This window comes from Myxococcus sp. RHSTA-1-4 (assembly GCF_020037125.1).
Classification (GTDB): Bacteria; Myxococcota; Myxococcia; order Myxococcales; family Myxococcaceae; genus Myxococcus.
Window position 1 is genome coordinate 113,314 of the sequence record NZ_JAIQDG010000015.1, and the last position, 115,343, is coordinate 228,656.

The window sequence follows — 115,343 nt, forward strand, 5'->3', positions numbered from 1 at the left end:
GCCTTCGCGACGGCGTCGCGCTTCCACTCGGTGAGGCCGTAGGTGAAGGTGCCCAGCAGCTCCGGGGAGGGGTGGGGCCGGCCGTAGGCGCCCGCGTAGCGGCCCGGGTGGTCCAGCCGGAAGTCGGAGGACAGGTCCACCAGCAGCATGCGCTCGGCGATGCCGGCCTCCGCCCACTTCTTCTCCAGGCTGGAGAATTGCGCGGCCAGCTCGCCGTGCCCCAGCGCGCTGAACACCACCGGCTGCTCCGAGTCCGCCAGCCAGCGCCAGTCCGGCTCCGCCTCGAAGCGGCCCTCCACCAGCCCGCGCAGGTGCGGGTGCACCTTGTGGATGGGCGCGCCCGCGTGGTGCCGTGACACCACGCGGATGTTCCCCACGGCCGGGTGGCCGGAGAGGATGCGCAGCAGCTCGCCTCCGCCGAAACCGGAGGCTCCCAGGATGTAGATGTTCGCCCGCGTCATGACTTCCTCCCCGCGCCCAGCTTGGGCGCGAGCTTCTCCAGGATGAGCCCACCCAGCGCCGCCGCGTTCGCGCGCGCGTTGCGGGCGGGAATCCCCACCACCTGCTCCACGAAGCGCACGCCCACCGCGTTGTCCGTGGCCGGCCCGGCCACCATGTCCACGTCGATGCCGTACGCCTCTCTCAGGTGCCGCACGCCGCCGGACGCGCCCACCGGGTCGTTCGCGCACAGCACCCACGCGCCCGCCAGCGCCTTCAGCTCCGGGTCCGCCAGGATGCCCTGCACCCCGTACTCGCCCATGATGCCGTCACCCGTCTCCGCGACGATGACGTCCACGTTCTCCGCCGCCAGCTCGGAGAACAGCACCCGCGCCACGGTCGCGCCCGTGCGGGAGCCCGTGCAGACGACGCCCGCGTCCGTGAAGTCCATCACCACGTCCGCGCCGGCGTCCTGCATGGCCAGCGTGTCCCGCATCAGCGACACGCCCGTCAGCTTCGCCCCGCCCACGCGGTAGCCCGCCTGCGCCAGCTTGCGCACCATGGCGCTGGCCGCGAACGTCTTTCCCGCGTTCATGCAGGTGCCCACCACGTAGACCACCGGGCACTTCACCGGAATGGGCTGGCCCTTCAGCGAGCCCGAGCTGATGTGCGCCGGCTGCCCGGTGCGCGACATCAGCTCCGGGAACTCCAGCACCTGGCCCAGCACCTCCGCCTCGAAGGGCTGGCCCACGCCCGGGTTGTGGGACGTGCACTTGCCGATGACGCCGCCCATGTTCAGCACGTGCAGGCGCTCGCCCACGGACACGGACTCCGGCACCACGCCCTCGTAGCCGTGCAGCGCGTTGCGGTGCCCCAGGGCGCCCACGACGATGTCGCCCGCGTGCAGCGTGACGAGCCGCCCGTGCGGGTCCTCGAGCTGGTTGTAGACGCTCTTCTCCCCGTGGATGCGCACGGCCACCACCGCGCCCTCCTCGGCCTTCACCTCATCCGCCAGGTGCACCGTGCGGCCCAGGCCGAGGTTGCGCGTGACGCTGCCCACCTTGTCGACGAAGACCTTCATTTCAACCTCCCTTGGCCCGGTGCGAGAGCATCTGCGCCACGCCGTACAGCTTGGCGAAACCCGCCGCTTCTGAACCCGTCCACAGCACGTTGGCTTCTCCGTACGTCGCCACCTTGGCGTCCATCAGCGAGTGTGGCGAGCGCACGCCCTCCACCACCAGCGTCCGCGGGTGAAGCACCAGCCGCACGTCACCCGTCACCCGCTCCTGCGACGAGGTGAGGAACGCCTCCAGGTCCTTCACCAGCGGGTCGAAGAAGTGGCCCTCGTGCAGCAGCGAGCCGTAGAGGTTGCCCACCGTCTCCTTCCAGAATAGCTGCTTGCCGGACAGCACCAGCTTCTCCAGCTCGCGGTGCGAGGTGACGAGCAGGTGAGCGGCCGGCGCCTCGAAGCCCACCCGGCCCTTGATGCCGAGAATCGTGTCGCCCAGGTGCACGCCCCGGCCGATGCCGTACGTGCGCCCCACCGCGTTGAGCGTCTCCACCAGCTTCACGGGGCCCATGGCCTCGCCGTCCAGCGCGGACGGGACGCCCTGCGTGAAGGACACCGTCAGCGTGCGGGGCTTCAGGTCGGTGGGAATCTCCCCGCCGGGGAAGGCCGCCTCGGGCAGCGCGCTCCACGAGTCCAGCGTCTCGCGGCCGCCCACCGAGGTGCCCCACATGCCCTCGTTGACGGAGTAGGAGCCCAGCTTCGGAGGCATGTGGATGCCGCGCTCGGCCAGGAAGGACAGCTCCTGCTGCCGGCTCAGGCCCAGCGTGCGGATGGGCGTCAGCAACTCCAGGTCCGGCGCCAGCGAGCGGAAGGCCACGTCGAAGCGCACCTGGTCGTTGCCCGCGCCGGTGCTGCCGTGGGCAATCGCCTGGACGCCCAGCTCGCGCGCCACGCGCACCACCTCCACCGCCTGGCAGGCCCGCTCCGCGGAGACGCTCAGGGGGTAGACCTGCCCACGCAGCACGTTGCCGGCGATGAGGTAGCGCAGGTAGCCCTGGAAGAGGGTGTCGCGCGCGTCCACCGTCTTGTGCGCCACCGCGCCCAGCTTCACCGACAGCGCCTCGATGTTCGCGAGCTGCTCGGCCGGGAAGCCGCCGGTGTCCACCGTGACGGTCGTCACGGCGTAGCCCTGCTCGCGCAGGTAGACGGTGCAGAAAGCGGTATCGAGTCCGCCGGAGAAGGCCAGCACCACGTTCTTCTTGTTGCTCATGTCGTCACTCCTCACGGGGAAGGGGTTCACAGCGACCACACGCGCTCGGCGGCGGAGGCCATCGAGCGGTGCGTCTCATCGAGCCAGGCGCGCGCGGCGGCCAGCTCCTCCCGGGCCTGGGGCAGGCCCAGGTTGCCGGCGCCACCCAGGTGGGTGGCCGTCAGTGCGCCGCGGTCCGGGCGGAAGGTGCCGTCCGCGATTTCGCGGCCCACCTGCCGGTACGCGTCGCGGAAGGGCAGCCCCTGGGCCACCAGCGCGTAGGCATGGTGGGCGGCATACAGCGTGTCGTCGCTGGCGCGCGCCGCCGCGTCCGCCTGAATCTGGAGCGCGGGCACCAGCCGGGCGAGCACCACCAGCAGCTCCTTCATGGAGGACAGCGCCGCCAGGGTGGGGCGCTTCAGGAGCTGGAAGTCGCGGTGGTAGCTGGAGGGCAGGCCGCCGGCCACCGCCTCCACCTGGTGCGCGAGGCCCCGCAGCTCGCGGCACCGGCCGCGCGCCAGCTCCACCACGTCCGGGTTCTTCTTCTGCGGCATGATGGACGAGCCGGTGGTGAACGCGTCCGGCAGCTTCAGGAAGCCGAACTCGTCCATGCTGTAGAGCTGCACGTCCCACAGCCACTTCTCCAGCGTGCCCGCCACCGAGCACGACCACCCCAGCACCGCCGCCTCGTGCCGGCCCCGGCCGTTCTGCACGTCGATGGGGCTGCGCTGCACCCGGCTGAAGCCGAGCAGCTTCGCCACGTACTCGCGGTCGATGGGCAGCGGCACGCCGAAGCCCGCCGCCGCGCCCAGCGGGCACCTGTCCAGCCGGGCCCACACGCCGCGCAGCGCCTCCAGCTCCTCCAGCAGCCCCTCCGCGAAGGCCATGCCCCACAGGCCGAAGGTGGACGGCATGGCCCGCCGCAGGTGGGTGTAGCCGGGCAGCGCCACGTCCGCGTGCGCCTGCGCGAAGTCCAGGAACGTCCCGGCCAGCTCCACCGCGCGCGCGCCCAGCGACAGCACCTCCTCGCGCAAGAGCAGGCGCACGGCGAGCTGCACCTGGTCATTGCGCGAGCGCGCCAGATGGATGCGCTTGCCCGGCTCGCCCACGCGCTCCACCAGCGCCGCCTCCAGCGCGGTGTGCCCGTCCTCCTGTTCGGGGCGGATGGTGAAGGCGCCGGCGCGTGCCTCGTCGTGCAGCACCTTCAGCGCGGACACCAGCGCCCGCGCCTCCTCGGCGCGCAGCAGGCCCACGTGCGCCAGCATCCGCGCGTGCGCGGCGCTGCCGAGCGCGTCATGCGGCGCCAGCGCCAGGTCCACCACCGGGTCGTCGCCCACCGTGAAACGGTGGATGACGGCGTCCAGCGGCGCGCCCTTGCCCCACAGGGTGTCAGCCACGGGCCACCTCCTCGAAGTAGCCGCGCACCAGGCGCGTGTAGAAGGCGGCGCCGGCTTCCAGCTCCGCCCGGGTGAGGTACTCGTCCGCCTGATGGCTGCGCAGGGTGTCGCCGGGGCCCACCTTCACCGCCGGAAGGTCGCCCAGGAAGGCCCAGTCGGACGTGGTGCTGGAGCCCACCGGCTGCGCGCCCGCGGCGGCGATCGCCGCGCGGACGACGGGCTGGTTCGACGCCGTCGCCTTCGGCAGGTAGCGCGCGGAGTGCACGTGCACCTCGCTCTTCAGCGCCCCGGCCACCTGCTTCGCCACCTCCGCGTGGTTCATGGCCGGCGTGGTGCGCAGGTCCACGAAGAACTCGCACTTGTCGGGCACCTGGTTTCGCGCCAGGCCGCCGGAAATCTGCGTCACCTGCGCCCGCGCCTCGCCCAGCAGCGGGTGGGACGGGAAGCGCAGCTCCGCCAGCACGGAGATGTCCACCGCCGCCATGTGGATGGCGTTCACCGAGGCATTGGTGTGCGCATGCGCCACGTGCCCGCTCTTCCCGTGCGCCGTGCAGCGCAAGAGCAGCATGCCCCGCTGCGCGGTGCAGGGCTTGAGGCTCGTGGGCTCACCCACGATGGCCGCGTCCAGCGGGCCCAGCTCGGACAGCATCGTTCCCAGTCCCTGGCCTCCCGTCTCTTCCTCGGCGGTGAAGGCGAAGACGACCTCGCCTCCGGTGGGGGCTCCTTCCTTCAAGAGGGACTGCGCGGCGAGGAGCATCCCCGTCACGCAGCCCTTGGCGTCGTTGCTGCCCAGGCCGTACAGCCGGTCCTCCCGCCACTCGGGCGCGTGGGGCTCGTACGTCCACCCGGCGCACGGCTTCACCGTGTCCAGGTGCGAGTTGACGAGCAGCCGGCGCGGCCCGCTCCCCACGGAGAACCACACGTTGTGGCCCTTCCGCTGGACGCGCGCGCCCCAGCCCTCGGCCCACCCGGACACGGTGTCCGCGATGCGGCCCTCGTCACCCGAAACGCTGGGGATGGCCACCAGCGCCTGGAGCAGCTCCGTCGCCTTCATCCCACGGCCCCGGACGGCTTCGGCGCGGCCTCGCGCACCACCATGGTGCCGCTGCCCTCGTTGGTGAAGACCTCCTCCAGGAGCGCGTTGGGCGCCACGCCGCTGACGAGGTGCACGCTGCCCACTCCGCCCACCAGCGCGTGGCGGATGGCGTGCGCCTTGGGCCGCATGCCGCCGGAGATGACCCCGGTGTTCTCCATGGTGGCCAGGTCCGTCAGGTTCGCCAGCGTCACGAGCGACGTCGGGTCGTTCACGTCCTTCAGCAGGCCCGGCACCTGGACGAGGAAGAAGAGCTTCTCGGCCGACAGCGCCACCGCGAGCGCCGCCGCCACCGTGTCCGCGTTGGTGTTGTACACGGCGCCGTCCACGCCGCCCGACAGGGGCGCCACCACCGGCACGTAGTCCGCCGAGCGCAGGTGCTCCACCACGCGCGTGTCCACCGACTCGATGTCACCCACGAGGCCGTAGTCGACGAGCTTCCCCTCGGTGGAGCCGGGCTCGGTCACCATGACGGGGGGCCGCTTGCGCGCCTTGATGAGGCCCGCGTCCACGCCGCTCAGGCCCACCGCGGGCACGCCCGCCGCCTGGAGGTCCGCGAGCAGGTCCGTGTGCAGCTTGCCGGCGAGCACCATCTTCGCCGCGTCCAGAACCGGCGCGGAGGTGACACGGCGGCCCGCCACCTTCTCCACCGGCAGGTGGAGGGCGTCACAGAGGGTGTCCAGCTCCGGGCCGCCGCCGTGAACGACGATGGGGCGGATGGAGAAGGTCCACAGCAGGGCAATCTGCTCGCACGCGGAGCGGCGCAGCTTCGGCTCGCTCAGCATGGCACCGCCGAGCTTCACGACGAACGTCTTGCGGCGGAACTGCTGCACGTAGCGCGCGGCGTGGCGGAGCGCGGCGTAGGGATCGGGCGACAGGGGCACGTGGCACCTCTAGAAAAGGGGGAAGGGGAGGGAAGGTCAGCGCGAGTGCGAGCGCATCCAGTGAAGGAGCGCGCGCTGGACGTGGTAGCGGTTGCCCGCCTCGTCCACGACGCGGCTGCTCGGGTGGTCCAGCACCTCGTCGGCCACCTCCACGTTGCGGCGAACCGGCAGGCAGTGGAGGAAGGCCGCGTCCTTGGCGGCGCGGGACATGGTGCGCAGCGTGGGCATCCACCCGGAGTAGGAGGCCAGCAGCGCGGTGACGTCGTTCGGAGAGAACGCCGCCGCGGCCGTCGGGCCCCACGACTTGGCGTACACCGCGCGGCTGCCGGCGAGCGCCTCGTCCTGGTCATGGGTGTAGGTGATGCTGCCGCCGGTGGCCTTCGCGTACGCCTCCGCCTCCGCCCGCACGGCGGGGTGCAGCTCGAAGCCGGGAGGGTGCGCCACGCGCACCTCGCAGCCGGCGGCGGCGGCGCTCAGGAGGAAGGAGTTGGGCACGGCCTTGGGCAGCGGCTTGATGTGCGGCGCCCAGGTGAGCGTCACCGGCAGCTTCTTCGTGGAGCCGAACGTCTCGCGCAGGGTGAGCACGTCCGCCAGGCCCTGGCAGGGGTGCTCGCGCGCGGACTCCATGCTGACCACCGGCACGGTGGCCCACTTGCGGAAGGCGTTGATGACGGGGTCGAGCTCGTCCTCCTCGTCGCCGCCGCCCTGCGAGAAGGTCCGCACGCCCAGCATGTCCACGAAGCGCGACAGGACGGGCGCCGCCTCCTTGAGGTGCTCGGCCCGGTCCGCGTTCATCACCGCGCCCTCGCGGTGCTCCAGCTTCCACACGCCCGCGCCCACGTCGAGGATGATGGCGTTGCCACCCCCGCGCAGCATGACGGCCTCGAACGAGGTGCGCGTGCGCAGCGAAGGGTTGAAGAACACCATCCCCAGGATGGTGCCCGGGAACAGCGGCTGCCCCGGCGCCTGCTGCTTCCACGCGGCCGCCTGCGCGAGCACCGCCTCGACGCCCTCGGGGCCGAGGTCCTTGATGTGGGTGACGTGCTTCATGGGCCTGTGCTCCAACCGGCAGCGGGCCGGATGCATGGGTTGATGAATATGCACGAAAATTCGTGCATTTTCAAAAGAGGCGCGGATATTATGCAGAAAGACGCAGCGCGCAAGCCTCTTATTGCGGAAATTTTTATGCAGGCGCTTGCGTGCATATTCACGCAAATGCATGGTGCCCGGAATGAACCTGGACGAGACCATCCTGCGGCTCATCACCGAGCGGGAGATCAGTGATCAGGCGGTACTTCAGGAGCTGCTGGAGGCGCAGGGGGAGGCGCCGAGTCAGTCCACGCTGTCGCGCCGGCTGAAGAAGCTGGGCGTGCAGAAGGTGGGGGGGCGCTACCAGCGCGTGGAGACGCCGCCGCCGGTGGCGCCCGCGCGGCCCTGGCTGAGGATCATCGAGGCGCCTCCCAGCCTGCTCGTGCTGAAGACGGCGCCCGGCTACGCGCAGGTGTTCGCGCTGGCGCTGGACCGCGAGCCGGACGTGCCCGGCCTGGCCGGCACCGTGGCGGGGGATGACACCATCTTCGTCGCGGTGACGGACCCCTCCCGCCTGCGCGAGGTGCGCGAGGTGGTGGAGGAGCTGATGTCGCGGGGGACGTGAGGGCTCCGGGGCTCTTGCGCTTTGCCCCGGGTGGGGACAACCTTTCAGGGTGGGCGCTGGCTGGGTGCCCTCACACGTCAGGCCCCGGTGCTATCTCCGCACGCATGGAACTGGAGACGGGCGGCGGGGAGTATGGGCGGAGCATGGAACGGAAGAGGGCCACCTACGCGGAGCTGGAGGCGCTTCCCGACAACATGGTCGGGGAGATTGTCGACGGGGTGCTGTACGCAAGCCCGCGGCCCGCGGGGCCCCATGCGATGACGTACTCCCGTCTGGGCGCCGAGCTGACGGGGCCGTTCACCCGGGGGCGGGGCGGGCCTGGAGGCTGGCTCATCTACGACGAGCCGGAGCTTCATCTGGCGGAGGACGTGCTGGTCCCGGACGTCGCGGGCTGGCGCCGCGAGCGGATGCCGGAGCCCTACCGCACCGCGTTCACCACGCTCGCTCCCGACTGGCTCTGCGAGATTCTCTCGCCCTCCACCAAGACGCTGGACCGGAAGGCGAAGCTGCCGGTGTACGCCCGCGAGGGCGTGCGGCACGTCTGGCTGATGGACCCCGAGGCGCGCACGCTGGAGGTCTTCCGGTTGGAGGGTGAGCGCTACACCCTGCTCGCCAGCCACATCGGAAATACGCCTGTCCGCGCCGAGCCCTTCGAGGCCATCGAGCTGGACCTGCCCTTCCTCTGGGGCGAGGTGTAGTCCGCATGCCCCGCTCGGACTGACCGGGGCCTTGCGTTTCGCGTCCTTCGAGACCAACTGGAGGTCTTCCGGTTACAAGCCGGTTACACCCCTCGCCGGCCTCCATTCGTACTGTCCTCAGCGTGCCCCACCGGGCACCGCCGTACGAAAGGACGCACGATGAAACCGGCCCTCAAGCTCCCCGTCATTCTCGGCTCCGCCGCGGTGCTCGCGGTCTCCGCGCTCCTGCTGGGCAAGCCCGCTCCCGGCACGCCTCCGCCGCGCCCGGTGCCTCCGCCCACCGTCGTGGCGGCGCCCACGCCTCCCGTCAAGCCGGACGTGGCCCCCGTGGCGAAGCCCGAGGGCAACCAGCCCATCATCCAGATTGCCGTGCTCCTGGACACCAGCGGCAGCATGGACGGCCTGCTGGACCAGGCGCGCACGCAGCTCTGGAACATCGTCAACCGCTTCTCCCACGCGAGGCGCAACGGCGTGGCGCCGCAGCTCCAGCTCGCCCTGTACGCGTACGGCAACACCGACGCGGGCGCCAACCGGAGCGAAATCCGCCAGGTGGTGCCCTTCACCACGGACCTGGACCTCATCTCCGAGCACCTCTTCTCGCTGCGGACGTCCGGCGGTGACGAGCACTGCGGCGAGGTCATCCGCGACGCCACCACGCAGCTCGCCTGGAGCCGGGACCCGGAGGCCATGAAGCTCATCTTCATCGCCGGCAACGAGCCCTTCACCCAGGGGCCCGTGGACTTCACGGACGCGGTGAGGGCGGCCCGCGACCGCGGCATCACCGTCAATACCCTCCACTGTGGCGGCTACGAGGAGGGCATCTCCGGGAAGTGGAAGGACGCGGCGGTGCTCGCGGACGGCAGCTACCTGAACATCGACCAGAACCAGCGCGTGGTGGAGCTCGCCGCGCCGCAGGACGAGGAGATTGCCCGGCTGGGCGCGGAGCTGAACAAGACCTACGTGGCCTACGGCGCCAGCGGCCGCGAGGCCCAGGTGCGCCAGGCGGCGCAGGACCGCAACTCGCTCGGCGTGTCCATCTCCAACATGGTGTCGCGCTCCGTGGCCAAGTCGTCCGGCTACTACTCCAACGAGAGCTGGGACCTGGTGGACGCGGTGAAGAAGAACCAGGTGGACCTGGGCTCGGTCCGTGCCGAGGACCTCCCGGAGCCCATGCGCGGGCTGGATGCCGCCGGCCGCAAGGCGTGGCTGGAGGCCCGGGAGCAGGAGCGGGCGGGCATCCAGCAGCGCATCCAGGCGCTCAACGCCGAGCGCCAGAAGTTCCTCGCCGAGGCCCGCAAGCAGCAGGCCGAGCAGGGGACGGACACGCTGGAGGGCGCCATCGGCCAGGTCGTCCAGCGCGAGGCGAAGAAGCGCCACCTCACGCTGGAGTAGGATGCCGCCATGGCCGCGCGCCGAGTGCTCGTCGTGGAGGATGACCCCGCCATCCGGCGCGGAATCGTGGATGCCCTGCGCTTCGAGGGTTATGAGGTCCTCGAAGCGGGGGCGCGCGAGGAGGGGCAGCGGCTGGCCGAGCGCACCCCGTGCGACCTGGTGCTGCTGGACCTGGTCCTTCCCGACGGTGACGGGTTGGAGCTGCTCCGGGCGGTGCGCAAGAGCCGCCCCACGCTCCCGGTCATCATCCTCACCGCCCGGGGCCAGGAGGAGGACCGCGTCACGGGCCTGAAGCTCGGCGCGGATGACTACGTGGTGAAACCCTTCTCGGTGCGCGAGCTGCTGGCCCGGGCGGGGGCGGTGCTGCGCCGCTCGGCCGAGCGCCCCACCGGCGTGGCCCGCATCGACTTCCCGGGTGGCCACTTCGAGGTGGAGCGGCGCGAGCTGAGCTTCGAGGACGGCACCCGGGTGGACCTCTCCGAGCGCGAGGCGGACGCGCTGCGCTACCTGGGTGACAACGCCGGGCGCGCCATCTCCCGCGAAGAGCTGCTGGAGCGGGTGTGGCACCTGCCCGCCCGGGGCGTGCAGACGCGCACGGTGGACATGACCATGGCGCGCCTGCGCGAGAAGCTTCGCGACGACTCGGAGGAACCCCGCGTCATCCTCACGGTGCGGGGCAAGGGGTACATGTTCGCGGCGCGGGGCCACGCGCCGTGATTCGCTCCTGGCGCATCTGGATTGCGGTGAGCGCGTGCCTGTGTCTCGCGCTTGCGGGCGTGGTGTGGCTGTCCGCCTTCGCGCTCCGGCTGGACCGCGCGGACCGGCAGGCCCGGCAGAGCGCGGCGCTCGAGGAGAACGCGCGACTGGCGCTGTGGCGGCTGGACTCGGACCTGCTGCCGCTGGTTGCGCGGGAGAGCGCGGTGGCCGCGGCGGCGTATGCCCCCATCTCTCCCGCGCGGGGCGTGCTCGACTCGCGAGGCCGCCCCGTGGAGCAGGGCACGGCCTTCCTGGCCTCGCCGCTGCTGTCCGGGCTGCCGGAGCACGTGCTGCTCCACTTCCAGCTCGCCCCGGACGGGACGGTGTCGTCGCCGCAGGTGGTGGAGCCGGGGCTGCGCGAGTCCGTGGGCGCGGCGCTGCCCGCGTCCGAGGTGGCGAGGCTGGAGGGACGGCTGCGCGAGCTGCGCGGGCTCCTTCGCGGGGTGGACCTCCCACAGGCCCTCGCGGAGCGGCCGCTCCAGGTCCGCCGCGCCGAGGCCGAGTCCCCGCGCAGGTCCAACCTGGACGACCTCACGCAGGTGGCGAAGAACGTGAGCGAGTACAGCGCCCGCTCCCGGAGCGCCAGCCAGGCCCTCCGCCAGACCCCGAGCCTGTCCGGCTCGAATGCCTATGTGGACGTGACGCCTCAGGAGCCCGCGCTTCCCTCCCAGCAGGAGGCAGACGCGATGCAGGCGCTCTGGGTGGGAGACTCGCTGCTGCTGGGCCGGCGCGTGCGGCTGGAGGGCGTGGAGTACATCCAGGGCTGCTGGCTGGACTGGCCGGGGCTGCGCGCGTGGTTGCTCGGGCAGATTCGGGACCTGTTGCCCTCGGCGGTGCTGGAGCCGGTGCGGGGGCGCGAGGCGCACGGCGATGGCCGGATGCTGGCGGCGCTGCCGGTGCGGCTGGTGCCGGGGCAGGCGCCGGAGGGGGGCTACGGCACGGCCTCCGTCTCCTCGCTGCCCGTGGTGCTGATGGTGGCGTGGAGCGGCGTGCTGCTGGCGGGCGTGGCGGTGGTGGCGCTGCTGGTGGGCGTGGTGGCGCTCAGCGAGAGAAGGGGCGCCTTCGTCTCCGCGGTGACGCACGAGCTGCGCACGCCGCTGACCACGTTCCGCATGTACACGGAGATGCTGGCGGCGGGCATGGTGCCGGACGAGGGCCGGCGCCAGGAGTACTTCGACATCCTCCACCGCGAGGCGGAGCGGCTGAGCCACCTGGTGGAGAACGTGCTCGCCTATGCCCGCATCGAGCGGGGCCGCGCCCCCGCGCGGCTGGAGCGTGTGCAGGTGCGCGCCATGGTGGAGCGGATGGAGGCGCGGCTGGCGGAGCGCGCGGCGCAGGCGGGCATGGAGTTGTGCGTGGACGTGCCCGCGGGCGTGGCGGTGCTGACGGACCCCTCCGCCGTGGAGCAGGTGCTCTTCAACCTGGTGGACAACGCGTCCAAGTACGCGGCCCCGGCGGAGGACCGGCGCATCCACGTGGAGGTGGAGCAGCGCCGGGGCCAGGTGGGGGTGGTGGTGAGGGACCACGGGCCCGGCGTGGACGCCGCGACGGCGAGGCGGCTGTTCGAGCCGTTCTCCAAGTCCGTGCAGACGGCGGCGAAGACGGCCCCCGGCGTGGGGCTGGGGCTGGCGCTGTGCCGGCGGCTCGCGCGGAGCATGCGCGCGGACCTGCGCCACGCGCGCGTGCCCGAGGGCGGAGCACGGTTCATCCTCTGGCTTCCGGCCGCCTGAGCCCCGCGGGAGCGCGCTTCGAGCGCGTCCCGCGAGCCTCGGGCCAGCGTCAGCGAGGGGCGAGCAGTCCGCCCCGCCGCGCCTCACTGCACGGTGAAGACGTAGTTCTGCCCGTAGCGCGAGTCGTACGCCTCGCAGTTCTTGCGGTCGATGTTGGAGAACCACATCTCCAGCGTCGCGGGCCCCTGCGGCAGCGGGATGAAGGCGGGGACCTGCTTCCAGAACTCCAGGTTCCACTCGCCCCAGCTGACCGTGAGAGGCAGCGAGGTCACCGGACCTCCGTTGAAGCGGTAGTTCACGTAGACGCCCCAGGCCTTGTAGTTCATGTAGTAGGCACGGCACTGGCCCAGCCGGTCGATGTCGTAGTCCACCATGAGCGTGGTGCCGCCCTGGAGCGTGCCGAAGAGCGAGTGCGTCCAGCCCTCGTTGAAGGTCAGCGTCGGGTCCTGCCAGACCTGGGTGTGGAAGTTCCAGCCGACGTTGGAGTCCCAGGCGGAGCAGCCGTTGGAGTCCGTCTCCTGGAACCACACCTCGAGGTCTCCTCCGGTGGTCAGGTCCAGCAGCACCTCCGCCGAGGTCCCCACCGTGGAGGCGTCCGCGACGGGGAAGCTCTGCACCGGGCCATGGTTGGTCATCGCGTAGCCGGTGATGGCCCACGAGGCGCCCCGGCACTGGGGCAGGCGGGACAGGTCATAGACGATGCGCAGCGGGCCGCCCACGAGCGGCTGGCCCGTGAGTGTGACGCTCCAGTTCGCTCCGAACGTCCAGGCCGGAGGACCGGAGAGGGTGGCCTGCGGCTCCGCGAAGACGGTGGAGGAGGTGAGGCACAGCAACGGGAGGAGGGCGGACATCAGCAGCTTCTTCATGGAGGCTCCGTCGCACGCGGAAGGAGTGTCGGGGGTGTCGCGTTGGCGTGCGGGTGCCCGTGTACCAGTGCGGGGGGAGGCTGGCGCCCGTTGGTGCGCGAGGCGGTCCATTCCACCCCTGGGGGATGTGCGGCGCTGTGGGAGTCCAGACCGTGGGGCAGGGAGGTGTTTTCCCGGTGGGGGGTACCCGCTCCCCTTTCTCAAGAAAATCCGGCGAAGCCGTAGGTCAGGAGAGGGCGCCGAAACGGATTCGGGTCGGCGGCGTACCTCAATGTCCTGGAGGGCACCATGAGTGTGTCGGAGCTGACAGTGCTGCTGGATGGCGCGCGCAAGGGGGACCGGGGCGCGCGCGATGCGCTGATGGCGGTGGCCTACCAGGAACTCCGGCAGCTCGCCGGTCCGGCCATGTGTGTCGAGGCCTCGTACAGCACCCTACAGCCCACGGAATGGGTGAACGAGGCGTGGACGCGGCTGTCCAGCAGCGGGGTGGCGTTCGAGAACCGGCGTCACTTCTTCGGCGCGGCGGCCCAGGCCATGCGCCGGGTGCTGGTGGACCGTGCGCGCGTGCGCCGGGCGCAGAAGCGCGACGTGGGGCAGGAGCGGCTGAGCCTCAGTGACGTGGAGGTGGCGGAGCCATCCGGCATGGACGTCGAGGTGCTGGAGCTGGAGCGGGCGCTGTCGGAGCTGGAGGCCTTCCAGCCGCGCCTGGCCCGCATGCTGGAGCTCCGCTACTTCGCGGGCCTGGGCCTCCACGAGATGGCCGCCGCGCTGGGCGTGTCGCCCGCCACCGTGAAGCGCGACTGGACCTATGCGCGCATGTGGCTGCGAGAGCGCCTGGGCAACTGAGCGCGGAGCGCGGGAGCGCCGGCCGGGCTACCGGGTCCGCATGGGACGCTGGAGCTGGTAGCTGCCGGCCATGGGCTGCTGGAGCTGATAGGTGCCGTAGAGCGGCTGCTGGAGCTGGTAGCTGCCGGCCATGGGCTGCTGGAGCTGATAGGTGCCGTAGAGCGGCTGCTCGAGCTGGTAGGTGCCGTAGAGCGGCTGTTCGAGCGCGTATTCCCCCGCCATCGGCTGCTCGAGCGCGTATTCCCCGGCCATGGGTTGCCGCCACTCGTAGCTCCACTCGGGGGAGGCGTCCGTTTCGAACTGCTGGCCCTCCTGGGTGTACACGGGTGGCTCGAAGCCGGTGCCCTCCTGCTGTGCCTGGGCGCCCCCGAGCACGCCCAGACACGAGGCCACCGCCGCCAGCATGTTCAGTCGCATGGGCCCTCCTTCCGCGACGTCATCGCGGCTCGGGACTCAAGGTAGCCATCTCCGGGCGCGTCCGGCGGGGCCATGCGGACGGCGGACCGGACAGGCGATGCCCGGTCCGCCGGCACCGGGTCACCGCATGAGCAGCCGGCGCACCAGCGGCAGCGGCAGGCTGCCCTGGGCCACGAAGGCGTCGTGGAACTGCTTCAGGCTCGCGTCCTTCGAGGCCGTGTACTCGTGGGCCAGCTTCTGAATCTCCAGCTTGCCGAACGTGTAATAGAGGTACGTGGGGTTGTACGTGCCGCGGCGGGCCTCCTCGAAGGCGTTGGCCGGCTGCTGGAAGCACCGCTCGCGGAAGAGGCGGGCGCCGTCCTCCACCGTCCACCCCGCGGTGTGGAGCTTGATGCCGGTGACGTAGCGGCAGTCACGCAGCAGGGCCTCGGAGAGCTGGGCCAGGCGCAGCTTCGGGTCTCCATTGCGATAACCCTGGTCGAGCATCATCTGCTCCGCGTAGTGCGCCCAGCCCTCCGCGTTGCTGCTCACGCTCACCAGCTTGCGCACCTTCGTGGGGAAGCGCGGCGCGTAGAGGAACTGGAGGTAGTGGCCGGGCCAGACCTCGTGGACGTTGATGAGGTCCACCACCGGCTTGTTGTACAGGCGCAGGTGCTCCTCCTTGTGCTGCGCCGTCCACTCGGGCTCCACCGGGGTGACGTAATAGAAGGCCTCGGTGGCCTTCGCCTCGTACGGGCCCGGCGTGTCCATGGAGGCGAAGCTGCCCGAGCGCGCGTAGGGCGGCGTCTCCTCCACGCGCGGGCGAACCTCGGAGGGAATGGTGACCAGGTCCTTCTCCACCAGGAACCGGCGCACGCCCTCCACCGAGCGGCGCACGGACGGAATCAGGTCCTCCGCGGTGGGGTGGTCCTTCTCCAGCGTGGCCATCACCTGGGCCGGCGTGAGCGTCGGGTCGATGCGCTTCGCGGTGGCGACGAACGCCTGGTAGTCCCTCTCCAGATTGGCCTCGCCGCGCGCGAGCAGCTCCGGCAGCGGCAGGGCAATCATCTCCTCGTAGCGGAGCTTGGTGAGGAAGCGCTCCTCGCCCAGCGCATACGTTCCATTGGAGCGGGGCAGCAGCTCCTTCTCCAGCCATTGCGCGAAGTCCTTCGCCGCCGCCACGGCCTGGGCGTTCGCCCCGGTGAACTCGGCCAGCAGCGCGGTGTCGCCTCCGGCCGCGTCCTTCGCCCACTGCGTCACCGAGCCCTCGAAGAAGCCCACCGAGCCCTTCGCCATCCGGAGGGCCAGGACGGTGAACTCCCGGGGAGGGTTCTTCACGTTGGCCTTGCCCGCGGCGAAGACGGCGGGCACCGCCTTCAGGCGGGAGATGACCGAGCGCAGCCGCTCCGCCTTCGGGGCGAAGTCGCGCTTCATCAGCCCGTCCACGGCGCCGCCGGGAAGGCCGGCGTAGGACATGGGGTTGCGCTCCCAGGTCCGCACCACGCTCAGGTCGAAGTGCTCGGCGAGGAGCTGGTGCTCCAGCGCCTCGGCGTCGATGGCTTCGTCGAAGGACAGCGAGGCGCGGTCCACCGCGCGCACGCGGGCCAGCAGCGCCTCCAGCTCGCGGATGCGCGCCTCGATGCGCGGGCGGCTGAGGTCGTCCAGCCGGCCGTCATGGGCGTGCAGGCCGTACGCGGTGGCGTTGGAAGGGGAGAAGTCGAAGGCCGCCTCGAACACGGCATCCACCACCTCCGGGAACTTCTCCGGCTTCTCGGCGGTGGCGGCCTGGGACGTCTCGGTGGGCGTGGGGGAGGGGACCTGCCGGGCACAGGCGAGCAGGCCACAACAGGCGGCGAACAGCAGCCGGCGGACGGACGGGAAGGAGGGGGAGGCTCCGGTCATGTCGCCGTTCTACCAGCGGCAGGCGTCTCGCGCGCCAAGGCGGGCAGTGCGTCGGGGCGGTCCCACAGGGGGAAGTGGCTGCAGCCGTCCACCGTCACCACGCTCAGCTCGGGCCCCGCGCGCCGGGCGCTCTCCAGCATGGAATGGGTATCCAGCACCCGGTCCTTCCCGGGGACGAGCACCGTGGCGTTCGAGAGGTTCTTGAAGAGGGACGTGTCGCGCCCCTTCATCCAGTCATCAATCCCTCTCAGGTTGGACACCATGGTGGCGACGCGCTTGGGATTGAACGGGAAGGCCATGATGAGCTCGCGCTTGCGCGCGTTCTCCAGCGGGCCCCAGACGCGCAGGTTGCGCGGGTTGATGGGCTGCCGGCGCCACAGGGGGATGAAGAATGACAGGAGCCAGAGCTGGACGGCCGTCATGCTCGTGTAGGGGCGCGCCTGGGGAAGCACGGGTGCCTCCAGCACCACCTCCACCTGCCTGAAGAGGTCGGGCCGCATCGACGCGGCCTCCAGGATGACGGCGCCCCCTCGCGAGTGGCCGTGGACGCGGATGCTCCCGGTCCTCGGCAGGTGCTCCAGGGCCTGGAGCAGCACGGCGGCGTCATAGGGGATGGTGCCTTCCGGCTCCGCCGGCGCCTTCACCCAGGGGGCGGACCGGAATCGCGGGTTGGAGATGGGCAGGTGGTAGTCGCAGCTCGTCAGCAGGATGAGCTGGATGTCCGGGTCGCTGTAGTGGTGCGTGAAGTAGCGCATGTCGGCCACGAAGCCGTGCATGCAGATGACGGTGGCGCGCGGGTTGTCGCAGCGGCGCTCCGCGATGGCCGCCTTGCCGACCGGGTAGACGTCCCCGTCGAAGGGCTCGCTCTTGCTCGGCTCGCACTCCCGGTGCAGCAACCACTGCCGCAGGGCGAGCACCAGGATGATGGTGCCGGCGAGCACTCCGATGGCCAGGTACATGCTTCCTCCGCGGGGGCGGGGGCAGGGTGGGATTGCCAGGACGATAGACAACCCGTATCCAGGAGCAACGGCCGCGGAGCCGGATTTCGCGAAGTGGAATCGAGGGTCCAAGCACCATGAGCCAACGCGCCCCGTTTCAATGGCAGGACCCGTTCCTCCTCGAGGAGGAGCTGAAGGAAGAGGAGCGGCTGCTCCGCGACACCGCGCACGCGTACTGCCAGCGGCAGCTCATGCCACGCGTGGTCGAGGCCAACCGCCACGAGGTGTTCCACCGCGAAATCATGAACGAGCTGGGGAGCCTGGGCCTGCTCGGCGCGACGATTCCGCCCGAGTACGGCGGGGCCGGGGCCCCATACGTGGCGTACGGCCTGCTCGCGCGCGAGGTGGAGCGGGTGGACTCCGGCTACCGCTCCGCCATGAGCGTGCAGTCCTCGCTCGTGATGTACCCCATCCACGCCTACGGCTCCGAGGCGCAGCGCCGGAAGTACCTGCCGGGCCTCGCGAAGGGCGAGCTGGTGGGCTGCTTCGGGCTGACCGAGCCCGATGCCGGCTCGGACCCCGGCGCCATGAGGAGCCGGGCGAAGAAGGTCCCCGGGGGCTACCGCCTCTCCGGCACCAAGCAGTGGATTACGAACTCGCCCATCGCGGATGTCTTCGTCGTCTGGGCGAAGGACGAGAGCGACGAGATTCGCGGCTTCGTGCTCGAGAAGGGCATGAAGGGGCTCACCGCGCCGAAGATTGAAGGCAAGTTCTCGCTGCGCGCCTCGGTGACGGGCGGCATCGCCATGGACGACGTGCTCGTCCCCGAGGAGAACCTGCTGGCCGGGGTGAGGGGCCTGAAGGGGCCCTTCGGCTGCCTGAACAACGCGCGCTACGGCATCTCCTGGGGGGCCATGGGCGCGGCGGAGTTCTGCTGGCACACGGCGCGGGCCTACACGCTGGAGCGGAAGATGTTCGGCCGGCCCCTGGCCGCCACGCAGCTCATCCAGAAGAAGCTGGCGGACATGCAGACGGAAATCACGCTCGGCCTGACGGCGGCGCTCCGCCTGGGGCGGCTGAAGGACGCGGAGAAGGCCGCGCCGGAGGCCATCTCCCTGCTCAAGCGCAACAATTGTGGCAAGGCGCTGGACATCGCCCGCGTCGCCCGGGACATGCTGGGCGGCAACGGCATCGCGGACGAGTACCACGTCATCCGGCACGTGATGAACCTGGAGGCGGTGAACACCTACGAGGGCACCCACGATGTCCACGCGCTCATCCTCGGGCGCGCGCAGACGGGCATCCAGGCCTTCGGCTGAAGGAGACAGGCCAGCGGAGGTTCGCCCTGGGCGCGGTTCGGTTACACTGGTGTGCGCTCGCCGGACGCCCCCGGCGGGTTCGCCTCCTGCCGCCGCCGCACCGCGGCATCCGCTTGCGGACACCCCGGGGTTGTCGGCGGGCCGGAGGCATGTCTAAGGAGAGCGCGTGCCTTCCTCCCAAGAGCCCTCAGACCGCCTCATCGAGACGATTCGCGCCTGCGTCATCGGCGACGACCAGGTCCTGGATGGACCCTATGGCCCCAGGCGTGTGACGTACGCGGACTACACCGCGTCCGGCCGCTCGCTCTCCTTCATCGAGGACTTCATCCGCAGCGAGGTGATGCCGCTCTACGCGAACACCCACACCGAGTCCTCCGGTACCGGGCTGCAGACCACGCGCTACCGCGAGGACGCGCGGCAGATCATCAAGAAGGCGGTGGGCGGCACCGACGAAGACGTCGTCATCTTCACCGGCTCCGGCGCGACCGGCGCCATCAACAAGCTCATCGACTGCATGAACCTCCGGCTCCCCAAGGACCTGGACGGGCGGTTCGACCTCAAGAAGTGCATCCCCCAGGACCTTCGGCCGGTGGTGTTCATCGGGCCGTATGAGCACCACTCCAACGAGCTCCCCTGGCGCGAGTCCATCGCGGACGTGGTCACCATTCAAGAGGACGCGGACGGGCACATCTCGCTGTCGCACCTCGAGGCGGAGCTGAAGAACTATCAGGACCGGCCGCTCAAGATCGGGTCCTTCTCGGCGGCGTCGAACGTCACCGGCATCGGGACGGACACCCGGAACGTGGCGGCGCTCCTGCATAGGTACGGCGCGCTCTCCTTCTGGGACTTCGCCGCGGCGGCGCCGTACGTGAAGATCGAGATGAACATGCGCGACGAGTCGGAGGACGGTCACCTCCTCTACAAGGACGCCATCTTCATCTCACCGCACAAGTTCATCGGCGGGCCCGGAACGCCGGGCGTGCTGGTGGCGAAGAAGAAGCTGTTCACGAACAAGGTCCCGGCGGTTCCGGGCGGCGGCACCGTCGCGTATGTGAACCCGACCGACCACCGGTACCTCCTGGACATCGAGCACCGCGAAGAGGGCGGCACGCCGGCCATCATCGAATCCATCCGCGCGGGTCTGGTGTTCCAGCTCAAGGAAGCGGTCGGCGTGGGGGCCATCCGCGCGCGAGAGCACGACTTCATCCAGCGCGCCATCCACAGCTGGGAGAAGAACCCCCACATGGAGATCCTGGGCAACCGCGACGCGTGGCGCCTGTCCATCGTCTCCTTCGTGGTTCGGCACGACGACCGCTACGTGCACCACAACTTCGTGGCGTCACTGTTGAACGACTTGTTCGGGATTCAGGCACGCGCCGGCTGTTCCTGCGCGGGGCCGTACGGGCATCGCCTGCTGGGCATCGACCTGGACACGTCCCGCGAATTCGAACGCGAGATCGTCCGCGGCTGCGAAGGCCTCAAGCCCGGGTGGGTGCGGGTCAACTTCAACTACTTCCTCTCGGAGCCCGTGTTCGACTTCATCTTGAAGGCCGTCCACCTGGTGGCGAACGAGGGTTGGAAGCTCCTGCCCCACTACGACTTCGACGAGCGCACGGGGCTGTGGCGCCACAAGAAGGGGCGCCCGGCCCCGGTGATGAGGCTGACCGACATCAGCTACCGGTCCGGGAAGATGCAGCACCGTTCCCGCCACGCCACCGAACCCGAGTGGGTGCTGGAGACGTACCTGGACGACGCGCGACGCATCTTCGACGAGGCGGCGCGGGACGCGGCGCAGCTGCGGCTGGAGTCGATGCCCATGTCGGCCGATTTCGAGCACCTGCGCTGGTTCCACCTGCCGCACGAGGCGCTGGCGGAGTTGCACGGGGTGAAGCCGCAGCGCGCGCAGCGGCCGCTGTGGCACGCGCGGCGCGTTTAGAGCGTTGCCTGCGGCCTACTTCTTCAGCACGCCGAGGCTGGCCTGGAACGTGGCGTGCCGGAAGTGCCTGCCTTCGGCATCTGGAGGCGCGATGACCGTCAGCTCCGGGCGCACGCCCCAGCCGCTCTCGAAGCGATGGAGATAGGCCGCGCCCAGGCTCGGAATGAGCTGTTTCGTGGAGAGGCCCAGGTGGGGCATGGCGGCTGTCAGTTGGGGGCTGAGCATCAGCTGATCGCGCTCGCCGAGATTCAGTCCCAGCAGGACGGGAACCTGGACGAAGGAGAGCAGTCCCCGGGAACCTCCACCGCGGCCATGACCGACAGTCACTGTTGGATCGATCGCCACATCCAGTCCGTTCCCCCGCTCATCTCCGCGAGCCAGTTGGACCTTGGTGTCGAGCGCCAGCGCTGAGGGGAGGACCGCCCGGGCCACGCTGGTGGCGAACACGTCGTTACCAGTCACCATCAACCGCCCCCCCACCTCCACTTCATCGGTGACGCCCACCCCCACCCCCACGTCCCAGAAGGAATAGGCGTCGTCGCCAGAGTAGGTGTAATCCCGCCCATCGGCCTGGATGCTGGGGCCGGAGAGAGGATTCGCGGACGTGGCACCCAGGCTGGCGCTCACCTCCCATTGACCTGCCTCCATCGTCCGCGCCGAGCCACGCGTGGCGAATGAGGGGCAGCCGGTCACGACGAACAGGAAGGCCAGCAGCGTGACGGGGCGCGCGGAACCCGACTGGGGATTCGTGTGCATGCCGGGCTGCCCTGCAAGACGCCAGCCCGGGCGTTGGCGAGAGGGCCGCGCTTGCCTCCGTGCACCGCGGTGCACACGTCTCGCGGGAGCTGTGCGAGCGCATGCACACGCGGGGCCGTGCATCCGGGAGGAGTGTTGGAAGCACTCTCTCCACGGCCCACGGGCTCCTGCTCGTGGGCCGCAACCGCGGTGCTCAGGGCCTGCCCAGCAGCTCCAGCGCGGCGGTGGTCAGCGTGGTGACGCCGGTGCGCAGCGTGCGCTCCCGGTCCGGCGCGTAGAGGGGCGAGTGCGCGGAGGGCAGTGTCTCCCCCGCGGCCTTCGCCTCGGCGAAGCGCCTGGGCTCGGTGATGCCGAGCCACAACATCACCGCGGGGACGCCCGCGCGGCCGTACTCGGAGAAGTCCTCGCCGCCCATGACGGACGGGGCCTCGCTGAGGTTCTTCTCTCCGAGCACGCGCGCCACGGCGCCCACGAGCCGCTTCGTGAGGTCCGGGTCGTTGTAGTTGGCGGGCGTGCCCTCGGTGACGGAGACGTCGGGCGGGCGGGGGGCGCCGGAGGCCATCGCCTCGGCCTTCGCCACGCGCTCGATGCCGGCCAGCAGGGCCTTGCGCACCTCGGGCTTGTACGTGCGCAGCGTGAGCTGCAGGCGCACCTCGTCGGGGATGATGTTGTGCTTGGTGCCGCCGTGGATGGAGCCCACCGTCAGCACCGCGGGCTCCAGCGGGTGTTTCTCGCGGCTGACGAGCGTCTGCAGCGAGAGGATGGTGCGCGCCGCCATCACGACCGGGTCCACCGTGGTGTGCGGGTACGCGCCATGCCCGCCCTTGCCGTACAGCGTGACATCCACCGAGTCCACGCTGGCCATCGAATAGCCGGGGGTGAACTGCACCGTCCCCGCCGCGGCGGTGGCGACGGTGTGCATGGCCACGGCGAAGTCCGGCTTGGGGAAGCGCTTGAACAGGCCGTCCGCCAGCATCGCCCGCGCGCCCGCGCCAATCTCCTCGGCGGGTTGCCCCACCAGCATCAGCGTGCCGCGCCACCGGTCTTTCGCCCGCGCCAGCAGCGTGGCCGTGCCCAGCCATGACGTCATGTGCACGTCATGCCCGCAGGCGTGCATCACCGGTACCGTGGCCCCGGAAGCGTCCTTCACCTTCGTCCTGCTGGCGTAGGGCAGCCCCGTCTTCTCCTCCACGGGCAGCCCGTCCAGGTCGGTGCGCAGCATCACCGTGGGCCCCTTGCCGTTGCGCAGCAGGGCCACCACGCCATGGCCGCCCACCTTCGCCGTCACCTCGAAGCCCAGCTTGCGCAGGCGCTCGGCCAGCTTCGCCGCCGTCTTCTCTTCCTGGAGGGACAGCTCGGGCGACTGGTGCAGGTCCCGGTAGAGCGCATCCAATTCGGGGTAGAGCGCGTCGATGCCGCCGAGCACGGGCAAGGGCGCCTCCTGCGCGAGCGCGGGACCGCCGGGCATGGCGGCACAGACGACGAGGGCGGCCAGCAGGGAGAGTGATTTCACCAGGCGGTCTCCTGTCCGTGAGGATGAAGGGCAGGCGGACACTAGAGCACACTCGCGCGGGCCCCACGCGCTCGTCATCAGCCGTTTGGCCGGGGAGGCGCCTGGGGACCGGAGGGAGGCTCCACCGGGGCGATGCTGACGGACTGGACGTGCAGGGCGTCACCGACGCGAGTGACGACGAAGGTGGCGCGGGACTTCCGCACGTGCTCGTCCCGGTGCTGGATGAGGACGAACACCCCTGGAGCGATGGGGCGGATGGCCTCGACGTCCGTCCGCATGGTGAACATCTCTGGGCGTCCCTTCTCCACGAGCCACTGGAGCTGCGCCTGGAGCGCGGCGCGGCCCTTGAGCCAGGTACCGGCGCGGTTCACGAAGTCGGCGTCCTCGGCGAAGTGAGCGAGGTACGCCGGCACGTCGCGTTGCTTCCAGCGCAGGTCGAGGTCGGTCATGAGGGCCCGGAGGTCCTTCTCGTCCTCGGGGGACAGCGTCAATGGTGTCTGGGACATGGTGGCGGGGCGGGAGGCCGCGCACGCCTGGGACGGAACGGCGCCCAGGAGCAGCAGGCCAAGCATGAGCAGTGGCTTCGGGTTCATGCCCAGGCTACGTGGCCCCGTGTTGCCGCATTGCCGGCCCTGCCGTGAAGAAGTGTGAAGCGTCAAGCCATGGGCTTCGAGCCCTCCGGCGTCACGCGGTGCCGGCCGCCCTTGTCGGAATGCTTTCGCGCGTGAACGACTCCCGGGCCTGGGTTGACGCCCTCCGGAGGCGGGCGTCTGCTGGACGCATGTCCGAACACACTCCTCCCACGGTGACCGCCGATACCGTGGCCCGCCCGGTGGGGCTCACGGAGCGGCTCGTCCTGCTGGACGCGCTGCGAGGCTTCGCGCTGTTGGGCGTGTTCCTCTCCAACAGCATCACCTGGTTCAGCGGCCGGACACTGCTGCCGCGCGAGCAGGCCCAGGCGCTGGGTGCGCCGCTCCTGGAGGTCGTCGTCGGCTCGGCCTATCAGTTCCTGGTGAACCAGAAGTTCATCACCCTCTTCTCGTTCCTCTTCGGACTGGGCTTCTCCATCCAGATGACCCGGGCCGAGGCCCGGGGCAGCTCCGTCGTCCCGCTCTATACGCGGCGGCTGCTCGTCCTGCTGGGCATCGGGCTGGTGCACCTCTTCGCCATCTGGGTGGGCGACATCCTCCACACGTACGCGACGGTGGGCTTCCTGTTGCTGCTGTTCCGCGCCCGCTCCAACCGGGCGGTGCTGGCCTGGGCGGTGGGGGTGATGCTGACGATGACGTTCCTGCTGCCCGCCTTGCAGCGCTACGGGCCGGTGTGGCTGCATGGCGCGGAGGCCGCGGCGGAGCTGGCGAATGCCACCCGGGCCGAGGCCGCCGCCCAGCGGGCCCGATTCCTGGCGGCGCTCTCCAGCGACTCGCTGTGGACGGCGCAGGCGGGCAACGGGAGATACTTCTTCGACACGTTCCTCCGCGTGGACCGCATCAAGTGGATGGGCTTCATCCTCGCCCGCTTCCTCCTGGGCCTGTTCGCGGGGCGGCTCCTGTTGTTGCAGGAGGTGGAGCGTCACCGGCACCTGCATCGCCGGCTGGTGGCCTGGGGGTTGGGGGCGGGCGTGCTCATCAATGGCGCCGGCCTGTTGATGTTCCGGCTGCGCGCCATGGGGTACCTGAACACGAAGGACAGCGTCGGGGCGTTCTTCCTGAACGCCGCGCAGGAGCTGGGCTACCTGGCGATGGCAGCGGGGTACGTGTCCCTCTTCGCGCTGCTGTTCCAGCGCGTGCGCTGGCAGCGGGTGCTGGGCGTGCTGGGGCCGGTGGGGCGCATGGCGCTCAGCCATTACCTGCTGCAGTCCATCGTGAGCGTGTGCATCTACAACGGCTGGGGACTGGGGCTCGTCGGCAAGCTGCCGTCCTCGCGCGTGGTCGCCATCTGCGTGGGCATCTTCGCCGTGCAGGTGGCGCTCAGTCACTGGTGGCTGGCGCGCTTCCGCTTCGGCCCGGCCGAGTGGCTCTGGCGCTCACTGACCTACGGCCGTGCCCAGCCCATGCGCCTGTCGGCGCGGGGGGGAACGGCGGGGGCGCCGGCGTCCTGAGGCCGGCCCTCCGCTCCGGTGTGTCTCCCGGCGGAGGAGTGAAAGGCTTGAGCGCACCCGAGTGAACAAGCCATTTTGGGGTCTGATTAAGAGTCAGATGCCGATCCCTCGGCGGCGCCCCCGTGGAGTGGAGGCGGACGGAGTCGAACCGTCTTCTGGAGCGTGTAGGACCTCTTCGGCCGGGTGCGCTCAATCCAGAGTGACGGTGCGGTGACGGCGTTCCTGACAGGAGGCCGGCGCTCAGAGTGACTTCAGGAACGCGAGCAGCGCCTCCCGGTCAGCGTGGGGCAGGCGCACGTAGCGCTCCCTCGCGGGCGCGGCCTCGCCTCCGTGCCACAGCACGGCCTCCTCGTGGTTCCGCGCCCGGCCGTCGTGCAGGAAGCGGGTGTGGCCGTTGACTGTCTCCACCAGCCCGATTCCCCACAGCGGCGGAGTGCGCCACTCCCGCCCGCTGGCCTGCCCGTCCGGGCGGCCATCCGCGAGTCCCTCGCCCAGGTCGTGCAGCAGCAGGTCCGTGTACGGGTAGATTCTCTGGTGTGACAGCTCTGGGAGGCCGGGCACGTCGCCTGTCTCGAAGGCGCTGTCCACGTGACAGCCGGAGCAGCCGATGGCGCGGAACACCGCCTTGCCTCGCAGCACCGCCGGAGCGTCCCAGTCACGCCGCTTGGGAACGGCCACCAGCCGCATGTAGAAGAGCAGGCGCTCCAGCTCCTGGGGCGTCACCTCGGGCGTGCCTGTGCCGTCTGCGTTGGCATTCGCCGGCTGGGGATAGAGCGAGGTGGTGAGCCCCATGTCCGCGGATAGCGCGTGGGCGATCTGCTGGCGCAGCGAGGGCTGGTTGGCCTTCCACCCGAAGCGTCCCAGCTTCGTCTCTCCGGTCTCCACATCCCTCACCCGGTTCGGACGTCCGGAGATGCCGTCCTGGTTGGCGTCGTCCGGGTCCGCGCGGGTGAGGAGGGCCTCCTCGGGAATCGCGTCGAGCAGCCCCATTCCGAAGTTGGCCGGGGAGACCCGTGGAGAGAAGGGCGCGTCCGCACCCAGCGGGCCCTGTACCAGCGACTTGAACGTGTAGCGTGGCCGAAGCAGCGTGAAGGACTCGCCGGTGGCGAACTCGCCAGGGAGCTCGTCGTACGCCACGGCGACGGTGCCCTCGGGCTCACTCCCCTGGAGGGCCTGGAGGTCGAGCTGCTCGCCGTAGCTCGGATGCGGCCCCTGCCCTCCGGGGGCGCTGAGCTGGAAGACGAGGGAGACGGGGGCCTCGTCGGGTGATGCCGGGGGACGCCCTCGCCCGTCCTTCACATGGCACGTCATGCAGGAGGATGCGCTGAAGAGCGGGCCCACGAGCACGGGGCTCTCTTTCACCTCTCGCCAGTCGCGGCCAAAGAGCTGCTTGCTCTCGTAGAAGTCCGGCCACCGCTCCAGCGGCATGTTCATGAGCGAGCGGCCGAAGGCATTCACCCCCGTGTCCGCCACCGTGGTGGCGCCTCCCGACAGCTCCTCAGCGGGTTCGGCCGCCGATGGCAGGTCCCCCAGCTCCAGCAGGGGAGGGCGCTCCGTGTCGACGCACATGGCGGTGAGCACGAGGGCTCCGGCCGCAACGCCTGGAAGGTACCGCCGTCCGCGCATCGGGAGGTCTCCTGGAGGTCCGTGGGAAAAACCGGGGTGGGCGCCGGACAGGACGTCATTCCTGCCCGGCGCACCGCCTGTGCGGGGCACAGGCGGACGGGACTACTTCGCCGGGATGACCGACTCGCTCAGGATGTTGAACTCGCTCGCGGACGCCGTCACGTCCATGCCCGTGAAGCCGGTGTACGGGTAGTGGCCGCTGGCGATCTCCTCGACGATTTCGATGGCGTTGCCCGTGAGCACCTGGCCGTCGCCCAGCCGGACGGAGAACGAGCCCTGCTCGTCGCGCAGGCGCCACACGCACGCGCCCGGGATGGACTTCGTGGAGGGGGCGGACGCCATGCCGGACTTCCAGATGATGATGTCGTACCGGTCATCGAAGGCGAGGACCGCGAGGAGCCAGCGGAGGGTCCGCCAGTCGAGGATGATGAACTCCGTCGAGGGCGAATGCGACCCGCCGCCCTGGAAGACGCCATCCTGGTACACGTTCACCCGGTACGCGGAGCCGCCCGGCGAGCCGGTGAAGCCCGGCTGAATCCTCGCCGAGGTCCCATCCGCGCCCGGCGTGAGCCGGAACGTGCTGACCACCTGGGTGCCGGAGCGCGCCGCCAGCGAGAGGCCCGCCTGCTCCGTGCCGAAGTTGATGCCGACCCGCTGCGTCCACCGCGTGGCGTTCGCGAAGCTGTCGGAGACGCCGTCCCGCGTCGCATCCGTGAGCCCGTCGACCTGGAGGCCGCGCTCGGTGGGGGTCAGCTTCGCGTTGCCCAGCGCGCAGTTCGTGATGCCCTCGAACTGCTGGACACATTGGGTCGCGCTGGACTCCTGGGCCGCGGCGTTCTCGTGCCCGGGGGACTCCGTTTCGTTACCCTGACAGCCCGCGGTGACGCTGAGGAGCGCGGCCGCCAGCAGACGGCTCATCATCTTCAGGTGCATGTTTGTTCTCGTGGTTGGGGGAAATGCTGCTCTTCCCGCCACACGAGGAGTGCCGCCCCCTCTCGGAGCGGCACGCCTCATGGGCCGGTCCGGGAGGGCTCTGCACTGTTTGCGCCACGACGGTGCCCTGGCGTCTTCCGCTCGGGCCCACAGTGCGCGGACGCGAGCGGCGCCGATGCGGTGTGGCGCGCGGTGTTACACGGAGGTCCGGGACGTAGCGTGCCCCGTTACAGGCTCAGCGCTCGCGCTTGCCCATGAAGAGCGTGTGGCGCGTTCCCTTGGTGCCATGCGCCGCCGGGTGAAGCACCTGGACGGTGAAGCCCGCCTGCCCCATGCGGCGCTCGAAGCCGGGCGCGGGCCCCGCGCTCCAGATTCCGAGCGTGCCCCGGGGGCGCAGGGCACCGAAGGCCCGCGCGAGCCCCGCCAGCCCGTAGAGGCCCTGGTTGTCGGGGTGGGTGAGGGCGGTGGGGCCGTTGTCCACGTCGAGCAGGATGACGTCGAAGGTACCGGGGTGGCGGGCCATGAGCGCGCCCACGTCCCCCTCCACCACGGTGACCCGAGGGTCTTCGAGCGGCGCGCCCGCGAGGGGCGCGAGCGGCCCCCGGTTCCACGCCACCACCGCGGTGAGCAATTCGGCCACCGTCACCCGGGCGCCGGGGCCAACGCGGTCCAGCACCGCCCGCACCGTGTAGCCGAAGCCCAGTCCGCCCACGAGGATGCGGCCCCCGCTCTTCCCCACGAGGTCGGCGCACCCCGCCTCCGCCAGCGCCTCCTCCGAGCCGTGCCTCCGGCTGGACATCAGCGTCTGGCCGCGCACGCGCAGGACGTACTCGTCTCCCCGGCGTGCGAGGGTGACTTCACCCACGTCCGGGACCTGCGCGGTGTCGAGCGTCTCCCAAGGCTTCATGGGTGGGGCTCTTCGCTCGGAGCGGGGCCCGGGTCAAGGCGGTCCGTGGTCCTGCTTCACGCGGCGGACGTGGCCCCCGGTCCAGGTCGAGCGTCTCATGCTCTTGCGCCCGACACGTCGGCCCGACACGTCGGAAGGCCGCCGGGCACGGGCTTCCAGAGGGAACACCCGAGGCCCGGAGGGCGAACATGCCCGGCACGTCGACTGCACTGGGAGCGGGCAGCCCCTGAACGAGGGCCCCACCACCCCGCCGAAAGGAATGACCATGGCCTCCACGCTCAGCCCCACGCAGCTCGCCGTCACCCTGTCCGCCATCTCCTACCTGGGACAACCCGACACCAACTCCCAGCGCTTCACGGTGATGAACCAGGCCATGGCGGCCACGGTGGGAAATGATTGGACGATTGTCTGGGGCCCGGCGACGCAGGGCGAGGACCTCGTCTACGTCGCCTCCAACGGAGCGGGCCAGTACGCGGTGGTGGTGCGGGGCACCCTCTTCGACCGCATCGAGGACGTCATCCAGGACGTGCGCATCGGGCAGCAGGTGGCACTGCCCTTCACCGCCCCCTCCTCGTTCTCCAAGGCGCTGGTGTCCAAGGGCGTCCAGGAGGTCTGGACCAACATCAACAACATGGTCTCCTCGGTGCCGGGCTCGGGCTCCGGCTCGCTGCTGTCCTTCCTGCAAGGCCTGACGGGCTCCCCGAGCCTGCTCGTCACCGGGCACAGTCTCGGAGGGCAGATGGCCTCCGTGGCCGCGGTCTGGCTCCAGAGCGCGCTGACGAATGTCTCTTCCGTCCTGCCCATCACCTTCGCGGCGCCCACGGCGGGCAACCCGGACTTCGCCTCGGCCTACGACTCCCTCTTCGATGCCGCCGGTGCCATGCGCTACTACAACACGCTGGACGTGGTCCCCGACCTGTGGACGGTGGACGGCCTGACCTCCATCAAGTCGGACTACGCCGGAGGCCCGAAGGCGGGGCTGGTGGTGAAGACCTCCGTCGACCTCGCCCTGCACACCCTTTCGAAGAACAACCTGACGTACACACAGCCGAGCGCCAGCACGAGCCTCTCCGGTCAGCTCTACTCCGCCAGCGGGCTCGGCGCGTTCGAGACCGAGGTCAACGACCAGCACCGGGCGCTCTACTACATGTTCCTGCTGGGCATTCCGCTCGAGACCATCAACCAGCTCGACGCGGAGTGGGCCCCGCCGTCCCAGGTCGCGACCCGGTCGGTCGGCTGAGGGGGTTGTCCGAAGCCATGTGGAAAGGCGAAGGGCCCGGAACCGCCGAGCGATTCCGAGCCCTTCATCCACCGCGAACCCGAGGCGCCGTTACGCCGTGCGCCTCACGTTCTTCTGCGCATCCACCAGCACCTTGGCGAACGTGAGCCCGTCGGGGCCCGCGTCGGCCTGGATGTTGTCGCCCGGCACGAACTCGCCGCCCAGCACCTTGATGGCCAGCGGGTCCAGCAGGTACTTCTGTACCGCGCGCTTCAGGGGCCGCGCGCCGTACGTCGGGTCGTAGCCGCGCTCCGCGAGGAAGTCGCGCGCCTTGTCCGTCAGCTCCAGCGTCAGCCGCTTGTCGGCGAGCAGCTTCGACAGCCTTCCGAGCTGCAGGTCGACGATGCGGTAGATGTCCTTCTTCCGCAGCGGCTCGAAGATGACGATTTCATCCACGCGGTTGAGGAACTCCGGCCGGAAGTGGCCACGCAGCGCTTCCATCACCTCGCCGCGAGTCCGCTCGTCCAGCTCGTCCTTCCCGGCCATGCCGGACTGGATGTCCGCCGAGCCCAGGTTGGACGTCATGATGAGCACCGTGTTCTTGAAGTCCACGGTGCGGCCCTGGCTGTCCGTCAGCCGTCCCTCGTCCAGAATCTGGAGGAGGATGTTGAACACGTCATGGTGCGCCTTCTCGATTTCGTCGAAGAGCACCACCGTGTACGGCCGCCGGCGCACCGCCTCGGTGAGCTGGCCGCCCTCCTCGTAGCCGACGTACCCCGGAGGCGCGCCCACCAGCCGGGACACGGCGTGCTTCTCCATGTACTCGGACATGTCGATGCGGACCATGGCCGAGTCGTCGTCGAAGAGGAACTCCGCCAGCGCCTTCGCCGTCTCCGTCTTGCCCACGCCCGTGGGGCCCAGGAAGATGAAGGAGCCAATCGGCCGGTTCGGGTCCTGCAAGCCGCTGCGCGCGCGGCGCACGGCGTTGGACACGGCCTCGATTGCGCTCCGCTGGCCAATCACCCGCTTCGCCAGCCGCTCCTCCATGTGGACCAGCTTCTGCACCTCGCCCTCCATCAGCTTGGAGACCGGGATGCCCGTCCACTTGGCCACCACCTCGGCGATGTCTTCCGCGTCCACCTCCTCCTTGAGGAACTTCTGGTTCTTCTGCAGCTCGGCCAGCTTCTCGTTCTGCGCCTTCAGCTCCTTCTCCAGGGACGGCATCACCCCGAACTTCAGCTCCGCCGCCTTGTTGAGGTCGCCCTGGCGCTCGGCCGCGGCCTGGTCGTTCTTCGCCTTCTCCAGCTTCTCCTTCAGGTTGCGGATGGCGCCGATGGCCGTCTTCTCCGCGTCCCAGTGAGCCTTCAGCGCGTTGAACTTCTCACCCAGATTGGCCAGCTCCTTTTCAATCTGGCCCAGACGCTCCTGCGAGTGCGGGTCCGTCTCCTTGCGCAAGCCCTCCTTTTCAATCTGCAACTGCGTCATCTTCCGGCGGATGTCGTCCAGCTCCGTGGGCATGGAGTCAATCTCGATGCGCAGGCGGCTGGAGGCCTCGTCGACGAGGTCGATGGCCTTGTCCGGCAGGAAGCGGTCCGCGATGTAGCGGTGGCTGAGCGTGGCGGCGGCCACCAGGGCGTTGTCCTGGATGCGCACGCCGTGGTGCACCTCGTAGCGCTCCTTCAGGCCGCGGAGGATGCTGATGGTGTCATGCACGCTGGGCTCGCCCACCATGACGGGCTGGAAGCGCCGCTCCAGGGCCGCGTCCTTTTCAATGTGCTTGCGGTACTCGTCCAGCGTGGTGGCGCCGATGCAGTGCAGCTCGCCGCGGGCCAGCGCCGGCTTGAGCATGTTGCCCGCGTCCATGGCGCCTTCCGCCTTGCCCGCGCCGACGAGCGTGTGGAGCTCGTCGATGAAGAGGATGACCTCACCGGCCGCGTCCGCGATTTCCTTGAGGACGGCCTTGAGGCGCTCCTCGAACTCGCCGCGGTACTTCGCGCCGGCCACCATGGCGCCCAGGTCCAGGGAGACGAGCCGCTTGTTCTTCAGGCCCTCGGGCACGTCCCCGTCGACGATGCGGCGCGCGAGCCCCTCGGCGATGGCCGTCTTGCCCACGCCCGGCTCACCGATGAGCACCGGGTTGTTCTTCGTGCGCCGGCTGAGCACCTGCACGCAGCGGCGGATTTCCTCGTCGCGCCCGATGACGGGGTCCAGCTTGCCGGAGCGGGCCGCCTCGGTGAGGTCGCGCCCGTACTTCTCCAGCGCCTGGTAGGTGGCCTCGGCGTCCTGGCTCGTGACACGCCCGGAGCCGCGCACCTCCTTGAGGCCCGCCAGCACGCGCTCGCGCGTCACGCCGGAGGACTTCATCACCTCGCCCACCGCGCCCTTGTCGTGCGTCAGCGCGAGCAGCAGGTGCTCCGAGGAGATGAACTCGTCCTTGAGGGACTTGGCCTCGTCCTCGGCCTTGTCGAAGGTCTTCAGCAGGCGCTGACCGAGCATCGCGCTCTCGCCGCCCTGCATCCGGGGAAGCTTCTGCAACGCTTCACCGAGCCGGGCCGCGAACAGCTTCGAGTCCGCGCCAATCTTTCGAAGCAGGGGCTCGACGATGCCGTCCTTCTGGCCCAGCAGTGCTGCCGCCAGATGCTCCGGCTCGTACTGCGGGTTGTCCGCTCGCCGAGCAAGGGTTTGTCCCTCCTGGATCGCCTCTTGCGCCTTCACTGTGTACTTGTCGAGTCGCATGCCTTGAACGTAAGAGTCGGACCCCCCTTGGCAAGTTGGCGCGGCGCGTCGGCGTGTCCGCCTGCCATGGAATACTTTGAACTCCTGGTAGCAACCGGCTTTTCAAGGAGCCGGAGTTGCCACGGGGCGGCCGGCCCGGTATAGGCGGCGCCCATCCTCGGGGGGCTGAACCTGGAAGCACACGGCGGTTATCTCGTACGACTCGAAAGCCTTGGCGGGCTGGAGCTGCTCCGGCTGGCGCGTGAGGCGCTGGCGCTGGATGGCGCGGCCGGCGCCACGGGCCTGCAGGTGACGGTGAACCGGCGCCGCAAGGTGGTGCGCCTGGCGTACGTGGGGCCCTTCACCGCCGGCCGGCAGGGCGCGCACTGGTACGCGGCCCACCACGCGCTGCCGAGGCTCCTGTCCCGCGAGGCCAACGTCACGGTGCACGCCTACGTGTATGACCCGGACGAGGGCGAAGAGGTCATCGCCTACGGAAACGGCCGGCGCGTGGGCGGCGAGCGGGTGGTGTACGAGGACGTGGAGCTGCCCGGGCGCGTGGAGGACGTGGACGACGCCGCCTTCGCGCGCATGCAGGAGCGCTGGCCCGTGGGCCACCTGGCCTATGTGTTCGGCCTGTCGCGCAAGGAGTTGCTGCGGCTGCCGCTGGCGACCCCGAAGCTCGTGCTGGCGCTGGAGGGCGGGGAAGGGGACAGCGCCGAGGCGCTGGAGGGGCTGCTGCCGGGAGCCCAGGGCGCCCAGCCGGTGCCGGACGCCCGCTGAAGGGCGTCCCCGTGTCCCGAAGCGGCTACTCCTCGGGAGGGCCGTCGTGGGCGGTGATGACCTCGCGGACGGACGCGCTGCGGAAGTACTGGCCGAGCAGGGCGAAGGTGCCCGCCACCAGGGCCGTGCCGAGGACGGACATCCCCACGGCCATGGACGGCATCGCGGAGCGCACCATCTCCGCGGCCACCGGGTCCTGCCCCTGGGCGAGCGGGAGCTGGCCCATGGACTCCGCCATCACCTGACCGACGCGGCGTAGCACCACGGCGGACTGGGCCCCGTCAATCGTGCGCAGCACGGCCACGGTGATGGCGGCCCGGCCGAGCATCCTCCTCATGCCGTCCCGTGGCAGGCCGTCCGGGCGGAGCATGCGCCCGGCCGCCACGAAGACGAAGGCGCAGGCCACGGAGAGCACGCCCATCAGCAGGGTGCGCGGCTCGCGCATGGGCTCCAGGGCGGAGTACTGCGCCCTCACCACCTTGGGGAAGAAGTCCTCGTCTCCCATCCAGGCGGGGTACTTCGCCTCCAGCTCGTGCTCCCGGGCTTCATAGAAGCGGGCGAGCGTGGTGGCCTCATTCAGGGCCACCCAGCCGGTGAAGGCCGACATCACCAGGCACAGCATGGCGGCGAAGCGGATGCCCCGGGGCAGGCCGCTCGAGCGGGAAGCAGACACCGTCACCGCTTGCTTGCCTCCACGAAGCGCAGGCGCAGGTCGGTGAGCAGCCCGTCGAAGAGCTTCTCCTCTTCCACCGTGAGGTTCCCCTTCGTCTTCGCGCGAAGCATGGAGAGCAGGTCCAGGTTCTGCCGGGCCAGCGGCAGGTCCTTCGCCGTCTGGCCCGTCTCCGGGTTGGGAGCGTCACCGAGGTGGATGAGCACCGCGGTGCCCAGCCCCACGATGAAGGTGCTGAAGGAAATGGACTCCTCGGACGCGGAGCGCGCTTCCCCCCGCATCACGAAGGTCTCGCCGCGCTTCTCGTCCCCGGAGCTCATGCGGAGGCGGCTCCCTCGTCGCTCTCGTCCTCGCCGCCCTCGTCCTCTTCGTCGTCGATGTCGTCCTCGTCATCCTCGAAGTCGTCCTGGACGTCGTCGAGCATCAGCGTCTCCACGGGGACGGACTTCTCCGCCACGTCGGGCAGGCCCTTGAGGTGGCGCTCGTACGCCTTCTCGTCGAGCTGGCCGGAGCGCAGGTACCGGTCCGCGGTGCGCTTGTCGAGGTACTTCGGGTCCGCCGTATCCGCCATGTTCAAATCCTCAGAATTGCTTGGAAATTAGCGCGCCACCTTATAGCAGGGAGGGCGCCTGTCAACGCCGCCGTCCACGCTGCCTGGTGCCGATGAACGCCCCGCCCCGCCCCGTGCTTCCCCGTGGTCCCTATCTGCTGTGCGACGACACCGTCCTCCCGGATGTCCCACTGGTGGACAAGGCGGCGCGGCTGGTGGCGGGTGGGGCCCGGGTGGTGCAGCTGCGCATGAAGCGCACCCCGCCCCGGGCCGCGCTGGCCGCCGCGCGCGAGGTGGCCGCCCTGTGCCGGCGCGCGGGGGCCCTGTGCCTGGTGAACGACCGGGTGGACCTGGCGCTGCTGGCGGGCGCGGACGGCGTACATGTGGGTGACGAGGACCTGCCGCCGGAGGCCGCGCGCGAGCTGCTGGGGCCCGGCCGGCTGGTGGGCGTCACGGCGCGGGGCGTGGAGGGGGCGAGGGCGGCGCTGGCGGCGGGGGCGGACTACGTGGGGGTGGGGCCCGTTTTCGGCACCACGACGAAGCAGGTGCCCGCGCCGGTGCTGGGCCTGGAGGCCTTCGCGGCGGTGGTGCGGGACAGCCCGCTGCCGGTGGTGGGCATTGGCGGCGTGGGGCTGGAGAACATCGCCCGGGTGGCGGCCACCGGTGCGCATGGCGCGGCGGTGGTGTCCGACGCCCTGCTCGCCGGGGATATCGCCGAGCGCGTTCGCCAGCTGGTGGCCGCGTTTGAACAGGGCGGGGCGGGGAACTAGCCTCCGCGGCCGGGAAATCCATGAACAACCATCCGCGACACCACGGGCCGCCGCCGCGCCGCCCCAACATCGGCATCACCCCGGACTGGAGTCAGCCCGAGGACCAGGCCTTCGCCCGCTACGAGCTGAAGGTGCCCTACGCGGAGGCGGTGCTGCGCGCGGGGGCGCTGCCCTTCGTGCTGCCGTACTCGGACGACCCGACGTGCGTGGAGGCGTACCTGGACCGCGTCTCCGGAGTGCTCGTCACCGGCGGCGCCTTCGACATCCCCCCGGAGGTGTACGGGGAGCCGGCGCGCGAGGGCCTGGGCACGCTGAAGGAGGGCCGCACCGCGTTCGAGGCGGCCCTGATGCGCGGCGCGCTCAAGCGCAACATGCCCGTGCTGGGCATCTGCGGCGGCATGCAGTTGCTCAACGTCATCCTGGGCGGCACGCTGTTCCAGGACATCAGCCGCGAGGTGCAGGGCGCCCGCGAGCACGAGCAGAAGCATGACCGCACCCAGCCCCAGCACCCGGTGGACGTGAAGAGCGGCACGCTGCTGGCGGAGGCGGTGGGGCACGGCCAGCTCATGGTCAACTCCACGCACCACCAGTCGGTGCGGCTGGCCGGCAAGGACGTCACGGTGTGCGCGGTGGCGCCGGACGGCGTGGTGGAGGCCATCGAGTCCACCGTCCACGCCTTCGCGGTGGGCGTGCAGTGGCACCCGGAGTACATGGCCACCACCATTCCCGTGCACAACGGCCTGTACAAGTCCTTCGTACAGAAGGCGCGCGAGCACCGGCGTTGAGTCCCCGCGTCCTCCTGCTGGCCGGGCACGAGCCCACGGGGAGGGCAGGGCTCCTGGCGGACGTGGCCGCCGTGCTCGCGCGGGGCGGGCAGCCGGTGGCCGTGCCCACCGCGCAGACGGCGCAGGGCACCGCCACCTTCATGTGGCGGGCCGCCGCGCCGCGCGTGCTGGCCGCGCAGATTGCCGCCGCGCGTGAGCTGGGCCCGCTGCACGCGGTGAAGTGGGGCATGGTGCCCGGGGCCGCGCAGCTCTCCGCCGCGAGTACGGCGCTGAAGGGCGCGGACGCGTGGTGGGTGGTGGACCCGGTGGTGCGCACCTCCCGGGGCGAGCCGCTGACCCGCCTGTCCGCGCGGGCGTACCTGGAGCTGGCGGGCCCGCGCGTGGTGCTCACGCCGAACCTGGATGAGGTTGCGTGGCTGCTGCGCCGGCCCGTGCCCCGCACGGTGGCGGAGGCCGCCGAGGCCGCCGAGGCGCTGGCGCGGTACGGCTTCGGCGCGGTGCTGGTGAAGGGCGGGCACCTTCCGGACGTGGAGGGCCTGGCGGACGTGCTGGCCACGCCGGAGCGGGTGCGGGTGCTGCGCGGCGAGTGGCTGGAGCGCGCGCCCGGGCGCCGAGGCACGGGATGCCGGCTGGCGTCCGCACTGGCCACGGAGCTGGGACGCGGGCGCACGCTGGAGGCCGCGGTGCGCGCGGCTCGCGGACTGGTGGTGCGCTACCTTCGCGCCGGGTAGCTACTCGCCGCGGGTGCGGCTCTCGAAGCGGGTGAACTCCGAGAGGAACACCAGGTCGATGGAGCCGACCGGGCCGTTACGCTGCTTTGCGATGATGAGCTCCACCGGGATGACGGTGCTGGAGGGCTGGGGCGGGCCGTCCCCGCCGCCTTCTTCCGTCTCCTCACGGTGGATGAACATCACCACGTCGGCGTCCTGCTCGATGGAGCCGGACTCACGCAGGTCCGACAGCATGGGCTTGCCACCCTTGCGCTCCTCCACCTTACGGTTGAGCTGACTGAGCGCGATGATGGGCACCTCCAGCTCCTTGGCGAGCTGCTTGAGCGCACGGGAGATTTCCGCGACCTCGAGCTGGCGGCTCTCCACCTTGCCCTTCTGGTGCATGAGCTGGAGGTAGTCGATGACGAGCAGCGACAGGCGCGGGTCCTTCTGCTTCACACGCCGCGCCTTGGCGCGCAGGTCGAACGGGGACAGACCGCCCGAGTCGTCGATGTAGATGGGGGCGTTGTAGAGCGCGCCCGCCATCTCCTGGAACTTCTCCTCGTCGTGAGGCGTGAGCCGGCCGCCGCGCAGCTTCTTCATGTCCACGCGCGCGGTGGAGGCCAGCAGACGCATCAGGAGCTGGTCGGCGGGCATTTCGAGGCTGAAGATGCCGACGGCCTTGTTCTCCTTCAGCGCCGCGTGCACCGCGATGTTCATCGCGAAGGACGTCTTGCCGATGCCGGGACGCGCCGCGAGGATGATGAGCTCACCCGCGTGCAGGCCGGTGAGCTGCATGTCCAGGTCGATGTAGCCGGTGGACAGGCCCGTCACGCCCGTGGCCGCGGCCTTCATCTTGTCGAGCAGGTCGAGCGTCTGCTCCATCAGCTCGCTGACCGGGCGCAGGTCGCCCTCGCGCTTCTTCTCCGCGAGGAGGAACACCTTGCGCTCGGCCTCGTCGAGCAGCACCTCCAGCTCGCCCGTCTCCGAGCTGGCGAGCTCCTGAATCTCCTTGCCCACGTTGGCCAGGCGCCGGCGGAGGGCCTGGTCCTTGACGATCTGCGCGTACTGGACGGCGTTGGACGCCAGCGGCACCACCTGGTCCAGCCGCATCAGGTACGCGGGGCCGCCCACGGCGACGAGCTGCCCCTGCACCTTCAGTTCCTCGGCCAGCGTCAGGTGGTCGACCTGCTTGGACTGGCCGTCCAGCTTGAGCATCGCCGCGAAGATCTGCGCGTGCGCGGGGCTGGAGAAGTCGTCCGGGTGGACCACCTCGCCCACCGCGGCGATGAGGCTGTTGTCCGCGAGCACGGCGCCCAGCACCGCACGCTCCGCCGCCAGGTCTTCGTGAACCCGGCGGCCTTCTCTCATGTCGAGGACGTTTTCCATGGCTGCCCGTTCACTCTACAGGCAGCCCTGACATCGCTACAGTTTTCGGCAACAGGCCTGTAGCACCGGGTGGGTGGTGGGGGGCGGCCCCACCCCCTGGCTCATCCTTGGAGCCCCCACCGTGCGAGGAAGGCCTCACGCCAGGTGCGGCTGAGCACCACCGTGGTGCCGTCCTTGAGCACGAGGATGCCATCTCCATGCGTCCAGGGCTCCAGTCGCGCCACCGCGTCCAGGTTGACGAGGTCGCCCCGGTGCACGCGGACGAAGCGCTCCGGGTCCAGCCGCACCTCCAGCGCTCGCAGGCTCTGGCGGATCAGATGCTCGCCCTGGTCCGTGTAGAGCCGCACGTACTTGTCCTCCGAGGACAGGCGCCGGACGGCGTCCAGCTTCAGCGGCACCCACGCCTCGCCCACCTTCACCACCAGCCGCTCGAGTGGCCGCGTGGGGCCGGATCTGGACGGGTCCTCCAGCATCGCCTGGAGCCTTCCCGCGTCCTTCCTTCCGCCGACGAGCAGCGCGTGCGCCTTGTCGAGCGCCTTCCCGAAGCGGCCCGCGTCGTAGGGCTTCAGCAGGTAATCCACGGCGTGTGCCTCGAAGGCCTTGAGCGCGAAGGCGTCGTAGGCCGTGGAGAAGATGACGGCGGGGGCGTTCTCCGCTCCCAGCGCTTCCAGCACCTCGAAGCCGGTGAGGCCCGGCATCTGCACGTCGAGCACCACCAGGTCCGGGCGCAGCGCCTCGATTCGCTCCAGCGCCTCCGTTCCGTCCGCCGCCTCACCCGCGAGGGCGAAGCGCGCATCGTCCGCCAGCAGGCGCTTCACCTTGGCCCGGGCGGGGGCCTCGTCGTCCACCACCAGCACGCTGAAGCGGGTCACGCCGTCGCCTCCCGTGGCAGCCACAGCGACACGCGTGCGCCGCCCTCGGGGCTCCCTCCGCGTTCCAGCCGCGCCCGTTCACCGTGCAGCAGCACGAGGATGCGCTCCAGGTGAGCCAGTCCCACGCCGGGACCCGAGGCGGGAGAGGACTCCGCGAAGCCACGTCCCGTGTCCTCCACCTCCAGCCGCCACGCGTCCCCGTCCTCGCGGGCGCGGATGCGCACTTCCAGCGCCTCGCGCCGGTCCTGGTTGTGCTTCACCGCGTTCTCCACCAGCGCCTGCAGCGCGAAGCAGGGCACGCGCGCGCCCTCCAGCCCGGGCGCCACGTCCCACCGCACCGTCACGCGGCCGCCGAAGCGCGCGGCCAGCAGCGCCACGAATCTCTCGGTATGGGCGCGCTCCTCCGCGAGCGTCCACGTGGGCTCCCGCCGCTCCAGGCTGGCGCGCAGCAGGCCGCCCAGGTCACTCAGCAGCCGGTCCGTGCGCGCCAGGTCCTCGTACATCACCGAGCTGATGGTGTTCAGGGCGTTGAAGAGGAAGTGCGGGTGGAGCTGTCCGGTGAGCGCCTGGAGCCGCGCCTCCCGCAGCTCGCTCTCCAGCGAGGACTCCCGGAGCGCCCGCGCCTGCCGCTCGCGCCACGCGTTGAGGAGGCTCCACACCGTGGCGGCTCCCGCGTACAGGAGGAGGTCCTTCTGCGCCTCCATGGGGATGCGGAAGGCCAGGTCCCCATAGTGGTAGGCGCGCCAGCCCAGCAGCGAGTAGATGGCGTACCGCGGTGGCACCATCACCGCGATGTGCAGGGCGGTGAAGAGCAGGTAGCCCGCCGCGTGGATGCCCAGGAATCGCGCCCAACCCACGCCGGGCCCCGGCGCGTTGAGCACCGCCGTCTGGATGATGGGCAGCACGGCCCAGACGCCCAGCGCCCCGGTGATTTCCCAGACGAACGGCTCCCTGCCCGGGACGATGCCCCCATCTCCGAGGATGGTGAGGCACACCGTCATCCCGTTCCATAGCCCGACTCCCAGGAAGAGGCCGAACAGCACCAGCGCGGGCCGCGCGTGGATGCGCGGCCACTGCCAGCCGGCCGGAGTGTCCTCGGAGGAGTGGGTGGACATGGGCACGTCAGGCAGTATGCCCCGCCTCCACCGCCCGGGGAGCCGCGGCCCGGGCGGCGCGCGGCTTCATGCCGAAGCACGGCCGCAGCCAGGGCACTCGAGCCACGCCCTCGCACAGGGCCCACGTGGCGCCGAAGGTCGTCACGAGCACGAGCCCGAAGAGTGCCCACGGGCCCACCGGCAGTGCGAGGAACACGTAGCCCACGACGACGATGACCGTCTGGTGGAGGATGTAGAAGGGGTAGGACAGCTCCTGCGCATGTCTCAGCCAGGGCCGGCGCACGAGGATGCGCGCCCGCGCCCAGGCCAGCGCCGTCAGGATGAAGAGCCACAGGGCGGCCTGGGCCCCGAGCACCTCCGCCACCAGGGGGAACTCGCTGTCGGGCACCATGACGGCGAAGAGCACCGCGCTCACGGCCAGCAGCGCGCGCCGTTGCTCCACCAGGTGGTCCCAGACACGCGGGCAGCGGCCCAGCAGGTGGCCCAGGAGGAACAGCAGGCCGTAGTGGCCGAAGGTCTTCGGATCATCGAACAGCGCGTGCGTCTCCGGGTAGCCGCGCAGCAGCAGCCCGTTCAGCGCGAGCGGCGCGAACAGCCACGCCACGTTCCAGCCCCGGCACAGCCAGCCCTCCACGCGCCCGAGCAGCGCCTGCCCGCGCGCCGTGCCCAGCGCGGCGAAGAGCGGCAGCGAGAGCACGCAGCAGGCGAAGAGGTACGCGACGAACCAGAGGTGGTGCCAGCTGAAGCTGCCGGCGGGGTAGGGCACGAAGTCGAACACCGAAGGGTAGAACTCCGCATAGCCCCCGTGGAAGCGGCCGCGGAACACCTGCTCGACGTAGACCTGCGGCGGCACCACCACGAACATGCCGAAGAGCAGCGGCCCCAGGAGCCGCTTCGCGCGGTCCGCGGCGAAGCCCCCCAGCGAGCGCCGCCGCAGCGCGAGCGCCGTGCCCACGCCGGAGATGAACATCAGCAGCGGCATGCGGAGGTGGTGCATCACCTCCATCACCGGCTCCAGGACGGGCAGCGCCTGGGCGCTCTTCACGTGCCAGTCCCAGGTGTTGAACATCATCCCCGTGTGGAACAGGTGCAGCAGGACGATGGCCACCCCCCGGAGCCAGTCCAGGTCGGGGCGGTGTTCATCGGCGGTTCTCGGCGCGGCGGTGGTGCTCATGGGTGAGCCTCCTCCGCTTCCGGATACGCACCCCGCGCCAGGCGCTCCACGCGGATGTCGCCAGACGGACCGGGGGCGGCGCGAGCCGGACGCCGGAGCCGGACGGGCGCACAAGAGAAAGGCCGCCCAGGTCTCCCCGGACGGCCTCCCTGACTTCAGTCAGTCGAGCAGCGGCGACTACTCGGCCACCACGTCGACCTTGATCTTCGCCGTCACCTCGCGGTGCAGCCGCAGCTCCACCTCGAAGCTGCCCGTGGACTTGATGGGCTCGGGCAGGTGGATGGAACGGCGGTCCACCTGCTGGCCCTGGGCGGCGACCGCCTCGGCGATGTCCAGCGCGGTGACGGAGCCGAACAGCTTGTCCTGCTCGCCGACCTTGCGCTTGATGGTCACCTTGATGGCGCCCACCTTCTTCGCCTGCTCCTCCGCCGCGCCCTTCAGCTTGGCGTTGCGAGCGGTGATGACCGCCTTCTCGTGCTCGAGCTGGCGCATGTTCTGCTCGCTCGCCAGCACCGCCTTCTTGCGAGGCAGCAGGTAGTTGCGGCCGAAGCCGTCCTTCACGGTGACGAGGTCCCCGGACTTCCCGAGGTTCTCGATGTCCTCACGCAGAATGACCTTCATGTTCAGTCTCCTGTGCGGACCCGGCGGCTAGCCGACCACCGCGTTGTAGGGGAGGAGCGCGATGCCACGGGCGCGCTTGATGGCCACCGCCACCTCGCGCTGGTGCTTCGCGCAGTTACCGGAGATGCGGCGGGGGATGATCTTGCCGCGCTCGGTGACGAAGTACTTCAGCGTCGCCTGGTCCTTGAAGTCCACCGTGGCGTTCTTCTCGGCGCAGAAGCGGCAGACCTTCTTGCGGCCGAAGCCGCGGCCACCGCCGCGCTTGTCCTCGTCGCCACCCATCCCGCGGTCGCCGCGGTCACCGCCGCGATCCCCACCGCGGTCGCCACGGTCACCACCGCGGCCACCACCACCAAAGCCACCACCGCCGCCGAAGCCACCCGTGCGGCCACCCGGGGCGGAGCCCGTCTTGCTCTCAGTTCCGTTGCTCATGAGCGTTCTCGATTCCTGGATTGGTCCCTAGGGAACTGACCCGGTGGCTCTCAGGCCTCCTCGGTCGACTCCTCGTCCGCACCCTCACCCGCGTCCTCGCCACGGAAGCCACCCTCGCGCTCCGCGGGGGCGCCACCCGGACGGGTCTCCTCGACGTCGCCGGCCAGCTTCAGGTCCTCGAGGACCGGACGGCTCTCGGGGTCCACCTCTTCGGCGACCTTCACGGAGATGTAGCGGGAGACCTCGTCGAAGTTGCGGAGGTTGCGCTCCACCTCGGCCACCAGCTTGGAGCTGCCCAGGTAGCTGGCGTGGATGTAGATGGCGCGGGGCTGCTTCGCCACGGGGAACAGGGTCTTCTTCTTGCCCCACACCGTGAAGCGAATCACCTTGCCGCCCTCACGGCCAACGATGCCGCGGACGCGCTCCTTGAGCTTGTCCACGTTGTCGTCCGTCAGGTCCGGCTTGACCAGGAAGATGGTCTCGTACTCACGAAGCCGCTTCGCGGCCTGCGTCTCAGCCATGTTTTCTCTCCCCTTGGGGTCGAGTGCCCCCCGGACCATCCGGGGAGCGGGGAAACGGTCGGCGGTCCGTAGGAGGACCGGCCGCCGGGGACGGGAAACCGCGCGCCCGTCACCTTCGCGCTACGTCCCGTGCTCGAACACGGGAAGCTGTGAAAGAACATCCCACCGGGCCGTTACCCGGCGGAGGAAACGCGCCTTGTAGGAGGGGGCCCCCTTCAAGTCAAGCGGCCGGGCGGTCCGGATGCCCGTCCGCCTGCATTCAGGGCGCCCCCGGGGCCCTAGGCCTTCCGGTTGAACCGGTTCATGGCCACCGACAGGCCCTCGCGAATCCAGGTCTCCGTCATGTCCATGGAGCGGCCGATGAGCTCCTCCAGCTGGCGGCGCTCCCCGTCGTCGAAGCCGGACAGGACGTAGCCGGCCACGCGCTCGCGGGCGTTGGGGCCCTCCGGCTTGCCGATGCCGAAGCGCAGGCGGATGAAGGTCTCCGAGCCCAGGCTGGAGACGATGCTCTTGAGGCCGTTGTGGCCGCCGCTGCCGCCGCCCGCCTTGAGCTGGAGCCGGCCGAAGGGCAAGTCCAACTCGTCGTGGATGACGAGCACGTCCTCCACCGGCACCTTGTAGAAGCGCGCCGCTTCGCCCACCGAGCGGCCCGACAGGTTCATGAAGGTCTGCGGCTCCAGGAAGAGGACGCGCTCGCCGGCCAGCGTGCCCTGGCCCACCTTCGCGGCGAACTTCTCCTGGTTCAGCTCCGCGCGGGCCCGGGACAGCAGGGCCTCCACCACCATGAACCCGATGTTGTGCCGGTGCCGCTCGTACTCGCGCCCCGGGTTGCCCAGCCCGACGATGAGCTTCATGAGAGGCTCCAGAAACGAGAACGGGGCCAGCCCCTTGCCGGGCCAGCCCCGCTCCAGAAGGAATCCGTGAAGCGAAGACTACTTCTTCGCGGGCGCCTTGGCCGCCGCGGCAGGAGCCGCCGCCTTCTCGCCAGCCTTCGCCGCCGGGGCCGCCGCCGGAGCCGCGGCAGCCGCCGCCGCCGGAGCCGCCTCCACCGCCTCGGGCGCGCTGATGACGGCGATGGTGTAGTTGACGTTCGTCTTGATGGACACGCCCGAGGGCAGCTTCACGTCGTTGACGTGCATGGCCTCGGCGATCTTCATCTCCGTCACGTCCGCTTCGATCTTCTCCGGGATGGCGTTCGGCAGCGCCCAGACCTCGAGCTCGCGGCGGACCTGGGTGAGCAGACCGCCGTCCGCCACGCCCACGGCCTTGCCGGTGAGCACCAGCGGCACGTTCACCTTCACCGGCTCGTTCTCACGCACGCCGATGAAGTCGACGTGGAGGATTTCGCGGGTGACGGGGTCCATCTGGTAGTCCTTCAGGAGGACCTGGTGGGTGTCACCGCCCAGCTTGATCTGGATGAGGGTGTTGAACTTGTGCGGGGTGTTGATGGCCGCGCGGACGGACTTGGGGTCCACGGCGAGGTGCACCGGCTGCTTCAGGTGCTTGCCGTAAACCACGGCGGGAACCAGACCCTGCGCGCGCAGGCGGCGCGCGACGCCCTTGCCGGCGCCCTCACGCGCCTTGGCCTCGAGGGTGCTCTTGTCGACGGACATGGAAAAGCCTCACGAAAGGGACTGCGGTTGCCACCGGCCGCCCTGGCGCCCTCGGCATCCCGCCCCAGTGGCGGGCCCCGAAGACGGCGCCCTTACGCGTAAGGGAACCGATGGAGGTGGGTGCACATGCCAGCCGGGAGGCCTGGAGTCAAGCCGCCCGGCGGGCAGTCGTGCGCCGGCTCAGACGAACAGCGAGCTGAGCGAGTCGGCGCGGTGGATGCGGGCGATGGCCTCGCCGAAGAGGCGCTCGGTGGTGAGCACGCGGATCTTCGAGCAGGCCTGCGCCGCGGGGGCCAGCGGCACGGTGTCCGTGAAGACGACCTCCTCCAGCACCGAGTCGGTGATGCGCTGGATGGCCGGACCGGAGAGGATGGGGTGGACGGCGTAGGCCACCACGCGGCGCGCGCCCTTGGCCTTCAGCGCGGCGGCCGCCTGGGTGAGCGTGCCGGCGGTGTCCACCATGTCGTCCACCAGGACGGCGTCCTTGCCGGACACGTCACCGATGAGGTTCATCACCTCGGATGCATTGGGGCGCGGGCGGCGCTTGTCGATGATGGCCAGGCCCGTGTTCAGCCGCTTGGAGTACGCGCGGGCGCGCTCCACGCCACCGGCGTCCGGCGAGACGATGACGAGCTCCTGCGAGTCCGGGAAGCGCTTGCGCAGGTCCTCCAGGAACACCGGCGAGCCGTAGAGGTGGTCCGAGGGGATGTTGAAGAAGCCCTGGATCTGCCCGGCGTGCATGTCCATGGACACCACGCGCCCGGCGCCGGCGGACTCCAGCAGGTCCGCGATGAGCTTGGCCGTAATCGGCGTGCGAGGGGCGACCTTCCGGTCCTGCCGGGCGTAGCCGTAGTAGGGGATGACGGCGGTGATGGAGCCGGCGCTCGCCCGCTTGAGGGCGTCGCACATGATGAGCAGCTCCATCAGGTGGTCGTTCGCTGGCGGGCACGTGGACTGGAGGATGAAGACGTCATGACCGCGGACGTTCTCCCCAATCTCGACGTGGATCTCCCCGTCGGAGAAGCGACCGACCTCCGCTTTGCCCAGGGGGCGCTTGAGGTACTCGCAAATGCGATGTGCCAGGCCGGGATTCGAGTTCCCGGCGAACACCTTGAAGTCGCGCGGCTGCATGGTGGGGCCGCTGACTAACCTGGACACGACCCGAAGGGAAGGCGTTAGTCCAGTTCCGCTGCCGCGGGGGCAAGCATCCCTGCTTGCGCCTGGTGAAGGTGCTTCTCGTACTCGATCAGGATGATTCGCTCCATCTGGCTGCGCGTGTCCGCGTTGAGCGGGTGGGCAATGTCCTTGTACGTCCCATCCTTCCTCTTCTTTGCCGGCATCGCGATGAACAGCCCGGAGGAGCCGTGGATGACCTTCAAATCGCGAATGACGAAGCAATGATCCAGGGTGATGGTGACGTACGCCTTGAGCTTGTCCTCTTCGACCGGAAACACCCGGACGTCGGTGATGTTCATGGTCCCCCCCCGAACCCGAAAGGTCGGAGCTGATGGGAAGCCTGGGACATACCGGGTGTAAAATGCAAGTGGAGGCGAGAGCGACACCCCGCCCAATGTTCAATTCACCCACAGTCCGCCACTGCCGGAGGGACTACTGGAGGGCGCTCGGCCAGTGCAGGACCAGGTGGGTCAGGAAGGCCAGGTGGTAGACGACGATGATGGCGTAGACGACGGCGCCCGCCCGGATGGCGATGCGGCTGGCCCTCAACCGCCGGTGCAGGCACAGCAGGCACAGTCCGGCGTTCACGATGAGCAGCTTGGAGAACATGAAGAAGAGCGGTGACTGCTCGTAGGCCGCCCGCATGAGGGGGTTGAGCTCCTCCGCCACGCCGAGCTGCAGGAAGAGCAGGGTGAACAGCCCGTCCAGCAGGTTCAGCATCAACAGCGCCACCGAGGCCGGTGACACGTAGAAGGAAGCCCTGCTGCCCCACGCCGCGCCCCGCGCCTGCTCGATTGTCGCCGCCACGCCCACCCTCCCGCTCCCAACCGACGTGGCGGCTCCCTTCAAGAGCCTTGCCAACGCCGGAGGGCCCCTTCGGGAGCAGGCGGGCGGGCGGGCCTTGACCCGGTGGATTCCCCGCACGGAACGGGTGCAGTGGAAAGTTGACTCCCATGGGGGCGTGACAGACTATCCGCGCCCTTCCCGGCCCCTGCCGACCGAGCGTTCCTTGCATCAATTCCCCAAAGATATCGGGTGGATAGAGGTCATCTGCGGTTCGATGTTCTCCGGCAAGACGGAGGAGCTGATCCGCCGCGTCCAGCGGGCCATCTACGGCAAGCAGAAGGTGCAGGTCTTCAAGCCGCGCATCGACAACCGGTACGACGAGACGCTGGTGGTGAGCCACTCGCAGCTCAAGGTGACCTCCACCCCCATCGACCGGGCTGAAGAGATTTTTTACAGGCTGGCGGCGGACACCCAGGTGGTGGGCATCGACGAGGTGCAGTTCTTCGGCGCCGAGGTGGTGGCGGTGGTGGAGGCGCTGGCCAACAAGGGCCTGCGCGTCATCTGCGCCGGGCTGGACCAGGACTACCAGGGGCGGCCCTTCGAGCCGATGCCGCAGTTGATGGCGATCTCCGAGTATGTGACGAAGGAGCTGGCCATCTGCGTGGTGTGTGGGAATCCGGCCAATCGTTCCCAGCGGATTGTCTCGAGCGAGGAGCGCGTGGTGGTGGGAGCGGCGGGGGCGTACGAGCCCCGCTGCCGCAAGTGCCACGTGACGGAGCCCACGGAGGGGACTCCGCCGCAGACGTTGAAGCTGTTCGACTGAGCGCGGACAGTGTCGTCCCCCGGCATGGAGCCCGGGGCGAGAGGAGCCGACAGCATGCGCGACACCCTGTACGCGAACGTTCCCTACCGGCTGAACGAGATGACCCACCACTATGGACCGCACGTCCACCTGGTGGGCAATCCGTTCCTCCTCTCGCAGCTCGCCACGTTGTGCTCGAAGGGCGTCATCCAGCCGCAGATCAACCGGCTGGTGGAGCAGCTCTACGCCGACCTGGTGAAGACGGTGGTGAACGCGGAGTTCCCCCGGAAGATGGTGAGCCTGCCCACGCGGATGATTGATTACACCCCGCAGGGCCTCTACCAGGGCGAGGTCATCGACCCGCAGGTGCGCGTGGTGACGGTGAACATCGCCCGGGCGGGCACGCTGCCGTCGCAGGTGACGTACGACCTGATGAACACCACGGTGGACCCGTCGCTGGTGCGGCAGGACCACATCATCATGAGCCGCATGATTGACGCGGCCCAGTCGGTGGTGGGCTCGGAGATTGGCGGCGCCAAGATTGGCGGCGACGTGGACGACGCCTTCGTGCTCTTCCCGGACCCCATGGGGGCCACGGGGGGCAGCCTGTCCACGGCCATTACGCTCTACAAGACGCGGGTGCCGGGCAGGCCCCGGCGCATCATCACCCTGAACCTCATCGTCACGCCGGAGTACCTGCGGCGGATGACGAAGGACCATCCGGACGTCATCATCTACGCGCTCCGGCTGGACAGGGGCATGTCCCCACCGGAGGTGTTCGGCACGGAGCCGGGCGCGCTCTGGGAGAAGGAGCGGGGGCTGGATGACCGGCAGTACATCGTCCCCGGTGGTGGCGGCTTCGGGGAGATCATGAACAACGCCTACGTGTAACAGCGAGCAGCGGAGGAGCCCTTGGCGTTCTACGAGCAGCAAGTCGGTGTCCTGATTTCCGAGGACGCGGTGCAGAAGCGGGTGCGGGAGCTGGCCGCGGAGATTACCCGCGATTACGCAGGCAAGGACCTGACGCTCGTCGTCGTGCTGAAGGGCTCCGCGTTCTTCGCCATGGACCTGGCGAAGCTCATCGACCTGCCGGTGAAGATAGAGTTCCTGGGGGTGTCCAGCTACCAGGGCGGCACGGAGACGACGGGCGAGGTGCGCGTCACCACCGACGTGGCCAAGCCGCTGGCGGGCAAGCACGTGCTCGTCGTCGAGGACATCATCGACACCGGGCTCACCATGCAGTTCCTGCTGGAGAACCTGCACGCCCGGCACCCGGCGTCCCTGAAGCTGTGCTCGCTGCTGGAGAAGCCGGCGCGGGCCCGGACGAAGATCACCATCGACTACAAGGGCTTCGTCATCGACGACCACTTCGTCGTCGGCTACGGCCTGGACTACGCCGAGGTGTACCGGAACCTGCCGTTCATCGGCGTGATGAAGGGGAAGTAGGCCCGTCTTCCGCTGTGCGGCGCGCCGGCCATGCTGGGACGGCGCGCCTGCCGCGGGCAGAGGGAAGCAGGACGCCGAGGGCCTCTCGCGGATACCGCCCTCCGGGCATGTGGTGGGTGCCCCTGTTGCCATCCGGTTGCCCGTGCGCAGCGTCCCTCGTGGGACTGCTTGTGTCGTGAGGCATCGGCCGTGGGCAGCCGCGGCGCGGGCCCCGCGGAGAGAGGCTGCGCATGTCTGCTGCATCCACGGTGAAGTCCGCTCCGGCCCGGGCCGGTAGCGAAGAGGCGCTCCGGAAGTACGTGGCGGAGCTGGTGGGGACCTTCGTGCTGGTGCTGGGCGGCGTGGGGGCGGCCGTGCTGGCGGGGGAGCGCATCGGCTTCCTGGGTGTGTCGCTCGCGTTCGGGCTGTCGCTGCTGGCGATGGTCTACACGGTGGGGCCCATCTCCGGCTGCCACGTCAACCCGGCGGTGACGCTCGGCCTGCTGCTCTCGGGGAAGATGGAGTCCCGGCACGCGCTCGGCTACGTGGTGGCCCAGTGCGTGGGGGCGATTGCCGCGGCGGGCGTGGTGCTGTTGATTGCCCGGGGCGCGCCGGGAGGCTACTCGGCGGCCGTGGAGGGGCTGGCGTCCAACGGCTTCGGTGCCGCCTCGCCGGAGGGGTACGGCGTGGGCTCGGCCTTCCTCACCGAGGTGGTGCTCACCTTCCTGCTGGTGCTGACGGTGCTGGGGGCCACGGACGCCCGCTCGCCGGTGGGCTTCGCGGGGCTGGCCATCGGCCTGATGCTGGCGCTCATCCACCTGGTGGGGATTCCGGTGACGAACACGTCCGTGAATCCTGCGCGCAGTCTGGGACCGGCGGTGTTCGCGGGTGGGCTGGCGCTGAGCCAGTTGTGGCTGTTCATCGTGGCGCCGCTGCTGGGCGGCGCCACCGCCGCGGCCGTGTACCGCACGGCGTTCCGCCCGGTGGCGCCCATCACCGCCACCACGGCGGAGCGCGCGACGGAGCGCGAGCGCCTGGAGCGGATACAGGGACAGGAGCGGGCGGATTCCCAGGCGCGTACCTGAGGGGGGGCCGGGGCCTCCGGGCGGTGGTGCGAGTGGAAGGAACCTTCATTCCACGCCTCGTCATGCCCCGGCCGGAAAGCCCCCGGTGCTTTCCGTCGGCCGCGCGTGGGCGTATTACGGCGGGCGTGGAACGGGGCCGCGACGTTCCGCGCCTCGCTCCGGGCCTCGCGGAGTGGAGCCTCGCCATGCTCTTCGACCCGACCCGCCTCGCCGCCTTCATGCTGGCCGGCATCGCGCTCAACCTCACCCCGGGCCCGGACACGATGTACGTGCTGGCCCGAAGCATCGGCCAGGGCCGGTCGGCGGGCATCGTCTCCGCGCTGGGCATCGCGGCCGGGTGCCTGTTCCACATCGCCGCCGCGGCGCTTGGGCTGTCCGCGCTGTTGGCGACGTCCGCCATGGCCTTCACGGTGGTGAAGTGGGTGGGCGCCATCTACCTCGTGTGGATGGGCGTGCAGATGCTGCGCAGCAAGGCCGGGCCCGAGGCGGTGCAGGGACTCCAGCCCACGAGCCTCTGGCGCATCTTCCGCGACGGCGTCGTCACCAACGTGCTCAACCCGAAGGTGGCCTTGTTCTTCCTCGCCTTCCTGCCGCAGTTCGTGGACCCGTCGCGTGGCTCCGCGGGGCTCCAGTTCGTCCTGCTCGGGCTGCTGTTCGACCTGACGGGGACGACGTGGCTCGTGTTCCTGGCCGGCGCGGCGGGGGCGGTCGGTGGCTGGCTGCGGAGCAACCCGCGCGTGGCCTCGGTGCAGAAGCGCGTCACGGGCGCGGTGTTCGTCGCGCTGGGGGCCCGGCTGGCGCTTCAGGGGCGGGAGTAGCGGGCTTCAGAAGAGGGTGGTGATGACGAGGTACGCGACGTAGCCGGCCCAGGGCAGGACGGCCAGCATGCTCAGCAGGTGGAGCAGGCCGGCCCAGACGGGATAGGCATTGCGCCAGGGCAGCAGCAGCACCTGCCCGCCGGCGAGCAGCGGCAGCGGCAGGAGGTTGATGGCGGCCAGCTTCGCGCTCAGGAGGCCCCAGGCGCGGAGGAACTCTCCGTCACGGAGCAGCGCGAGGAAGCGCTCCACCCGGCCAGGGAGCAGGGAGAGCTCGAAGGGCAGGGTGAAGCCGCGCACGAACTGGTGGAGGCCCTCGCTGGCGCCCAGGCAGGTCATGGCGATGGCGACCTGCACGACCCACGGCAGGAGGATGACCGCGGCGTGCATGAGCAGTGAGAGCTGCTGGAGCCGGTTCTTCGGCGGTACGCCCTCCGCGGTCTGGGCCTCGGTGAAGCCCACCGAGCTGGCGAGGGCAATGGGGCGGAAGGACCAGACGATGCCGCCCATACGCCCGGACAGCAGGATGGGCCCGAAGCCCAGGTCCACGAGCACGGGCCGCGCGCCCAGGGTGCTCGCCACCGCCGCCTGGGCCAGGGCCCAGAGGGCGTTGACGGCGAAGAAGAGCATCCAGAGCCAGAGGAACGGAGTGACGCGGTCCATGGGTGCGTCCCGTTCTAGCACGGCCGGGACGGTGCTTCCGGGCGGGGCGGGGCAGGGCGCGATGGAGGGGAAATGGAGCACCGCCTCCTGCTTCGCGGTTCTTCACATCCACCTCTCGTGGGACGTCTATTTCCCAGAGAGGTGTCTCGGGAATCCCTGGGGCGGAGGACGTCCGCGTTGCGAGTTGGACACTCCGGACGAACGAAAGAGCAGGCCCTCCTGGCGCGTGGAACCCGCCGCACGGAGCGCGCGTCACAGCCTGCAACCACAACGTCCGCGCCCTCGGAGAGCGGACATCAGGAGGCGCTCACATGGCGAAGAACACGGCGAAGAATGGCGGTCGCGGTGGCGGTGTGCACACCACGCCCAATCCAAACGGGGCGGGCTGGGTCAACCAGGTGAACGGGAAGGTGACGAGCTCGCACCGGCTCAAGGCGCGTGCAATCGACGCGGGAAGGGCTCAGGCCCAGGAGCGGCGGACCGAGCACACCATCCACAATGCCGATGGGAGCATCGGGCGGAAGAACAGCTACGGCTCCGACCCGAGCTCGTCGAAGGGGTAGGCCCCGGCAGGGCCGCCACCCGGTGCAGGGAGCCCGGGTGGCCCTTCTTCGCGGGGCGACAGGAGCCCGCGTCAGAACGCCGCGTCGAACACCACGTCCGTCGCCGCGCCCACGCCCACCGCCACCTGGTACGAGGACACGCGGCGCTCGAAGAAGTTCGTGAGCTCCTGCACGTCCTGCAGGTCCATGAAGTGCAGCGGGTTCTTCGTCCGGAAGATGGGCGCAATCCCCAGCATCTGCAGCCGCTGGTCCGCCGTGTACTCCAGATAGCCGCGCATGTCCTGCACGGACAGACCCATGACGCCGCCGCTCAGCAGGTCCTGCGCGAACTGCGTCTCGCACTCCACCGCCTCGCGGAGCATCGCCACCACGTCGCGCTCCATCTGCGCGTCGAAGAGGTCCGGCTCCTCCTTGCGCGCCACCTGGATGCACTCGAACGCGAACGCCATGTGCGCGCTCTCGTCACGGAACACCCAGTTGGTCCCCGCCGCCAGGCCGTTCAAGAGGCCCTTGCTGCGCAGGAAGTACACGTAGGCGAAGGCGGCGAAGAAGAAGAGCCCCTCGATGCAGCCCGCGAAGCAGATGAGGTTCAGGAGGAACCGGCGCCGGTCCTCCTTCGTCTTCAGCTCGTTCAGCTCGTGGATGCTGTCCATCCACTTCATGCAGAAGCGCGCCTTGCGCTGGATGGACGGGATGTTGTCCACCGCGGCGAACGCCTTCGCCCGCTCCGCCGGGTCCGGCACGTACGTGTCCAGCAGCGTCAGGTAGAACTGGACGTGCAGCGCCTCCTCGAAGAGTTGCCGCGACAGGTACATCCGCGCCTCGGGGGCGTTGATGTGCTTGTAGAGGTTCAGCACCAGGTTGTTGCCGACGATGCTGTCCCCCGTCGCGAAGAACGCCACCAGCCGGTGGATGAGGTGGCGCTCCGCGTCCGTCATCTTCGCCCGCAGGTCCACCAGGTCCGTGGAGAAGTCCACCTCCTCCACCGTCCAGGTGTTCTTGATGGCGTTCTTGTACATCTCGAAGAACGCCGGGTACGCCATCGGGCGCAGCGTCAGGTTCATTCCAGGGTTCAACAGCATTTCTTCGGTGCTCCTTGCGCCGCGCGCGCGGGGACTCGGACGTGCTTCGTCAATCTCTCGTCGGAGGCGTTACGGGCCTACTGGCAGGCCTCGCACGACTCCGGGTTCTCCAGCGAGCAGGCCACCGCCTCGGCCTCCGTCGCCTTCGCCACCGGGACAGGGGCCGTCGCCGCCGTGGCCGTGCCACCCGCGCCGATGGTGGCCTTCGCGATGCGCGTGGCCGGGCGCGAGCGCAGGTAGTACGTCGTCTTCAGGCCCTTCTGCCACGCGTAGAAGTACATCGAGGAGAGCTTGCCGATGTTCGGCGTCTCCACGAACAGGTTCAGCGACTGGCTCTGGTCGATGAAGGCCCCGCGGTCCGCCGCCATGTCGATGAGCGAGCGCATCGGAATCTCCCATGCCGTGCGGTACACCGCCCGGAGGTTCTCCGGCAGCTCGGTGATGTCCTGCACGCTGCCCTCGGCCATCTTGATGCGGTTGCGGACGTTCTCGTTCCACAGCCCCAGCGCCTGGAGGTCGCGCACCAGGTAGCGGTTCACCTGGAGGAAGTCGCCCGACAGCGTCTCGCGCTTGAACAGGTTGGACACCTGCGGCTCGATGCACTCGTAGCAGCCGACGATGGAGGCAATGGTCGCGGTGGGCGCAATCGCAATCATCAGCGAGTTGCGCAGGCCGTGCTTCTTGATGCGCTCACGCAGCGCGTCCCAGCGCGCCGTGTCCTCGGGCACCACGCCCCAGCTGTCGAACTGCAGCTCGCCCTTCGCCGCGCGCGTCTCCGGGAAGGACGGGTGCGCGCCGAACTGCTCGGCCAGGTCGCACGAGGTGGACAGCGCCGCGAAGTAGATCTCCTCGGAGATCTTCTTGGAGAGCGCCCGCGCCTCCGGGGCGTCGAACGGCAGCCGGAGCTGGAAGAAGACGTCCTGCAGGCCCATCAGCCCCAGGCCCACCGGGCGCCAGCGGCGGTTCGAATCCGCGGCGGTGGGGATGGGGTAGTAGTTGAGGTCGATGACCCGGTCCAACTGCTTCAGCGCGAGCTGGGCGTTGGCGCGCAGGCGCTCGAAGTCGAACTTCCCGTCCACCACCATGCGGCCCAGGTTCAGCGAGCCCAGGTTGCACACCGCCGTCTCACCCTGGCTCGTCACCTCCAGGATTTCGGTGCACAGGTTGGACAGGTGGATGACGTTGTTGTCCCGGCCCGTCTGGTTGCTCTTGCGGTTGCTGATGTCCTTGAAGGTCATCCAGCCGTTGCCCGTCTGCGCCAGCGTCTTCATCATCCGGGCGTAGAGGTCTCTCGCCTTCACCTTGCGCATCGCCAGGCCGGCGGCCTCGGCCTCGGCGTAGGCCTTCTCGAACGCCTCGCCGTACAGGTCCATCAGGTGCGGGACGCTCTTCGGGTCGAACAGGCTCCAGTCGGCGTCCGCCTCCACGCGCCGCATGAAGAGGTCCGGCACCCAGTTGGCCAGGTTCAGGTTGTGCGTGCGGCGGGCCTCGTCACCGGTGTTGTCGCGCAGCTCGAGGAAGTCCTCGATGTCCGCGTGCCACGACTCCAGATACACGCAGCACGCGCCCTTGCGCTTGCCACCCTGGTTCACCGCCGCGACGGAGGCGTCCAGCGTCTTCAGCCAGGGGACGATGCCGTTGGAGTGGCCGTTGGTGGAGCGGATGAGCGAGCCGCGCGCGCGCACCCGGTGGTACGCCACGCCGATGCCGCCGGAGAACTTCGACAGCATCGCGATGTCCGAGTACTTCCGGTAGATGGCGTCCAGCTCGTCCGCGGGCGAGTCCAGCAGGAAGCAGCTCGAGAGCTGCTCGTGGCGCGTGCCCGAGTTGAACAGCGTGGGCGAGCTGGGCATGTACTCCAGCGAGCTGAACAGCCGGTAGAGTTCAATCGCCTCGCGCGCGTTGTCGCCGCTGAGCGCGCACGCCACGCGGAGGAAGAACTCCTGCGGCGTCTCCAGCACCTCGCGGGTGACGGGGTTCTTCAGGAGGTACCGGTCATAGACGGTGCGCAGGCCGAAGTACTCGAACAAGTCGTTGCGCGACGGGTCGATGGCGGCGTTGAGCTTGCGCGCGTTGGCCTGGACGAACTGGAGCAGCCGGTCCGCGATGAGGCCGTGCTTGTGGCCGGCGGCGATGGACTGGCTGAAGGAGTGGATCTCCTGGTTGCTGACCTCCTTCTGGATGAAGGCGGACAGCAGGCGCGCGGAGAGGCGGCCGTACTCGGGCTCCTCGGCGATGAGGGCCGCGGCCGTCTGGATGGAGAGGCTGTCCAGCTCGCGCGTGGTGGCGCCGTCGTACAGGCCGGAGATGGTCTTCGTGGCCACCCGCATCACGTCCACGCGGGGCAGACCCACGCAGCAGCGGCCCACCGCGCGGACAATCTTGTTGAGGTCCACCGGCTCCGTGGAGCCATTGCGCTTGCGCACGCGCATCGTGGTGGAGGTGAACTCGGCCGGAGGCGCCTCCGAAACCACCGGCGCGGGACTCGCGGACGCCACGGGGTGACCGTTGGTCACGGGCGGGACGGGCAGGTTGGCGGTGGCGGGCTTCACGGGCGTTTCGAAGTTCACGAGCGGCTCACTCCGGACAAAAAGCGTGGCCCTGGGCAGACACCGGCTCTGCCCCGGGGGGACGGCGCCCCAGGTCACGCTACTGGAAAAGTGTTCAGGGAAGGACCCGTCCTTGGAGGAGAACGGGTCTACGGTCTGGGTGCGACCGGATGTCTACGGTGATGTATGAGGTAGATGGCTGCTGTGCGCAAGATTCCCACAACCCCTCCTCAGCCCCACGTCACAGCGGTGTCTCCGGTGGGGCACCGTCGACCGGCCACAAGCTATGGGGGGGTCCCCAGACTGTCAACGCGAGATCTAGTGCCCGGCTGGGCCCGATCATTGCAATCTATGATCGATCTCCAACGCGATTTGTCACGTTGTGATTACGACAGTTGGTGATGCGACCAGAGACGCGTTGTATGGGCCTCCTGGAATCCAACCTGAGCGGCAGGAAATGGCCCCGAATCAGGGGCTGGAGCCGGAGTCGGGAGCGGCCGGAACCGGGGCCGTCGGAGGGGTTCCTTCCGGCGTCCCGCCGGCAGGTGCGGGGGGTGGGGCCACCGGCGCCTCCGGGGCGGGCCTGGGGGCCTCCTGGGGGCCGCTGAGGGTGTGCACGGCGCGGCGGAGGGCTTCCTCCAAATCCCGGGCGGCGGGGGAGACGGTGGAGAGCATCTGGTTGGCGCTGCGGGCGTGGCGGCTCTCACTCTCCGCGGCGAGCCTGAGCTGGGTGAGGGCGTCGCTGACGAGGCGGCGGGCGTCCTCCAGCTTCTGGCGGGCCTGGTAGTAGGCCACGTCCGTCATCAGCTTCTGGAGCGTCAGGCGCTGCTCCTCGGTGATGCCGGAGAGCTTCTCCGCGCGGCGCAGGTAGTACAGCCCCTGGTCCACCCGGGCCGGCTCGTCGGAGGCGATTCTGGGGCGCGCCAGGGCCTCCAGGAGGGGGAAGAGGGCCCGGTCCAGCTCGTCCCGCTCGGTGAAGCTGCGCTGGACGAGCGCGGTGACGTCCTGGCCCTCCACGGCGATGGGGGCATAGGCGTCCGCCAGGCGCGGGTCCCCGGGGCGGTAGGGGAGGGCGCCCGCGGGGGCGTTGCGGCCCTTCATCACCACCAATTGCCCGTCCATGAGGGCCAGGGTGAAGGTGCGCGCGTTGAGCTGGGAGCGGAAGAAGACCACCAGCCCGCCCAGGCCGAGGATGAGGGTGAAGACGAGCAGACGCGTGAAGGTGCGCTTCGCCCGGTAGCCGAATCCCTGTTGTCCCGCTGCGTTCATGTCGCCTGCTCTCCTGACGGACAGGCGCGAGGCCGATTTCTGGCCCTGGCGCTTAACTTGGGGCACGGACGCCCACGGCTATACTCCCACCCCCGAACACACCCATGCACCACACATTCCGCCGCATGGGGCCCAGTGAACTGCTGCCCCGGTACATCTTCGCGGAGAGCCTCTTCGCCCGTCGCCGGGTGTTGGAAGTGGACGCCGTCGCCTCCACCGGGGGCGAGAGCGCGCGCTTCCTCGTGGAACGCGGCGCACGGGCCGTGGTGGCGTGCGACAGGGATGTAGCGGCGGTGGAGGCGGCACAGAAGGCCCATGGGGGCCCGTCGCTGCGTTTCCGAGCCAACGTCTACGACGACTTCGAGTCGGGCAGCTTCGACGTGGTGCTGGTGGCGGACCTGGCGCCGTACGTGAAGGCGCCGGAGCTGATGGTGGAGCTGGCGCGGCTGGTGACGAAGCAGGGCTTCCTCGTGGGGGGCCTGCGCAACGTGGCGGGGCTGGCGCTTCCGCAGTTGCTGGAGCCGGATGAGGAGGTGCCGCCCACGTACGGGGTGCTGCTGGACGCGCTCTCCGCCCACTTCCCGCACGTGGAGGTGGCCACGCAGTCGCCGGTGCTGGGCTACCAGCTCGCCTTCGAGCGCGGGGAGGGGCTCCAGGTCGACGGCACGCTGGTGAACAGCAGCGAGGCGGCCTACTTCGTGGTGGTGGCGGGGCAGGAGTCTCCGCGCGTGGTGGACCCGACGTGGGTGCAGCTCCCTCCGGAGCCGCTGGCCTTCACCCGCGGGAAGCTGGACGAGGTGGTGGCGCGCGCGAAGTCCTGGGAGGAGCGCAGCGCGCGGCTGAAGGAGTCGCTGACGAAGCTTCGCGCGGAGTTGACGGACCGCGAGGCGGAGGTCGCCGCGCTCAAGCCCTCGCTGGAGGCGGCGCGGGAAGAGGTGGCGCGGCTCACCGCGCAGCTCGAGCTGGCGCGCGGCAGCCAGGAGACGCAGCGCGAGCGGGACGACCTGACGGGGAAGCTGCGCCGCCGCGAGATGGAGTTGCAGGTGGCGCAGGAGCGGCTGGCGGACGCGGACCGCCGGCTCGCGGCGCAGCGGCTGGAGGTGGAGGCCGCGCAGCGCGCCCAGGCGGACGCGGGTGTGCAGGTGCTGGCCGCGCAGGAGGCGCTGCGGCTGGAGCGGGCCCGCCGCGAGGAGACCGTCGCCTCCCTGGAGGAGGCCCGGGAGCGGCTGACGCAGGCGTACGCGCAGGTGCGCGAGGTGCAGGACGAGCTGTCCACGCTGCGCATCGACCGGGAGAAGGACCGGCTGGCGGCGGAGCGCGCCGTGGAGCAGTCCGACGACTGGCGCCGGGCGGCGGACGCCGCGCGCGAGCGGGAGCTGCGCATCGCCGAGCAGTACTCCGCGGCGCTGGCCGCCGTGGAGCACCTGAAGGCCGAGGCGGCCCGGGCGGAGTCGCTGTCGAAGGACGCGGGCTCGACGGTGGCGGTGAAGGAGGCCGAGCTGGCGCGCACCGCGCGGGAGCTGGCCGAGGCCCGGCAGCGGACCGCGGCGGCCGAAGGGGCTCGCAAGGACGCGGAGGCGCGGCTGGAGGCGCTCCTGGCCGAGGGGCGCGGGCTGGAGACGGAGCTGACCTCGGCGCGCGAGGCCGAGGCCCGGCTGCGCGGCGAGGTGGAGGCGCTCACCCGCGGCGAGGCCGCGGCCCGGGCCACGGCGCAGAAGCTGGAGGAGTCGCTCCACGAGGCCGGAGAGCGGCTGGCGGCGCTGGAGGCGGAGCGCGCGCGGACCGAGGAGCGGCTCGGGCAGGCGCTGGAGACCGAGCGGGCGGAGCTGCGGGAGCGGCTGGCGTCCCTGGCGCGCTCGCTGGAAGAGGAGCGCGCCCGGGCGGAGGCGCTGGACGCCCGGCGGGCCGAGGCCGAGGCACAGCGGGCGGACCTGGAGGAGGAGCGACAGGTCCTGGTCCGCCGCGTGGTGGAGCTGGAGGCGGAGGTCTCCAACCTGTCGCGCGCGCAGCGGCGGGAGGCGGAGCAGGCGCTCCAGGCCGTGCGGGCGGAGCTGGAAGCGGCGAACCAGGAGCGTCACGCCACCGAGGCGCGGCTCGATAAGGAGCAACAGGCGCGGGCCGCCGTCGAGGAGACGCTGCGGCTGGCGCGCGAGCGGCTGGAGGGCTCGGCGAGGCGGCTGGCCGAGACCGAGGCCACCCTGGCCAGCACCCGCGAGACGCTGGACGCGGAGGTGCGGCGGCGCACGGAGCTGGAGGCGTCCCTGGCCGAGGCCAGGGCCACCCTGGAGGCCGAGCGCGAGGGCCGGGAGCAGTCCGGTAGTGCGCTCGAGGCGTTGCGCGAGAAGCTGGACGCGGAGCGCGAGCAGCGGGGCGCGGCGGAGACGGCGCTCGCGGAGACCCGGGGCGGGCTGGACGAGGCGAGGCAGGCGCTCGCCCAGGCACGAGAGGCGCTGGCCGCGGAGCAGGAGCGGCGCGCGCGGTGGGAGGCGGCCCTCGCGGACGCCCAGGCGCAGCTCCAGGATGAGCGCACCCGGTCGGAGGCGGCGCTCCAGGCCGAGGGCGCGCGGCGTGCTCAAGCCGAGACGGCGCTGGCCGAGGCGCAGGCTCGCTTCGACGCGGAGGAGGAGCAGCGCTCCCGGTCGGAGTCGGCGCTCCTGGACGCACTGGCCCGGCTTCGCGCCGAGAGCCTGGAACGCACCCGGGTGGAGGCCGAGCTGGAGGAGGCTCGGGCCCGGGGCGCGGCCGATGAGCAGGACCGCTCCCGGACGGATGCGGCGCTGACGGAGGCCCAGGCCCGGCTCCAGGAAGAGGCGGAGCAGCGCGCCCGGATGGAGTCGGCGCTGGCCGAGGCCCAGGCCCGGCTCCAGGAGGAGGCGGAGCAGCGCGCCCGGATGGAGGCGTCGCTGGCGGAGGCCCAGGCCCGGCTCCAGACGGAGGCACAGCAGCGCTCCCAGATGGAGTCGGCGCTGGCGGAGGCCCAGGCCCGGCTCCAGACGGAGGCACAGCAGCGCTCCCAGATGGAGGCGTCGCTGGCGGAGGCCCAGGCCCGGCTCCAGGAGGAGGCGGAGCAGCGGGCCCGGGCGGAAGCGTCGGTGGTGGAGGCCCGGGAGGAGCTGGCCTCCTCTCAGGAGCGGCTGGAGGCCCGCTCTCAGGCGGCGCTGGCCTCGGAGCGTGAGCACCGCGAGCGGCTGGAGGCGGAGCTCACCGAGATGCGCGAGCGCGCCGTCGGAGCGGACGAGGTCGTCACCCGGCTCCAGGCCGAGACGGCCTCCGAGCGCGAGGGGCGCGTCCGGGCCGAGACGGCGCGCGACGAGGCACAGCAGGCGCTGGAGGCCGAGCGCGAGGCGCGGGCCCGGGCCGATGAGGCGCTGGCCCAGGCGAGGACGGAGCTTCAGGGCGAGCGCGAGGCCCGGAGCGGGCTCGATGCCGCGCTCACCCTGGCCCGGACCCAGCTCGACGCCGAGCAGGAGGCTCGGACCCGGTCTGACGCGGCGCTCGCCGAGGCTCGCTCGGAGCTGGAGGCCGAGCGGCAGGGGCGCAGCGAGGGCGAGGCGGGACTGGCCCAGCTCCGCACGCGGCTGGAGGCCGAGGGGCTCGCCCGTTCCGAGGCGGAGGCCGCGCTGGCCCGGGTGCGCGCGGAGCTGGCCACCGAGCAGGAGGGGCGCGCGGACGCGGGAAGCGCGCTGGCCCGGGCCCAGGAGGAACTGGAGTCGCTGCGTGCCGAGGCCGCGGAGCGCGAGCAGGCGCGGCAGGAGCGGCTGGCCGCCGCCGAGCGCGTCATGGCCGAGCAGCAGCGCATTCTGGAGGAGGAACGCGCTGCCGCCGTGGCTCGCGAGGAGGAGCTTCGGGCCCTGGTGGCGCGGCTGGAATCCGAGCGCGCCCAGGTGGAGGCCGCGGCGAAGCAGCAGCTCGCGGAGGCCGAGGCTGCCCGCGAGGCGGAGGCCGCTCGCCGTGCCTCGCTGGAGCAGTCCCTTGAGGAGATGGGGGCTGCCCGCCGCGCGGCGGATGCGCAGCTCTCCGAGCGCGACTGGTCGCTCCAGGAACTCCAGGAGCAGGTGGCCCGGCTGCGGGAGCAGGTGGGCGCGGGAGAGACCGAGGCCCGCCGTCTCACCGAGGCCGCCACCCAGCGCGAGCAGGAGCTGACCGGGATTCGCGAGGCGCTGGCCCGTCAGGAGGAGGCCGCGCGTACGCGGGTGGGGGCGCTCGAGGCCGAGCTGGAAGCGGCCCGCGTCCGGATGGAGCGGCAGCAGTCCGAGCTGGAGTCGCTGGAGGTTCTGCGCGCTCGCGAGCAGGAGGAGGCCCGGACGGCCCTGGAGGCCACGCAGCGGGAGCTGGTGGCCCTGCGCGCGGAGCAGGGGCATCTGGTGGCCGCCCGGCAGGAAATCATGCGTCTGGGCGCGGAGCTCCAGCGCGCCATGGCCGCCCTGCACGAGCGGGGCATGCACATCGCCCGGCTCGACGCCGAGCTGGTGGACGCGCAGGACCGGCTCGCCGCCCAGCGGGAGAACGCCGAGCTGCTCATGGTGCAGCTCGAGACGGCGCGGCGCTTCGCGGGCAAGGCCACCGCCATGGAGAGCACGCTCGAGGCCGAGCGCGCCGCCCTGGAGACGCTGAAGGCCGAGCTGACGCATGCCACCGAGCAGGCCCGGGTCGAGCAGGAGCGCGCCACGGCGCTGGAGGCCCGGCTCGCCGAGGCCACCGAGGGGATGGGGGCGGCCAGGGCCGACCTGGAGGCGCGGCTCGCCGAGGCCGCCGAACAGCGCGGCGTGCTCGACGCGCGGCTGGCGGAGACCACCGCGACCGTCGAGGCACAGCGGGCCGAGCTGGACGCGCGGCGTGCGGAACTCGCACGCTTCGAGGCGCAGCTGGCGGAGGTCTCCACGCGGCATGAGACCGAGCGCTCCGAGCTGGAGACCCGGCTCGCCGAAGCCACCGCGCGCTTCGAGTCCGACAAGGCCGCGCTGGAATCTCGCCTGTCCGAGCTCTCCGCGGGCCTGGAGTCGCAGCGCACCGGGCTGGAGTCCCGGCTCGCCGAGCTGGAGGCCGCCGCGACCGAGAACACCACCGCCCTCCAGTCCGCGCAGGAGCGCCTGGGCCGCGCCGAGGCCGAGCGCGCCGCCCTGGCCTCCGAGCGCGAGCGCCTCCAGTCGGAGCTGACCGTCGCCCGTGCGGCCCGCGTCCGCCTGGAAGGCCGCATCGCCGCGCTGGAGACCGCGTCCACCGATGCCGTGCGCATTCTCGACGCCGAGCGCGTCGAGCGCGAGCGCATGGCCCAGGCCCTGGAAGAGGCGAAGCAGCAGCTCCAGAAGCGCGAGGGCACCGCGGCGGAACGGGCCAGGACACTCCAGGCCGAGCTGGCCGCTCTCAAGGAGCAGATGGCCGCCCTGGCCGCGGAGAAGCAGTCCCTCCTCGAGGACCGCGCCGAGCGGGCGAAGCTGGAGACCCGCGTCCGCGAGCAGCAGACCCGGCTGGCTTCCCTGGAGGCCGAGCGCACGGAGCTCCTCAAGTCCACGGAGGACCTCAAGTCCTCCGCCCAGCCCGAGGCCGTGCTGGAGATGGCCGCGGAGATGGAGCAGCTCCAGGCCGTGGTCGAGGACCTCCAGAAGAAGCTCGCTGCCCAGGAGACGGAGCTGGACGCGCTGCGCGGGCAGCCGAACGCCGTGAAGAACGAGCTGTCCCGCCGGAATCCGGCCTCTCCCATGCCCCCCGGGGGAGGGACCGGCCGCCCCACCATTCCCCAGGTGAAGCCAGGCCGCACCGCCGTGCCCGCACTCGACTTGCCGCCTCCGGTTGTTCAGAAGAAACCGGGCGAGCAGGAGTGAGGGCTCGCGGCTAGGATTGGGCCCGTGGGACCTCGCGAGCGCATCTTCAAATATCAGGGATTGGGAAACGACTTCGTCGTGCTGGACCGTCGCCGGACGGGTGTGGACATCGACGCCGCCACCGCGCGGTGGATGTGCGACCGGCGGCTGGGCATCGGCGCGGACGGTGTGCTGGCGCTCCTCCCCTCCGCGCACGGCGTGGCCCGCATGGTGGTGCACAACGCCGACGGCAGCATCGCGGAGATGTGCGGCAACGGCCTGCGCTGCGCGGTGAAGTACCTGGTGGACCACTCCGACGACAACCCCGGGCGCCTCGATGTGGAGACGGGCGCGGGCGTGCTCACCTGCATTCCCGGCTACGGCGACGGCGGCGTCATCGGCGTGGACATCTCCATGGGGCCCGCGCGGCTGGTGGCACCCAACCTCCCGTCCGGCGCCACCGGCAAGCCCTTCCTGGACCAGCCCCTGCCGGGCTACCCGGAGCTGCATGCCCACGCGGTGAGCATGGGCAACCCGCACCTCGTCCTCCTGGACCAGCCCCTGGACGACGCTCCCCGCCTGGGCCCCGAGCTGGAGCGGCACCCGTCCTTCCCCGACCGCACCAACGTGGAGTTCGTCCGGGTGGAAGCGGACGGCCTCACGGTCGTCGTGTGGGAGCGCGGCTGCGGGCTGACGCAGGCGTGTGGCACCGGGGCGTGCGCGTCCGCCGTGGCGGCCGTGCTGGCGAAGCGGCTGCCCCAGGACGCCTGGCTGCGCGTCACGCTGCCGGGCGGAGACCTGCGCATCCGTGTGCCCGGCGACCTGTCCGACATCCGCCTCCGGGGGCCCGTCGCGTTCGTCTTCGAGGGCGTTGTCGCGCTTCCCCCGCCCCGGTAACCTCTCGCGTTCCTCCCCCTCGACCCCAGGTCAGAACGCGCGTGGCCGGTCCCATCCTCGTCGTCGATGACGACCTGTTCTTCCGTCAGCTCGCCAGCGACATGCTCACCCGCAACGGGCACCGCGTGGTGGCCGTGGAGAACGCCACGCTCGCGCTCGAGGAGGCGGCCCGCACCGCCTTCGACCTGGTCCTCACCGACGTGGTGATGCCCGGCGTGGACGGCTTCGCCCTCACCGCGCGCCTGCGCGAGAAGGACCCGAACCAGGAGGTCATCCTCATCAGCCAGCGCACGGACGTGCGGGGCTCGGAGATGGCGCTGCGCTCGGGCGCCGCGGACTGCCTCACCAAGCCGGTGGAGGAGGCCGACCTGCTGCTGTCGGTGAACCGCGCCCTGGAGCGCGCCAGCCTCCGCCGCGAGCGCGAGCTGCTCCGCGATGAGAACCTGGAGTTCGCCCGCTTCCACAACCTGCACCAGCGCTGCCTCGAGCTGCTGTCCCACCCGGACCTGGAGTGGCTGCAGGAGCGCATCATCGCGGAGCTGGGCGCCGTCTGTGACGCGCAGAGCGCCGCGCTGTGGGTGATGGACGACCGGGGGGACCTGGTGCTGCGCGCGTACCGCGGGCTGCTCGACAAGCAGTTCCTCGCGGAGAAGATGAACCCGGAGGGGCCGCTGGCCGGCCGGCTGCGCGAGGCCCAGCCCTGGTCCGCCCGCGACGAGCGCTCCGCGGTCATGTACGTGCCGCTGCTGGCCTCCGGCGAAATCGTCGGGCTCGCGCAGCTCTCGGACCCGCTGTCCGGGGACTTCCGGCTCGAGCACTCGCGTGACGCCAAGGTGCTCGCGGACTTCGCCGCCGTGGGCGTGAAGAACGGCCGGCGGATGCTCGCGCTCCAGCGCCTGGGCCTGAGGGACCGCGAGACGGCGGCGTACAACCTCAGCTACTTCACCGACTACGCGTCCAAGGAAATCTACAAGGCGCGCCGCTACGGGCGCACCTTCTCCCTGCTGACCTTCTCCATCGACAACCTGCCGCTGGTGCGGGTGCGGCTGGGGGCGGCGGACGCGAAGAAGGCGGTGCGCGGCATCATCCGCGCGCTCAGTAAAATCATCCGCGACTCGGACGTCATCGCGAAGGCGAGCGACCAGGAGTTCTACCTGCTCCTGCCGGAGACGGACTTCTTCGGGGCGCTGATGTTCGTGCGCCGCGCGGTGGCCGCGGTGCGCGACGAGCCCGAGGTGCAGGACGTGGAGCAGCGCCTGCCGCTGGCGCTGGTGGGCGGGGCGAGCACCTTCCCCAAGGACGGCGAGGACTTCGACGAGCTGGTCCACCGCTGCCGCCGCCGCATGGACGAGCGGCGCGCGTCCCTGCAGCGCCGGCTGATGCTGGACGGGCTGCCCTTCTGGGATGAGGTGGACCTGCTGCTGGGCACGCCCACCAGCCCCAAGCTGCCGGTGGACGAGCGCGCCGAGCCCAGCCGCCGCGGCAAGGTCGCCGACGTGCTCTTCGACGAGCTGCAGGCGGAGATTGCCCGCGAGCTGATGAGAGACCCGGGCTCGCGCGGCCTCCTGTACGTGGGCGGACCGGAGATTCGCACGGACCTGCCCATCGCCGCGGGGCTGGAGTCGGCGCCGCCGGACATGGCGTCGCGCATCTACCTGCTGGGGCGCCGGGTGGACCTGGAGTCCCACCCCGCGCTGACGCCCGTCTTCCTGGAGGGAGACGACCGCGTGTCGCGGCACGAGTTCATCCTCTGGCTCTCCGAGAACGCCGCGTACGCGCTCATCCAGCGGCGCGGGCTCGGGGCGACGTGGGGATTCCATACCTCGGACACCGCGGTGGTGGACGGGCTCATCTCCAAGCTGCAGGCCGAGTACGACCTGCAGCCCTACTGAGTCGAATCGGAGCAGCCGTGGCCCAGGTCCGGAAGATTCTCATCGCCGACCCCGACCTCGAGTCCGTGCGTTCGCTGTCGCGCGCGCTGCGCACCAAGGGCTACCAGGTGCACTACGCGCCGGACGGCTCGCGCGCGCTGGAGGTGGCCGTGCTGCGCCACCCGGACCTCACGCTGTTCGACGAGGCCTGCCGGCTGCTGGACGCGCGGACCTTCATCCAAATCCTCCGCACCAACCCGCGCACCGAGGACATCCCGGTGGTGCTCACCACCTCGGCCTTCGACTCGGACCGGATGCGCGGCCTGCGGGACGGCTACCTGCGCAAGCCCTTCAACCTGGACGAGGTGCTCAGCCGCATCGAGCACATCTTCCGGCGCAACGAGGCGGCCAAGGACCTCAAGAGCGAGCAGCAGGAAATCGAAGGCTCGCTCAGCCAGCTCAGCATCCCGGACCTGATGCAGTTGCTGGGCATGAACAAGCGCAGCGGGCGGCTGTCGCTGGAGCGGGGCAATGACCGGGGCGAGATTCACGTCGTGGACGGCCGCCCCGTGAATGCGAAGCTGGGGCGCGTGGAAGGGGAGAAGGCCCTGTTCCGCCTGCTGGCGTGGACGGAAGGCACCTTCACCTTCTCGCCCGGGACGAGCCAGGCGCGGCCGCGCATCAACCGGGGCATGGACGACGCGCTGCTGGAGGGCATGCGGCAGTCGGACGAGGTGAACCGGCTGATGCCGGGCCTGCCGCCGCGCCACACGCGGCTGATGCTGGCGCCGGACATGGAGCTCGCGCAGGACCAGCACCCGGTGACGGCGCAGGTGGTGGAGCTGCTGCGCCAGCCGCGCGCGCTGGGCGAGGTGCTGGACCTGGCGCCCGCCACGGACCTGGAAGTGCTGAGCGTGCTGTCCGCGCTGATGCAGCGCGGGGTGGCCCGGGCGGCGGACGTGGACGGGACGGAGGCGGGCACCAGCGAGCTGCTGGGCGCGGCGGAGGTGCACGCGCTGCGCGGGCGGATTCTCCGGACGCGGGCCCCGGCGAAGGTGGCCACGGCGAAGGTGTTCGTGTGCGGCAGCGGCGCGTCCGCGGCGCGGCGGGTGATGGCGCGGCTGCCGGGCCTGGAGGCGCTGTCCGCCGAGCCCACGGCGGTGAAGAGCGGCTTCGGCACGCTGGGCCGGCTGGTGCTGAGCGAGGTGCTGCGCCTGGACTTCTGCGTGCTGCCACCGGCGGAGGCGGCCCGGCCGCTGTGGCGCCCGTTCACCGCGGGCTCCGTGGGGGCGCTGCTGCTGGACGTGTCCGAGCCCGCGGTGCGGCTGGCGCACTACCTGGCGTGGGAAATCCGCATGCCCGTGGTGGTGGTGGGCGCGGAGGTTCCCGGGCCGCTGCAAGGGGCTCCCGCGGGCGCGGTGGGCGTGACGGACGACCTGTCCGAGGCGCTGCGTGCGCTGCTCGTCCAGGCGCTCAACCCGGCGCCCACGCTGCCCGGGGTGACGCAGGCGCAGCGGCTCACCGCGTCCGCGGTGTAGCCGCCGGGCCACGCGTCAGAAGACCAGCGTCCATCCAGGCTCGCGGACCTGCGCCTTCACGTACGAGACGCCGTCAACCTTCATTCCCTTGTCATCCAGCAGGGTGATGAGGCCGCCCTGGTTGGACAGCTCCAGGGGCTTCGCCACGGGCAGGAGCCGGGTGGCGCCCGGCGCGAGGTCTCCGCTCAGGGGCAGCTTGTGCTCCTGCTTGTCCAGGAGCGCCCACCCCTGCAGGGACACCGTCTCGGGCGAGGTATTGAGCAGGGTGATGGTCTCCCGCTCGGGCGTGCGCGCGTCGTTGACGAGCGCGGCGACGATGCGTACGAGGCCCTCCCGCACCGGGACGTGGGGGATGAGGGTGTGGCCCGTCACGTCGTCGGTGTGCCACGACTGGGACTGGAACTTGAGGAAGATGCCGACCCACTGCCCGTCCTCGGGGAAGTGGAGGAGCACGCCGCCGTCCTGCCACACGCCGTCCTGGTCGGCGAAGGACGGGTGGTTGCCCTGGTTCATGTGGATGTCGTGGATGCCCTGGCCGGGCAGGAAGCCGAAGTACTTGTCCTTGATGCCCTCCGGACCCCAGGGCTCGCCGAAGGCGTAGACGAACGCATTCTCGGCCGCCATGGTCCGCTGGAAGTAGTGGTCGAGCTTCTCGTTCAGGTCGTTGTCCGGTCCCGGGACAGTGGGGGGCAGCGACTTCATGTGGTCCGGCAGGAAGAGGTTGCCGCGGATGTAGTCGAGCGCCGGCCCGCCGGGGCCGCCGGGGAGGGGCGTGAAGCCGAGCCGCAGGTTCTTCAGTTCCTCCGTGATGGGGTGCTGGAACTGCTCATCGACGAGGTATTGCAGGTCGGACGGTGGGAGCTTCGAGCTGACATTGACGGCGATGCGATGGTCCGCCGTCTGGTCGATGATGCGCACCTGATAGTGGGGACTGGGGCCCGCGCCCAGCCTGCGCGCGATGGCCGTGCCCTTCAGGACTCCGTATTTCCTCAGCGGCATGCGTGATGTCCTCCCTGAGGGAAGGGTGTGGACGCTCACGGGGGCCGCGATGCCGCCGCCCCAGGCCGCCCGGTGGGGAGCCGGGCGGCTCAGCCCAGCAGCCATCGCATGGCCTCGGGAAGTCTCCGTTGCCAGTCCCGCTCATGGTGTTGGCCGCCGGGCTCGAGCACCAGGCGCAATTCGTGGCCGGCATAGCCCAGGTGCTGGAGGTGGCGGTGGAAGGCCTGCGCGGCCTCGCCGTAGCGCATGACGTAGCCCACGGGGTCCACGGCCTCGTCGGAGCCGGCGTCCAGGTAGATGCGCGACCACTTCCGCGTGTGGGAGGTCCACACGGAGAAGAGGCGGTCCCAGCCCCACATCACCGAGGGCGACAGCGCGCCGATGCGGCCGAAGAGGTCCGGGTACCTCCAGCCGAGGTACAGCGACATCAGGCCGCCGAGCGACGCGCCCATGACACCCGTCCACTCGGGCCCCTGGCGCGTGCGGTAGACGCGGTCGACATAGGGCTTGAGCGACTCGACGAGGAAGCGGACGAAGGGCTCGCTGCGCGCGGGGATGTTGCCGCGGGGCTCGTCCCAGGGGGAGTACTCGGAGAGCCGCTCATTCGTGGAGTCCACCGCGACGATGAGCCACGGTGACACGTGGCCCCCGGCCACCAGCCGCTCCAGCGTGAGGTTGGCGCACCAGGTGTCGAAGACGGCGGACTCGGGGTGCGCGAAGACGTTCTGCCCGTCGTGCATGTAGAGGACGGGGAAGCGCTCACCGGGGGCGGCGTCGTACGCATCCGGCGTGTAGATGCGCACGGTGCGGGTGCGCCCCTCCTGGGGAGAGGCGAAGTCTCGGATGATGTGCACGTATCCCATGGGCCCTTGTTCTGACGGACAAGCGGCGGGGTATCAACCGGCCAGCGCCCGGGACTCATGCACCTGCACGTGCGTCCCGCCCGACAACACCCGCGAGGGGGCAATCCCGAAGAAGTGCCGGAACGCCTTGCTCATGTGCGCCGAGTCGACGAACCCGGCCTCGTGCGCCGCCAGCGTGAGGTTTTCTCCCGCCGCGAACCGCCGGCTGACCTCGCGCAGGCGCTGCCATGTCCGCAACTGGCGCGGTGTGACGCCCAGCTCGGCACGGAAGAGGTGCTGCAGACGTGAGGGGGAGATGCCCGTACGAGCGGCGAGCGTGTCGAGCCGGAAGAGGGACTCCGGCTGACGGGATATCAACGCCGCGACCTCCTCCACCCGGGCGTCGCTCGCGTAGCGCCCCGGAGGGGGCCCGACCTGCCGCGCCACCCACGCCTCGAGCTCGGCGGCCGGGAGCTCGCCCGCGAGGATGGCCCTGAGCTCCTCACGGCGCCGCCGGGGCGTCCCGAGCACGTGCACGCTCTCGAAGGCGGGCAGCTCGGCATGTTCGCAGAGCTGCCGGTGGTCGACCTGGCCCGGGGTCAGGTGCAGGACGCCCATCAGCGTCTCGCCGCAATCCAGCTCGTGGAGGCACCCGGGCGCGACGACGGCGTGCTCGACCACCTGCCACGCCGCACCCGGCTGCCCGAGGCGGAACCCGAACCGGCCGTCGATTCCCACGAGCAGCGCCGCACCCGTGTGCGCGTGGACGGCCACGCGACCCAGCCGCGCGATGGACAGCACCCGGTCCTGCCACAGGTCGACACGTGCCCGAAACATCCGCCCATCCTAGCCGGTTCGTACAAGCGCCGTGGACGTGGAGACTCCACACTCGCGCCATGAACCTCGCCCAGAGCATCGCGGTCTTCGCGGCCGGCGGCTTCCTGTTGGCCGGCCTGTCGTTCGGCGTCTGGAAGTACGCCCAGATTTCCCGAAGCCCCAAGGCCCAGGCCTCCACCTATGTCGATATCGCCCACCGGGCCGCGCTGATGTATTCGTTCGCGTGTCTCGTCGTGGAGCGCTTCGTCGTCCTCAGCACGCTGGATGAAACCGTCGAGCTGGCCGCGGTCCTCGCGCTGATTGGCTTCTTCGCGATGGGGCTCTCGTCCTACGTCGTCCACGGCATCTTGAAGGACACGGACAACCAGTTCGCGCGTCCCCACAGGCTCGGGCGAGCCGAGCTTCCGCCCGCGGTGATGGTCGGCTCCATGGTCGCGTTGGTCGCCGGCGAGCTGGGAGGCTTCGCGGTCTTGTTCTGGGGCGCCATCTCGCACTGACCCCGCGCGTCTACCTCGAGCACCGCGCGCGACGCCTCTCCATCCAGCCGCCGCGCGGTGGCCTCCGTCTCCTGGCACCGAGCCGCCTCGTCCGGTGGGGACGCGGGGCGGTGGGGACGTTCCTCCGCTGGGCGTGGTAGCAGTCCGCCGCGGCGAGGCATATCGGGAGCCGGGGGCCATTCGGGGCAGGGCAGGCCCCTGGAATTTTCCATCGAGGACAGGAGGGCCGCTTCACCCGTGCGATGAAGCCGGGGCGGTGTAGTCTCGCGCGCTCCACACCCCTGGAAGCATGTCCGATACGCAGAAGAACGCCGCCGACGTGACGACGCCCGTGGGGCCGAGCCAGACCCGGCGGTCGCCGGCCGTGCGCGGTGTGCCCGCGCTGACCGTCATGGCCCATCCCCAGCTCCAGCGCGTGGGAGACCACCTCCCGCTGGAGTCGCTGGTCACCACCAGGCCGATGGACCTGTCGCGCAATGCCCCGGACTTCTCGCGGCCCGGTGGACTGCTGGCCCTTCCGCTGGGAGACCCGTTCATCAGCCGCACGCCCGTGCGGTTCGAACCCGGTCCGCGCGGAGGTGTGCGGCTCGTCGTCCCGGAGGACTCGACGCCGGTGCGCGTGGCCGGCGAGCCCGTCATCGGTGGCCGGGAGTTCACGCTGGAGGAGGTGCGCGCGGGCGTGCCGCTGGTGCTCGCCGAACGCGTGGTGCTGTTGCTCCACCGTGCGTCGGCCGCGCAGCAGGCCAGCACGGACGACCTGGGCATCGTGGGGCAGGGCGAGGGCACCCAGCTCGTCCGCGAGAACATCTCGCGCGTGGCCGACCTCGACGTCCCCGTGCTCATCCGGGGCGAGACGGGCACCGGCAAGGAGCTGGTGGCGCGCGCCATCCATGACCGGGGGCCGCGCCGCACGGGCCCCTTCGTCAGCGTCAACCTGGGCGCGCTCTCGAAGGAACTGGTGGCCGCCGAGCTGTTCGGCGCCGAGCGTGGCGCGTACACCGGGGCCACGAAGGACCGCGAGGGTTTCTTCCGCGCCGCCCACGGCGGCACGCTCTTCCTCGACGAGGTGGGCGAGGCCCCGCCCGAGGTGCAGGCCGCGCTGCTGCGCGTGCTGGAGACGGGCGAGGTGTACCCGGTGGGAGGCCACGCCCCGGTGCCCGTGGATGTGCGGCTCGTCTCCGCCACGGACTCCGACCTGGAGGCGCGCATCCAGGAGCGGCTCTTCAAGGCCCCCCTGCTGCATCGGCTGGCCGGCTTCGAAATCCACATGCCCCCGCTGCGTGAGCGCCGCGAGGACATCGGCCCGCTGTTCCTCCACTTCGCGCGTCAGGAGCTCGAAGGTCTGGAAGGCGCGGAGCGGCTGTCGTCCTCGGACCCTCGCGCGAAACCCTGGCTGCCTGCGTCCCTGGCCGTGCGCCTGTTGCGCTATGGCTGGCCCGGCAACGTTCGCCAGCTTCGCAACGTCGTCCGGCAGCTGATCATCGGCAGCCGGGGACTGCCGCACCTGCGCGTGGACACGCGTCTGGAGCAGACGCTGGACTCCGACGCCATGCCCGTGCCCGGCAGGGCGCTGTCCCAGGAGGAGCCTTCAGCTTCGGAAGCCACCGAGGCGAAGGCCCACCGGCGCAAGCCCGCCGAGGTGACGGAGCAGGAGCTCTTGGAGGCCCTGCGCGCCTGCGCGTGGGACCTCAAGGCCACCGCGGACTGGCTGGGCATTCCACGCCCCTCCGTCTACGTGCTCATCGACAAGAGCTCGCTGCTGCGCACCGCGAGAGACCTTTCACCGGAGGAAATCACCCGCTGCTACCACGAGTGCGAGGGAGACCTGGACAGGATGGTGCAGCGGCTCGAGGTCTCCAGGCGCGCGCTCCAGCGCCGGGTGCGCGAGCTGGGCCTGGACGGGTGACACGTCAGCCCTCGCGGTGACGCGCCGGTTGACGTGTCCACCGGGGCTCTCCAGCGGCCCATCTCCGAGGCTTCCGAGGGAAGGGCTCGGTCTCCCTCCCTGGTACAGCATCTGCAATCCCACGCGGCGGCAACGTCGTTCAACGCCCCGAGGGGGAGGAGTCCAGGTTCATGCCCGGCATCACCATCGAAATCAGGAGCAATGAAGACATCCGCTACGTGCCCGACCCGTTCGTGAAGCAGGGCGACACCGTGACGTTCCAGGTCGTGGACATCCCTGGCGAGGTCGACGTCAGCTTCGATGACGGCAACTCCTGCCTCACGCCGCCGGGGCCCTATCAGCTGAACGGCAACTCGCTGGCGACCTCTTCGACCCAGAACTCGGTCTCCTTCACGGCGCACAGGGGCCTGTACCCGTTCACGGTGTCCATCCCCGGGTCGCTGAGGAAGGGCGGAGAGCTGGAGACGAAGAAGGGCGGCATCGACGTGACGACGGACCCTCCGACGGAAACCGAGGAGAAGAAGCGGAAGTAGTCGGGGCCCCATCAGGGAGTCGAAGGGCCGGCCACCTCCTGCCGTGACGAGGTGAGCAGGCCCTTCCACCCGGGCGCGAGGTGCGGATTGGAGTCCAGCGCCTGCTCCAGGTCCTTCCGTGCCTCGCTCCTCCAGGCCCGCTGCTGCTCGGTGGGCGCGCGGGTCTCCGCCAGCGCCAGCAGCACGCTGGCGCGAAGCACCCGGGCCCGGGCCCACCGCGGCCGCGAGGCCAGCACGTGCCCGGCCAGCTCCAGCGCCCGCTTCAGCGCCGGGGCCGGGTCGTCACCGTGGCGCGCCTTCCACCCGGCCCACTCGCGCTGGTGGTGCCCGGCGGCCAGCCGGTACTCGAGCTTGCGCGGAGCCAGCTCCAGCGCCTGCTCGAATGCCTTCGCCGCCGCCTCGAAGTCCTCGTTCCCCGCCGTGTTCCGCGAGGCCAGCCACCGGGCCCGCACGGCGTGCGCCTCGCCCAGGTACCGCCACGCGCCGCCCAGGCGGGGGTTGAGCCCCCTCGCGCGCGCCAGCGCCGCCTCGGCCCTGTCGAGCTCCCCCCGTGGATCTCCGCCCCGCTCCAGCGTCCACGTGGCCATCAGGCCATGCACCCGGGCGAGGTTCGTCCAGAGGTCCGCGTCCCCGGGCAGCATCCGGAGTGCCTGTTCGTAGGCGTCCACGGCGGCGCGGACACTCGGGCCCGGCTCTTCGTGCCGCGCGAGCTGGAAGGCCGCGCGCAGGGCCCACACCTCGCCGAGGTTGTTGTAGGCGTAGGCCTGCTGGGGCGCCAGCGTCCGGGCTTCCTCGAAGGACTGTGCCGCCGCGGCGAGCAGGGGCTCGGGGTCGCCGCCTTCCTCCCAGCGCTGCTCCGCCTGCCACAGCAGCGCCGCGCCCAGGCCGTTGTGGAGCGGCGGCAACCGGGCGTTGACGGCCAGCCCCTGCCGGTAGAGCGCCAGGGCCTTCTCCAGGTCCGGGTGGGGGTCCTCGCCATGCTCCAGCCGCCAGCGGGCGAGCTGCTCGGAGACGTCCGCCCCCTGGAAGCAGGCCGCGACGTTGCGCGGGTTGATGCCCAGGGCCCGGTCCATCGCCTCGCGGGCGCGTGACAGGTCGCCCGCCGTGTCGGGCGCGCGCGGATTCGTGGCCCGCATGACCAGCGCGTTGCCCAGGTTGATCCACGCATCCGCCTGGCTCTCGCGAAGTCGGATGGCCGCGCGGTAGGCCTCGATGGCCTTCTCCTGGTGGGCGAGCGAGTCCTCTCCGCGCTCGCTCTCGAAGTCGGCCCACACCTGGTGAGTCACGCCGAGGTTGGCGTGGAAGGAGTAGTCGCGCTCCTCCGGGAGGACGCGCTCGAAGGACTCGATGGACAGCCGGAGCTGCTCGCGAGGGTCCTGCCCATGCCGCTGGCGGTAGCGGGCCCACTGCCGGTAGGAGATGGCCAGCTCCAGGGGGACGAGGGAGCCCGGGGGCGAGAACGCCTGGGCCGCGAGCGCGGCGTCGATGGCCTTCTGGAGCAGCGGCTCAACGCCCTCGCGCCCCTGGTTGGCTCGCTGCTCCGCGAGCCGGCGGTGGAACCGCGCCATCTCCAGCAGCGAACGGGCATGGTCCGGCGCGGCGGCGAGCGCGCGCGACAGGGACTCCAGGCCGCGCTCGTAGTGGGGCAGGACGTTGCCCTCGCCGTACAGCTCCATGACGAGCGCGGTCTGCTCCAGCCGCCCCAGGGCGTAGTGCGTGGCGGGCTGGCTGTCGGCGGTGGTGATGGCGGCGGCGTAGGCCTGGCGTCCGGCGTCCAGGTCCGCCCGCGAGCCTGCGCGGTCGCCCTGGTGCCAGCGTTGCATGGCCCGCGCCAGGAGGATGTCGCCCCGGAGCAGCGGCGCCTCGTAGAACCACGGCTGCGCGCGCCCCATGGCGTCCAGGTTCGCCAGCGCGCCCTCGTGGCGGCCCTCGTGGAAGGCGAAGAGCGCCTTCACGTACGCGGGCGGCGCGGGCACGTCGGGGCCCTCGGCCTGGCGGAGGTACGCGAGCGCCGGGTCCCGGTAGCGCTGCTCCAGCTCGCGGCGGCGGGCCTCTCGCTGCTCGGGGCTCCGGCGCTCCACGTCCAGCAGGAGCGCCTCCCGGTACAAATCTCCCAGCACCAGCGCGAGCGCCCACGCCACGCGGGGCTCGCGGTAGCCATGCGCCCACGCGGACTCCAGCCGCGCCCGCGCGCCCTCCACGTCCCCCAGGGCGAGCAGCGCGCGGCCCAGGGCGTACTGGCCGGGGCCCACGGCGTGCTCGCCGGCCTGACGCACCTCGGCCTCCAGCGCGTCCATGCTCGCGCGCAGCGCCTTCCGGTCCTCGCGCGTGTCGTGCAGCGGCGACAGGGCGGAGTAGCGCGCGGAAGCCTCGATTCGCTCCACGCGCTCGGTGAAGCGGCGGGCGAGCTGCTCCCGCTCGGCGACCTCCCCCCGCGCCCGCACCGCCTGCCCGACGGCGAGCGCCACCACCGTCAGCGCGGCCGCGCCCAGCGTCAGCACCACCCGGTGCTTGCGGGCCTTCCTGCGCAGCCGGTAGCCCAGGCCCCGGCGCGCCAGCACCGGCTCGCCGGCGAGGAACCGCTCCAGGTCCTCCGCGAGCGCGCGCGCCGAGTCGTAGCGGGCGGGGCGCTCCTTCTCCAGGCACTTGAGGACGATGGCCTCCAGGTCCTCGGGGATGTCCGCGTCCAGCGAGCGCGGCGGGCGTGGCTCCTCCGTCTGGAGGCGGGTGAGAATCTCCTGCTGGCTGTCACCGGGGAAGGGAGGCCGCCCGGTGAGCAGCAGGTAGAGCGTGGCGCCCAGGGCGTACACGTCCACGCGCCGGTCCAGGCGGGACACCTCGCCGCGGGCCTGCTCGGGCGCCATGTAGTGCGGCGTGCCCAGCCCTCCACCCGGGCCCGCGCCCTCGTCCCGCACCTCGTGCGCGAGGCCGAAGTCCATGACGAAGGGCACGAGGACTCCGTCCTCGGTGCGCTCCACCAGGATGTTGCCGGGCTTGATGTCGCGGTGGATGAGGCCGGCGCGGTGGGCCGCGTGCACGCCCTCGGCGGCCTGGCGCAGCACCACCACCTTCTGCTCCAGCGTGAGGGAGCCCGCGAGCTGGCCCAGCGTCTGGCCGTCCACGTACCGCATGGCGATGTAGCCGCGGCCGCGAATCTCGCCGACCTCGTACACCTCGCACACGCGCTCGTGCCGTACCCGGGCCTGGGCGCGGGCCTCGGAGAGGAAGCGGCGCGCCAGCTCCGGGTCTTCTCCGCGCACGAACTTGAGCGCCACGTTGCGGCGCAGCATCGGGTCATACGCCAGGAACACCTGCCCCATGCCGCCCTGGCCCAGGAAGCGCACGGGCTGGTAGCGGCCCCAGTCCGGCACGGGGAAGGCGGGCACCCCGGGCTCCGGCGGCTCGCTGGCGGCACCGGGAGTGACGGGCGTCAGGGTGGCGGCCTGCTGGGGCTGGAGGGGCTCCCGGTCCGTATCCATGCCGGAGAGCTCCTCGCGCAGCAGGGTGAGGGTGTCCTCGGTGAGCCGGCCCCGCTCCCTCAGCAGCTCCAGGGGGCCGCGCTCCCGGCGCAGCGCCTCCTCGCGCAGGGGGGCCGCCTCCTCGTGGGAGATCAGCCCCTCATCCAGCGCGAGGAGGAGCTCCTCGTCGTACAGCTCCGTCTTCTGGCCTACCTCTCGCACCGGGACAGCATACGGGCAGGCCGGAAGGACGGGGAGAGGTCCCGCCGGGAGGTCCATGGGGCCCAGGGGAGGGGGCCCTGCAAGGGGGAGAGCGGACCTCCCGGCGGGGTTTACTCGTCAGCGCCCGGCCTGGCGGCGGTTCCTCCGCCGCAGACCCAGCAGCGCCAGCAGGGCCAGCCCGGACGAGGCCGGCGCCGCGCTGCAGCCGCCACCGGCGAAGGCGCGGGTGACCACGACCGTCCAGGTGTACTCGGCGGGCGAGGCGTCCACGTTGCCCGCGGCGTCCACGGAGCGCACGCGCAGGGTGTGCGTCCCCGGCCCGACGTCGTAGGCGTCCTCGCAGGGGCCGAACTCCCGGCCGTCGAGGCTGCACTCGTAGCGCACGCCCTCCTCGTTGGAGTCGTACTCGAACGAAGCGGCGTCCTCGTCGGTGCGGGTGCCCGGGCCGCGCGGGATGGTGGTGTCCGGGGCCTGGGTGTCGATGATGAAGGCGTCCGGGGCGGACAGCGGGCTCGTGTGGGGCCCGTCCGAGGCCGTGGCCGTCACGCTGTGCGCGCCGTCGGTGAGCGGCGAGGTGGGGACACAGCTCCAGTTGCCGGCGGCGTCGACGGTGGTGGTGCAGAGCACCGTGTCACCCTCGCGCACCGTCACCGTGGTGCCGGGCTCCGCCGTGCCGCTGATGGCCGGCGTCGCGTTGGCCAGGATGGAGCCCTGAGCGGGGCCGGTGATGACCGGTGCGGCCAGCGCCGACGGGTCGACGATGAAGGTCGTCGGCGAGCCCGTCTCCGTGGCGCCCAGAATGGTCGAGGTGACCACGGCGCTGTGCGTGCCCTCGGGGAGGCTGCTCAGGTCGCACGTCCAGTTCCCGCTGGCATTCGCGACGGTGGTGCAGGCGGGAGTGTTGCTCCCGTCGATGTAGACGACGACGGTGGCGCCCGGCGTGGCGGTGCCGCCGATGCCGCCGCGCGTGGTGCCGCCGGCGCCCGGCCGGGTGAGCACGGGGATGAGCTGGCAGATGGACAGCGAGTCCACGCGGTACGTCGCCGCCGTCTCCGAGTTGTTGTTCGCGGCGCAGTCGAGGTCGACGAGGGCCAGGCGCACGTCGCCCGTGGCCGCGTCGAAGTCCCGCGTCAGCGGGAAGCCCAGCGTCATGGCCTCCTCGCGCGTCGGGGAGCCGGGGGTGCCCTCCGGGACGTAGCCGAGCGAGAAGCCCTGCGTCCCCGCACCCGCGTTGGCGCTGAAGCCGAAGATGCCGGGCATCCAGCGCACGCCGCCCGAGTAGCTGACGGCGCCGGACACGTAGCGCGCGCGGTAGCGGCCCGGCACGGCCAGCGACGCCTGGATGGCGCTCTCCGGCAGGGACGGGGCATTCACGTCCGACACCTGCGTGCACTGGCTCCGGCCCAGGCGGGTGAAGAAGACCCGCGTCTCCGGGTTCTTGCAGCCGAAGCCGCCCTCGAGGGTGCAGGTGGCGCCACAGCCGTCGCCGGCGGTGGTGTTGCCATCGTCGCAGGCCTCGGACTGCGCCTTGATGCCGTCACCGCACGTCACCGCGCAGACCGACGGGTTGCCGGTGCAGCCATACCCGGCCTCGATGGTGGTGCACGCGGCGCCGCAGCCGTCGCCGGCGGTGGTGTTGCCGTCGTCGCACAGCTCGCCCTCGTCGATGTGGCCGTTGCCGCAGACGTTGGCGGCCGCGCAGGTGTCGCTGGTGGGGTCGCAGACGCCGGTGTCGCAGACGCCGGAGGCCATGCACGGCTGGCCCTCCTCCAGCAGGCAGCGCGGCGAGCACGTGTCACCGCTCTGCAGGTTGCCGTCGTCGCACACCTCGGCGCCCGCGACGATGCCGTCGCCGCACGAGGTGCGGCAGACGCTGGGGGCGCCGCTGCACGAGTAGCCGTTCTCCACGCGGCAGGTGGCCGAGCAGCCATCGTTGCCGCTGGTGTTGCCGTCGTCGCACAGCTCACCGGACTCCACGGTGCCGTTGCCGCAGGTGTTGAAGCAGACGTTGCCGGGGGCCGGGCAGCTCCAGCCGGGCTCCACCAGGCAGGTGGCGCAGCCGTCGCCCGGGGTGCCGTTGCCGTCATCGCACGCCTCGGTGCCCGCGGTGATGCCGTCGCCGCAGTTGGTGGCGCAGGCGCTGGGCGCGCCCGAGCAGTGATAGCCGGTCTCCACGCGGCAGCCCGCCGAGCAGCCGTCGCCCGCGGTGGTGTTGCCGTCGTCGCACGTCTCGTTCGCGTCCAGGGCGCCGTTGCCGCAGGACAGGACGCACACGGACTGGCCGTTCGCCGGAGTGCTGCACGCGTAGCCCGGCTCGACGCGGCAGTCGGTGCCGCAGCCGTCCAGGGAGTCCAGGTTGCCGTCGTCGCACTGCTCGCCCGGATTCACCGTGCCGTTGCCGCAGGTGGAGACGCAGGCCTGGCCCGGGGTGGGGCACGCGTAGCCCAGCTCCAGGGTGCAGGCGATGGAGCAGCCGTCGTTCAGGCGGGTGTTGCCGTCGTCGCACTGCTCGCCCGAATCCAGCCGGCTGTTGCCGCACAGGGGGGCGCAGGCGGAGGGGGCGCCGGAGCACTCGTAGCCGTTCTCGATGCGGCACGCCGCGGAGCAGCCGTCCGAGCCGACCACGTTGCCGTCGTCGCACTGCTCGCCGGCGGTGATGATGCCGTCGCCGCACGTGGGCACGCACGCCTGATTCGGGGTGGGGCAGGAGTAGCCCGCCTCGACGCGGCAGCTCGCGTTGCAGCCGTCGCCGTTGGTGGGGTTGCCGTCGTCGCACTGCTCGCCCGGGTTCAGCGAGCCGTTGCCGCACGTCTGGGCGCACACGCTGGGCTGGCCGGCGCAGCCGTAGCCGGCCTCGATGCCGCAGCTCGCGCTGCAGCCGTCGCCGTTGTCGGAGTCGCCGTCGTCGCACTCCTCGCGCGGCGAGACGGCCCCGTCTCCGCACCGGTCGTCGTACGCGTCCACGAAGAGGTAGCGGAAGGCGTTGGGCGGGTTCTCCTGGTTCTCGTTGCACAGCTCGATGCGGTTGCGGCCCGGGCGCCAGGCGGCGTTGGTGCCGAACTCGCGGATGATGTTCTTCTGCCAGGGCTGGCCCTGGGGCTCGCTGATGACGACGGGGGCGATGGCCGCGCCGTTCACCCGCGCGGAGGCGAAGGTGTTGTCGTTGAAGGTGGCCAGGCGCACGCGGAACTGGGAGATGTTGGTCGTCGTGGGCACCATGAAGTCCTGGTACACGCAGGTGGGGGCCCCCAGCGGCGAGCTCATGTAGCGCGCCGTCTGCAGCTCCTGCGGCCAGTCATTGGCGTCGCGCACGCCGGTGGCCGCGCCGGTGGTGGAGCCCGTGTAGAACCAGTGCGGGTCCGCGCCGGACTCCAGGCGCCGGTTGTTCTGGTCCACGCCGGTGTTGAACAGCGCGACGCCCGCCCTCACGCAGCGGCTGGGGTTGCCGGCACAGGCGAAGCCGGGCTCCACCTCGCACTGCCGGCTGCAGCCGTCGCCCTCGAAGCGGTTGCCGTCGTCGCAGATCTCCTGGTCGAAGTTCGGGTACTCGCGGTTGTCGAAGACGCCGTTACCGCACAGCGACAGGTCGCAGGTGGCCGTGCAGCCGTTGCCTTCCTGCGTGGTGTTGCCGTCGTCGCACGCCTCGCCGGGGTTGATGACGTTGTTGCCGCACTGGCTCGCCGGGGAGCAGGCGCGGCCCGGCACGTGGCAGAGGAAGCCGGCCTCGATGGTGCCGGTGGCGGAACAGCCGTCGCCCGGCGTGGTGTTGCCGTCGTCACATTGTTCGTTGGACTGGAGCCGGCCGTCTCCCACGACGGAGGACGCCTGGCTGGCCAGCACGGGCTCATGGGTGGAGGGCTGGGAGACGTTCGCCTCGCAGCCGGTCAGGGTGGACACCAGCGCGAGCGCCAGTGCCGCCGACTTCAAAAGGACACGGGTATTCATGTTGGGAGGTTCCCCTCTCACTTCTCGGTGGTGTCGGCGGTCGGGGCGCCCTGCTGCGTCTGCACGCCCTCGGCGTCCCCGACGATCTTGAACTCCACGCGGCGGTTCTTCGCGCGGCCGTCCTGGGTGTTGTTGTCGGCGATGGGCTGCGCGGGGCCGAAGCCCTTCGGCTCCAGGCGCTCGGGGGCCACGCCCTTGCCCACGAGGTACTTCACCACCGCCTCCGCGCGGCGCTGGGAGAGGTCCAGGTTGTACGCGGCGTCACCCCGGTTGTCGGTGTGGCCCTCGATGCGCAGCTTCTCGATTTCCGGGTGCGTCGAGAGGATGGACGCCACGCCGTCGAGCAGCTTGTAGCTGCGGGCGATGATGACGTCCTGATTGTTCTCGAAGTAGACCGTCTCCATGATGCGGATCCGCCCCGAGCCGATGCTCACGAGCTGCTCCGACTGGCAGCCGTGGTTCTTCTCGGTGCCGGGCTCATCCGGGCAGTTGTCGAGCCGGTCCACGAGGCCGTCACTGTCGCGGTCCTTGTCCGGGCAGCCGCGGTTCTCCTTCGGGCCCGCCTCGTTCATGCAGGCGTCGCGCGCGTCGGCGAGGCCGTCCTGGTCGTTGTCCGGGTCGGGGCAGCCGTTGTCGTCCTCGAAGCCGTCCTTGTCCTCGGCCTCACGCGGGCAGGTGTCCTTGGAGTCGGCGAGGCCGTCGCCGTCCGTGTCCGGGTCGTCCGGGCAACCGTCCTCGTCCTCGAAGCCGTTGACGTTCTCCGGCTGGGCGGCGCAGCGGTCGGCCAGGTTGTGGATGCCGTCCTTGTCGTCGTCCCCGTCCTCGCAGCCGTTGAGCTGGGCGAGGCCCTTGGTGGACGGGCAGCGGTCGGCGACGTTCTTCACGCCGTCTCCGTCCGCGTCCAGGTCGGGACAGCGGGCCACCTCGTACGGCTGGCCCTCCACACAGCGGTTCGCCGCCGCGGAGTCCGCGCCGAAGGTGATGCCCGCGAGCACGCGGAAGTTGGGGGTGCCGGGCGTCTGGCCAAAGCCGGGGCCGCCCATGGCGTACACCTCCGTGCCGCCGCTCATGGGCGCGCGCAGGCCGAGCAGCACCTCCAGGGACTCCGGAGCGTCCGCCACGGGCAGGGTGCCGCGGACCACCAGCTCCTCCTTGAGGCCGAAGAGGCCGGCGGAGAGGTTGACGCCGCCGTTCATCTCCACGCCCAGCTCGTCACGCACGGGGTCCGTCGTGGGAGAGAGCGCGTACTTCCTGGTGCGCACCAGCGCGCCCACGTCGGCGCCCACGCGCCAGGTGCCACCCAGGCTCTTGCCGGCGCCCAGGCGCGGCGAGAAGGTGAAGCCCTGGTCGCGGGTGAGCACCTCGGAGCTGCCCAGGGGCAGGGCGACGCCCAGGTGGAAGCCCAGGTCGAGCGGTCCGTCACCCGCCTCGGAGAGGAGGCCGGCGCGCGCCTGCAGCCAGGGCGTGCCCAGCGCCATGGTGTCGGGCGTGGCCACGCCCAGCGTCGTGGTGTCCGGGCCCCACTGCGAGACGATGGGCACCTGCGCGCCCAGCTCGAGCCAGTCGGTGACGGCATAGGCGCCGCTCAGGTGGACCGTCACTCGGTTCGAGACGATGACGCCCTGCCGCTCATCGCGTTCGAGGAGCACCAGCGGCTCGTTCTCGTAGTGCGCGGTGAAGGCGAGGCGGTACTCGCCCTTCTGGAGCAGGTCGCCGGTGGACAGCACGAGGCTGTCACGCGCCGCGGGGTTGAGCTGCAGCCGCTCCAGCTCGAAGCCGGGGATGGCCTGCTGCGCCTGTGCGGCAGATGCCCAGAGGACTGCCATTCCTCCGAGCCAGAAATGATTCCTACGTAGAAACAAGGTTCCCTCCACTCACCATGTGACTCCCTCGGGCTCACACGGGCTTCTCCCCCAAATGGGTGCGCGGGCGGTCTGCACGGGCTGCGCCAGAAAGGCGCGAGAGGGGCGTTCAGAGGGAGCCCGGGCCGCCGCCGGCGCCGGCACCCTGGGCCGGAGCGGTTCCTGACGTGTCAAAAACCCGACGGCCACGTCTTCGGCCCGCCCGTTGACGCGTCAGGAGGGAGGGAGCCGGGGCCACGAGGCTCGCGATGCGAGCGCCAGCTGGCTGCTTTCTCAGTTGATGAGCAGCCGGGAGGTGCGCGTGCGGGAGTCCGAGGTGCTGGCCATCGGCATGGAGCTGTTGCCGCGAGACCACGAGCCGCGGGTCTCCGGGATGACGACGGGCCTGATGGGGGGCGCTGGGGGTGTCTCCGGGACTGGCGGTATCCTGGCTCTCCGTCCGTGACACCTTGGAGAGGTTGCATGCACTCGATTCGGATGACGTGGGCCGTGTGGCTGTTGGTCCTGCTGGGCATGGCGCCGGCCTGGGCGGAGCAGGGCACTCCGGACACGCCCGCCTCGCCCGCCGCGGCCCCTGGCGCCGAGGTGCCTCCGGAGCCCGCGCCCCGCACGGGGTGGCGCATCACGGGCCTGCCATTGCTCAACTTCAACAGCGATGAGGGCATGGGGTACGGCGCGCGGCTGCTGCTGGTGGACGAGGGGGACGGGGGCCAGCGGCCCTACCGCTATTCAGTGGTGGCCCAGTTCTTCCAGACGACCCGGGGCGTGGGGGCGCACCGCATCCTGACGGATGCGCCGGGCTTCCTCGGGTCCGCGTGGCGGGTGGGGCTGGACCTGAGCCTGCTCAACGAGCGCTTCACGCCCTACTACGGCATCGCGGGCGCGTCGGACTACGAGGCGGACTTCAGCTCGTGCGACGACCGGGACTCGCTGGAGACGTCGCCGGACGTGTGCCCGGGCAACCCGGCGTTCCGGGGCCTGCGCTACTACAGCTACGAGCAGCGCACCTTTCCGAGCGTGGTGCTGAACTCGCGCCGCCCGGTGAAGGGCCCCTGGCAGGTGGCGTTGGGCTACCGCTTCCGCCTGACGCGGGTGAGCGCGCGCTACGGCACGGAGGACCTGGGGCAGAGCCGGGACTCCCGGCTGGAGGAGGACGCGCGCCTGGGACTGCTCACGGGGCTGGGGGGCGGGACGCGCACCGCCACGTTCCGCACGGCGGAGCTGACGGCGGGCGTGCTGCTGGACCTGCGCGACAACGAGCCCGCGCCGGTGCGCGGCATGTTCCATGAGCTGGCGGCGCGAGGCGCGATGGAAGCGACGGGGAGCGCCTTCCGCTACTGGGGAACGACGCTCAACCTGCGCTTCTACCACCCGCTGGTGAGCGAGCGGCTGGTGGCGGCCCTGAGGCTCATGGGGGACGTGATGGGGGGCGACGTGCCCTTCTTCCTCCTCAACGCGTTCGGCGGCGTGGAGTGGCGCGACGGCTGGGGCGGCATCGGCGGGGTGTTCACCGGGCGTGGCATCCTGAAGAACCGGGTGCAGGGCAAGGTGAAGGCGCTGGCCAACGGCGAGCTGCGGTGGCTGTTCCTGTCCACGTCGCCCTTCAATCAGAAGGTGGACTTCACGGCGGTGGCCTTCCTGGATGCCGGGCAGGCGTGGGCGGACCTGGACTTCCGGGATGACGGCCTCGCCCGCTACGCGGGGGGCGGCGGGCTGCGCATCTCCTGGGACAGGAACTTCATCGTCCGCCTGGATTACGGCGTCAGCCCGAGCGACGGGACATCGGGTTTCTACCTGGATTTCAACCACCTCTTCTGACGCGCGCGCCGAGCCTCGAATCCCGGGGACACGCCGTGACACGGGCCGCTCATGATCCGAGCGGGCGGGCCTTCGCGGTGTCTTCCAGTCATCTCCCCGCGCGGCCAGGTCTCCTCAGACCCGCGCGGAGGGGCCAGGTGCGCTCCCTCCGGTCCGCGCAACGCTTTCCCCAGCCATTCCATGCGGTTCCACGCCTCCACGGCACCCGTGCCGCACTCCGGGTCGGGGGTACGCTCGCAGCCCACCCCTCTCGTCATCTGAAATTTCAGCGTCCGTTCTTCTCGGCCTGTGGCCATTTCGACGGTTGGGAGGGTCCCCCCAGGTGAAGTGGATTTTCTGCCTGGAGGAAACCCATGCGACGGCGGGGCAGTCAGGGCTTCACGCTGCTGGAGATGATGGTGGTGGTGGCCATCATTGGCATCCTCGCGAGTCTGTCCGTCACCACGCTGTCCCGGATGCAGCCCCGCCTGGATGTGATGGGCGCGCTGGATGACCTGTCCGCCACGCTGTCCCAGGCGCAGGCCCGGGCACAGGCGCGGGGTGGAGACGTGTGGGTCGTCTTCCTGCCCACCGGGACGGGCGCCTCCACCCGGGAGCAGGGCGGCTTCATCGTCTATGAGGACCTCGACCGGGACCTCGACTTCAGCGCGCTCGACATCGGTGACGACGGCAAGCTCGCCTCGGCGCCGGAAGCAGGCGACCAGGTGCTCACCGAGACGTGGTTCGGCCACGAGCCCTTCCGGGGCCGCGTCCAGCTCGCCCTCGACGCCGCCCAGGTCTTCTCCCTCAATGCGCCCTTCTCCGGCGCCGCGGCGGCCTGCAACTTCTGCTCGAACACCGGGGGCTCGCTCCGGGGCGCCATCGTCTTCCAGGCGGACGGCGAGGTGCGCCTCGTGGACGGCAGCGGCCTTCCCGTGGCCAACCTCAACGCCGGTGTCGTGACGCTGTCGAGCGACTCCGAGCGCGGCGCGCTCGCCATCGCGCCCGCCACCGGCTTCACGCGGGTGACCCGGCCATGAGTCGCGCACCGCGCACCCGGGCCGCCTGCCGCGGCACGACGCTCATCGAGGCCATGGTGGCCACCGTCGCCCTGCTGTTCGGGATGCTCGGCCTGCTGTCGGCCGACCTCATCTCGTTCCAGCAGAATGCCTTCGCCGTGAAGCAGAACCAGGCCACGGCCCTGGCGCGTGACGTGGCGGACACGGTGTCCCGGTGGAACTACACCGACACCCGCCTCACCAACTCCGCCAGCAACGACGGCCTCGTGCTGGAGAGCGGCGCCTTCTCCAACGAGCCGGCCTGGAGCGTGTACGAGCTGGACATGGGCGCCGTGCCCGCCACCTCCTTCCGGCGCCACGTCGCGCTCCGGCCGTTGATGGACGGGACGACGCAGCTCGGCCTGCTGGTGAGCGCTGTCGTGTCCTGGCCCGAGGGCAGCCGCTGGCGGCAGGTGGTGCTCCACTCCATGGTCTACGACCCCAGCGGCAACAACGCGCCCGTGCCCGGGCTGTGAGGCGTGTTCGAATGCGGTCCTCCCCCCGCGGCTTCACCCTCGTCGAACTGCTGGTGACGCTCGTCATCATCGCCATGTTGGGGGCGGCGGTGGCGGCGGTGGTCATCCACCAGACGCGGAGCTACGAACTGAGCGCCCGGATGCGGGAGGTGGTGGCGGCCAACCGCTCCAGCGTGTCCTTCATCGAGCGCCGGCTGCGGATGGCCGGCTTCGGCGTCGACCCCCGCTTCACCTTCGACTTCGGGCGGACGGGGAACGTCATCATCCGCGACTCCGCCACCGGGCCGGACGAGCTGGTCTTCTTCTCCCGCTCGCCGGGCTTCCACCGCCGGGCCACGAACACGAACGCCACCGGCCTCACCCTGGACGCGCCGCTCACCCGGCCGCTGCGGCCGGGGCAGGTGCTGCTGGTCATCTGCCCCAGCGGCAGCGGCAGCGCCTACGTCACCGTGAGCGGCATGAACGGGAACTCGGCGGTGTCGCTGTTCGCGCCCTCCGGCGTCTTCCCCCGCCAGCAGCTGCCCACCTGCACCGAGGCCCCCTACGTCCTCAAGGTGGACCGCTACCGCTTCTTCGTCGCGGACGTGAACGAGGGCGGCGGCAGGGTCCGCTCCTATCTGCTGCTGGACCAGGGCGTGGAGGTGGTGGCCGGCTCCCGCGGCGCCTACGACACGACGGCGGAGCGCTTCCCCGAGCCGAGAGACCCGGCGCCGTGGGACTCCGCCCAGGCGCTGACGGCCGCGGACCTCCAGAACCTCACCCCGGTGGCCGCGGACGTCGAGGACTTCCAGGTGGCCTGGCTGATGAACCGCCCGGAGGGCACCGCGAGCCCCACGCCCGTCCCCGTCGCGCCCGACGCGGACGCGAACTGGGTTTTCGCGGACTCCGCCGCCGAGCAGCCACGCCCGGGGGACTCCGTCCCCACCTACGGTGACTCGTACCTGGACGCGAAGCGCTTCTCCGGGCACCCGGCCAACCTGCGCGGCGTGCGAGTCACCCTCGTCATCCGCTCCGCGCGCCCCGTGGGCGGGCTCAACCGGCGGCCCGCGGTGGAGAACCGGCCGCAGGGGGCCACGGAGGACAACTTCTACCGCAGCGTCATCACCACCCAGGTGTCCATCCGCAACATGCTGTCCCGCTCCGAGTTCGCCCCCGTCGAAATCAAGGTGGAGGGAGGAAGCTGATGCGCCCTCTGTACCCCCGAGGCTCCGCGCTGCTGCTCGTCCTCATCGTCATGGCCCTGCTGGCGGTGCTCGCCGTGCTGGGCATCCAGTTCACCGGGCGAGAGCGTGAGGCGGCCCACGCCTTCACGCAGGACCAGGAGGTCCGCGCCTGCGCGGAGACGGCGCGGGCCAACCTCCTGGCGCGGCTGCGCACCGTGGGCGTGCGGCCCACGGAGATCCGCTTCACCGGCGAGCTGCCCGACGACACCGACCAGGCGCGGCGCTCCGTCTACGGGACGGGGCACCTGGGCGCCGCCGCCGCGCAGGACGCGGGGGCCGCGACAGGGACACCCGTGCAGGTGGTGATGCGTGGCGTGGGCTCCACCGGCAGGCAGGCGCGTGACGTGACGAACCTCGTCGGCCCCGCGGTGCTGGGTGGGCAGTACTACCGCATCGCCGTGCAGTGCCAGGGCGGGGAAGGACGGCAGCATGAGATGGAGATGCTGGTCCGCTTTGGAATCTAGGGAGACGTCCTTGAGACGAGACAACAGGTCCGGTGTCGTGGCGTGCGTGGTGGCGGTGGCCCTCGCCGGAGGGCTGCTGGTGGCCTCCCATGCGCGCGCGCAGTCGAGCGCTGACGCCTCGTGCTGCCTGACGGCTTCGAGCGCGCTCAGCTCCTACCTCAACCCGCCCGTGGGCGAGGACAACACCTTCTTCCGCCAGGCCGCGGGAGGCGACGCCACCATCGCCTTCGTGCTGATGAACCGGAGGAAGATGTTGGAGTTCCCGCTGTCCATGTACGAAATCCGCATCATGGGCAGCGCGGACGGCCAGTCTCCGGATGACCCCTCCGCGACGGGCTGCAACAACGCCTATCTCAACAACCTCAATTACTTCTACCCGAGGGCCGCTGCGCTCGCGGGCCCCTATCAGGCCGGGCGGACCTATCCGCGCCCGGAGGTCGCCTACTCGCCGAGCAGCGTCAACACCAACGCGGTGGACCAGATGTTCCTCGGCTCCAGGTTCTACCGCTTCATGACCTGGACGAGCCGCGGCACCACGACGAGCCCATCGGACACCGCGGCGGGGGCCTGCTCTGAGCTGTCCGGCCTGACGGCGACGCAGCAGGGCGAGTGCGCGACGTGCCTGGCCACCCGCGGCTACTACCTCAACCCCAACCTTCCCACCGTCACCAATGAAGCCAAGGACACCCTGCAGAGGAACCCCAACGCGGGCGTCTTCGCGGGCAACTGGCTCAACTTCCACCCGCCGCGCCACGTCATGCTGCGGCTGGCGCTCAAGCGGCTGATGGGCGACCCGCGCATCTCCCGCTTCCGCATCTCCGTCGTCACCAACGACGAAGACGAAGGCGCCCGCATCGCCGAGCCGTTCCGCCCCGCCTGCGGTGGTAGCGGCACGCCCACCAACTCCTTCACCAACGGCGTCGACTCCGTCCGCTTCGACGATGATGACAACCCCCTCGCCGAAGTGCTCTTCAACATGGGCGAGTTCCACGCCGACCCCGGCCGCTGGCACGGCGGGAGCCGCCAGCTCTTCTTCAACGGCAACGTGGAGAAGATCAACGACCAGGGGAACCTCTGCCGGGACTGCGACAAGCACTTCATCGCCCTCTTCTCGGACGGCCGCGGCGACGAGGGCACGCCCTACTGCACCCCCACGCTCGACGCGGCGGGGAACCCCGTCCTGCCGCGCCCGTGCACGAGGCCGACGAGCCTGTCCTGCGGGGACCTGCTGGGGCTCACCCTCGAGAATGATGGAGACGACTATGTCTCCGCGGGCCGGTTCGAGGTGTACGGACTGCTCCCCCGGACGCCGGCGGGCACCTGCCTCGCGGACGTCGCGGATGACGTCGCGGCCTTCCTCGACCGCACCGACCTGGGCGTGGCGCCCGAGTTCCCGGGCCAGAACACCATCCAGACGTACGTCATCGGGTTGGGCAGCAACGGCGCGCAGCGCATGAACATCCTCCGGCGCATCGCGGAGGAGGGCGGCGGCGACTTCTACCTCGCGGACGACTACTCGAAGCTGGAGAAGGGCCTGGACACCATGCTGGCCCAGATGTCGCGGCGGGCCACCTCCTTCGCGAGCGCGGCGGTGTCCTCGTTCCAGGTGAACGCCGGCGGCACCGGCGTGGTGCCGCGCTTCCGTCCCAACCGGCAGGGCGACTGGCGCGGCTTCCTCTACCGCTGGAACCTGTTCAGCGAGTTCGTCGAGGGCGTGAACAAGAACGCCAGCGAGGAGGACCCGGATGACCTCGACGACGTGTTCATCACCGACGTGAACAACAACATCGTCATCGAGGACGACGACGGCGTCTTCCGGCGCAAGGGCTCGTTGGAGCCGGCCACGCCGCACTGGGAAGCGGGCGAGAAGCTCCTCCAGAAGGGCGCCGACGCGCGGGTCATCTACACCGTCATCGACAACACCTCCACCGCGGGGTCGGGCGGGCCCGACAACCGGCTCGACCACGGCGACGCGCGCATCGAGTTCTCGGAGGCCAACGTCGACCGGCTGCTGCCCTACCTCGCGCTGGACGGCTCTCCCGTCTGCGGGATGCTGCAGCAGGCCATGGCACTGTCCTCCCTCTCCAAGCGCGACTGCGGGCGGTACGTCATCCGGTACATCCGCGGCAAGGACGTGCTGGACGAGGACGGAGACCTGAGCCGGAACGATGACCGGGAGTGGCTGCTCGGCGACATCTTCCACTCCTCGCCGGCGGTGGTGTCGAACCCGGTGGAGCCGTTCCTCTGCGACCTGGGGCTGCACACCCAGTGCGTGAATACGCTCTACGCCACGCAGCTTCCGGTGGGCGCCACGCCGCTGGTCAGCTACCCCATCAGCGGCGGCACGGCCATCGACGCGTATGAGAAGTACCGGCGGGACGGCCTGTCTCGCGAGCGCATCGTCCTGGTGGGCGCCAATGACGGCATGGTGCACGCATTCCAGGCGGGAAGCCCGCTGGCGTCGGTGCCGGCTCCGACGAACGCGCAGCGCTTCCCGGAGACGCACGACGTGGGCACCGGCGAGGAGCTGTGGGCCTTCATCCCGCCGGACCTGCTGCCGAAGCTGAAGTTCCGGCTGAACATCGAGGGCCGCCACCACTACTTCGTGGACGGCGACATCATGGTCCGCGACATCTGGGCCGACTCCTCCGTCAACCCGAGCAAGAAGGACGCGGAGGAGTTCCACACGCTGGCCGTCTTCAGCGAGCGCCGCGGCGGCAACCACTACTTCGCGCTGGACGTGACGAGCCCGAGGGACCCGAAGTTCCGCTGGCTCTTCCCGCAGCCCTGCTCGCCCGAGGCCCGGGAGATGGGCGAGACGTGGATGAGCCTGAGCCCGAAGGCTCCGCCCATCGGGCCGGTGCTGCTCAAGAAGGAGAATGGCGGCATCCCCCGCGTCATTCCTCCGCTGCCCCAGGCCATTCCCACCGAGGAGCGCTGGTCGGTGTTCCTCCAGGGCGGCTACGACCCGAACCTCAACAAGGGCCGGGGCGTGTACGTGCTCGACGCCTGGTCGGGACAGCTGATCTTCAAGCGTCAGTACGACGGGGCGGCCGGGGACAGCCCGAATCTCAAGTTCCCCATCGCCGCGCCCATCGGCCTCATCGACTATGGCTCCGGCGGGCAGGGCCAGGACGGCTTCTTCGACACGGCCATCATCGCGGACACGGGCGGGCAGGTGCACGTGATGCGCTTCCATGAGCCGGGCATCGACGCGAACGGTGACGGGATGGTGGACAACTGGCGCATGGCGCGCAGCTTCGAGCAGGGCGGCAGCGCCGACCTCGACCTGCGCGAGCGCAACCCGTTCTTCTTCCTGCCCTCCAACTCCATCGACCCGAGCTCGGGCCAGCTCCGCACGTTCCTCGGCAGCGGCGACCGCTACAACGTCCGCGACCCGTCCGCCGGCGAGTGCAAGGTGGACAACCCGTATGCCTGCGGCAAGTACTCGTGCACGTGGAGCAGCACGCTCACGGTGGACACGGGCGGCCAGTCCTACAGCACCACCACCACCCTGGCCGGTGGCAAGCTGACCCAGGTGACCGAGACGACGGAGCTCGGGACGAGCGCCACCTGCGGCTCCTTCACCGGCACCCAGGTGGACAAGGTCTCCGGCTGCGCCGGCATCTCCACCACCACGCCGCGCGTGCTCAAGAACAAGAGCGTGACGTGCGGCAGCGTGGATGGAGGCTACAGCTGCACCCAGGACCTGGCGTCGGAAGGCGGCGGCGTCTTCAACACGGCCACCGTCGAGCCCGTCGACCCCGCGGGGGTGGGCGCGAACCAGTATTACGGCTTCTGGTCCTACGGGAAGTCGGTGACGCAGGCCGACGGCGGCACCCTCCTGCGCGAGTTCACCGATGACGACAGCGCGGCGGCCTTCGACCAGAACCGGATCCGCGAGGCGCGGCTGGTGGACGTGACGAGCGGTGCCACGGCCCCGCCCAACTCCGAGGGCTGGCGGCTGCGGTATGGGACGCTGGCCGAGCGCACCGCGAGCGGCTCGGGCGTGCTCGCGAGCTGCGTGCTGTGGAACTCGCTGGAGTTCATGCCCAACCAGAACTCGGCGTGCTCGGTGGGCGGCACCAGCCAGGCGCGCATCTACCAGGCCAACATCCTCACCGGCGCCGCCGACTGCGCGGACTCGTTCCGTCAGGCGAACGGCACCTACGTCCGGTCGATGGCGCGCAACGTGATTACACCTCCGGCCGAGCCGACCCCCAAGGTCAGCATCAACGCGGCGGGGCAGATTCGCTACAGCCTCGACTCGTTCGACCCCGGAGCGCCGCAGGCCCAGAGCGTCAACGTCCAGAGCAGCCAGGACGTGGTCCAGCTCATCTACTCGCTGGACGTGCCGCCCGCGCTGCATGCCTGCCGGCACGCGCCCACGGCCGACGGGACAGAGGGGCGCTGCGAGTAGTCGCGGAGCCGGGGCCCGGTACGGTGCGAGGAGCCGCCTCGCGCCCCGGGCCAACTGCGCCGTAGGGTGCCGAGGTGTAGGCCCTACGCCGCCACGTCCAGGACTTCCAGCGCGTCGCGGACGCCGGGCAGGGCGGTGAGCAGCTCGAACTCGGCCGTCTGGAGCATGGACACGCGGCGGCCGGACACGCGCTCCATGTGCAGCTCGATGCGGTACTCACCCGCAGGATTGACGTGCCGGGAGATTCGCGCACGGCGGCCCTCCGCCTGACAGGCGAGGATGTCGTTGCGCAGGCTGCGCAGCCGCCGGAACACCTTCAGCGCCATCCGCCCCTCGGGGGTGTCGAACGTGTGGAAGTGCCGGTTCCGCGACAGGGGCTTGCTGGGGTCATGGAGCCTCTCCACGAGGCGCCGCACGAATGGGTCCATCGACGGGGGAGGATAACATCCAGTACCCTGCCGCTCAGCGATGCCCTGGCGATTTTCGATCCGTCCCTGGACCCTGGCGCTCCTCCTCCCGCTTGCTTGCAAGGAGCCGGAAGTGGCCGCGGTCCAGAACCGTGCACAGCAGGCCCAGGCCGCCCTGGCCGAGGGCCGTGCCTTCATTGCGAAGGGAGAACCCGGCCCCGCGCTCGCCGCGCTCCGCAAGGCCGCCACCGCCGCTCCGGAGAGCGCGGAGCCCCTGCTGCTCATGGCCGAGGCCCACCGGCTCGCCGGCAATGAAGGCGCGGCGATTCTCGCGCTGAAGCAGGCCAGGTCCCTCGTGGGGGAGGACCCGTCCATCCAGCGGCAGCTCGCCGAGCTGTACCTCCAGGACGGCCACACCCAGGACGCCCTCAGCACCCTCATCCGCCTGCGCGACGCGGGCAACCTGCCGGACGCGGACGTGCTCAAGCTGGCCCGCATCCAGGCCCGCGAGGGGCAGATTGATGCCGCCTTCAAGACGCTGGAGGCCATCCTCCGGGAGAGCCCGGACGACCCTGAGGCCAAGGCGGTGGAGGCGGAAGTCCTCCTGCTCAAGGGCGAGGAGCTGCTGGCCGCCAACCTGATGGACCGGCTGCTGCAACAGAACGCGGGGCTGACGTCCGCGCGGCTGTTGCGCGCGCGGTACTTCCTCAACAGCGGCTTCCCGGAGATGGCGGAGGCCGACCTGGGCGCGGTGCAGGGGCCGGACGCGGCGCGCACGGACGTCGTCACCCTGCGCGCGCGGGTGCTGCTGACGCAGGGGCGCCCCGCGGACGCCGAGGCGGCCCTGAAGAAGCTGGTGGAGGCCGAGCCCCGCAACGCCGAGGCCCTGGCCTGGCTGGCGGAGACGGTGCTGGTGCAGGGCCGCCGCACGGACGCGCAGGCGCTGGTGGACAAGGCGCTCCAGCTCCGGCCGCGCCTGGCGCGGGCCCTGTACGTGCGCGGGCGCGTGCAGGAGGAGCAGGGCGACCGCCGGGGCGCCGAGGAGAGCTACCGCTTCGCCCTCACCGCGGAGCCACGCTTCGCCCCGGCCCACTCACGCATGTGGCGCCTGCACCTGAACGCCGAGCGCAAGGTGGACGCGCAGGCCTCCCTGGAGCGGCTGCTCACCCTGGGCGAGGCCACCCTGGAGGAGAAGGCGACGCTGGCCCGCCTCTACTCGGTGCTCCAGACGAAGGTCTCCCAGGGGCTGAAGCTCATCGACGAGGCGCTGAAGCGGGAGCCGGGCAACGCGGAGTACCTCCAGACGCAGAAGGCGCTCACCGCGCTGCTGCCGAAGCCCAAGAAGCGCCCCTCGGGCCCCATCATCATCCGCGGAGGCCGCTGACGGCGGCCAGCGGGGGCGCCTCCGGTGCGGGCAGCCCGGGGGCGTCCGCCACCACGCGCTCCAGGGACTTCAAACCCTTGCGCTGGCCCACCGCCACCACCGTGAGGTTCTCCCGGTGGAGGTAGCGCCGGGCCACCTCGCGCACGCGCGCGGCGGACTGCGCGTCCACCAGGTCCGCGCGGTGGCTGAAGGACTCGGGCGCGTTGAACAGCTCGTTGACGCCGAACCAGCCGGCCAGCTCGCCCGGCGAGTCCTGGGCGAACTCCAGCAGCATGCGGTGGCGGCGCTTGGCCCGGGACAGCTCCTCCTCGCCCACCTCGGTGTCGCAGAGCGCGCCGAGCACGCGGAAGGCCTCGGCCACCACCTGCGCGGCCTTCTCCGGCGCGCTGGCGGCCTCAATCTCGAACAGGCCCGCGTCGTGGTACGTGTCCAGCGAGGCGTGGACGGAGTAGGCCAGCCCGCGCTTCTCCACGATTTCGAAGGGCAGCCGCGAGGACAGGCCGTCATCCAGCAGGCGCCGGATGATTTGCAGGGCGGGCTGGTCCTCGTGCCGGTCCGGCACGGTGCGGAAGTTGAGGCGGAACTCCGTCTGCGACTCGTCGTGGGCCACGAAGTGCAGCCGGGGGCCGGGCGCGGGGGGCGTGGGCGGCGTCTCGCTGTTGCCCGGGCCGGGTGGCAGGCGGGCGAAGGCGCGCTCGGCCATCTCCAGGACCTCCTGGCGGTTGACGCGGCCGGCGGCGGTGACGACGAGGTTGCCCGCCACGTAGTGCCGGGCGAAGTGCTCCAGCACCTGGGCGTGGGTGAGGGCGGAGACGGACTCGCGCGTGCCGGCGATTTTCAGGGACAGCGGGTGGTTGGGGAAGAGCAGCCGGCTGGACAGGTTGTCCAGGTCGATGTCGCGGCCCTTCTCGTCCACCTCGTCCAGCATCTCCTCGAGGATGATCTGCCGCTCCACCTCCATGTCGGTGAGGCGGGGGCGGGTGAGCATGTCGCCGAGGATGTCCATGCCCACACGCAGGTGCGCGGGGTGGATGGGCGTGTAGTAGTAGCCGTGGTCCCGGGTGGTGACGCCGTTGAGGTTGCCACCCACCTCTTCCACGGCCGCGTTCATCTTCACCGTGTCCGGCCAGCCCTCGCTGCCGCGGAAGAAGAGGTGCTCCAGGAAGTGGCTGACGCCGTTGTTGGCGGCCGTCTCGTGACGGCTGCCCGTCCGCACGTAGATGGCGAGCAGGGCGGTGTGGAGGTGGGGCGTTTCGACGGTGACGACGCGCAGCCCCGAGGGCAGCACGTCCCGGTACGAATTGAAGCTCATGCGCGGGGAAGCCTTAACACGAAGGATGTCCCCTGGCCGGGAATACTCTGGCAGGAGAGCGAGCCCCCGTGGGCCTGGAGGATCTGCTGGCTCACCGCGAGCCCCAGGCCGGTGCCCCCCTCCTTGGTGGTGAAGAAGGGCTCGAAGAGGTGGCGTCGGGTCTCCTCCGACATGCCCTGACCTGTGTCCGCGACGGTGACCTCCACCTCACGCTCCAGGGGGCGGGTGGCCACGGTGAGGCGGCCGCCGCCGGGCATGGCCTCGCGGCTGTTGCGCAGCAGGTTGAGGAACACCTGGCGGAGCTGGCCCTCGTCCGCGAGCACCGGAGGCGTGTCCTTCGCGAAGTCGCGGACCACCTCGATGCCCGCGCGCTCCAGCTCCTCGCGGCTGAAGTCCAGCACGCCGTCCAGCACGGCGGTGACGTCGCGCGGGTCCAGGTCCGGCCGGGGCGGGCGGGCCATGCGCAGGTAGTGCTCGGTGACGTCGGCCAGCCGGTCCACCTCCCGGGTGACGGCGGACAGCAGCTCCTTCACCTCGTCCGCGTCCTCCTCGGAGGGGAAGGAGGCGCGCTCCATCCCGTCCTGGAGCAGCTCCACGTTGAGGCCGATGGAGGACAGGGGGTTGCGCACCTCGTGGACGATTTGCGCGGAGATGCGGCCCACGGCGGCGAGCTGCTCGGCGCGCATGAGGGCCTCGGCCTGGGCCTTGAGCTGGGCCTCGCGGGCCTGGAGCGAGCGGGCCATCTGGTCGAACTCGCGGGCCAGCACGGCGACCTCGTCGTCGCCGCGCACGCCGAGCTGGGCGCTGTAGTCGCCCCGGCCGATGCGGGACACGCCCTCGATGAGGGTGCGCATGGGGCGCAGCGTGCGGGCGGACCACGCGGTGGCGCCCAGCCCCAGGGCGATGGCGGCCAGGGAGAAGCCGATGATGAAGACGCCGGTGGTGCGCTCACGCTCCTCGGCGTCGTCCACGCGCTCGCGGATGCGGTTGGCCAGGGCGACGCGGAGCACTCGAATCTCGCGGCCGATGGACGTCTCCAGCTGGCGCAGCTCGGCGCTGGCGCGGGCCACCTGCTCCCGGTCCGGGGTGGGGGTGGAGAGGGCGGAGAAGACCTGCTCCGCGGCGCGGCCGTAGTCACGGTAGCGCGCGTGAATCTCCCCGAAGCGGTTCTCCAGCCCGCGGATGAAGGGGGCCTCGCTGGCGGGGGCGAAGGCCAGCACCTCGCGCGCCTTGCCCTGGGCGGCCGTGAGGCGTTGGGACATGAGAGGCGGGAAGTAGAGGCGCGCGAGCCGGATGAAGGCGCGGCGGGCCTCCACGCTGCCCTCGTCCAGGAGCCGCTCGGTGTCCTTCTCCTGGGTGGTGTGGAAGGTCTCCAGCTCGGCGGCGTCCTGGGAGAGCTGGAGGTAGCCCTGGCTGACGAGGCGTATCTCCAGCCGGTTGCGGTGCAGCTCCGTCACGCTGAAGAGGGACACCAGCCCGAAGGTGACGAGCACCACCGCGTAGCCGAGGAAGATGCGGGTGGCGAGGGAGAGCTTCACGGGAGGTCATCGCTACGCGGACCAGGGCCCGGGCGCAAGTCGCGATGAGCCTCCATGCCCTCCAGGCAGGGAAGGGGATGCGCCAGAAAGTCAAGGGAGCCCGCCTCTCCCCCGGCTCACCCGCGGGCGTCGAGCTGCGCCCGCATCACCTCGCCCAGCGTCTGGATGAAGCCGCGGACGTGGTCCACCTTCTGCCGGCGGGAGGTGAGGAACGGGTCCATCACCGTGCAGCGCAGCACGGCCACCCCGCCGGCCCTGTCGTAGTCCGCGGGGGTGAAGCCCAGCCGGTCCACGATGGGCAGGGCCGCGCGCCCGTACTCGGCGGCGCGCAGCACCGTCTTCGTCACGTAGTAGTCCGGGCGCTTCATCGTGTCCGGGCCCACGCTCAGCGCCCGGTAGATGCGGTCCACGAAGGCGTTGGTCTCCTCCAGCGTCTCCAGCGTCGGGTGCCCCATCGCGAAGCAGACGATGTTCAGGTCCGAGGGGGGGAGCAGCACCGGCTTGAAGGGCGCCCAGTCCCCGCTGGCGATGCGCCGGTGGAGCGCCATGGTGCCCTTGGCCGTCTCGCCCACCAGCCGCCCGTAGCCGGTGGCGTCCAGCGGCAGCACCTTGTGGCTCATCCACACGGCGGCCGCGGCCGCGCCGGGCTTGGAGCCCTCGAAGATGGAGCGGCCCAGGTAGGCGCTCTCGTGGCCTCCCGCGTGGAAGAGGTAGGGCGCCTCCACCGACACCAGGTCGCGCACCCGCTTGTCCCGGAACGAGATGCTGCCCGCCGGGTAGGGCATGTAGCCCAGCTTGTGCGGGTCGATGGTCACCGAGTCGGTGCGCTCCAGCGCGCACAGCGCCCGGTAGACACCCTCCGAGGGCCAGGCCTCCGGCGTGTAGTCCGCGAGCGTCTCCTCGTACGTCCGGCGCTCGCCGCCCGCGCCCCGCGTAATCGAGGCCGCGTAGCCGCCCCAGGCCGCGTCCGCGTGCAGGTGGAACGCCAGGCCCAGCTCCCGCCCGAGCCGCTCCCTCAGGTCCGCTATCTGGTCCAGCCGGTCCACCGCGCTCTCCTCCGTGGAGCCGATGACGGCCACGCAGGCGATGACCGGCTGCTGGCGCACCGCCAGCGTGCGCAGCGTGTCCTCCAGCGCGGCGGGGGACATGCGGAAGTTCGTGTCCACCGGCACGTGGACGAGCTGCCGTGAGCCGATGCCCAGCGCCCGGCACGTCTTCTCCCACGAGTAGTGCGCCGTGGAGGGCACCAGCACGATGCCCGGGGGGAGCGCGTCCTGGAATTCGGACGCCAGCCGCAGGCCGAACTCCTGGTAGCCCAGCCCCGCCAGCGAGTGGCGCATCACCAGCGCCATGGCGCGGCCCGAGTCCCCCACCTGCGAGCGGAAGCGCTCCAGCGCGTCCAGCGCCGCCTCGGGGGGCACGTTGAGGAGCTGCCACAGGCTCAGCTCGCGAAGGGGGCGCTCCCGGCCATCCGGCAGCCGCACCTCCAGCTTGCGCAGGCCGGCCTCCTCCGCCGCGTGCCGCAGCGACACCGGGAGGTACTTCACGTTGCGCGCGACCCACAGGGCCTCGAAGTTGGCCACCGTGCCGCCCGAGGTGAGGTGCCCCCAGTACCGCTCCGGCGCGTAGCCCACCATCCGCGCGAGCTGCCCGGCCACCTCCAGCTCCAGCCGCGTCGTGACGGGGGAGGCCTCCGCCGACACGTTGTTGGGGTTGTAGAGCATCGTGGCGAAGTAGCCGATGAGGCTCGCCATCGTGAGGTCCGAGCACATGTGCCCGATGTAGCGGGAGCTGAAGGCGGGCACGCCGCCCTTGAGCTGGCTCAGCAGCCCCATCAGCTCCTGCGCCAGCAGCGAGGTGGACTCCTCGTAGGCCGGTGCGCGTTTGTCGGCCTCCTGAATCAGGAAGCCATCCTCGGGATGGAGGTTGCGCCGCCAGAAGATGTGGTCTCGGAAGGCCTCCAGCAGCAGACGCTCGAAGGTGTCCGCGTTCTCTCCCTTGGGACCGAGGAAGAGCGCGCCGAGGTCGGGTGGGGCGGAGGCGGGGAGCTGTCGGAGGTGCGTGCTCATGGGGACGCACCCGCGATTGCAAGTCATGCGCCCCGGGGCTGGCGCCTCATGAGCCCCCGCCGGTGGCGGCGCGGACGGCAAAGACTGCGCGTTGGAGGGGGGCCGGGGCGCAAGGGCTGCGCGCCAGGTCCCCCCCGGCGTCGGGGCCGGGGAAATGCGCCGTTGCGCCGCGAAGGGTGTCCTACCCGTTTCTGAGCGGCTCCCCCAGACCGCGAAGAGAGGCGCCCCTCCTCACCCGTGCGGAGGGGCGCGAGGCCGCTAACACTCGTTCGCTCCGCCAATCTCGACCGTCACCACCTTGCGGCCCTGCTCGAAGACGAGCGTGTAGAACCGCCCCCAATCGCAGTAGTCGGGCGCGGACATGTACTCCCAGCTGTGGAATCCGCCGTCATAGGCCTCGCCGGTCGCCACGAAGTCCTCGGCGGCCGTGGTCAGCGCGGCGCCGAGCCCCTGCTCGAGCTGCGTCCGGGTGCGGTCACCCTCGTAGCCCCAGGGGCTCTGCGCGAAGTCCGAGAAGAGCAGTGCGTACTCGGCCGTCTCCTGGTTGGGGAGTGCGCCCGTCTGAGGCGCGAGCACGTCGAACGCCCGCACCGTGACGTAGCTGCAGTACCAGCAGGAGTCCAGGTAGGCCGCCGCGGCGGCCTCCAGCTCCGGGGGGGTGTTGGTCAGCTCCAGCTCCACCGGCGTGAGGAGCTGCCACTGGTCCTGGGGGGTGGCCTCCTCCGTCTCCATGGGAGAGGCGGGCGCGCAGGCCACGGCCAGCGAGGCGAACAGCGAGAGGGCGAGAAGTCGCTTCATGTCAGCTCCGGGGGAAATGTGGGCGGAATGCCCGCGAGTCGGCGGCCCGTCCCCGCAGGGGGGGCGCTCTCCAGACACGCGCCGCGGCCAGGTGGCGCACGAATTCTTTCGCGCTACTCGATGGCCGGCGGTTCCGGCTCGAGGAGGTGCGGGGGCTCCGTCTTGCCCTCGTCGCGCATCCGGAGCGCGCGGTCGATGCGCGCGGCGGCGCTGATGAGGCCGAGGTGGCTGAAGGCCTGCGGGAAGTTGCCCAGCTGCTCGCGGGTCAGCGGGTGGATTTCCTCCGCGAGCAGCCCCAGGTGGTTCGACGCCTCGGCGTGCGCGACGAAGACGTCCTCGGCCTCCTCGATGCGGTTGGCGAGCGCCAGTGCCTCGGCCAGCCAGAAGCCGCACAGGATGAAGCCACCCTCGGGACCGCCGACACCGTCATCCATCCGGTAGCGCCGGAGGAACGGGCCCGCCCCGAGCTCGTGGCGCAGCCATTCGATGGTCCGCAGGATGAACGGCTCGCTCGCGCGGAAGCACCCGACGATGGGCAGGAGCAGCAGCGCGGCGTCCGGCTCGTTTCCGCCATAGATGCCGACGAAGTGCTTCCGGGCCGGGTCCACGCCGTTGCGGAGGATGTCGGCGCGGATGACGTCCGCCAGCTCCGAGCACGACCGCGCCAGCTTGTGCTCACTGAAGAGCAGGGCCAGGTGATGCCCCCGGCGCAGCGCCAGCCAGCTCATGAGCTTCGAGTGGACGTTGTGGCGCATCTCCCGGCGCGGCTCCCAGATGCCGTGGTCGGGCTCGCACCATCGGCGCGCGGTGGTCTGGATGACCGAGCGCAGCAGCCGCCACGTGCGCAGGGGCAGCCGGCCGCCGAACCGCTCGTAGAGGTACGCCGCGTCGAGCAGCGCCCCCGCGGTGTCGAACTGGAACTGGTCTCTCGCGCCGTTCCCGAGCCGCACCGGGCGCGAGCCCTGGAAGCCGGCGAGGTGTGTCAGCTCCGTCTCCGCGGGCACGGGGCCGCCGTCCAGTGTGTACATCACCTGGAGCGGGCCGCCGCGCTGCAGGGTGTCGCGGACGAAATAGAAGAACTCGCGGGACTCGCTCAGGAAGCCCATGAGGTTGGTGGCGCGCACGGCCATCGCCGAGTCACGCACCCAGCTGTAGCGGTAGTCCCAGTTGCGGGGGCCTCCCATCCACTCGGGGAGCGACGTGGTGGGCGCGGCCACCATGGCGCCGGTGGGGGCGTACATCAGCAGCTTCAGCACCAGCGCGGAGCGGAGGACGTGGTGCCGCCAGGGCCCCTCGTAGTGGAGGTGTTGAGACCATTCCCGCCAGGCCTGGCGGGTGTCCCGGAGGTGGTCGAAAGGGCGGTAGGCGGCGATGTGCTCCGGCCGGTCCGAGTCCCAGGAGAGCACCATCCAGCGCCGCTCGCCCGCGCCGAGCCGGATGCGCGTCTGGAGGCCCGCATCGCCGCGGCATGGCTGCCCGTGGAGCTCACGGCAAGAGCGCCAGTTCACCTCCCCGCTCAGGACGGCGACCAGACGCTCGCCCCGCGCGCCGCGCGCGACCAGTCCGTGCTCCTCCCGGTCAATCCGTGTCTCCGAGGTGCCGTAGCCGAAGCGCGGGTCGAAGACGACGTTCAGCTCCACCGCGCCCTCGAGGCACTCGATGCGCCGGTGCACCTCGTGGACGGTGGACCGCGGGTCGTTCGTCCACGGCATGTAATCGATGAGGCGGATGACTCCCTTGCGCTCGAAGCGGAAGAGGGTCTCCAGGACGTTGGTGTCCGGGTCGTAGCGCTGCAGGCTCTCGAACGGCCATACGACTGGCGTGATGCCGGTGACGCCTCCCTTCTCGTCATCGAGGATGCCCCCGAAGACGCTCGGGCTGTCGAAGCGGGGGAAGCAGAGCCAGTCGATGATGCCGTCGGGCCGGACCAGGGCGCAGGTGACTCCGTCGCCAATCACCCCCCGGCCGGCCAGGGGGACCTCCCGGTGGGAGGCCGGGTTGGAGAACCGGAAGGGGCGGGCCATCCGCCTGGCGGCGCTGTACAGGTCCATGAGCAGGCGGGCCGCGGGGAGACCGCGACCCGCCGTTCTCAAGGTAGGGACCTCCGCGGCCTCCGCGGCCCAGCCGGATTCACGCCCGCCTGGCTCGGGGCCGGAATGCCGAGCGGCCGTACCGGCGCCGTGGGGCAGGCCCCTGCATCAGGGGCCCGGCCCCACTCTCGGTGACTCCGCCTCTCAGTGCGAGGGGGCGGCGGCCGGGACGGCCTCGTCCCCTCCCGTGGTGCGCTTCGCCTCGCCCCGCAGCTTCTGCATCAGCACGTACAGGCCGGGGATGAAGACGAAGTTGACCACCGTGGACACGAGCATTCCGCCGAACACGGCCGTGCCCAGCGAGTTGCGCGAGGCGGCGCCGGCGCCGGAGGCCGTCATCAGCGGCACCACGCCCAGGAGGAAGGCAATCGACGTCATCAGGATGGGCCGCAGCCGCACCTCGGCCGCCTCCACCACCGCGTCGACGGCGCTCTTGCCGCTCTCCCGGAGCTGCTCGGCGAACTCCACGATGAGGATGGCGTTCTTGCTGGCCAGGCCCACCAGCATGACGAGACCCACCTGGCAGAACACGTCATTGGCGAACCCGCGCGCGAGCTGCAGGCCCAGCGCGCCCATGATGGCCAGCGGCACGGAGAGGATGATGACGAACGGCAGGGTGAAGCTCTCGTACTGGGCCGCCAGCACCAGGAAGACGAACAGCAGGCCCAGACCGAAGATGATGAGCGTCTGACCGCCGCTCTGCTTCTGCTCCAGGCTGATGCCCGTCCACTCCGCGCTCATGCCCTGGGGCAGCACCTGCGCGGCCAGGGCCTCCATCTTGTCCAGGGCCTGGCCGGAGGACACGCCCGGCGCGGGCTGGCCGTTGAGCTCCACGGCCCGGAAGAGGTTGTAGTGGCGGATGACCTGGGCGGACACCGTGGGCGCCACCTTCACCAGCGACTCCAGCGGAATCATGTCCCCGCTGTCGCTGCGCACGTAGAAGGCGCCGATGTCCTGCGGGCTGTCGCGGAACTGCTGCTCGGCCTGCACGTAGACGCGGTAGGTGCGGTTCGCGTAGTTGAAGTCGTTGACGTACTGGCTGCCCATGTAGACCTGCATGGTGCCGAACACCTGCTCGATCGGCACGCCCAGCGCCTTGGCCTTCTGCCGGTCCACCTCCACGTCCAGCAGCGGCGTGTCCGCGTTGAAGGTGGTGAAGACGCCGCGAAGCTGGCCGTCCTCGTTGGCCTTGGCCACCAGCGCCTGGACGGCGGTGGCGATCTGGTCCAGCGAGCTGGTGCCGTCGATGTCCTCGACGATGTACTGGAAGCCGCCCACGCTGCCCACGCCGCGGATGGCCGGGGGCTGGAAGGGGATGACGCGCGCCCCGCCGATGCGGCTCAGCGGCGCGCGCAGCCGCTCCACCAGCGCGGCCACGGAGTGCTCCTTCCCCGGCCGCTCGTCCCAGTGCTTCAGGGGGGTGAAGATGGTGGCGATGTTGGGGCCGGTGCCCTGGAAGGAGAACCCGCCGATGGCGAACATGGCGCGCACCTCCGGCTGGGCCTTCAGCACCGCCTCCACCTCGGCCAGCACCTTCTCCGTCTGGGCCAGCGACATGCCCTCCGGGCCCTGGATGGAGATGATGACGTAGCCCTGGTCCTCGTCGGGGATGAAGCCCGTGGGCGCCATCCGGAAGAGGGCCACCGTGCCGGCGATGCACGCGAGGAAGGCCACGAGGATGATGACCGGGTGCTTCAGGAGCCGGCGCAGCCCCCGGCCATAGGTGGCCTTCGTCCAGTCGAGCACCCGGTCCACCTGGCGGAAGAAGACCCACTTCTCGCCCTGGTGGTGCTTGAGCATCCGCGCGCTCAGGGCGGGCGTGAGGGTGAGGGCGCAGAAGGTGGACAGGGCCACCGACGCGGCGATGGTCAGCGCGAACTGCCGGTAGATGGCGCCGGTGGTGCCGGGGAAGAGCGCCACGGGGACGAACACCGCCACCAGCACGATGGAGATGGCGATGACGGCGCCGGCCACCTCCTTCATGCCCTCGCGCGCGGCCTGCACGGGGGACAGGTGCCGCTCCGCCATCAACCGCTCGATGTTCTCGATGACGACGATGGCGTCGTCCACCACCAGGCCCGTGGCCAGCGTGAGGCCGAAGAGCGTGAGGGTGTTGATGGAGAAGCCCATCAACTGGACGAAGGCGAAGGTGCCCACCAGCGAGACGGGGAGGGTGAAGGCGGTGATGAGCACGCTGCGCCAGCCGTGCAGGAACACGAAGATGACGAGGATGACGAGGGCAATCGCCTCCACCAGCGTCCGCATCACCTCCTGGATGGAGGCGCGCACCGCGAGCGTGGTGTCCACGCCCGTCTGGAACTCCATGCCCGGGGGGAACAGCTTGGACAGCCGCTCCAGCTCCGAGTAGACGCCGTCACGCACGTCCAGCGCGTTGGCGGTGGGGAGCTGGAAGATGGCGAGGCCCACGGCCTGCTTGCCGCCAAAGCGCAGGAGCGTGCCGTAGTTCTCCGCGCCCATCTCCACGCGGCCCACGTCCTTCACGCGCACGCTCTTGCCGTCGTTCTGCCGCATGAGGACGATTTCGCCGAACTCCTCGGGCTCCACGAGACGGCCCCGCGCCCGCACGGCAATCTGGTAGGGCTGGTCCTCCGCGGAGGGCGGCTGGCCCACCTGGCCCGCGGCCACCTGGAGGTTCTGCTCCTGGAGCGCGCGCGTCACGTCCTGCGGGGTGAGCTTGCGGCGCGCCAGCTCCGTGGGGTCCAGCCACAGGCGCATGGAGAACTTGCGCTCGCCGAAGATGCGCACCTCGCCCACGCCGCGCACGCGCTTGATGGCGTCCTTCAGATTCACGTCGGCGTAGTTGCTGAGGAACTTGGCGTCGTAGCGCTCGTCCGGGCTGAACAGCGCCACCGTCATCAGCATCTGGTTGGAGGCCTTGTTGACGACAATGCCCGTCTGGTTCACCTGCGAGGGCAGGCGCGCGGCGGCGCGGCTGACGCGGTTCTGCACGTCGACGGCGGCCACCTCGATGTCGCGCGTGGACTCGAAGGTGATGGTGATTTGACTGGTGCCGTCGTTGCTGCTGGTGGAGGTGATGTAGCGCATCCCCTCCACGCCGTTCAGCTCCTGCTCCAGGGGAATGGTGACGGCGCTCTCCACCACCTCGGAGCTGGCGCCCACGTAGTTGCTGGTAACCGTCACCTGCGGCGGCGCCAGGTCCGGGTACTGGGCAATGGGCAGCGTGGGGATGGCGATGGCCCCCACCAGCGTCAGCAGGATGGAGCAGACGATGGCGAAGACGGGCCTGCGGATGAAGAAGTCGACGAACATGGTGCGTAAGTCCCCTCGCTCAGCGGCTGCCGGCGGGACCGCCTCCCGCGACGCCCGGGGGCGGCGCGCTTCCCAGGACACCGCCACCGGAGCCCTTCGCGGCCTTGAGCTTCACGGGCATCCCGTCGCGCAGCGCCTGCATGGAGGACACGGCCACGAGGTCTCCCGGCTGGAGGCCCTTCTCCACGACATAGGCCATCTCCCCCAGCGCGCCGAGGGTGATGGGACGGCGCTCCACCACCGTCTTGCCTTCCTTCTCCCGCACCACCAGGGCGAAGGGCTGGCCGCTCTGCCGCACCACCGCGAGCGCCGGAATCTGCAGGGCGTCACGGACGGAGTAGACGAGGCGCGCGCGCACCAGCTCGCTGGGACGCAGGCCCACGGTGTTGCGGAACGCGGCCTTCACCTCCACCAGCTGGGTGCGCGGGTCGGCCTGCGGCGCGACGAAGAAGACGGTGCTGGTGAGCAGCACCTTCCCCTGCGCGTCCAGGATTTCCAGCGCCGTGTCGGGCTTCAGCGAGCGGGCGCGCGGCGACGGCACCGCCACGCTCACCTCGAGCACGTCCGCCTGGGCGATGCTGGTGAGCGGCGTGGTGGCGCTGACGAAGTCGCCCAGGCGCACCAGCACGTCACCGACGGTGCCGGCGAACGGGGCGCGCACCACGTTGAACTGGAGCTGCACCTGGCGCTGCGTCACCTGCGCGGCCGAGGAGCGCGAGGCGGCCTCGGCGGCCTCCACCTGGGCGCGGGCGCCCTCCAGCTCCTGCGCGCTCGCCAGGCCCTCCTTGTTGAGCGCCTCCGTGCGGGCCAGGGTGCGGCGCGCCAGCTCCAGGTTCACCTGGGCGGAGCTGAGCTGGGCCTGGGCGCTGTCGAGCGCGGCCGTCTCCTCGCGCGCGTCCACCTCCACCAGCGGCGCGCCCTCCGCCACCTGCTGGCCGGGGCGCACGTGGATGCGGCGCACGTAGCCCCCCACCTGCGGCAGCACGGTGACGTTCTGCCGTGACGTCAGCGCGCCCAGGTACTCGCCGGTGTCCCGCACCTGCTTCGGCTCGAGCGTCACCGTCTCAATCTCACGAGGCGGAGGCGCGGCCGGGGCCGCCTTGCCGCCCGAGCAACCCGCCACCGCCACCAGCAGGGTGGCACCCCACACCGTCTTCTTCAGCGCCTCCAGGGGGCGCACCCGTCTCACCAGTCGCACCGGGCCTCCGTCAGGAATGCGTCCAGGCGCGCCTGGACGAGCTCGAATTCACGCAGCACCAGCGTCAGCTCCGCCTGGCGCAGGGCCGCTCCGCTCTGCACCAGCTCCAGGCTGCTGCCGCGGCCCACTTCAAAGGAACGGCGGGTGAGCCGGTCGGTCCGCTCCGCGAGGTCGCGGGACTCGATGGCCGTCTTCACCAGCGACTCGGCGACCTCCACCCCGCGCCGGGCCCGGGCCACCTCGATTTCCACGTCGCGGCGGGCGCTCTCCAGGGCCGCTTCCGCCTGGGCCTCCACGCCCGCGCGCTCGCGCACCAGCCCGCCCCGGCCACCGCCCTCCCAGAGGGGGACGGACAGCACGGCGGCGACGTTCCAGGTGGCGAACCGGCCGAAGCCCGGGGCCGTGGTGAGGCCGTACAGCGTGCTGGAGACGCCCAGCGTGGGCAGGTAGCCCGCGGACGCCTGGCGCCGGCTGTCGCGCGCGGACTCCACCTGGGCCCGCGCCGCCACCAGGTCCGGACGCGTGTCCAGGCCCTCCAGCGGGGCGCAGTCCTTCCGCGTCTGGTCCACCAGTCCCTGGAGGTTGAAGGAGGGGTCCACGCCGAGGGGCTGGCCGAAGCCCAGCGCGAAGCCCAGGGCCTCGCGGGCCTGCCGCAACTGCTCGTCACCGGCGACGAGCGCGCCCCGCGCCACCGCCACGTCCTGGTTCACCCGCACCACGTCCAGCTGGTTGCCGGCGCCCAGCTCGAACGAGCGCTGGGTGAGGGCGGCGCGCTCCAGCGCCCGCTGCAGATTCACGCGGTTGATTTCGGCGGCGCGCTCGGCGGCCACCGTCGCCACCAGCACCTGCGCCAGCCCCAGCGTGAGGCGGCGCCGCGCGTCCTGGAGGTTCGCCACGGCGCCCGTCTCGGCGGCCCTGGCCGACGACAGCCCGCGCCACGCGCTGACGTCCACCACGGCCTGGGTGAGCGTCGCGGTGACGCTGCCCAGCGGCGTGGTGGCGGTGCGTCCGCTCCCGACGATGGCGGGGTTCACCCCCGACGGGACGTCCGGGTTGAGCACGTCGTGGACGACGCTCGCCTGCGCGCGCGCGTTGGGCAGCAGCACCGACAGGGCCTGACGCGACCGGCCGCCGGCGCGCTCCACCCCGGCCTCCGCGCTCCGCAGGTCCGTGGACCGCTCGCGGAGCAGGGTGAGCGCCTCGTCCCACGTCTTCACCAGCCGGGGGGCGGGCGGGACGGGCGTGAGCATCGCGTCCTCCACCTTCGGCTGGGTGGAGGCGGGGAGGGGAGTGGCCGGGTCGGATTGGACCGCGCCGACGGCAAGTGCCAGGAGGAGGACGGAAGGAGTTGCCATACGTCAGACGCGAGTGAAGGAAAGAGGTGACGACCCGAGCTGCCCGGTTTCCCCCCGCAATGACGCCCTGCGCGGCACCGATGTAATTGACAACGGTTGTAGTTCGCAACCATTCTTCTGGACGGAAATGACGCTCGCCGAGCAAGTCGCATCCCTGCGTCGCACCCTGCGCCGCCGCCTGACGGAGAGGCTCGGGGAGCAGACGGGCAGGCCCTTCATGCAACTGCTGGTGCTGAAGGTCATCGCCGATGGGGCCGTCAGCCAGGTGGCCATCGCGGACCGGCTGTCGGTGGACGCGCCCGCGGTGAGCCGGCTGGTGGACCGCCTGGAGGACGACGGGCTGGTGATGCGCTGCGCGGGGGAGAACCGCCGGTGCGTGAAGCTGGAGCTGTCCGAGAAGGGCAGGGCCGAGCTGCAGCTGATGCGCGGCGCGCTCCAGTGGATGGACGGGGAGCTGCACCACTATCTGGAGGAGGCCGAGGTGTCGGAGCTGAAGCGCCTCTTGCGGAAGCTCCAGGACGGGCTGACGAAGGCGCAGGGCCCCACGCCACACACGGGCTGCGCGGCGGAGGACTGAGGGCCCGGAAACGGCGAAGGGCCCGGCCCCGCGGGAGTCCTCCCGGGAGACCGAGCCCTTCGGCTCGACGGCGTCCGTCAGTACGTCAGACGGGCGCGGGCTTCTGCTCGTCGCTGGCCACGGCGGTGGCGTTGTCGGCCGGGGTGGGCTCGGCGGGAGCCTGCTGAGCGGCGGCCTGGGCCTCGGTCTCCGCGCGGACGCGAGCGGTCTCCTCGGTGCGCTGGTCGCTGGCGGCCATCTCCTCCGGCGTCAGCTCCGTGCGGTCGGCCAGCATGCCCGTCTTCTTCTCCAGGTCCTTGATGGCCCGGCGCAGCAGGTCGCGCTCCAGCAGCGTCCGGTTCAGGCGCTTCTCCAGCGCCTTGTACTTGTCGCGCATCAGGTCCAGGTCGCTCTTCGCGGCGGCGTACACGCGCTGCTGCGTCTCCGTGCGGCCCTTCACCCGGCGCAGCTCCTTCTCCAGCTCCACCGCGCGCGAGCGCTCCTTGTTCGCCTGCGCCTCCAGGCGCTCCATCTTCTCGCGGTCCGCGTCGTTCAGCTCGCGGTAGCGGCGCTGGCCCCGGTCCTCCTTCGCGGCCTCGGCCACGGGCGCCACCGGCACCGCCGCGGCCACCACGGGCTCACCCTCCTTGGCGGGGGCGGAGATCTGCGGCGCGGCCGCCACGGGGGCGGCGGCGGCCGGAGCGGCGGCGGGCTGCGGGCGACGGCCGCGCGACTCCATCTCCGCCCTCAGGCGCTGGTTCTCCGTCAGGACGTTGGCCAGCTCCTCGCGGGTCTGCTCGAGCTGGATGGACGCGGTGCGCTCCACCTCGGCGCGGGCCTTGGCCAGGTCCTGCGAGCCCTTCTCCGACTCCTTCTGCTCGAAGAGCTTGCGCTTGGCCTGCTTGAGCTGCTCCTTCACGTCCTGAAGCTGCGTACGCTGCTCATCCAGCTCCTTCTGCTTCCGCTGGACCTCCGCCTCCGCCTTCGCGCGGCGCTGGGTCTCCGACTCCAGCTCGTTGCGCGACGAGGGCGCGGAGGAGGAGGACGGAAGCGCGGCCCGATTCGAGCCGCCAAAGAGCAGGATGCCGAGTGTCACGGCAAACCCGATCGATACGAGGATGAGTGCAACCAGCACGGAACGACCTCCACGGGGAGATGCAAAAAGCGGGGCAGCCTATCGCCGGGCACCGGCCCGTCAAGGGTCGACTGCCGGACGGCTCCCGCCTGAAGCCTCTATGCCCTGCCTGGGGGTCCCATGCACCCCGGAAATCGTCTCCCTCCGTGGAGGGCTTCCACCCGTGCGGGGCCTTCCACGGCCCCCGGGGAGCCGCGATGCTGGCACACCCGCGCACCCCCGAGGAGCAGGCGCTCGATGGCGCACCTGGAGCTGATTCCCAAGCAGCACATCTCGAGCTTCCGCAAGCTGGCCATCGGGAGCTGGGAGACGGCGTATGACCCCACCGTCTACGGCACGCTCACGGTGCGCATGGACCGGGCGCTTTCCTACATGGAGGCCTTCCAGGCGCGCACGGGTGTGCGGCTCACGGTGACGCACCTGGTGCTCAAGGCCCTGGCGGAGGCGCTGCGCCGCTGTCCGGACGCCAACGCCGTGCTCCGCTTCAGCCGCATCTACCTGCGCCAGCGCATCACCGTGTCCGCGCTGGTGACGCGGCAGGAGGGCGGGGACGTACGGCTGGTGCCGGTGCGGGTGGCGGACGCGGACCGCAAGAGCCTGCGCGAGGTGGCCGCGGAAGTGGACGCGGCGGTGCGGGAGGACGCGGGCCTGAAGCGCGGGTGGCGCCTGGTGGAGCGCGTGCCGTCGCCGCTGCTGCACCTCTTCACGCGGGTGGTGTCGTTCCTGGCGGTGACGCTCAACCTGGACCTGGGACGCTTCGGCCTTCCGAGGGATGCCTTCGGCGCGGCGGTGGTCACGGACGTGGGGGCACTGGGGCTGGACACCGCGTACCTGCCGCTGGTGCCCTTCACGCGGGTGCCCGTGTTCCTCGCGCCCGGCGCGGTGCGGAAGGCGGCCGTGGTGGAGGAGGAGCGCGTGGTGGTGGGGCAGGTGATGAGCGTCAACGCGTCCATCGACCACCGCTTCATCGACGGGTACCACGCCGGTGTGCTGGCCCGCACGGTGCGGGAGATGCTGGAGGACCCGTTCACCGCCTTCGGGCCGCCGGAGGCCGGGGCGGCGGAGTGAGTCCTATGCGCCGCGCAGGCGCCGCAGGTAGTCGGCCGGAGACAGGCCGACGAGCGCCTTGAAGTCCTTGATGAAGTGCGCCTGGTCGAAGTAGCCGAGTGACGCCGCGAGGTCCGCCAGCCGGGGCGGCTCGCCGCCGTCGAGCTTCGCGAGGCGCTCGGCCGCCTCGTGGAGACGGAAGCGCTGGATGACCCACTTGGGGCCCACGCCGACGTACTGGCTGAACAGCCGCTGCAGGGCCCGCTTGCTCAGTCCGAACTCGTCGACGAGCGCATCGACCTTGATGAGCTCCGGGTCCGCGATGATGCGCTCCACGATGCTCCGGACCCGGGCCACGGTGTCGTCCCGGGAGGGCAGGCGCGTGCGCAGGAAGCGCTCCACCTCCGCGGCGCAGGCGCGGTCGTCCTCGTGGCCCAGCACCGCCGTCTCCAGCGCCCGGGTATCCAGGCCCAGCGCCGACTCCAGCGACACGCGCTTGTCCGCGAGGCGCGACACGGGGAAGTTCACGAACGGGTAGAAGGCCCCGGGGTGGAACTTCACGCCGAACGTCCGGCCCCGGCCCTCAATCTTCCGGGTGAACTTCTTCTTCACCACGCCGTGGATTTCCGTGCGGCCCTGCTCAATCGCGAGGTGGACCGTGGGGTGCGAGAGCACCTCCGCCACGTAGGGCTCCTGGCCGCGGAGGTCCCACGTGACAATCCAGTAGTGCGACACGAAGAACGCGAGGTCCTCGGACGGCAGGAGGCGGGTGAGGTCGAATTTCCGCTCACCCGCCTTGAGATTGAGGATGCCCCTGGGCTGTCCGTTCTCTGAGTGAATCATCGCGCGCGGGGCGCGGACCCTACCGCGTCAGTACGCGTACTCCCAGCCGCGAGCGCGGGTGCCGCCCGTGCTCCGGGCGCCCATGTCACGCAGCCTGCGCACGCGCTCCGGAATGGGCGGGTGCGTGGAGAACAGCGCCATCACCCCGCCGCGGTGCAGCGGGTTGACGATGAACAGGTGCGAGGTGGCGGGGGCCCTGTCATACGGCATCAGCTCCGCGCCGCGCTCCAGCTTCAGCAGCGCGTCCGCCAGCGCGTCCGGGTCTCCGCACAGCTCCGCGCCCGTGGCGTCCGCGCCGTACTCGCGCGAGCGGCTCACCGCGAGCTGCAGGAGCGTGGCGGCGATGGGCGCCACCAGCAGCAGCCCCAGGTTGGCGAGCGCGTCCCCGAGGCCGCCCTCTTCATCATCACCGCGGCTGAGCATGGAGCCACCGAACCAGAACAGCATCTGCGCCGCGTAGCTGATGATGCCCGCCAGCGTGGCCGCCACCGTGCCGATGAGCGTGTCCCGGTTGCGCACGTGGCCGAGCTCGTGCGCCAGCACCCCCTCCAGCTCGCGCCGGTCGAGGATGTCCATCAGTCCCGCCGTCACCGCCACCGCCGCGTGGCTGGGATTGCGGCCCGTGGCGAACGCATTGGGCGTGCGCGTGGGCAGGATGTAGACCTTCGGCCTGGGCATGCCCGCCCGCGCCGCCAGCCGCTCAATCATCTGGTGCAGCCAGGGGGCCTGCTCGTACGGCAGCGGCTGCGCGCCGTGGATGGCCAGGGCAATCCTGTCGCTGAACCAGTAGGAGCCGAAGTTCATCACCACCGCGAAGAGGGCCGCGAACATCAGGCCCTGCGGACCGCCGAGCCGCTGGCCGATGGCCAGCACGAGCGCCGTCAGCCCCGCGAGCAGCACCGTCGTCTTGAGCGCGTTGCCCAGACGGTGCCACCCACCGCCGCCGCTCAGCCGTGGCTGGCCGCCGTTCCGGGAAGGGGTGTGGGTGCCGCTGTAAGCCATGGTCGTCTCGTTCCTTTCCCCCGTTCAGGGGCTCCCAAAACGTAAACAGGGGGGAAGGAGCGTCAACGAAAGCGGGCATACCGCGACCGGGCCCCGTGGAGGCGGGGCTCGCTGGCAGAGAGGGCGAGGGAGCGAGCGGCGGCGTGCTCAGCGCCGCGCGGCGTGCAGGGTGGGGCGCAGGCGGATGGGCGGCGACTCCGGTGCGGGGCGGATCCACGGCTTCGCGGCGAGCCCGTCCATCTCGCGCGCGAGGTCCACCGTCGGGTCCAGCAGCAGCTCCGCCGGGCGCCCGTTCAGCGACACGCGCGCCTCGGCGCGGACCTCCACCGGGCCAAGGCCCTTCGCCTCGAAGTCACGCGCGATGCGCCGCGCGAGCTGGAGGATGAGGTCCGGCTGCACGGACATCTCCCGCTCCTGGAGCCGGGTGAGGTACTGGCTGGGAGACACGTGCCACTCCCGGCCGGTGGCCGGGTCGCGGACCATGAACGTCACGCTGCCGTTCTTCTCGCGCGCCATCACCCGCCACGAGAAGCGCATTCCCTGCTCGTGCCAGAGGACGTTGCCCCCATAGAGGTGCGTCCGGAGCGGGAAGCCGACCTGGAGCACGGCGTAGGCCGCCGCCATGCCCAGGGCGAGCCAGGCCTTCCGGCCGGGGGCGCTCACGCTCGCGGCGACGGGCGCCAGGGCCGGCTCCGGAAGGACGGGGCGCTTCGAGAGGAGTGCCCGCACGCGGCCCGCGACCCGCCGGGGCCACGAGGACTCGAAGAAGGCCAGCGCCGCGGTGACCATGATGACGGGGAACATCCCGATGGGGAACAGCGCGGAGGTGGCCGCGTGGAACCCCAGCACCACCACGTACGCGAACGGGCGGAGCCGCCGCGAGAGGAGGAAGGCGACGATGGTGGTGTCGAAGAGGAAGCCCGCCCAGGCCGCGCCGTACGCCACCCAGCGCTGCTCCATCAGCGGGCCCACCACGGGAAGGCTCGTGCGGGCCGCCAGCCAGATGTTGAGCGGCTGCGCGTGGATGAGCCAGTCCGTGGTGAGCTTGGCCATCCCCGCGAAGAAGTAGACCACGCCGACCTGGAAGCGCAGCAGGTACGTGCACCACGCCGGCAGCCAGTCCGAGCGCAGCTCCGGCTTGCGCCACGCGTCCACGGAGAAGGCCCGGTGCGTGGGGATGAAGTTGAGCAGCAGGAGCAGCAGGCTCACCAGGTAGTAGTGGTTGAGGTAGTTGCTCACGTCCACGAGCTGGACGTAGGTGAAGGCGACGAAGAGGAGCGCCACCGCCACGCGGTAGAACAGGCCGGCCGCCACGCACAGCCCCAGCACCGCGAGCAGCGCGAAGACGGCGTGAATCCACGGCGCCGGCAGCGCGGGCACCCAGCCGAAACCCCAGTAGGTGAAGTGGAACCGGGGCTGGGTGAACAGCGTGTCCACCCACCCGTAGGCGAGGAAGCGGATCGCCGACACGGTGACCAGCAACCCGAGCGCCACCCGGAACGCCACCAGCGCGGCGATGTCCCGGGGCGCGAGCAGGACCTTCCAGAGGCGCGCGGCCACCGACGGCTGCTCAGTCATTGTCTCCCTCGACGGACTGGGGCAGCTCCAGGTCCAGCACGGTGACGAGCTCCGTCTTGAGCACGTCCGTCACGCCCTTGACCGCCTCGTAGAGCGCGCGCACCGACTCCTTGTTCTGGGCGAGCGGCGCCTCCAGGTCCGCGCCGGGCACGGCCTCGATGCCGGCCTCGGCCGCCACCATCTTCTCGCGGAGCTTCGCGGCGATGGTCTTGGCGCCGGAGGCCTCCAGCAGGTCGTCGAACCCCACGCCGTCGAAGCCCGCGCCGCACCCCTGGGCGATGCGCCGGAAGCCCACCAGGTTGGCGCGCACGTTCGCCTTCGCGCGCCTGGCGAAGGGCGACTCCAGGTACTCCGGGCACGTCGCGGTGGAGCAGTCCCGGAGCCCCAGCGGCCGCGCCAGCTTCATGTCCTTGACCTCGCGCTCCAGATAGAAGAGCGCGTCGCTGACGGAGTTCAGCGCCACCTGGCTCGTCGGGTAGACGGCGTTGCCGGAGCCGGCCGTCTCCAGGGTACGGGAGAAACCGCCCTTGTCCGGGTCCCACGCGTCCATCAGTTGGGCCGCGCGGCTGCGCACGTCCGTGGCCACCACCGCGGCATAGGCCCGCTTGCGCGCCTCCCGCTCCTCCTGCGACAGGGCCGCCCACGTGCCCTGCGACACGATGGGAGAGGTCGACTGGCAGGCGGTGTCCGAGCCCTCGTGGAACAGGAGGTACTCCAGCGCGTACAGGCCGCGGCGGCTCACCAGCGTGGTGGGGAAGCTGGACGACTCGTAGCCCTTGCTGACGATCTGCTCCTCGATGGCGCAGCGGCTGACCAGCGGCCAGGAGTAGATGTTGTCGCGAATCTCCGCGCCGCCGGGGAGGCTCCGGGGCGCCGCCGGTCCAAGCTGCATGACCTCCGCGACCTGCCACCGGTCCATGGCGTCGTGGAAGGCCGCGCGCGCGGCGTCGCGCGTGGTGGCGTCCGGCTGGGCCGCCCAGGCCGCCACCGCCGTCTCCAGCGCCGTGGCCGAGGTGAGGAACTCACGGGCCGTCTGCTGCACGCAGGCGCTGGTGGCCACCAGCAGCGCCTGGCGCGACGCCGACGTGTCCGGGCCACCGGTCCCCGCATCCGGCTTGCTTCCCTCTCCCTTGCACGCCGTGAGGCACAGGAGGGCGGGGACGACGAGCGCGAGCGCGCTCCCCCGGCGCATGGTGGCGGGACGTGGTGACTCGGTGTTCATGGGGCCCTCGCTATCACGGCGCCGTTGGTAATGACAATCAACCTCAAAATCCCACACCTCCGGGACCCGTTTCATTCCCGCAGCAGCTTGACACCTACACGCGAACCGTTCTACGAGGCTCACCGCGCGATTCTGAGAACGATTATCGTTTGCAGGTTTGCCCGAGATACCCCCGGAGGGGAGAGACAACATGCGGAACACCTGGGAGCACGGCGGTTTTCTGGCGCGCGCGGCGGTCCTCGCGCTGGCGCTCGCGTGCCTGCCTGCCTGTGGCGACGACGACGAGACGCCGGTGCCCGACGCCGGCACGCAGCCGGAGGAGGACGCGGGGACGGATGCCGGCACGGATGCCGGGACGGTGGTGGACAGCGACATCGCGGTGGTGCGCTTCAACACGGACGGCACGCTGGACACGTCGTTCGGCGCCAGCGGCATCACCCGCCTGGACTGGAGCAAGGCGGCTGGCGGTACGCGTGACTCCGTCTGGGGCCTGACGGTGGACTCCTCGGACCGCATCGTCCTGTTCGGCTCCAAGCGCGGCGACGGCGACCGCGTCGACGCCGACCGGGTCGTCGCCCGGCTGACGGCGAACGGCAGCCCGGACACCGCGTTCGACACCGGCGGCATGGTCACCCTCAACATCGGCAACCTGGGTGACAACCCGCGGCACGGCATCGTCGACCGCGACGGGAAGATTGTCGCGTCCGGGTACATGTCCCAGCCCACGGGCGTGGGGGCGCAGACGGCCAACCGCATCGTGCTGCAGCGGCTGAATGACGACGGCAAGGCGGACGAGACGTTCGGCTGGAAGGGCGTGGTGAGCTCGGCGCCGTTCATGGCCCAGAGCCCGTCCAACCCGGAGTGGGGCATGGTCGAGGCCTACGCCGTGGGCGTCCAGGCCGACGGCAGCTACGTCACCACCGGCTACGGCCGTACCGCGTCCACGGGCACGGTGGACCTGGTCTCCTTCCGCTACTTCCCCTCGGGCGAGCGCGACACCACGTGGGGCTCGGCGGGTGTGGCCCTGGTCGACGTGGCGGGCGACAATGACCGCGGCCGCCACCTGGCGGTCCTGAAGGATGACGGCGTGTGCATGGTGGGCAGCGCGACCCCGGCCGCGCAGAAGATCTCCGCCATGGTGCTGATGCTCGACAAGGGCGGCGCGCGGAACACGAACTTCTCGGCGGACGGCTACAAGCTCTACGACTTCGAGCGCCCGGAGCAGGCGTTCTTCGGCGTGGCGGCCTCCGCCGACGGCAACTGGGTCGCCGCGTCAGGCTACCGCGCGGGCGGCAGCCAGGACGACGACGCCGTCATCGCCATCCTCCCGGTGGGGACGAACTCCGCCCAGGAGGTCGCCAGGGCCACGCCCATCTCCG

94 protein-coding genes (2 of these 94 only partly in view) are annotated in these 115,343 nt (G+C 70.9%); 37 read left to right on the forward strand and 57 right to left on the reverse strand.

The genetic code is table 11. The annotated features are described in order from the left end of the window. The 7 genes in view from argC to K8638_RS21120 are tightly spaced (at most 36 nt apart) and all read right to left on the reverse strand, a layout consistent with a single transcriptional unit that may run on beyond the window. On the reverse strand, positions 1-461 hold the 5' end (the start) of the coding sequence (argC, locus tag K8638_RS21090) for an N-acetyl-gamma-glutamyl-phosphate reductase (RefSeq protein ID WP_223756366.1). The gene continues 607 nt to the left of window position 1, outside the view; the window shows 461 of its 1,068 coding nt (coding positions 1-461); its start codon is at positions 459-461; its stop codon lies off the left edge, out of view. Beyond that, positions 458-1,519, reverse strand: a complete 1,062-nt coding sequence (locus K8638_RS21095; RefSeq protein ID WP_223756367.1) for a hypothetical protein — start codon at positions 1,517-1,519, stop codon at positions 458-460. The genes argC and K8638_RS21095 overlap by 4 nt, the downstream gene beginning before the upstream one ends. A 1-nt stretch (position 1,520) precedes the next feature. Next, positions 1,521-2,717: an argininosuccinate synthase gene (gene argG, locus K8638_RS21100; protein ID WP_223756368.1), complete on the reverse strand. Its 1,197-nt coding sequence runs from the start codon at positions 2,715-2,717 to the stop codon at positions 1,521-1,523. Positions 2,718-2,743: 26 nt separating this feature from the next. Further along, positions 2,744-4,093 (reverse strand): argininosuccinate lyase, encoded by a 1,350-nt coding sequence (gene argH / locus K8638_RS21105; protein ID WP_223756369.1) that lies wholly within the window; start codon positions 4,091-4,093, stop codon positions 2,744-2,746. Further along, positions 4,086-5,147 (reverse strand): M20/M25/M40 family metallo-hydrolase, encoded by a 1,062-nt coding sequence (locus K8638_RS21110; protein WP_223756370.1) that lies wholly within the window; start codon positions 5,145-5,147, stop codon positions 4,086-4,088. The genes argH and K8638_RS21110 overlap by 8 nt, the downstream gene beginning before the upstream one ends. Continuing rightward, on the reverse strand, positions 5,144-6,070 hold the full coding sequence (argB, locus tag K8638_RS21115; RefSeq protein ID WP_223756371.1) for an acetylglutamate kinase: 927 nt from the start codon (positions 6,068-6,070) through the stop codon (positions 5,144-5,146). The genes K8638_RS21110 and argB overlap by 4 nt, the downstream gene beginning before the upstream one ends. A gap of 36 nt (positions 6,071-6,106) precedes the next feature. Continuing rightward, complete coding sequence (locus K8638_RS21120; RefSeq protein ID WP_255662845.1) at positions 6,107-7,120, reverse strand: N-acetylornithine carbamoyltransferase; 1,014 nt, start codon at positions 7,118-7,120, stop codon at positions 6,107-6,109. 169 nt (positions 7,121-7,289) lie between these two features. On the opposite strand from K8638_RS21120, the gene K8638_RS21125 reads away from it, so the two are divergent. The 5 genes from K8638_RS21125 (at position 7,290) to K8638_RS21145 (ending at position 12,300) form a co-directional block, all read left to right on the forward strand. Beyond that, the gene (locus K8638_RS21125) at positions 7,290-7,724 is read left to right on the forward strand and encodes an arginine repressor (protein WP_370644064.1); all 435 of its coding nucleotides are present in this window, start codon (positions 7,290-7,292) and stop codon (positions 7,722-7,724) included. A gap of 143 nt (positions 7,725-7,867) precedes the next feature. Next, positions 7,868-8,422 (forward strand): Uma2 family endonuclease, encoded by a 555-nt coding sequence (locus K8638_RS21130; protein WP_223756374.1) that lies wholly within the window; start codon positions 7,868-7,870, stop codon positions 8,420-8,422. A 159-nt stretch (positions 8,423-8,581) separates the two neighbouring features. Next, positions 8,582-9,814, forward strand: a complete 1,233-nt coding sequence (locus K8638_RS21135) for a VWA domain-containing protein (RefSeq protein WP_223756375.1) — start codon at positions 8,582-8,584, stop codon at positions 9,812-9,814. Positions 9,815-9,823: 9 nt separating this feature from the next. Then, on the forward strand, positions 9,824-10,531 hold the full coding sequence (locus K8638_RS21140) for a response regulator transcription factor (RefSeq protein ID WP_223756376.1): 708 nt from the start codon (positions 9,824-9,826) through the stop codon (positions 10,529-10,531). Further along, positions 10,528-12,300 carry a HAMP domain-containing sensor histidine kinase gene (locus K8638_RS21145; protein WP_223756377.1) on the forward strand — a complete coding sequence of 591 codons (1,773 nt, stop codon included), beginning with the start codon at positions 10,528-10,530 and terminating at the stop codon, positions 12,298-12,300. The genes K8638_RS21140 and K8638_RS21145 overlap by 4 nt, the downstream gene beginning before the upstream one ends. An 83-nt stretch (positions 12,301-12,383) precedes the next feature. Here K8638_RS21145 and K8638_RS21150 read toward each other — a convergent pair whose 3' ends face one another. Next, the gene (locus tag K8638_RS21150) at positions 12,384-13,166 is read right to left on the reverse strand and encodes a DUF6209 family protein (RefSeq protein ID WP_223756378.1); all 783 of its coding nucleotides are present in this window, start codon (positions 13,164-13,166) and stop codon (positions 12,384-12,386) included. Positions 13,167-13,454: 288 nt separating this feature from the next. On the opposite strand from K8638_RS21150, the gene K8638_RS21155 reads away from it, so the two are divergent. Then, a complete protein-coding gene (locus tag K8638_RS21155) occupies positions 13,455-14,012 on the forward strand; it encodes a sigma-70 family RNA polymerase sigma factor (protein WP_223756379.1) in 558 nt (185 codons plus the stop codon). A gap of 27 nt (positions 14,013-14,039) precedes the next feature. Here K8638_RS21155 and K8638_RS21160 read toward each other — a convergent pair whose 3' ends face one another. From K8638_RS21160 to K8638_RS21170, 3 genes are all read right to left on the reverse strand, one after another. Further along, complete coding sequence (locus K8638_RS21160; RefSeq protein ID WP_223756380.1) at positions 14,040-14,429, reverse strand: hypothetical protein; 390 nt, start codon at positions 14,427-14,429, stop codon at positions 14,040-14,042. 120 nt (positions 14,430-14,549) lie between these two features. After that, entirely contained in the window at positions 14,550-16,310 is a 1,761-nt protein-coding gene (locus K8638_RS21165; RefSeq protein WP_223756381.1) for a DUF885 domain-containing protein, read from the reverse strand. Further along, the gene (locus tag K8638_RS21170) at positions 16,307-17,269 is read right to left on the reverse strand and encodes an alpha/beta hydrolase (protein ID WP_223756382.1); all 963 of its coding nucleotides are present in this window, start codon (positions 17,267-17,269) and stop codon (positions 16,307-16,309) included. The genes K8638_RS21165 and K8638_RS21170 overlap by 4 nt, the downstream gene beginning before the upstream one ends. A gap of 116 nt (positions 17,270-17,385) precedes the next feature. Between K8638_RS21170 and K8638_RS21175 the strand changes: the two genes are divergently transcribed. Then, complete coding sequence (locus tag K8638_RS21175; RefSeq protein ID WP_223756383.1) at positions 17,386-18,567, forward strand: acyl-CoA dehydrogenase; 1,182 nt, start codon at positions 17,386-17,388, stop codon at positions 18,565-18,567. 166 nt (positions 18,568-18,733) lie between these two features. Next, positions 18,734-20,503, forward strand: a complete 1,770-nt coding sequence (locus tag K8638_RS21180; protein WP_223756384.1) for an aminotransferase class V-fold PLP-dependent enzyme — start codon at positions 18,734-18,736, stop codon at positions 20,501-20,503. Positions 20,504-20,518: 15 nt separating this feature from the next. Here K8638_RS21180 and K8638_RS21185 read toward each other — a convergent pair whose 3' ends face one another. The 3 genes from K8638_RS21185 to K8638_RS21195 form a co-directional block, all read right to left on the reverse strand. Next, a complete protein-coding gene (locus K8638_RS21185; RefSeq protein WP_223756385.1) occupies positions 20,519-21,259 on the reverse strand; it encodes a hypothetical protein in 741 nt (246 codons plus the stop codon). Positions 21,260-21,452: 193 nt separating this feature from the next. Continuing rightward, positions 21,453-22,772 carry an amidohydrolase gene (locus K8638_RS21190; protein WP_223756386.1) on the reverse strand — a complete coding sequence of 440 codons (1,320 nt, stop codon included), beginning with the start codon at positions 22,770-22,772 and terminating at the stop codon, positions 21,453-21,455. A 77-nt stretch (positions 22,773-22,849) separates the two neighbouring features. Further along, positions 22,850-23,365: a DUF4440 domain-containing protein gene (locus K8638_RS21195; RefSeq protein WP_223756387.1), complete on the reverse strand. Its 516-nt coding sequence runs from the start codon at positions 23,363-23,365 to the stop codon at positions 22,850-22,852. Between the two features lie 188 nt (positions 23,366-23,553). On the opposite strand from K8638_RS21195, the gene K8638_RS21200 reads away from it, so the two are divergent. Next, the gene (locus K8638_RS21200) at positions 23,554-24,873 is read left to right on the forward strand and encodes a DUF418 domain-containing protein (protein WP_223756388.1); all 1,320 of its coding nucleotides are present in this window, start codon (positions 23,554-23,556) and stop codon (positions 24,871-24,873) included. A 240-nt stretch (positions 24,874-25,113) separates the two neighbouring features. Here K8638_RS21200 and K8638_RS21205 read toward each other — a convergent pair whose 3' ends face one another. From K8638_RS21205 to K8638_RS21215, 3 genes are all read right to left on the reverse strand, one after another. Continuing rightward, entirely contained in the window at positions 25,114-26,499 is a 1,386-nt protein-coding gene (locus tag K8638_RS21205) for a di-heme oxidoredictase family protein (RefSeq protein WP_225937450.1), read from the reverse strand. A 102-nt stretch (positions 26,500-26,601) separates the two neighbouring features. After that, positions 26,602-27,432, reverse strand: coding sequence for a hypothetical protein (locus K8638_RS21210; RefSeq protein ID WP_223756390.1), 831 nt, complete (start codon positions 27,430-27,432; stop codon positions 26,602-26,604). 235 nt (positions 27,433-27,667) lie between these two features. Further along, a complete protein-coding gene (locus K8638_RS21215) occupies positions 27,668-28,339 on the reverse strand; it encodes a spermidine synthase (protein WP_223756391.1) in 672 nt (223 codons plus the stop codon). Positions 28,340-28,604: 265 nt separating this feature from the next. Here K8638_RS21215 and K8638_RS21220 point away from each other — a divergent pair, with 265 nt between their 5' ends. After that, positions 28,605-29,579 carry a hypothetical protein gene (locus tag K8638_RS21220; protein WP_223756392.1) on the forward strand — a complete coding sequence of 325 codons (975 nt, stop codon included), beginning with the start codon at positions 28,605-28,607 and terminating at the stop codon, positions 29,577-29,579. A gap of 90 nt (positions 29,580-29,669) precedes the next feature. On the opposite strand, the gene clpB is transcribed toward K8638_RS21220, so the two are convergent. After that, positions 29,670-32,294 (reverse strand): ATP-dependent chaperone ClpB, encoded by a 2,625-nt coding sequence (gene clpB / locus K8638_RS21225; protein WP_223756393.1) that lies wholly within the window; start codon positions 32,292-32,294, stop codon positions 29,670-29,672. A 294-nt stretch (positions 32,295-32,588) separates the two neighbouring features. Between clpB and K8638_RS21230 the strand changes: the two genes are divergently transcribed. After that, positions 32,589-33,056 carry a hypothetical protein gene (locus K8638_RS21230; RefSeq protein ID WP_223756394.1) on the forward strand — a complete coding sequence of 156 codons (468 nt, stop codon included), beginning with the start codon at positions 32,589-32,591 and terminating at the stop codon, positions 33,054-33,056. A gap of 25 nt (positions 33,057-33,081) precedes the next feature. On the opposite strand, the gene K8638_RS21235 is transcribed toward K8638_RS21230, so the two are convergent. The 3 genes from K8638_RS21235 to K8638_RS21245 are packed head-to-tail and all read right to left on the reverse strand — an operon-like array spanning position 33,082 to position 34,297. Beyond that, positions 33,082-33,735, reverse strand: a complete 654-nt coding sequence (locus tag K8638_RS21235; RefSeq protein WP_223756395.1) for a hypothetical protein — start codon at positions 33,733-33,735, stop codon at positions 33,082-33,084. Further along, positions 33,732-34,046: a DUF1844 domain-containing protein gene (locus tag K8638_RS21240; RefSeq protein WP_223756396.1), complete on the reverse strand. Its 315-nt coding sequence runs from the start codon at positions 34,044-34,046 to the stop codon at positions 33,732-33,734. Before K8638_RS21240 ends, K8638_RS21235 begins: the two co-directional genes overlap by 4 nt. After that, on the reverse strand, positions 34,043-34,297 hold the full coding sequence (locus tag K8638_RS21245; RefSeq protein ID WP_223756397.1) for a hypothetical protein: 255 nt from the start codon (positions 34,295-34,297) through the stop codon (positions 34,043-34,045). Before K8638_RS21245 ends, K8638_RS21240 begins: the two co-directional genes overlap by 4 nt. Positions 34,298-34,389: 92 nt before the next feature. On the opposite strand from K8638_RS21245, the gene thiE reads away from it, so the two are divergent. Genes thiE through K8638_RS21260 form a run of 3 tightly spaced genes read left to right on the forward strand, consistent with a single transcriptional unit; the run spans position 34,390 to position 36,562 of the window. Next, the gene (thiE, locus tag K8638_RS21250; RefSeq protein ID WP_223756398.1) at positions 34,390-35,046 is read left to right on the forward strand and encodes a thiamine phosphate synthase; all 657 of its coding nucleotides are present in this window, start codon (positions 34,390-34,392) and stop codon (positions 35,044-35,046) included. Between the two features lie 20 nt (positions 35,047-35,066). Further along, complete coding sequence (locus K8638_RS21255) at positions 35,067-35,831, forward strand: gamma-glutamyl-gamma-aminobutyrate hydrolase family protein (RefSeq protein WP_223756399.1); 765 nt, start codon at positions 35,067-35,069, stop codon at positions 35,829-35,831. After that, positions 35,828-36,562 carry a bifunctional hydroxymethylpyrimidine kinase/phosphomethylpyrimidine kinase gene (locus K8638_RS21260; protein WP_223756400.1) on the forward strand — a complete coding sequence of 245 codons (735 nt, stop codon included), beginning with the start codon at positions 35,828-35,830 and terminating at the stop codon, positions 36,560-36,562. The genes K8638_RS21255 and K8638_RS21260 overlap by 4 nt, the downstream gene beginning before the upstream one ends. Here the strand turns inward: K8638_RS21260 and dnaB are convergent, their stop codons facing one another. The 12 genes from dnaB to K8638_RS21320 form a co-directional block, all read right to left on the reverse strand. Beyond that, the gene (dnaB, locus tag K8638_RS21265) at positions 36,563-37,930 is read right to left on the reverse strand and encodes a replicative DNA helicase (protein WP_223756401.1); all 1,368 of its coding nucleotides are present in this window, start codon (positions 37,928-37,930) and stop codon (positions 36,563-36,565) included. Positions 37,931-38,031: 101 nt separating this feature from the next. Further along, on the reverse strand, positions 38,032-38,802 hold the full coding sequence (locus tag K8638_RS21270) for a LytTR family DNA-binding domain-containing protein (protein ID WP_223756402.1): 771 nt from the start codon (positions 38,800-38,802) through the stop codon (positions 38,032-38,034). Next, entirely contained in the window at positions 38,799-39,917 is a 1,119-nt protein-coding gene (locus tag K8638_RS21275) for a sensor histidine kinase (RefSeq protein WP_223756403.1), read from the reverse strand. The genes K8638_RS21270 and K8638_RS21275 overlap by 4 nt, the downstream gene beginning before the upstream one ends. Before the next feature lie 7 nt (positions 39,918-39,924). Next, positions 39,925-41,091, reverse strand: coding sequence for an acyltransferase family protein (locus tag K8638_RS21280; RefSeq protein ID WP_223756404.1), 1,167 nt, complete (start codon positions 41,089-41,091; stop codon positions 39,925-39,927). Between the two features lie 177 nt (positions 41,092-41,268). Continuing rightward, positions 41,269-41,712: a 50S ribosomal protein L9 gene (gene rplI / locus K8638_RS21285; protein WP_223756405.1), complete on the reverse strand. Its 444-nt coding sequence runs from the start codon at positions 41,710-41,712 to the stop codon at positions 41,269-41,271. Between the two features lie 27 nt (positions 41,713-41,739). Then, entirely contained in the window at positions 41,740-42,144 is a 405-nt protein-coding gene (rpsR, locus tag K8638_RS21290) for a 30S ribosomal protein S18 (RefSeq protein ID WP_223756406.1), read from the reverse strand. A 50-nt stretch (positions 42,145-42,194) separates the two neighbouring features. Next, a complete protein-coding gene (rpsF, locus tag K8638_RS21295; RefSeq protein ID WP_223756407.1) occupies positions 42,195-42,665 on the reverse strand; it encodes a 30S ribosomal protein S6 in 471 nt (156 codons plus the stop codon). A gap of 278 nt (positions 42,666-42,943) precedes the next feature. Further along, complete coding sequence (pth, locus tag K8638_RS21300; RefSeq protein ID WP_223756408.1) at positions 42,944-43,519, reverse strand: aminoacyl-tRNA hydrolase; 576 nt, start codon at positions 43,517-43,519, stop codon at positions 42,944-42,946. 78 nt (positions 43,520-43,597) lie between these two features. Then, entirely contained in the window at positions 43,598-44,278 is a 681-nt protein-coding gene (locus K8638_RS21305; RefSeq protein ID WP_223756409.1) for a 50S ribosomal protein L25/general stress protein Ctc, read from the reverse strand. Positions 44,279-44,458: 180 nt separating this feature from the next. Beyond that, positions 44,459-45,409: a ribose-phosphate pyrophosphokinase gene (locus tag K8638_RS21310; protein ID WP_223756410.1), complete on the reverse strand. Its 951-nt coding sequence runs from the start codon at positions 45,407-45,409 to the stop codon at positions 44,459-44,461. A gap of 44 nt (positions 45,410-45,453) precedes the next feature. Continuing rightward, positions 45,454-45,753, reverse strand: coding sequence for a septation regulator SpoVG (gene spoVG / locus K8638_RS21315; RefSeq protein ID WP_223756411.1), 300 nt, complete (start codon positions 45,751-45,753; stop codon positions 45,454-45,456). 133 nt (positions 45,754-45,886) lie between these two features. Beyond that, complete coding sequence (locus K8638_RS21320) at positions 45,887-46,267, reverse strand: DUF5658 family protein (protein WP_223756412.1); 381 nt, start codon at positions 46,265-46,267, stop codon at positions 45,887-45,889. Positions 46,268-46,463: 196 nt separating this feature from the next. Here K8638_RS21320 and K8638_RS21325 point away from each other — a divergent pair, with 196 nt between their 5' ends. From K8638_RS21325 to K8638_RS21345, 5 genes are all read left to right on the forward strand, one after another. Beyond that, a complete protein-coding gene (locus tag K8638_RS21325) occupies positions 46,464-47,063 on the forward strand; it encodes a thymidine kinase (protein ID WP_223756413.1) in 600 nt (199 codons plus the stop codon). A gap of 54 nt (positions 47,064-47,117) precedes the next feature. Beyond that, a complete protein-coding gene (locus K8638_RS21330) occupies positions 47,118-47,933 on the forward strand; it encodes a uracil phosphoribosyltransferase (protein ID WP_223756414.1) in 816 nt (271 codons plus the stop codon). A gap of 21 nt (positions 47,934-47,954) precedes the next feature. Further along, the gene (gene hpt, locus K8638_RS21335) at positions 47,955-48,488 is read left to right on the forward strand and encodes a hypoxanthine phosphoribosyltransferase (RefSeq protein WP_223756415.1); all 534 of its coding nucleotides are present in this window, start codon (positions 47,955-47,957) and stop codon (positions 48,486-48,488) included. A 230-nt stretch (positions 48,489-48,718) separates the two neighbouring features. Further along, positions 48,719-49,552 carry an aquaporin Z gene (gene aqpZ / locus K8638_RS21340; protein ID WP_223756416.1) on the forward strand — a complete coding sequence of 278 codons (834 nt, stop codon included), beginning with the start codon at positions 48,719-48,721 and terminating at the stop codon, positions 49,550-49,552. A gap of 185 nt (positions 49,553-49,737) precedes the next feature. Further along, positions 49,738-50,370 carry a LysE family translocator gene (locus K8638_RS21345; RefSeq protein ID WP_223756417.1) on the forward strand — a complete coding sequence of 211 codons (633 nt, stop codon included), beginning with the start codon at positions 49,738-49,740 and terminating at the stop codon, positions 50,368-50,370. A 6-nt stretch (positions 50,371-50,376) separates the two neighbouring features. Here K8638_RS21345 and K8638_RS21350 read toward each other — a convergent pair whose 3' ends face one another. Continuing rightward, entirely contained in the window at positions 50,377-51,030 is a 654-nt protein-coding gene (locus K8638_RS21350) for a hypothetical protein (protein ID WP_223756418.1), read from the reverse strand. A gap of 311 nt (positions 51,031-51,341) precedes the next feature. On the opposite strand from K8638_RS21350, the gene K8638_RS21355 reads away from it, so the two are divergent. Beyond that, on the forward strand, positions 51,342-51,593 hold the full coding sequence (locus K8638_RS21355; RefSeq protein WP_223756419.1) for a DUF2188 domain-containing protein: 252 nt from the start codon (positions 51,342-51,344) through the stop codon (positions 51,591-51,593). A gap of 71 nt (positions 51,594-51,664) precedes the next feature. Here K8638_RS21355 and K8638_RS21360 read toward each other — a convergent pair whose 3' ends face one another. The 3 genes from K8638_RS21360 to K8638_RS21370 all read right to left on the reverse strand — a co-directional run bounded on the left by K8638_RS21360 (position 51,665) and on the right by K8638_RS21370 (position 56,493). Continuing rightward, positions 51,665-52,675: a ribonucleotide-diphosphate reductase subunit beta gene (locus K8638_RS21360; RefSeq protein WP_223756420.1), complete on the reverse strand. Its 1,011-nt coding sequence runs from the start codon at positions 52,673-52,675 to the stop codon at positions 51,665-51,667. Between the two features lie 77 nt (positions 52,676-52,752). Continuing rightward, entirely contained in the window at positions 52,753-55,245 is a 2,493-nt protein-coding gene (locus K8638_RS21365) for a ribonucleoside-diphosphate reductase subunit alpha (protein WP_223756421.1), read from the reverse strand. A gap of 447 nt (positions 55,246-55,692) precedes the next feature. Continuing rightward, a complete protein-coding gene (locus K8638_RS21370) occupies positions 55,693-56,493 on the reverse strand; it encodes an IF-2 protein (protein WP_223756422.1) in 801 nt (266 codons plus the stop codon). Between the two features lie 104 nt (positions 56,494-56,597). On the opposite strand from K8638_RS21370, the gene K8638_RS44595 reads away from it, so the two are divergent. From K8638_RS44595 to K8638_RS21395, 4 genes are read left to right on the forward strand one after another with little or no spacing between them, the layout of a single operon-like run. After that, positions 56,598-62,315, forward strand: a complete 5,718-nt coding sequence (locus tag K8638_RS44595) for a methyltransferase domain-containing protein (protein WP_255662853.1) — start codon at positions 56,598-56,600, stop codon at positions 62,313-62,315. Positions 62,316-62,339: 24 nt separating this feature from the next. After that, on the forward strand, positions 62,340-63,191 hold the full coding sequence (gene dapF, locus K8638_RS21385; RefSeq protein ID WP_223756423.1) for a diaminopimelate epimerase: 852 nt from the start codon (positions 62,340-62,342) through the stop codon (positions 63,189-63,191). A 41-nt stretch (positions 63,192-63,232) separates the two neighbouring features. Next, positions 63,233-65,083, forward strand: a complete 1,851-nt coding sequence (locus tag K8638_RS45260) for a response regulator (protein WP_223756424.1) — start codon at positions 63,233-63,235, stop codon at positions 65,081-65,083. A gap of 17 nt (positions 65,084-65,100) precedes the next feature. Further along, entirely contained in the window at positions 65,101-66,600 is a 1,500-nt protein-coding gene (locus K8638_RS21395; protein WP_223756425.1) for a DUF4388 domain-containing protein, read from the forward strand. Between the two features lie 15 nt (positions 66,601-66,615). Here K8638_RS21395 and K8638_RS21400 read toward each other — a convergent pair whose 3' ends face one another. From K8638_RS21400 to K8638_RS21410, 3 genes are all read right to left on the reverse strand, one after another. Continuing rightward, on the reverse strand, positions 66,616-67,599 hold the full coding sequence (locus K8638_RS21400) for a DUF2278 family protein (RefSeq protein ID WP_223756426.1): 984 nt from the start codon (positions 67,597-67,599) through the stop codon (positions 66,616-66,618). Positions 67,600-67,688: 89 nt separating this feature from the next. Beyond that, positions 67,689-68,462, reverse strand: a complete 774-nt coding sequence (locus K8638_RS21405; RefSeq protein WP_223756427.1) for an alpha/beta hydrolase — start codon at positions 68,460-68,462, stop codon at positions 67,689-67,691. A 33-nt stretch (positions 68,463-68,495) separates the two neighbouring features. Next, on the reverse strand, positions 68,496-69,278 hold the full coding sequence (locus K8638_RS21410; protein WP_223756428.1) for an AraC family transcriptional regulator: 783 nt from the start codon (positions 69,276-69,278) through the stop codon (positions 68,496-68,498). A 59-nt stretch (positions 69,279-69,337) separates the two neighbouring features. On the opposite strand from K8638_RS21410, the gene K8638_RS21415 reads away from it, so the two are divergent. The 3 genes from K8638_RS21415 (at position 69,338) to K8638_RS21425 (ending at position 72,214) form a co-directional block, all read left to right on the forward strand. Continuing rightward, entirely contained in the window at positions 69,338-69,775 is a 438-nt protein-coding gene (locus tag K8638_RS21415; RefSeq protein WP_223756429.1) for a hypothetical protein, read from the forward strand. A 289-nt stretch (positions 69,776-70,064) separates the two neighbouring features. Beyond that, positions 70,065-71,681, forward strand: a complete 1,617-nt coding sequence (locus K8638_RS21420; protein WP_223756430.1) for a sigma 54-interacting transcriptional regulator — start codon at positions 70,065-70,067, stop codon at positions 71,679-71,681. Between the two features lie 170 nt (positions 71,682-71,851). After that, positions 71,852-72,214, forward strand: coding sequence for a hypothetical protein (locus K8638_RS21425; RefSeq protein ID WP_223756431.1), 363 nt, complete (start codon positions 71,852-71,854; stop codon positions 72,212-72,214). An 11-nt stretch (positions 72,215-72,225) separates the two neighbouring features. Here the strand turns inward: K8638_RS21425 and K8638_RS21430 are convergent, their stop codons facing one another. The 3 genes from K8638_RS21430 to K8638_RS21440 form a co-directional block, all read right to left on the reverse strand. Then, the gene (locus tag K8638_RS21430; RefSeq protein WP_223756432.1) at positions 72,226-75,894 is read right to left on the reverse strand and encodes a serine/threonine-protein kinase; all 3,669 of its coding nucleotides are present in this window, start codon (positions 75,892-75,894) and stop codon (positions 72,226-72,228) included. Positions 75,895-76,011: 117 nt separating this feature from the next. Further along, positions 76,012-79,839, reverse strand: coding sequence for a DUF4215 domain-containing protein (locus K8638_RS21435; RefSeq protein ID WP_223756433.1), 3,828 nt, complete (start codon positions 79,837-79,839; stop codon positions 76,012-76,014). Between the two features lie 17 nt (positions 79,840-79,856). Then, positions 79,857-81,665: an OmpA family protein gene (locus K8638_RS21440; RefSeq protein ID WP_223756434.1), complete on the reverse strand. Its 1,809-nt coding sequence runs from the start codon at positions 81,663-81,665 to the stop codon at positions 79,857-79,859. 498 nt (positions 81,666-82,163) lie between these two features. Between K8638_RS21440 and K8638_RS21445 the strand changes: the two genes are divergently transcribed. The 6 genes from K8638_RS21445 to K8638_RS21470 all read left to right on the forward strand — a co-directional run bounded on the left by K8638_RS21445 (position 82,164) and on the right by K8638_RS21470 (position 91,139). Beyond that, a complete protein-coding gene (locus K8638_RS21445) occupies positions 82,164-83,519 on the forward strand; it encodes a BamA/TamA family outer membrane protein (RefSeq protein WP_223756435.1) in 1,356 nt (451 codons plus the stop codon). 353 nt (positions 83,520-83,872) lie between these two features. Then, positions 83,873-84,538 carry a Tfp pilus assembly protein FimT/FimU gene (locus tag K8638_RS44910; RefSeq protein ID WP_305071178.1) on the forward strand — a complete coding sequence of 222 codons (666 nt, stop codon included), beginning with the start codon at positions 83,873-83,875 and terminating at the stop codon, positions 84,536-84,538. Then, positions 84,535-85,032: a hypothetical protein gene (locus K8638_RS21455; RefSeq protein ID WP_223756436.1), complete on the forward strand. Its 498-nt coding sequence runs from the start codon at positions 84,535-84,537 to the stop codon at positions 85,030-85,032. Before K8638_RS44910 ends, K8638_RS21455 begins: the two co-directional genes overlap by 4 nt. 11 nt (positions 85,033-85,043) lie before the next feature. Then, a complete protein-coding gene (locus tag K8638_RS21460) occupies positions 85,044-86,216 on the forward strand; it encodes a PilW family protein (protein ID WP_223756437.1) in 1,173 nt (390 codons plus the stop codon). Next, entirely contained in the window at positions 86,216-86,719 is a 504-nt protein-coding gene (locus tag K8638_RS21465; RefSeq protein WP_223756438.1) for a hypothetical protein, read from the forward strand. Before K8638_RS21460 ends, K8638_RS21465 begins: the two co-directional genes overlap by 1 nt. A 10-nt stretch (positions 86,720-86,729) precedes the next feature. After that, on the forward strand, positions 86,730-91,139 hold the full coding sequence (locus tag K8638_RS21470) for a pilus assembly protein (protein WP_223756439.1): 4,410 nt from the start codon (positions 86,730-86,732) through the stop codon (positions 91,137-91,139). An 83-nt stretch (positions 91,140-91,222) separates the two neighbouring features. Here K8638_RS21470 and K8638_RS21475 read toward each other — a convergent pair whose 3' ends face one another. Then, positions 91,223-91,567, reverse strand: a complete 345-nt coding sequence (locus K8638_RS21475; protein ID WP_223756440.1) for a hypothetical protein — start codon at positions 91,565-91,567, stop codon at positions 91,223-91,225. 112 nt (positions 91,568-91,679) lie between these two features. Between K8638_RS21475 and K8638_RS21480 the strand changes: the two genes are divergently transcribed. Further along, positions 91,680-92,930, forward strand: a complete 1,251-nt coding sequence (locus tag K8638_RS21480; protein WP_223756441.1) for a tetratricopeptide repeat protein — start codon at positions 91,680-91,682, stop codon at positions 92,928-92,930. Here K8638_RS21480 and K8638_RS21485 read toward each other — a convergent pair. The 8 genes from K8638_RS21485 to K8638_RS21520 all read right to left on the reverse strand — a co-directional run bounded on the left by K8638_RS21485 (position 92,911) and on the right by K8638_RS21520 (position 106,581). Beyond that, complete coding sequence (locus K8638_RS21485) at positions 92,911-94,242, reverse strand: pitrilysin family protein (protein WP_223756442.1); 1,332 nt, start codon at positions 94,240-94,242, stop codon at positions 92,911-92,913. The genes K8638_RS21480 and K8638_RS21485 overlap by 20 nt on opposite strands. Then, complete coding sequence (locus K8638_RS21490) at positions 94,239-95,780, reverse strand: HAMP domain-containing sensor histidine kinase (protein ID WP_223756443.1); 1,542 nt, start codon at positions 95,778-95,780, stop codon at positions 94,239-94,241. Before K8638_RS21490 ends, K8638_RS21485 begins: the two co-directional genes overlap by 4 nt. Before the next feature lie 116 nt (positions 95,781-95,896). Further along, positions 95,897-97,849 (reverse strand): pyridoxal-dependent decarboxylase, encoded by a 1,953-nt coding sequence (locus tag K8638_RS21495; protein WP_223756444.1) that lies wholly within the window; start codon positions 97,847-97,849, stop codon positions 95,897-95,899. Between the two features lie 258 nt (positions 97,850-98,107). Beyond that, on the reverse strand, positions 98,108-98,647 hold the full coding sequence (locus K8638_RS21500; protein ID WP_223756445.1) for a hypothetical protein: 540 nt from the start codon (positions 98,645-98,647) through the stop codon (positions 98,108-98,110). A gap of 113 nt (positions 98,648-98,760) precedes the next feature. Further along, positions 98,761-100,740 carry a glycoside hydrolase family 15 protein gene (locus K8638_RS21505; protein ID WP_223756446.1) on the reverse strand — a complete coding sequence of 660 codons (1,980 nt, stop codon included), beginning with the start codon at positions 100,738-100,740 and terminating at the stop codon, positions 98,761-98,763. A gap of 141 nt (positions 100,741-100,881) precedes the next feature. Then, positions 100,882-104,028 (reverse strand): efflux RND transporter permease subunit, encoded by a 3,147-nt coding sequence (locus K8638_RS21510; protein ID WP_223756447.1) that lies wholly within the window; start codon positions 104,026-104,028, stop codon positions 100,882-100,884. 19 nt (positions 104,029-104,047) lie between these two features. After that, entirely contained in the window at positions 104,048-105,217 is a 1,170-nt protein-coding gene (locus K8638_RS21515; RefSeq protein WP_223756471.1) for an efflux RND transporter periplasmic adaptor subunit, read from the reverse strand. Beyond that, on the reverse strand, positions 105,214-106,581 hold the full coding sequence (locus K8638_RS21520; protein WP_370644068.1) for a TolC family protein: 1,368 nt from the start codon (positions 106,579-106,581) through the stop codon (positions 105,214-105,216). Before K8638_RS21520 ends, K8638_RS21515 begins: the two co-directional genes overlap by 4 nt. 127 nt (positions 106,582-106,708) lie before the next feature. Between K8638_RS21520 and K8638_RS21525 the strand changes: the two genes are divergently transcribed. Then, a complete protein-coding gene (locus K8638_RS21525; protein ID WP_223756449.1) occupies positions 106,709-107,158 on the forward strand; it encodes a MarR family winged helix-turn-helix transcriptional regulator in 450 nt (149 codons plus the stop codon). An 85-nt stretch (positions 107,159-107,243) separates the two neighbouring features. Here the strand turns inward: K8638_RS21525 and K8638_RS21530 are convergent, their stop codons facing one another. Next, positions 107,244-108,272, reverse strand: a complete 1,029-nt coding sequence (locus tag K8638_RS21530; RefSeq protein WP_223756450.1) for a cell envelope biogenesis protein TolA — start codon at positions 108,270-108,272, stop codon at positions 107,244-107,246. Positions 108,273-108,509: 237 nt separating this feature from the next. Here K8638_RS21530 and K8638_RS21535 point away from each other — a divergent pair, with 237 nt between their 5' ends. Further along, entirely contained in the window at positions 108,510-109,340 is an 831-nt protein-coding gene (locus K8638_RS21535; protein WP_223756451.1) for a 2-oxo acid dehydrogenase subunit E2, read from the forward strand. 3 nt (positions 109,341-109,343) lie between these two features. Here the strand turns inward: K8638_RS21535 and K8638_RS21540 are convergent, their stop codons facing one another. From K8638_RS21540 to K8638_RS21555, 4 genes are all read right to left on the reverse strand, one after another. Continuing rightward, the gene (locus tag K8638_RS21540) at positions 109,344-110,162 is read right to left on the reverse strand and encodes an AraC family transcriptional regulator (RefSeq protein ID WP_223756452.1); all 819 of its coding nucleotides are present in this window, start codon (positions 110,160-110,162) and stop codon (positions 109,344-109,346) included. 27 nt (positions 110,163-110,189) lie between these two features. Then, positions 110,190-111,164, reverse strand: a complete 975-nt coding sequence (locus tag K8638_RS21545) for a zinc metalloprotease HtpX (RefSeq protein WP_223756453.1) — start codon at positions 111,162-111,164, stop codon at positions 110,190-110,192. 147 nt (positions 111,165-111,311) lie between these two features. Then, the gene (locus K8638_RS21550) at positions 111,312-112,742 is read right to left on the reverse strand and encodes an HTTM domain-containing protein (protein WP_223756454.1); all 1,431 of its coding nucleotides are present in this window, start codon (positions 112,740-112,742) and stop codon (positions 111,312-111,314) included. Next, the gene (locus tag K8638_RS21555; RefSeq protein WP_223756455.1) at positions 112,735-113,964 is read right to left on the reverse strand and encodes an imelysin family protein; all 1,230 of its coding nucleotides are present in this window, start codon (positions 113,962-113,964) and stop codon (positions 112,735-112,737) included. Before K8638_RS21555 ends, K8638_RS21550 begins: the two co-directional genes overlap by 8 nt. A gap of 190 nt (positions 113,965-114,154) precedes the next feature. Here K8638_RS21555 and K8638_RS21560 point away from each other — a divergent pair, with 190 nt between their 5' ends. Continuing rightward, positions 114,155-115,343, forward strand: the 5' portion of a protein-coding gene (locus K8638_RS21560) for a hypothetical protein (protein ID WP_223756456.1). 260 nt of this gene lie beyond the right edge of the window; 1,189 of the gene's 1,449 nt are visible here — the first part of the coding sequence; its start codon is at positions 114,155-114,157; its stop codon lies beyond the right edge, outside the window.

Coding starts and splice junctions, on each gene's coding strand:
- K8638_RS21095 (WP_223756367.1), bottom strand. CDS start 1,519: ATGAAGGTCTTCGTCGACAAGGTGGGCAGCGTCACGCGCAACCTCGGC.
- argG (WP_223756368.1), bottom strand. CDS start 2,717: ATGAGCAACAAGAAGAACGTGGTGCTGGCCTTCTCCGGCGGACTCGAT.
- K8638_RS21110 (WP_223756370.1), bottom strand. CDS start 5,147: ATGAAGGCGACGGAGCTGCTCCAGGCGCTGGTGGCCATCCCCAGCGTT.
- K8638_RS21120 (WP_255662845.1), bottom strand. CDS start 7,120: ATGAAGCACGTCACCCACATCAAGGACCTCGGCCCCGAGGGCGTCGAG.
- K8638_RS21125 (WP_370644064.1), top strand. CDS start 7,290: ATGGTGCCCGGAATGAACCTGGACGAGACCATCCTGCGGCTCATCACC.
- K8638_RS21130 (WP_223756374.1), top strand. CDS start 7,868: ATGGAACGGAAGAGGGCCACCTACGCGGAGCTGGAGGCGCTTCCCGAC.
- K8638_RS21135 (WP_223756375.1), top strand. CDS start 8,582: ATGAAACCGGCCCTCAAGCTCCCCGTCATTCTCGGCTCCGCCGCGGTG.
- K8638_RS21140 (WP_223756376.1), top strand. CDS start 9,824: ATGGCCGCGCGCCGAGTGCTCGTCGTGGAGGATGACCCCGCCATCCGG.
- K8638_RS21150 (WP_223756378.1), bottom strand. CDS start 13,166: ATGAAGAAGCTGCTGATGTCCGCCCTCCTCCCGTTGCTGTGCCTCACC.
- K8638_RS21155 (WP_223756379.1), top strand. CDS start 13,455: ATGAGTGTGTCGGAGCTGACAGTGCTGCTGGATGGCGCGCGCAAGGGG.
- K8638_RS21160 (WP_223756380.1), bottom strand. CDS start 14,429: ATGCGACTGAACATGCTGGCGGCGGTGGCCTCGTGTCTGGGCGTGCTC.
- K8638_RS21165 (WP_223756381.1), bottom strand. CDS start 16,310: ATGACCGGAGCCTCCCCCTCCTTCCCGTCCGTCCGCCGGCTGCTGTTC.
- K8638_RS21170 (WP_223756382.1), bottom strand. CDS start 17,269: ATGTACCTGGCCATCGGAGTGCTCGCCGGCACCATCATCCTGGTGCTC.
- K8638_RS21175 (WP_223756383.1), top strand. CDS start 17,386: ATGAGCCAACGCGCCCCGTTTCAATGGCAGGACCCGTTCCTCCTCGAG.
- K8638_RS21185 (WP_223756385.1), bottom strand. CDS start 21,259: ATGCACACGAATCCCCAGTCGGGTTCCGCGCGCCCCGTCACGCTGCTG.
- K8638_RS21195 (WP_223756387.1), bottom strand. CDS start 23,365: ATGAACCCGAAGCCACTGCTCATGCTTGGCCTGCTGCTCCTGGGCGCC.
- K8638_RS21200 (WP_223756388.1), top strand. CDS start 23,554: ATGTCCGAACACACTCCTCCCACGGTGACCGCCGATACCGTGGCCCGC.
- K8638_RS21205 (WP_225937450.1), bottom strand. CDS start 26,499: ATGCGCGGACGGCGGTACCTTCCAGGCGTTGCGGCCGGAGCCCTCGTG.
- K8638_RS21210 (WP_223756390.1), bottom strand. CDS start 27,432: ATGCACCTGAAGATGATGAGCCGTCTGCTGGCGGCCGCGCTCCTCAGC.
- K8638_RS21215 (WP_223756391.1), bottom strand. CDS start 28,339: ATGAAGCCTTGGGAGACGCTCGACACCGCGCAGGTCCCGGACGTGGGT.
- K8638_RS21220 (WP_223756392.1), top strand. CDS start 28,605: ATGGCCTCCACGCTCAGCCCCACGCAGCTCGCCGTCACCCTGTCCGCC.
- clpB (WP_223756393.1), bottom strand. CDS start 32,294: ATGCGACTCGACAAGTACACAGTGAAGGCGCAAGAGGCGATCCAGGAG.
- K8638_RS21240 (WP_223756396.1), bottom strand. CDS start 34,046: ATGAGCTCCGGGGACGAGAAGCGCGGCGAGACCTTCGTGATGCGGGGG.
- K8638_RS21245 (WP_223756397.1), bottom strand. CDS start 34,297: ATGGCGGATACGGCGGACCCGAAGTACCTCGACAAGCGCACCGCGGAC.
- thiE (WP_223756398.1), top strand. CDS start 34,390: ATGAACGCCCCGCCCCGCCCCGTGCTTCCCCGTGGTCCCTATCTGCTG.
- K8638_RS21255 (WP_223756399.1), top strand. CDS start 35,067: ATGAACAACCATCCGCGACACCACGGGCCGCCGCCGCGCCGCCCCAAC.
- dnaB (WP_223756401.1), bottom strand. CDS start 37,930: ATGGAAAACGTCCTCGACATGAGAGAAGGCCGCCGGGTTCACGAAGAC.
- K8638_RS21275 (WP_223756403.1), bottom strand. CDS start 39,917: ATGTCCACCCACTCCTCCGAGGACACTCCGGCCGGCTGGCAGTGGCCG.
- K8638_RS21280 (WP_223756404.1), bottom strand. CDS start 41,091: ATGAGCACCACCGCCGCGCCGAGAACCGCCGATGAACACCGCCCCGAC.
- rplI (WP_223756405.1), bottom strand. CDS start 41,712: ATGAAGGTCATTCTGCGTGAGGACATCGAGAACCTCGGGAAGTCCGGG.
- rpsR (WP_223756406.1), bottom strand. CDS start 42,144: ATGAGCAACGGAACTGAGAGCAAGACGGGCTCCGCCCCGGGTGGCCGC.
- rpsF (WP_223756407.1), bottom strand. CDS start 42,665: ATGGCTGAGACGCAGGCCGCGAAGCGGCTTCGTGAGTACGAGACCATC.
- pth (WP_223756408.1), bottom strand. CDS start 43,519: ATGAAGCTCATCGTCGGGCTGGGCAACCCGGGGCGCGAGTACGAGCGG.
- K8638_RS21305 (WP_223756409.1), bottom strand. CDS start 44,278: ATGTCCGTCGACAAGAGCACCCTCGAGGCCAAGGCGCGTGAGGGCGCC.
- K8638_RS21310 (WP_223756410.1), bottom strand. CDS start 45,409: ATGCAGCCGCGCGACTTCAAGGTGTTCGCCGGGAACTCGAATCCCGGC.
- spoVG (WP_223756411.1), bottom strand. CDS start 45,753: ATGAACATCACCGACGTCCGGGTGTTTCCGGTCGAAGAGGACAAGCTC.
- K8638_RS21330 (WP_223756414.1), top strand. CDS start 47,118: ATGCGCGACACCCTGTACGCGAACGTTCCCTACCGGCTGAACGAGATG.
- aqpZ (WP_223756416.1), top strand. CDS start 48,719: ATGTCTGCTGCATCCACGGTGAAGTCCGCTCCGGCCCGGGCCGGTAGC.
- K8638_RS21345 (WP_223756417.1), top strand. CDS start 49,738: ATGCTCTTCGACCCGACCCGCCTCGCCGCCTTCATGCTGGCCGGCATC.
- K8638_RS21350 (WP_223756418.1), bottom strand. CDS start 51,030: ATGGACCGCGTCACTCCGTTCCTCTGGCTCTGGATGCTCTTCTTCGCC.
- K8638_RS21355 (WP_223756419.1), top strand. CDS start 51,342: ATGGCGAAGAACACGGCGAAGAATGGCGGTCGCGGTGGCGGTGTGCAC.
- K8638_RS21360 (WP_223756420.1), bottom strand. CDS start 52,675: ATGCTGTTGAACCCTGGAATGAACCTGACGCTGCGCCCGATGGCGTAC.
- K8638_RS21370 (WP_223756422.1), bottom strand. CDS start 56,493: ATGAACGCAGCGGGACAACAGGGATTCGGCTACCGGGCGAAGCGCACC.
- K8638_RS44595 (WP_255662853.1), top strand. CDS start 56,598: ATGCACCACACATTCCGCCGCATGGGGCCCAGTGAACTGCTGCCCCGG.
- K8638_RS21400 (WP_223756426.1), bottom strand. CDS start 67,599: ATGCCGCTGAGGAAATACGGAGTCCTGAAGGGCACGGCCATCGCGCGC.
- K8638_RS21405 (WP_223756427.1), bottom strand. CDS start 68,462: ATGGGATACGTGCACATCATCCGAGACTTCGCCTCTCCCCAGGAGGGG.
- K8638_RS21410 (WP_223756428.1), bottom strand. CDS start 69,278: ATGTTTCGGGCACGTGTCGACCTGTGGCAGGACCGGGTGCTGTCCATC.
- K8638_RS21415 (WP_223756429.1), top strand. CDS start 69,338: ATGAACCTCGCCCAGAGCATCGCGGTCTTCGCGGCCGGCGGCTTCCTG.
- K8638_RS21420 (WP_223756430.1), top strand. CDS start 70,065: ATGTCCGATACGCAGAAGAACGCCGCCGACGTGACGACGCCCGTGGGG.
- K8638_RS21425 (WP_223756431.1), top strand. CDS start 71,852: ATGCCCGGCATCACCATCGAAATCAGGAGCAATGAAGACATCCGCTAC.
- K8638_RS21435 (WP_223756433.1), bottom strand. CDS start 79,839: ATGAATACCCGTGTCCTTTTGAAGTCGGCGGCACTGGCGCTCGCGCTG.
- K8638_RS21440 (WP_223756434.1), bottom strand. CDS start 81,665: ATGGCAGTCCTCTGGGCATCTGCCGCACAGGCGCAGCAGGCCATCCCC.
- K8638_RS21445 (WP_223756435.1), top strand. CDS start 82,164: ATGCACTCGATTCGGATGACGTGGGCCGTGTGGCTGTTGGTCCTGCTG.
- K8638_RS44910 (WP_305071178.1), top strand. CDS start 83,873: ATGCGACGGCGGGGCAGTCAGGGCTTCACGCTGCTGGAGATGATGGTG.
- K8638_RS21455 (WP_223756436.1), top strand. CDS start 84,535: ATGAGTCGCGCACCGCGCACCCGGGCCGCCTGCCGCGGCACGACGCTC.
- K8638_RS21460 (WP_223756437.1), top strand. CDS start 85,044: ATGCGGTCCTCCCCCCGCGGCTTCACCCTCGTCGAACTGCTGGTGACG.
- K8638_RS21465 (WP_223756438.1), top strand. CDS start 86,216: ATGCGCCCTCTGTACCCCCGAGGCTCCGCGCTGCTGCTCGTCCTCATC.
- K8638_RS21475 (WP_223756440.1), bottom strand. CDS start 91,567: ATGGACCCATTCGTGCGGCGCCTCGTGGAGAGGCTCCATGACCCCAGC.
- K8638_RS21485 (WP_223756442.1), bottom strand. CDS start 94,242: ATGAGCTTCAATTCGTACCGGGACGTGCTGCCCTCGGGGCTGCGCGTC.
- K8638_RS21495 (WP_223756444.1), bottom strand. CDS start 97,849: ATGAGCACGCACCTCCGACAGCTCCCCGCCTCCGCCCCACCCGACCTC.
- K8638_RS21500 (WP_223756445.1), bottom strand. CDS start 98,647: ATGAAGCGACTTCTCGCCCTCTCGCTGTTCGCCTCGCTGGCCGTGGCC.
- K8638_RS21510 (WP_223756447.1), bottom strand. CDS start 104,028: ATGTTCGTCGACTTCTTCATCCGCAGGCCCGTCTTCGCCATCGTCTGC.
- K8638_RS21520 (WP_370644068.1), bottom strand. CDS start 106,581: ATGGCAACTCCTTCCGTCCTCCTCCTGGCACTTGCCGTCGGCGCGGTC.
- K8638_RS21525 (WP_223756449.1), top strand. CDS start 106,709: ATGACGCTCGCCGAGCAAGTCGCATCCCTGCGTCGCACCCTGCGCCGC.
- K8638_RS21535 (WP_223756451.1), top strand. CDS start 108,510: ATGGCGCACCTGGAGCTGATTCCCAAGCAGCACATCTCGAGCTTCCGC.
- K8638_RS21540 (WP_223756452.1), bottom strand. CDS start 110,162: ATGATTCACTCAGAGAACGGACAGCCCAGGGGCATCCTCAATCTCAAG.
- K8638_RS21545 (WP_223756453.1), bottom strand. CDS start 111,164: ATGGCTTACAGCGGCACCCACACCCCTTCCCGGAACGGCGGCCAGCCA.
- K8638_RS21550 (WP_223756454.1), bottom strand. CDS start 112,742: ATGACTGAGCAGCCGTCGGTGGCCGCGCGCCTCTGGAAGGTCCTGCTC.
- K8638_RS21555 (WP_223756455.1), bottom strand. CDS start 113,964: ATGAACACCGAGTCACCACGTCCCGCCACCATGCGCCGGGGGAGCGCG.